Annotated in this window: 111 protein-coding genes, 3 tRNA genes and 1 pseudogene (1 of these 115 only partly in view); 68 read left to right on the plus strand and 47 right to left on the minus strand. The window is 65.7% G+C overall.

All coding sequences use genetic code 11. The features are described 5' to 3' along the window. Positions 1–27 precede the first annotated feature (27 nt). The 9 genes from dnaA to K3U93_RS00045 all read left to right on the plus strand — a co-directional run bounded on the left by dnaA (position 28) and on the right by K3U93_RS00045 (position 12,470). A complete protein-coding gene (gene dnaA / locus K3U93_RS00005) occupies positions 28–1,557 on the plus strand; it encodes a chromosomal replication initiator protein DnaA (RefSeq protein WP_083009101.1) in 1,530 nt (509 codons plus the stop codon). A 521-nt stretch (positions 1,558–2,078) separates the two neighbouring features. After that, positions 2,079–3,278, plus strand: a complete 1,200-nt coding sequence (gene dnaN / locus K3U93_RS00010) for a DNA polymerase III subunit beta (RefSeq protein WP_071509624.1) — start codon at positions 2,079–2,081, stop codon at positions 3,276–3,278. Then, on the plus strand, positions 3,279–4,436 hold the full coding sequence (gene recF, locus K3U93_RS00015; RefSeq protein WP_083008620.1) for a DNA replication/repair protein RecF: 1,158 nt from the start codon (positions 3,279–3,281) through the stop codon (positions 4,434–4,436). Continuing rightward, positions 4,433–4,990, plus strand: a complete 558-nt coding sequence (locus K3U93_RS00020) for a DUF721 family protein (protein ID WP_083008623.1) — start codon at positions 4,433–4,435, stop codon at positions 4,988–4,990. Before recF ends, K3U93_RS00020 begins: the two co-directional genes overlap by 4 nt. A gap of 252 nt (positions 4,991–5,242) precedes the next feature. Then, entirely contained in the window at positions 5,243–7,276 is a 2,034-nt protein-coding gene (gyrB, locus tag K3U93_RS00025; protein WP_071509673.1) for a DNA topoisomerase (ATP-hydrolyzing) subunit B, read from the plus strand. Between the two features lie 33 nt (positions 7,277–7,309). After that, on the plus strand, positions 7,310–11,086 hold the full coding sequence (gene gyrA, locus K3U93_RS00030) for an intein-containing DNA gyrase subunit A (RefSeq protein WP_083008626.1): 3,777 nt from the start codon (positions 7,310–7,312) through the stop codon (positions 11,084–11,086). 131 nt (positions 11,087–11,217) lie between these two features. Further along, entirely contained in the window at positions 11,218–12,108 is an 891-nt protein-coding gene (locus K3U93_RS00035) for a DUF3566 domain-containing protein (protein WP_083008628.1), read from the plus strand. Between the two features lie 64 nt (positions 12,109–12,172). Next, positions 12,173–12,246: transfer RNA gene (locus K3U93_RS00040), tRNA-Ile, on the plus strand. Positions 12,247–12,397: 151 nt separating this feature from the next. Further along, a tRNA-Ala gene (locus K3U93_RS00045) sits at positions 12,398–12,470 on the plus strand. A 4-nt stretch (positions 12,471–12,474) separates the two neighbouring features. On the opposite strand, the gene cwsA is transcribed toward K3U93_RS00045, so the two are convergent. After that, positions 12,475–12,909 carry a cell wall synthesis protein CwsA gene (cwsA, locus tag K3U93_RS00050; RefSeq protein WP_083008631.1) on the minus strand — a complete coding sequence of 145 codons (435 nt, stop codon included), beginning with the start codon at positions 12,907–12,909 and terminating at the stop codon, positions 12,475–12,477. 141 nt (positions 12,910–13,050) lie between these two features. On the opposite strand from cwsA, the gene K3U93_RS00055 reads away from it, so the two are divergent. Further along, complete coding sequence (locus K3U93_RS00055) at positions 13,051–13,599, plus strand: peptidylprolyl isomerase (protein WP_071509630.1); 549 nt, start codon at positions 13,051–13,053, stop codon at positions 13,597–13,599. 7 nt (positions 13,600–13,606) lie between these two features. Here K3U93_RS00055 and K3U93_RS00060 read toward each other — a convergent pair whose 3' ends face one another. Continuing rightward, positions 13,607–14,032: a PH domain-containing protein gene (locus K3U93_RS00060; RefSeq protein ID WP_083008633.1), complete on the minus strand. Its 426-nt coding sequence runs from the start codon at positions 14,030–14,032 to the stop codon at positions 13,607–13,609. A gap of 155 nt (positions 14,033–14,187) precedes the next feature. After that, complete coding sequence (gene crgA, locus K3U93_RS00065; protein ID WP_071509632.1) at positions 14,188–14,469, minus strand: cell division protein CrgA; 282 nt, start codon at positions 14,467–14,469, stop codon at positions 14,188–14,190. A 129-nt stretch (positions 14,470–14,598) separates the two neighbouring features. On the opposite strand from crgA, the gene K3U93_RS00070 reads away from it, so the two are divergent. Together K3U93_RS00070 and K3U93_RS00075 are read left to right on the plus strand one after the other, a co-directional pair. Beyond that, the gene (locus K3U93_RS00070; RefSeq protein ID WP_083008636.1) at positions 14,599–15,342 is read left to right on the plus strand and encodes a DUF881 domain-containing protein; all 744 of its coding nucleotides are present in this window, start codon (positions 14,599–14,601) and stop codon (positions 15,340–15,342) included. Positions 15,343–15,381: 39 nt separating this feature from the next. Continuing rightward, positions 15,382–16,092, plus strand: coding sequence for an aminodeoxychorismate/anthranilate synthase component II (locus K3U93_RS00075; protein ID WP_083008639.1), 711 nt, complete (start codon positions 15,382–15,384; stop codon positions 16,090–16,092). On the opposite strand, the gene pknB is transcribed toward K3U93_RS00075, so the two are convergent. The 7 genes from pknB to K3U93_RS00110 all read right to left on the minus strand — a co-directional run bounded on the left by pknB (position 16,070) and on the right by K3U93_RS00110 (position 26,052). Next, on the minus strand, positions 16,070–17,944 hold the full coding sequence (gene pknB, locus K3U93_RS00080; RefSeq protein WP_083008642.1) for a Stk1 family PASTA domain-containing Ser/Thr kinase: 1,875 nt from the start codon (positions 17,942–17,944) through the stop codon (positions 16,070–16,072). The two genes, K3U93_RS00075 and pknB, sit on opposite strands and share 23 nt — an antisense overlap. Next, complete coding sequence (locus tag K3U93_RS00085) at positions 17,941–19,350, minus strand: serine/threonine-protein kinase (RefSeq protein WP_083008644.1); 1,410 nt, start codon at positions 19,348–19,350, stop codon at positions 17,941–17,943. The genes pknB and K3U93_RS00085 overlap by 4 nt, the downstream gene beginning before the upstream one ends. Then, positions 19,347–20,852, minus strand: a complete 1,506-nt coding sequence (gene pbpA / locus K3U93_RS00090; RefSeq protein ID WP_083008647.1) for a D,D-transpeptidase PbpA — start codon at positions 20,850–20,852, stop codon at positions 19,347–19,349. Before pbpA ends, K3U93_RS00085 begins: the two co-directional genes overlap by 4 nt. Then, entirely contained in the window at positions 20,849–22,258 is a 1,410-nt protein-coding gene (locus tag K3U93_RS00095; protein WP_083008649.1) for an FtsW/RodA/SpoVE family cell cycle protein, read from the minus strand. Before K3U93_RS00095 ends, pbpA begins: the two co-directional genes overlap by 4 nt. Positions 22,259–22,265: 7 nt before the next feature. Continuing rightward, entirely contained in the window at positions 22,266–23,810 is a 1,545-nt protein-coding gene (locus tag K3U93_RS00100) for a PP2C family protein-serine/threonine phosphatase (RefSeq protein WP_083008652.1), read from the minus strand. Next, complete coding sequence (locus tag K3U93_RS00105) at positions 23,807–24,274, minus strand: FHA domain-containing protein FhaB/FipA (protein WP_083008655.1); 468 nt, start codon at positions 24,272–24,274, stop codon at positions 23,807–23,809. Before K3U93_RS00105 ends, K3U93_RS00100 begins: the two co-directional genes overlap by 4 nt. 125 nt (positions 24,275–24,399) lie before the next feature. Beyond that, positions 24,400–26,052: an FHA domain-containing protein gene (locus tag K3U93_RS00110; RefSeq protein WP_083008658.1), complete on the minus strand. Its 1,653-nt coding sequence runs from the start codon at positions 26,050–26,052 to the stop codon at positions 24,400–24,402. A gap of 253 nt (positions 26,053–26,305) precedes the next feature. Between K3U93_RS00110 and K3U93_RS00115 the strand changes: the two genes are divergently transcribed. The 4 genes from K3U93_RS00115 to K3U93_RS00130 all read left to right on the plus strand — a co-directional run bounded on the left by K3U93_RS00115 (position 26,306) and on the right by K3U93_RS00130 (position 29,330). Beyond that, positions 26,306–26,388: transfer RNA gene (locus tag K3U93_RS00115), tRNA-Leu, on the plus strand. Positions 26,389–26,868: 480 nt separating this feature from the next. After that, the gene (locus K3U93_RS25420) at positions 26,869–27,069 is read left to right on the plus strand and encodes a DUF2563 family protein (protein WP_083008661.1); all 201 of its coding nucleotides are present in this window, start codon (positions 26,869–26,871) and stop codon (positions 27,067–27,069) included. Then, complete coding sequence (locus tag K3U93_RS00125) at positions 27,051–28,904, plus strand: putative alpha/beta hydrolase (protein WP_083008663.1); 1,854 nt, start codon at positions 27,051–27,053, stop codon at positions 28,902–28,904. The genes K3U93_RS25420 and K3U93_RS00125 overlap by 19 nt, the downstream gene beginning before the upstream one ends. Before the next feature lie 3 nt (positions 28,905–28,907). Next, positions 28,908–29,330 (plus strand): hypothetical protein, encoded by a 423-nt coding sequence (locus tag K3U93_RS00130; protein WP_083008666.1) that lies wholly within the window; start codon positions 28,908–28,910, stop codon positions 29,328–29,330. 89 nt (positions 29,331–29,419) lie between these two features. On the opposite strand, the gene K3U93_RS00135 is transcribed toward K3U93_RS00130, so the two are convergent. The 3 genes from K3U93_RS00135 to K3U93_RS00145 form a co-directional block, all read right to left on the minus strand. Beyond that, positions 29,420–29,761 carry a GNAT family N-acetyltransferase gene (locus K3U93_RS00135; protein WP_083008669.1) on the minus strand — a complete coding sequence of 114 codons (342 nt, stop codon included), beginning with the start codon at positions 29,759–29,761 and terminating at the stop codon, positions 29,420–29,422. Beyond that, on the minus strand, positions 29,748–30,743 hold the full coding sequence (locus K3U93_RS00140) for a pirin family protein (RefSeq protein WP_083008672.1): 996 nt from the start codon (positions 30,741–30,743) through the stop codon (positions 29,748–29,750). Before K3U93_RS00140 ends, K3U93_RS00135 begins: the two co-directional genes overlap by 14 nt. Before the next feature lie 197 nt (positions 30,744–30,940). Beyond that, positions 30,941–31,357, minus strand: coding sequence for a WhiB family transcriptional regulator (locus K3U93_RS00145; RefSeq protein ID WP_083008675.1), 417 nt, complete (start codon positions 31,355–31,357; stop codon positions 30,941–30,943). A 143-nt stretch (positions 31,358–31,500) separates the two neighbouring features. Here K3U93_RS00145 and K3U93_RS00150 point away from each other — a divergent pair, with 143 nt between their 5' ends. The 6 genes from K3U93_RS00150 (at position 31,501) to K3U93_RS00175 (ending at position 35,741) form a co-directional block, all read left to right on the plus strand. After that, positions 31,501–32,289, plus strand: coding sequence for a helix-turn-helix domain-containing protein (locus K3U93_RS00150; RefSeq protein WP_071509646.1), 789 nt, complete (start codon positions 31,501–31,503; stop codon positions 32,287–32,289). Further along, a complete protein-coding gene (locus K3U93_RS00155; RefSeq protein WP_083008678.1) occupies positions 32,286–33,098 on the plus strand; it encodes a C40 family peptidase in 813 nt (270 codons plus the stop codon). Before K3U93_RS00150 ends, K3U93_RS00155 begins: the two co-directional genes overlap by 4 nt. Positions 33,099–33,146: 48 nt before the next feature. Continuing rightward, positions 33,147–33,509, plus strand: coding sequence for a DUF4226 domain-containing protein (locus tag K3U93_RS00160; RefSeq protein WP_083008681.1), 363 nt, complete (start codon positions 33,147–33,149; stop codon positions 33,507–33,509). 138 nt (positions 33,510–33,647) lie between these two features. Beyond that, the gene (locus K3U93_RS00165) at positions 33,648–35,069 is read left to right on the plus strand and encodes a DUF4226 domain-containing protein (protein ID WP_083008684.1); all 1,422 of its coding nucleotides are present in this window, start codon (positions 33,648–33,650) and stop codon (positions 35,067–35,069) included. A 46-nt stretch (positions 35,070–35,115) separates the two neighbouring features. Continuing rightward, positions 35,116–35,433, plus strand: a complete 318-nt coding sequence (locus K3U93_RS00170; protein WP_071509650.1) for an ESX-1 secretion-associated protein — start codon at positions 35,116–35,118, stop codon at positions 35,431–35,433. Then, the gene (locus tag K3U93_RS00175; RefSeq protein WP_071509651.1) at positions 35,430–35,741 is read left to right on the plus strand and encodes a DUF2694 family protein; all 312 of its coding nucleotides are present in this window, start codon (positions 35,430–35,432) and stop codon (positions 35,739–35,741) included. The genes K3U93_RS00170 and K3U93_RS00175 overlap by 4 nt, the downstream gene beginning before the upstream one ends. A 33-nt stretch (positions 35,742–35,774) precedes the next feature. Here K3U93_RS00175 and K3U93_RS00180 read toward each other — a convergent pair whose 3' ends face one another. Then, complete coding sequence (locus K3U93_RS00180) at positions 35,775–35,918, minus strand: hypothetical protein (RefSeq protein ID WP_176219861.1); 144 nt, start codon at positions 35,916–35,918, stop codon at positions 35,775–35,777. Positions 35,919–36,000: 82 nt separating this feature from the next. Between K3U93_RS00180 and K3U93_RS00185 the strand changes: the two genes are divergently transcribed. Next, entirely contained in the window at positions 36,001–37,245 is a 1,245-nt protein-coding gene (locus K3U93_RS00185; protein WP_083008686.1) for a DUF5631 domain-containing protein, read from the plus strand. Between the two features lie 69 nt (positions 37,246–37,314). Here K3U93_RS00185 and K3U93_RS00190 read toward each other — a convergent pair whose 3' ends face one another. Beyond that, positions 37,315–38,088, minus strand: coding sequence for a TIGR03084 family metal-binding protein (locus tag K3U93_RS00190; protein WP_083009104.1), 774 nt, complete (start codon positions 38,086–38,088; stop codon positions 37,315–37,317). A gap of 168 nt (positions 38,089–38,256) precedes the next feature. Then, positions 38,257–39,543 carry an MFS transporter gene (locus tag K3U93_RS00195; protein ID WP_083008689.1) on the minus strand — a complete coding sequence of 429 codons (1,287 nt, stop codon included), beginning with the start codon at positions 39,541–39,543 and terminating at the stop codon, positions 38,257–38,259. A gap of 113 nt (positions 39,544–39,656) precedes the next feature. On the opposite strand from K3U93_RS00195, the gene K3U93_RS00200 reads away from it, so the two are divergent. After that, positions 39,657–40,298, plus strand: coding sequence for a YqgE/AlgH family protein (locus K3U93_RS00200; RefSeq protein ID WP_071509654.1), 642 nt, complete (start codon positions 39,657–39,659; stop codon positions 40,296–40,298). A gap of 35 nt (positions 40,299–40,333) precedes the next feature. On the opposite strand, the gene K3U93_RS00205 is transcribed toward K3U93_RS00200, so the two are convergent. Both K3U93_RS00205 and K3U93_RS00210 read right to left on the minus strand, forming a co-directional pair. After that, the gene (locus K3U93_RS00205) at positions 40,334–40,675 is read right to left on the minus strand and encodes a hypothetical protein (protein ID WP_071509655.1); all 342 of its coding nucleotides are present in this window, start codon (positions 40,673–40,675) and stop codon (positions 40,334–40,336) included. A 66-nt stretch (positions 40,676–40,741) separates the two neighbouring features. Then, complete coding sequence (locus K3U93_RS00210; protein ID WP_083008691.1) at positions 40,742–41,800, minus strand: LpqN/LpqT family lipoprotein; 1,059 nt, start codon at positions 41,798–41,800, stop codon at positions 40,742–40,744. A 185-nt stretch (positions 41,801–41,985) separates the two neighbouring features. Here K3U93_RS00210 and leuS point away from each other — a divergent pair, with 185 nt between their 5' ends. Beyond that, positions 41,986–44,892 (plus strand): leucine--tRNA ligase, encoded by a 2,907-nt coding sequence (gene leuS / locus K3U93_RS00215; RefSeq protein ID WP_083008693.1) that lies wholly within the window; start codon positions 41,986–41,988, stop codon positions 44,890–44,892. Between the two features lie 32 nt (positions 44,893–44,924). Here leuS and K3U93_RS00220 read toward each other — a convergent pair. The 9 genes and pseudogenes from K3U93_RS00220 to K3U93_RS00260 all read right to left on the minus strand — a co-directional run bounded on the left by K3U93_RS00220 (position 44,925) and on the right by K3U93_RS00260 (position 53,074). Then, positions 44,925–45,594, minus strand: a pseudogene (locus K3U93_RS00220) (SDR family oxidoreductase). A gap of 48 nt (positions 45,595–45,642) precedes the next feature. Further along, on the minus strand, positions 45,643–46,140 hold the full coding sequence (locus K3U93_RS00225; RefSeq protein WP_071509659.1) for a MarR family winged helix-turn-helix transcriptional regulator: 498 nt from the start codon (positions 46,138–46,140) through the stop codon (positions 45,643–45,645). Positions 46,141–46,204: 64 nt separating this feature from the next. Beyond that, positions 46,205–46,954, minus strand: coding sequence for an amino acid ABC transporter ATP-binding protein (locus tag K3U93_RS00230; protein WP_083008696.1), 750 nt, complete (start codon positions 46,952–46,954; stop codon positions 46,205–46,207). Beyond that, the gene (locus tag K3U93_RS00235) at positions 46,951–48,747 is read right to left on the minus strand and encodes an ABC transporter substrate-binding protein/permease (protein WP_083009107.1); all 1,797 of its coding nucleotides are present in this window, start codon (positions 48,745–48,747) and stop codon (positions 46,951–46,953) included. Before K3U93_RS00235 ends, K3U93_RS00230 begins: the two co-directional genes overlap by 4 nt. Before the next feature lie 39 nt (positions 48,748–48,786). Next, positions 48,787–49,503 (minus strand): GntR family transcriptional regulator, encoded by a 717-nt coding sequence (locus tag K3U93_RS00240; RefSeq protein ID WP_083008698.1) that lies wholly within the window; start codon positions 49,501–49,503, stop codon positions 48,787–48,789. A 44-nt stretch (positions 49,504–49,547) separates the two neighbouring features. Next, positions 49,548–50,327: an LLM class F420-dependent oxidoreductase gene (locus tag K3U93_RS00245; RefSeq protein ID WP_083008700.1), complete on the minus strand. Its 780-nt coding sequence runs from the start codon at positions 50,325–50,327 to the stop codon at positions 49,548–49,550. 16 nt (positions 50,328–50,343) lie between these two features. Beyond that, a complete protein-coding gene (locus tag K3U93_RS00250; protein WP_139796734.1) occupies positions 50,344–51,249 on the minus strand; it encodes an alpha/beta fold hydrolase in 906 nt (301 codons plus the stop codon). A 117-nt stretch (positions 51,250–51,366) separates the two neighbouring features. Next, positions 51,367–52,473: an inositol-3-phosphate synthase gene (locus K3U93_RS00255; protein ID WP_071509664.1), complete on the minus strand. Its 1,107-nt coding sequence runs from the start codon at positions 52,471–52,473 to the stop codon at positions 51,367–51,369. A 58-nt stretch (positions 52,474–52,531) separates the two neighbouring features. After that, a complete protein-coding gene (locus K3U93_RS00260; RefSeq protein WP_071509665.1) occupies positions 52,532–53,074 on the minus strand; it encodes a PadR family transcriptional regulator in 543 nt (180 codons plus the stop codon). Positions 53,075–53,684: 610 nt separating this feature from the next. Between K3U93_RS00260 and K3U93_RS00265 the strand changes: the two genes are divergently transcribed. The 9 genes from K3U93_RS00265 (at position 53,685) to K3U93_RS00305 (ending at position 65,440) form a co-directional block, all read left to right on the plus strand. After that, positions 53,685–54,101 (plus strand): DUF5318 domain-containing protein, encoded by a 417-nt coding sequence (locus K3U93_RS00265; RefSeq protein WP_071509677.1) that lies wholly within the window; start codon positions 53,685–53,687, stop codon positions 54,099–54,101. Continuing rightward, positions 54,094–56,637: a transglycosylase domain-containing protein gene (locus K3U93_RS00270; RefSeq protein ID WP_139796720.1), complete on the plus strand. Its 2,544-nt coding sequence runs from the start codon at positions 54,094–54,096 to the stop codon at positions 56,635–56,637. The genes K3U93_RS00265 and K3U93_RS00270 overlap by 8 nt, the downstream gene beginning before the upstream one ends. Continuing rightward, positions 56,634–58,268, plus strand: coding sequence for a glycosyltransferase family 87 protein (locus tag K3U93_RS00275; RefSeq protein ID WP_083008710.1), 1,635 nt, complete (start codon positions 56,634–56,636; stop codon positions 58,266–58,268). The genes K3U93_RS00270 and K3U93_RS00275 overlap by 4 nt, the downstream gene beginning before the upstream one ends. 271 nt (positions 58,269–58,539) lie before the next feature. Then, entirely contained in the window at positions 58,540–58,830 is a 291-nt protein-coding gene (rpsF, locus tag K3U93_RS00280) for a 30S ribosomal protein S6 (RefSeq protein ID WP_083008713.1), read from the plus strand. Positions 58,831–58,932: 102 nt separating this feature from the next. Beyond that, complete coding sequence (locus K3U93_RS00285; RefSeq protein ID WP_083008716.1) at positions 58,933–59,466, plus strand: single-stranded DNA-binding protein; 534 nt, start codon at positions 58,933–58,935, stop codon at positions 59,464–59,466. 43 nt (positions 59,467–59,509) lie between these two features. Then, positions 59,510–59,764: a 30S ribosomal protein S18 gene (gene rpsR / locus K3U93_RS00290; protein ID WP_071512778.1), complete on the plus strand. Its 255-nt coding sequence runs from the start codon at positions 59,510–59,512 to the stop codon at positions 59,762–59,764. Positions 59,765–59,796: 32 nt separating this feature from the next. Beyond that, positions 59,797–60,255 (plus strand): 50S ribosomal protein L9, encoded by a 459-nt coding sequence (gene rplI / locus K3U93_RS00295; RefSeq protein WP_071512777.1) that lies wholly within the window; start codon positions 59,797–59,799, stop codon positions 60,253–60,255. Positions 60,256–60,788: 533 nt separating this feature from the next. Further along, complete coding sequence (locus K3U93_RS00300; RefSeq protein WP_083008719.1) at positions 60,789–63,875, plus strand: replicative DNA helicase; 3,087 nt, start codon at positions 60,789–60,791, stop codon at positions 63,873–63,875. Between the two features lie 323 nt (positions 63,876–64,198). Next, positions 64,199–65,440 carry a UPF0158 family protein gene (locus K3U93_RS00305; RefSeq protein WP_083008721.1) on the plus strand — a complete coding sequence of 414 codons (1,242 nt, stop codon included), beginning with the start codon at positions 64,199–64,201 and terminating at the stop codon, positions 65,438–65,440. A 171-nt stretch (positions 65,441–65,611) separates the two neighbouring features. Here the strand turns inward: K3U93_RS00305 and K3U93_RS00310 are convergent, their stop codons facing one another. Beyond that, positions 65,612–66,037 carry a type II toxin-antitoxin system VapC family toxin gene (locus K3U93_RS00310; protein WP_071512775.1) on the minus strand — a complete coding sequence of 142 codons (426 nt, stop codon included), beginning with the start codon at positions 66,035–66,037 and terminating at the stop codon, positions 65,612–65,614. Continuing rightward, positions 66,030–66,281: a type II toxin-antitoxin system Phd/YefM family antitoxin gene (locus K3U93_RS00315; RefSeq protein ID WP_071512774.1), complete on the minus strand. Its 252-nt coding sequence runs from the start codon at positions 66,279–66,281 to the stop codon at positions 66,030–66,032. The genes K3U93_RS00310 and K3U93_RS00315 overlap by 8 nt, the downstream gene beginning before the upstream one ends. 715 nt (positions 66,282–66,996) lie before the next feature. Between K3U93_RS00315 and K3U93_RS00320 the strand changes: the two genes are divergently transcribed. The 4 genes from K3U93_RS00320 to K3U93_RS00335 all read left to right on the plus strand — a co-directional run bounded on the left by K3U93_RS00320 (position 66,997) and on the right by K3U93_RS00335 (position 70,336). After that, positions 66,997–68,298, plus strand: coding sequence for a DUF2786 domain-containing protein (locus K3U93_RS00320; protein ID WP_083008724.1), 1,302 nt, complete (start codon positions 66,997–66,999; stop codon positions 68,296–68,298). 79 nt (positions 68,299–68,377) lie between these two features. Further along, the gene (locus K3U93_RS00325) at positions 68,378–68,629 is read left to right on the plus strand and encodes a type II toxin-antitoxin system ParD family antitoxin (protein ID WP_083008727.1); all 252 of its coding nucleotides are present in this window, start codon (positions 68,378–68,380) and stop codon (positions 68,627–68,629) included. Then, complete coding sequence (locus K3U93_RS00330; protein WP_083008730.1) at positions 68,626–68,931, plus strand: type II toxin-antitoxin system RelE/ParE family toxin; 306 nt, start codon at positions 68,626–68,628, stop codon at positions 68,929–68,931. Before K3U93_RS00325 ends, K3U93_RS00330 begins: the two co-directional genes overlap by 4 nt. Before the next feature lie 400 nt (positions 68,932–69,331). Beyond that, positions 69,332–70,336 (plus strand): glycoside hydrolase family 6 protein, encoded by a 1,005-nt coding sequence (locus K3U93_RS00335; protein WP_071512769.1) that lies wholly within the window; start codon positions 69,332–69,334, stop codon positions 70,334–70,336. A 42-nt stretch (positions 70,337–70,378) separates the two neighbouring features. Here K3U93_RS00335 and K3U93_RS00340 read toward each other — a convergent pair whose 3' ends face one another. The 3 genes from K3U93_RS00340 to K3U93_RS00350 form a co-directional block, all read right to left on the minus strand. Beyond that, positions 70,379–71,410, minus strand: a complete 1,032-nt coding sequence (locus K3U93_RS00340) for a fused (3R)-hydroxyacyl-ACP dehydratase subunits HadA/HadB (protein WP_083009110.1) — start codon at positions 71,408–71,410, stop codon at positions 70,379–70,381. A gap of 221 nt (positions 71,411–71,631) precedes the next feature. Beyond that, entirely contained in the window at positions 71,632–71,979 is a 348-nt protein-coding gene (locus tag K3U93_RS00345) for a hypothetical protein (RefSeq protein WP_083008733.1), read from the minus strand. A gap of 142 nt (positions 71,980–72,121) precedes the next feature. Further along, the gene (locus K3U93_RS00350) at positions 72,122–72,721 is read right to left on the minus strand and encodes a TetR/AcrR family transcriptional regulator (protein WP_071512767.1); all 600 of its coding nucleotides are present in this window, start codon (positions 72,719–72,721) and stop codon (positions 72,122–72,124) included. 108 nt (positions 72,722–72,829) lie between these two features. Here K3U93_RS00350 and K3U93_RS00355 point away from each other — a divergent pair, with 108 nt between their 5' ends. Together K3U93_RS00355 and K3U93_RS00360 are read left to right on the plus strand one after the other, a co-directional pair. Next, positions 72,830–73,273, plus strand: a complete 444-nt coding sequence (locus K3U93_RS00355; protein WP_083008736.1) for a DUF4345 domain-containing protein — start codon at positions 72,830–72,832, stop codon at positions 73,271–73,273. 104 nt (positions 73,274–73,377) lie between these two features. Next, positions 73,378–74,412: a zinc-dependent alcohol dehydrogenase gene (locus tag K3U93_RS00360; RefSeq protein ID WP_071512828.1), complete on the plus strand. Its 1,035-nt coding sequence runs from the start codon at positions 73,378–73,380 to the stop codon at positions 74,410–74,412. Here the strand turns inward: K3U93_RS00360 and K3U93_RS00365 are convergent. Together K3U93_RS00365 and K3U93_RS00370 are read right to left on the minus strand one after the other, a co-directional pair. Continuing rightward, positions 74,401–74,625 carry a hypothetical protein gene (locus K3U93_RS00365; protein ID WP_139796722.1) on the minus strand — a complete coding sequence of 75 codons (225 nt, stop codon included), beginning with the start codon at positions 74,623–74,625 and terminating at the stop codon, positions 74,401–74,403. The two genes, K3U93_RS00360 and K3U93_RS00365, sit on opposite strands and share 12 nt — an antisense overlap. A 34-nt stretch (positions 74,626–74,659) precedes the next feature. After that, complete coding sequence (locus K3U93_RS00370) at positions 74,660–75,328, minus strand: NmrA family NAD(P)-binding protein (protein ID WP_083008739.1); 669 nt, start codon at positions 75,326–75,328, stop codon at positions 74,660–74,662. A 168-nt stretch (positions 75,329–75,496) separates the two neighbouring features. Between K3U93_RS00370 and K3U93_RS00375 the strand changes: the two genes are divergently transcribed. The 4 genes from K3U93_RS00375 (at position 75,497) to K3U93_RS00390 (ending at position 78,661) form a co-directional block, all read left to right on the plus strand. Further along, positions 75,497–75,952: a nitroreductase/quinone reductase family protein gene (locus tag K3U93_RS00375; protein WP_139796723.1), complete on the plus strand. Its 456-nt coding sequence runs from the start codon at positions 75,497–75,499 to the stop codon at positions 75,950–75,952. A gap of 91 nt (positions 75,953–76,043) precedes the next feature. Then, positions 76,044–76,526 carry a hypothetical protein gene (locus K3U93_RS00380; protein WP_071512763.1) on the plus strand — a complete coding sequence of 161 codons (483 nt, stop codon included), beginning with the start codon at positions 76,044–76,046 and terminating at the stop codon, positions 76,524–76,526. Positions 76,527–76,603: 77 nt separating this feature from the next. After that, positions 76,604–77,491, plus strand: coding sequence for an alpha/beta fold hydrolase (locus K3U93_RS00385; RefSeq protein WP_071512762.1), 888 nt, complete (start codon positions 76,604–76,606; stop codon positions 77,489–77,491). 177 nt (positions 77,492–77,668) lie between these two features. Continuing rightward, on the plus strand, positions 77,669–78,661 hold the full coding sequence (locus tag K3U93_RS00390) for an NAD(P)H-quinone oxidoreductase (RefSeq protein WP_083008745.1): 993 nt from the start codon (positions 77,669–77,671) through the stop codon (positions 78,659–78,661). On the opposite strand, the gene K3U93_RS00395 is transcribed toward K3U93_RS00390, so the two are convergent. Then, positions 78,658–79,350 (minus strand): TetR/AcrR family transcriptional regulator, encoded by a 693-nt coding sequence (locus tag K3U93_RS00395; protein ID WP_083008747.1) that lies wholly within the window; start codon positions 79,348–79,350, stop codon positions 78,658–78,660. The genes K3U93_RS00390 and K3U93_RS00395 overlap by 4 nt on opposite strands. Before the next feature lie 426 nt (positions 79,351–79,776). Between K3U93_RS00395 and K3U93_RS00400 the strand changes: the two genes are divergently transcribed. The 4 genes from K3U93_RS00400 to trhA all read left to right on the plus strand — a co-directional run bounded on the left by K3U93_RS00400 (position 79,777) and on the right by trhA (position 82,573). After that, a complete protein-coding gene (locus K3U93_RS00400; RefSeq protein WP_083008750.1) occupies positions 79,777–80,481 on the plus strand; it encodes a type 1 glutamine amidotransferase domain-containing protein in 705 nt (234 codons plus the stop codon). A gap of 94 nt (positions 80,482–80,575) precedes the next feature. Beyond that, on the plus strand, positions 80,576–80,779 hold the full coding sequence (locus K3U93_RS00405; RefSeq protein ID WP_230981541.1) for a hypothetical protein: 204 nt from the start codon (positions 80,576–80,578) through the stop codon (positions 80,777–80,779). A 331-nt stretch (positions 80,780–81,110) separates the two neighbouring features. Next, a complete protein-coding gene (locus tag K3U93_RS00410; protein WP_220688570.1) occupies positions 81,111–81,293 on the plus strand; it encodes a hypothetical protein in 183 nt (60 codons plus the stop codon). 572 nt (positions 81,294–81,865) lie between these two features. Then, complete coding sequence (gene trhA / locus K3U93_RS00415; protein WP_083008759.1) at positions 81,866–82,573, plus strand: PAQR family membrane homeostasis protein TrhA; 708 nt, start codon at positions 81,866–81,868, stop codon at positions 82,571–82,573. 58 nt (positions 82,574–82,631) lie between these two features. Here the strand turns inward: trhA and K3U93_RS00420 are convergent, their stop codons facing one another. The 4 genes from K3U93_RS00420 to K3U93_RS00435 form a co-directional block, all read right to left on the minus strand. Then, positions 82,632–82,898, minus strand: a complete 267-nt coding sequence (locus K3U93_RS00420) for a YdeI/OmpD-associated family protein (RefSeq protein WP_071512826.1) — start codon at positions 82,896–82,898, stop codon at positions 82,632–82,634. A gap of 114 nt (positions 82,899–83,012) precedes the next feature. Beyond that, positions 83,013–83,366 (minus strand): glyoxalase superfamily protein, encoded by a 354-nt coding sequence (locus tag K3U93_RS00425; RefSeq protein ID WP_083008761.1) that lies wholly within the window; start codon positions 83,364–83,366, stop codon positions 83,013–83,015. Between the two features lie 32 nt (positions 83,367–83,398). Then, positions 83,399–83,800 carry a VOC family protein gene (locus K3U93_RS00430; protein ID WP_083008764.1) on the minus strand — a complete coding sequence of 134 codons (402 nt, stop codon included), beginning with the start codon at positions 83,798–83,800 and terminating at the stop codon, positions 83,399–83,401. Further along, on the minus strand, positions 83,754–84,596 hold the full coding sequence (locus tag K3U93_RS00435; RefSeq protein WP_083009113.1) for an AraC family transcriptional regulator: 843 nt from the start codon (positions 84,594–84,596) through the stop codon (positions 83,754–83,756). The genes K3U93_RS00430 and K3U93_RS00435 overlap by 47 nt, the downstream gene beginning before the upstream one ends. A gap of 412 nt (positions 84,597–85,008) precedes the next feature. Here K3U93_RS00435 and K3U93_RS24635 point away from each other — a divergent pair, with 412 nt between their 5' ends. From K3U93_RS24635 to K3U93_RS00510, 16 genes are all read left to right on the plus strand, one after another. Then, on the plus strand, positions 85,009–85,230 hold the full coding sequence (locus tag K3U93_RS24635) for a hypothetical protein (RefSeq protein ID WP_230981723.1): 222 nt from the start codon (positions 85,009–85,011) through the stop codon (positions 85,228–85,230). Continuing rightward, positions 85,124–85,831 (plus strand): ketopantoate reductase family protein, encoded by a 708-nt coding sequence (locus tag K3U93_RS00440; protein WP_230981542.1) that lies wholly within the window; start codon positions 85,124–85,126, stop codon positions 85,829–85,831. The genes K3U93_RS24635 and K3U93_RS00440 overlap by 107 nt, the downstream gene beginning before the upstream one ends. A gap of 143 nt (positions 85,832–85,974) precedes the next feature. Further along, positions 85,975–88,884, plus strand: coding sequence for an aminotransferase class I/II-fold pyridoxal phosphate-dependent enzyme (locus tag K3U93_RS00445; RefSeq protein ID WP_083008766.1), 2,910 nt, complete (start codon positions 85,975–85,977; stop codon positions 88,882–88,884). Between the two features lie 167 nt (positions 88,885–89,051). Continuing rightward, entirely contained in the window at positions 89,052–89,921 is an 870-nt protein-coding gene (locus tag K3U93_RS00450; RefSeq protein WP_083008769.1) for an ABC transporter permease, read from the plus strand. Continuing rightward, on the plus strand, positions 89,918–90,745 hold the full coding sequence (locus tag K3U93_RS00455; RefSeq protein ID WP_071512756.1) for an ABC transporter ATP-binding protein: 828 nt from the start codon (positions 89,918–89,920) through the stop codon (positions 90,743–90,745). The genes K3U93_RS00450 and K3U93_RS00455 overlap by 4 nt, the downstream gene beginning before the upstream one ends. Further along, positions 90,742–91,566 (plus strand): ABC transporter permease, encoded by an 825-nt coding sequence (locus K3U93_RS00460; RefSeq protein ID WP_071512755.1) that lies wholly within the window; start codon positions 90,742–90,744, stop codon positions 91,564–91,566. The genes K3U93_RS00455 and K3U93_RS00460 overlap by 4 nt, the downstream gene beginning before the upstream one ends. Continuing rightward, the gene (locus K3U93_RS00465; RefSeq protein WP_230981543.1) at positions 91,563–92,378 is read left to right on the plus strand and encodes an ABC transporter ATP-binding protein; all 816 of its coding nucleotides are present in this window, start codon (positions 91,563–91,565) and stop codon (positions 92,376–92,378) included. The genes K3U93_RS00460 and K3U93_RS00465 overlap by 4 nt, the downstream gene beginning before the upstream one ends. A 17-nt stretch (positions 92,379–92,395) precedes the next feature. Further along, positions 92,396–93,484 carry an ABC transporter substrate-binding protein gene (locus K3U93_RS00470; RefSeq protein WP_230981544.1) on the plus strand — a complete coding sequence of 363 codons (1,089 nt, stop codon included), beginning with the start codon at positions 92,396–92,398 and terminating at the stop codon, positions 93,482–93,484. Between the two features lie 70 nt (positions 93,485–93,554). Then, positions 93,555–94,364 (plus strand): ABC transporter ATP-binding protein, encoded by an 810-nt coding sequence (locus K3U93_RS00475; RefSeq protein ID WP_083008774.1) that lies wholly within the window; start codon positions 93,555–93,557, stop codon positions 94,362–94,364. Further along, the gene (locus K3U93_RS00480; RefSeq protein WP_083009118.1) at positions 94,364–95,329 is read left to right on the plus strand and encodes an aliphatic sulfonate ABC transporter substrate-binding protein; all 966 of its coding nucleotides are present in this window, start codon (positions 94,364–94,366) and stop codon (positions 95,327–95,329) included. The genes K3U93_RS00475 and K3U93_RS00480 overlap by 1 nt, the downstream gene beginning before the upstream one ends. 71 nt (positions 95,330–95,400) lie before the next feature. Then, positions 95,401–96,099: an ABC transporter permease gene (locus tag K3U93_RS00485; protein ID WP_083009121.1), complete on the plus strand. Its 699-nt coding sequence runs from the start codon at positions 95,401–95,403 to the stop codon at positions 96,097–96,099. A 238-nt stretch (positions 96,100–96,337) separates the two neighbouring features. Further along, positions 96,338–97,417, plus strand: coding sequence for an LLM class flavin-dependent oxidoreductase (locus K3U93_RS00490; protein ID WP_083008777.1), 1,080 nt, complete (start codon positions 96,338–96,340; stop codon positions 97,415–97,417). 473 nt (positions 97,418–97,890) lie between these two features. Then, positions 97,891–99,096: an LLM class flavin-dependent oxidoreductase gene (locus K3U93_RS00495; RefSeq protein WP_083008780.1), complete on the plus strand. Its 1,206-nt coding sequence runs from the start codon at positions 97,891–97,893 to the stop codon at positions 99,094–99,096. An 18-nt stretch (positions 99,097–99,114) separates the two neighbouring features. Then, entirely contained in the window at positions 99,115–100,500 is a 1,386-nt protein-coding gene (locus tag K3U93_RS00500) for an NtaA/DmoA family FMN-dependent monooxygenase (protein WP_083008783.1), read from the plus strand. 4 nt (positions 100,501–100,504) lie between these two features. After that, on the plus strand, positions 100,505–101,635 hold the full coding sequence (locus tag K3U93_RS00505) for an LLM class flavin-dependent oxidoreductase (protein ID WP_083008786.1): 1,131 nt from the start codon (positions 100,505–100,507) through the stop codon (positions 101,633–101,635). Between the two features lie 66 nt (positions 101,636–101,701). After that, positions 101,702–103,153 (plus strand): amidohydrolase family protein, encoded by a 1,452-nt coding sequence (locus tag K3U93_RS00510; RefSeq protein WP_217808395.1) that lies wholly within the window; start codon positions 101,702–101,704, stop codon positions 103,151–103,153. A gap of 13 nt (positions 103,154–103,166) precedes the next feature. On the opposite strand, the gene K3U93_RS00515 is transcribed toward K3U93_RS00510, so the two are convergent. After that, positions 103,167–104,378, minus strand: a complete 1,212-nt coding sequence (locus K3U93_RS00515; RefSeq protein ID WP_071512749.1) for an acyl-CoA dehydrogenase family protein — start codon at positions 104,376–104,378, stop codon at positions 103,167–103,169. Positions 104,379–104,400: 22 nt separating this feature from the next. Then, complete coding sequence (locus tag K3U93_RS00520; RefSeq protein WP_071512748.1) at positions 104,401–105,012, minus strand: TetR/AcrR family transcriptional regulator; 612 nt, start codon at positions 105,010–105,012, stop codon at positions 104,401–104,403. Between the two features lie 200 nt (positions 105,013–105,212). Between K3U93_RS00520 and K3U93_RS00525 the strand changes: the two genes are divergently transcribed. The 3 genes from K3U93_RS00525 (at position 105,213) to K3U93_RS00535 (ending at position 107,808) form a co-directional block, all read left to right on the plus strand. Next, the gene (locus tag K3U93_RS00525) at positions 105,213–106,541 is read left to right on the plus strand and encodes a sensor histidine kinase (RefSeq protein WP_083008788.1); all 1,329 of its coding nucleotides are present in this window, start codon (positions 105,213–105,215) and stop codon (positions 106,539–106,541) included. A gap of 114 nt (positions 106,542–106,655) precedes the next feature. Continuing rightward, complete coding sequence (locus K3U93_RS00530) at positions 106,656–107,246, plus strand: class I SAM-dependent methyltransferase (protein ID WP_071512747.1); 591 nt, start codon at positions 106,656–106,658, stop codon at positions 107,244–107,246. A 112-nt stretch (positions 107,247–107,358) separates the two neighbouring features. Continuing rightward, positions 107,359–107,808, plus strand: a complete 450-nt coding sequence (locus K3U93_RS00535; RefSeq protein ID WP_083009126.1) for a nitroreductase family deazaflavin-dependent oxidoreductase — start codon at positions 107,359–107,361, stop codon at positions 107,806–107,808. A 153-nt stretch (positions 107,809–107,961) separates the two neighbouring features. Here the strand turns inward: K3U93_RS00535 and K3U93_RS00540 are convergent, their stop codons facing one another. Continuing rightward, entirely contained in the window at positions 107,962–108,672 is a 711-nt protein-coding gene (locus tag K3U93_RS00540; protein WP_083008791.1) for a TetR/AcrR family transcriptional regulator, read from the minus strand. A gap of 33 nt (positions 108,673–108,705) precedes the next feature. Between K3U93_RS00540 and K3U93_RS00545 the strand changes: the two genes are divergently transcribed. Next, positions 108,706–110,403 carry an FAD-dependent monooxygenase gene (locus tag K3U93_RS00545; protein ID WP_176219862.1) on the plus strand — a complete coding sequence of 566 codons (1,698 nt, stop codon included), beginning with the start codon at positions 108,706–108,708 and terminating at the stop codon, positions 110,401–110,403. Positions 110,404–110,420: 17 nt separating this feature from the next. On the opposite strand, the gene K3U93_RS00550 is transcribed toward K3U93_RS00545, so the two are convergent. The 5 genes from K3U93_RS00550 to K3U93_RS00570 all read right to left on the minus strand — a co-directional run. After that, positions 110,421–110,801, minus strand: coding sequence for a hypothetical protein (locus K3U93_RS00550; protein WP_230981548.1), 381 nt, complete (start codon positions 110,799–110,801; stop codon positions 110,421–110,423). A 212-nt stretch (positions 110,802–111,013) separates the two neighbouring features. Beyond that, complete coding sequence (locus K3U93_RS00555) at positions 111,014–111,406, minus strand: PIN domain-containing protein (protein WP_083008796.1); 393 nt, start codon at positions 111,404–111,406, stop codon at positions 111,014–111,016. Then, on the minus strand, positions 111,403–111,624 hold the full coding sequence (locus K3U93_RS00560) for a ribbon-helix-helix domain-containing protein (protein ID WP_083008799.1): 222 nt from the start codon (positions 111,622–111,624) through the stop codon (positions 111,403–111,405). Before K3U93_RS00560 ends, K3U93_RS00555 begins: the two co-directional genes overlap by 4 nt. A gap of 82 nt (positions 111,625–111,706) precedes the next feature. After that, on the minus strand, positions 111,707–113,050 hold the full coding sequence (locus tag K3U93_RS00565) for an aromatic ring-hydroxylating oxygenase subunit alpha (protein WP_083008801.1): 1,344 nt from the start codon (positions 113,048–113,050) through the stop codon (positions 111,707–111,709). Between the two features lie 11 nt (positions 113,051–113,061). Further along, on the minus strand, positions 113,062–113,460 hold the 3' end of the coding sequence (locus tag K3U93_RS00570) for an N-acyl-D-amino-acid deacylase family protein (RefSeq protein WP_083008804.1). It continues 1,374 nt past the right edge of the window; only the last 399 of its 1,773 coding nucleotides appear in the window; its start codon lies beyond the right edge, outside the window; it ends in the stop codon at positions 113,062–113,064.

Here is a 113,460-nt window from a genome sequence, read left to right on the forward strand (position 1 = left end):
ATGTTCGAGAACCAGGGAGATACGTCGTTGACCGATGACCCCGGTTCAGGCTTCACGACAGTGTGGAACGCGGTCGTCTCCGAGCTCAACGGTGAACCCACCCCAGACGGCATGGTCGCCAACCGCACCGCCCTTGTCACTCCACTGACCCCTCAGCAAAGAGCGTGGCTGAACCTGGTTCAGCCACTCACGATCGTCGAGGGATTTGCTCTGTTGTCGGTGCCGAGCAGTTTCGTGCAAAACGAGATCGAACGTCATCTGCGCGACCCCATCACCGATGCGCTCAGCCGCCGGCTCGGACAGCAGATCCAACTCGGGGTCCGCATCGCGCCGCCCCCCGAAGACACCGACGACGGTCTCTTCCCCCAAGCCGAAGGCCCGGCTCCGGTCGACGACACCGCCCCGGAAACATCAAGTGACGCCGACGAGGGCTACGAAAACGGTGACGCCGCGGCCGCCGCCGAGCAGAGTTGGCCCAACTACTTCACCGAACGCCCACACACCACCGATCCCGCCATCGCGGGCGAAACCAGCCTCAATCGCCGCTACACCTTCGACACGTTCGTCATCGGCGCCTCCAACCGGTTCGCTCATGCCGCCGCGCTGGCGATCGCCGAAGCGCCGGCCCGCGCTTACAACCCGCTGTTCATCTGGGGTGAGTCCGGACTGGGTAAGACGCACCTGCTACACGCCGCCGGCAATTATGCGCAGCGCCTATTCCCCGGTATGCGAGTCAAGTACGTCTCCACCGAGGAGTTCACCAACGACTTCATCAATTCGTTGCGCGACGACCGCAAGGTCGCCTTCAAGCGCAGCTACCGCGATGTCGACGTGCTACTGGTCGATGACATCCAGTTCATCGAGGGTAAAGAAGGCATCCAGGAAGAGTTCTTTCACACCTTCAACACGCTGCACAACGCCAACAAGCAAATCGTCATCTCCTCCGACCGACCGCCAAAGCAGCTCGCCACCCTCGAGGACCGGTTAAGGACTCGGTTCGAATGGGGCCTGATCACCGATGTGCAGCCCCCCGAACTGGAGACCCGCATCGCCATCCTGCGCAAGAAAGCACAGATGGAACGGTTGGCGGTGCCCGACGACGTCCTCGAGCTCATCGCCAGCAGCATCGAACGCAACATCCGTGAGCTCGAGGGAGCTCTCATCCGGGTCACCGCGTTCGCGTCACTGAACAAGACTCCGATCGACAAGGCCCTGGCCGAGATCGTGCTTCGCGACCTGATCTCCGACGCCAGCACCATGCAAATCAGTGCGGCGACGATCATGGCCGCCACCGCCGAATACTTCGACACCACCGTGGAAGAGCTGCGCGGCCCGGGCAAGACCCGCGCGCTGGCTCAGTCACGACAAATCGCCATGTATCTGTGCCGCGAACTCACCGACCTGTCATTACCCAAAATCGGCCAGGCATTCGGCCGCGACCACACCACGGTCATGTACGCCCAGCGAAAGATCCTGTCCGAAATGGCCGAACGACGTGAGGTGTTCGACCACGTCAAAGAACTCACCACGCGCATCCGCCAACGGTCCAAGCGCTGACTCCAGGCACCCGGCACACTTTTTTCCCAAAAACTTCTCGCACTCCCCCCACACCAGTCACACCGAGACCCTTGTGCGCAGGCCTGTGCACAAACCACCCAAACACCAGTGCAACAACACGGTCGGCGTGCACACCCGTCTTTCATCCCCAGCGGACCAACATATGCCTCACAGTCATTGACGGTGTCATCCACAATCCGATCACTCGGCTAGCTGCACCAAGGCCCGGCCCTCCCCAGAATGCACAACCCTTATTACTGTTACTGAGATCCCTTCATCGGTTCTTCTTTGAAGTACAGCGTTGGGGACGCACATTGGCGGCGCACGTGGAGTTGTCGTCAGCGTGGCTTTGTCGGCCCTTGCGATTAGCTTTCAAGATGGCCGCAGAAGATCTACGGTTGTTCTTCGGCTGTCGTTGTGAGTGTCGTGGCGTTTACGCGTCAGGCGTTCGCCGCGGGGTCCCCGTGCTCGCGGGACGGTTGGCCAGTTGGTGTCGAACACTTGGCAGGTAAAGGGGCGCTATGGACACGGCGACGACAAAAGCTGGCCTCACCGACTTGAAGTTTCGTCTGGTGCGAGAATCGTTTGCCGAGGCGGTGTCGTGGGTGGCCAAGAACCTGCCGACCAGGCCCGCGGTGCCGGTGCTGTCCGGAGTTTTGTTGTCCGGCAGCGATGACGGCCTGACGATCTCCGGATTCGATTACGAGGTGTCCGCCGAGGCACAGGTGGCCGCTGAAATAGCTTCTCCCGGAAGCGTTTTGGTGTCGGGAAGGTTGTTGTCCGACATCACCCGGGCCTTGCCCAACAAGCCCGTCGACTTCTACGTCGATGGCAATCGGGTCGCGTTGACCTGCGGAAGCGCCAGGTTCTCGTTGCCGACGATGCCCGTCGAGGATTACCCGACGCTGCCCACATTGCCGGAAGACACCGGCACGCTGCCGGCCGATCTGTTCGCCGAGGCGATCAGTCAGGTGGCCATTGCGGCCGGCCGGGACGACACCTTGCCCATGTTGACTGGGATTCGGGTCGAGATCTCAGGAGATACGGTGGTTTTGGCCGCCACCGACAGATTCCGTTTGGCGGTTCGCGAACTGACTTGGTCGGCGTTGTCGGCCGATGTCGAAGCCGCGGTGCTGGTGCCGGCCAAGACGCTGGCCGAGGCCGCCAAAGCCGGCACCGATGGGTCCGATGTTCGTTTGTCGTTGGGTGCGGGTGCGGGGGTCGGAAAAGACGGACTGCTCGGTATTAGCGGCGACGGCAAGCGCAGCACCACTCGGCTCCTGGACGCGGAGTTCCCGAAGTTTCGGCAGCTGTTGCCGGCCGAGCACACGGCGGTGGCCACCATCGACGTGGCGGAGTTGACCGAGGCCATCAAGCTGGTTGCGTTGGTGGCCGACCGGGGCGCACAGGTGCGGATGGAATTCGCCGACGGCACGCTGCGACTGTCCGCGGGCGCCGACGATGTGGGGCGAGCTGAAGAGGACCTGCCCATTGATTTTGTCGGCGAGCCGTTGACGATCGCGTTCAACCCGACATATCTGACCGACGGGCTTGCGTCGGTGCATTCGGAGCGGGTGTCGTTTGGTTTCACGACTCCTGGTAAGCCGGCGTTGCTACGCCCGGCGTCCGGCGACGATAGCCAGCCGGTCGGCACCGGACCTTTTCCCGCGTTGCCAACGGACTACGTATACCTGTTGATGCCAGTTCGGTTGCCCGGCTAGGTGTACGTCCGGCATTTGGGACTGCGTGACTTCCGGTCTTGGGCGCATGCTGACCTCGAATTGCAGCCGGGCCGGACGGTGTTCGTCGGACCCAACGGCTTTGGGAAGACGAATTTGATTGAGGCGCTGTGGTATTCGACTACCTTGGGTTCGCATCGGGTCGGGACTGACATGCCGTTGATCCGGGCGGGCGCCGACCGTGCGGTAATTTCGACGATCGTCGTCAACGAGGGCAGGGAATGTGCTGTCGATCTGGAGATCGCGGCGGGGCGAGCCAACAAGGCGCGATTGAATCGTTCACCGGTGCGCAGCGCGCGCGGGGTGATCGGCGTATTACGCGCGGTGCTGTTCGCTCCCGAGGACTTGGCCTTGGTGCGAGGCGACCCGGCGGATCGTCGCCGCTACCTCGATGATCTGGCGACGGTACGCCGGCCCGCGATTGCCGGTGTGCGCGCCGATTATGACAAGGTTTTGCGGCAGCGCACGGCGCTGTTGAAATCCATTGCCGGGGCACGGCATCGCGGCGACCGGGGTGCGCTGGACACCCTCGACGTGTGGGATAGCCGGTTGGCCCAATACGGCGCCGAATTGATGGCCGCCCGCATCGATCTGGTCAACCAGTTGGCGCCAGAGGTGGAGAAGTCCTATCAGTTGTTGGCGCCGGGTTCGCGCTCGGCGTTGATCGCCTACCGGGCCAGCCTCGGTGCCGAGGGCGTGGGAGATTTCGAGGGTGGTGACCGAGAATTTTTTGAGGCCGCCTTGTTGGCGGCCCTGTCGGCGCGCCGTGATGCCGAGCTGGAACGTGGGATGTGTCTGGTCGGTCCCCATCGCGATGACCTGGAGTTGCGACTCGGTGATCGCCCCGCCAAAGGCTTTGCCAGCCATGGGGAATCGTGGTCGTTCGCGGTCGCCCTGCGGCTGGCGGCATACGAATTGTTGCGAGCCGACGACGGCGAACCGGTGTTGTTGCTCGACGACGTGTTCGCCGAACTTGACGCCACCCGTCGTCGTGCCTTGGCCACGGTGGCCGAGTCCGCGGAGCAGGTGTTGGTCACCGCGGCGGTGCCGGAAGACATTCCGGCGGACTGGGACGCCAGGCGCGTCCAGATCGATTTGCGCGACGGCGATTCCGGGCGGGTGTCGGCGGTGCAGGCATGACCCGCACCGGTGACGGGTCGGACGGCCCCGCGCAACCGAGTGGGCTGACGGGCATCGACCTGGTGCGGCGCACCCTCGAGGAGGCCCGCGCGGCTGCCCGCGCGCGGGGAAAGGACGCCGGTCGCGGACGGTCGGTGCCGCCCGTTCCACGCCGCGTCGCGGGACACCGGCGAAGTTGGTCGGGGCCGGGGCCCGACGTTCGTGATCCACAACCGCTGGGCAGGCTGACGCGGGAGCTGGCGAAAAAGCGAGGCTGGTCGACTCACGTGGCCGCGGGCATGGTGCTGGGACACTGGTCATCAGTGGTGGGCCAGCAGATAGCCGACCATGCGGCCCCGACCACCTTGAATGACGGAGTGTTGAGCGTGACGGCCGAATCGACCGCGTGGGCTACGCAGCTGCGGATGATGCAACCGCAACTTTTGGCCAAGATCGCCGCGGCCGTCGGCAACGGTGTGGTGACGTCGCTGAAAATCACCGGGCCGGCCGCCCCGTCCTGGCGGAAGGGGCCGCGCCATATCGCCGGCAGGGGGCCGCGGGACACCTACGGGTAGGGCATCCGGCGGCCGAATGATCCCCAGACCGGCCTCGATTAACAAGCGCCTGAGAGCCACCAGGACGAAACGGACCAGCTCGACTAACGTCGGGACGCGCCGGGAATGAAGATATTGAGCACACGGCGCGGTCAGATAGGTAGAAACGCGGCCAGAAAATCGGTCCTGACCCCGGACCACGGTAGAGTGGAGTAGACGACTGCTGCGGTGACTGGACCGTTCGCATGCAACCCCAAGGAGAGCATCCCGACCGTGGCTGCCCAAAAGAAGAAACCACACGACGAATACGGTGCCGCACAGATCACCGTCCTCGAGGGACTGGAGGCCGTCCGCAAACGCCCCGGCATGTACATCGGGTCCACTGGCGAACGCGGTCTGCACCACCTCATCTGGGAGGTCGTCGACAACTCGGTGGACGAGGCGATGGCCGGTTACGCCACCCGGGTGGACGTGCGGTTACTCAATGATGCCGGTGTCGAGGTCGCCGACAACGGGCGCGGCATCCCCGTCGCGACGCACGCCACCGGCATCCCGACCGTCGACGTGGTGATGACCCAACTCCACGCCGGCGGCAAGTTCGGCGGCGAGAACAGCGGATACAACGTCAGTGGCGGTTTGCACGGTGTCGGCGTGTCGGTGGTCAACGCGTTGTCGACCCGGCTCGAGGTGGATGTCGCCCGCGACGGCTACATGTGGTCACAGTTCTACGATCACGCCGAGCCGGGAACCCTCAAACAGGGCGAGGCCACCAAGACGACGGGAACCACCATCAGGTTCTGGGCCGATCCCGACATCTTCGAGACCACCGAGTACGACTTCGAGACGGTGGCGCGCCGACTGCAGGAAATGGCGTTCCTGAACAAGGGTTTGACGATCAACCTCACCGACGAGCGGGTCAGTGAAGAGGAGGTCGTCGACGATGTCGTCAGCGACACCGCCGAGGCACCCAAGTCCGCCGTAGAAAAAGCGGCCGAATCGACTGGCCCACACAAGGTTAAGCACCGCACGTTCCACTACCCGGGCGGCTTGGTGGACTTCGTCAAGCACATCAATCGGACCAAGAACCCGATTCACAACAGCATCGTGGATTTCTCCGGCAAGGGACCGGGCCACGAGGTCGAAATCGCGATGCAGTGGAATGCCGGCTACTCGGAGTCGGTGCACACCTTCGCCAACACCATCAACACCCACGAGGGCGGCACCCACGAAGAGGGCTTCCGCAGCGCGTTGACGTCGGTGGTCAACAAATACGCCAAGGACCGCAAACTCCTGAAGGACAAAGACCCCAACCTCACCGGCGACGACATCCGGGAAGGCCTGGCAGCGGTCATTTCCGTCAAGGTCAGCGAACCGCAATTCGAGGGCCAGACCAAAACCAAGCTGGGCAACACCGAGGTCAAGTCGTTCGTGCAGAAGGTCTGCAACGAACAGCTCACGCACTGGTTCGAAGCCAACCCGGCGGATGCCAAAACTGTTGTAAACAAGGCGGTTTCGTCGGCCCAGGCCCGAATCGCAGCGCGCAAGGCGCGAGAACTGGTGCGCCGCAAGAGCGCCACCGACCTCGGTGGGCTGCCGGGTAAGCTCGCAGACTGCCGCTCCACCGACCCGCGAAAGTCGGAACTGTATGTGGTGGAGGGTGACTCGGCCGGCGGCTCGGCCAAGAGCGGCCGCGACTCGATGTTCCAGGCGATCCTCCCGCTGCGTGGCAAGATCATCAACGTCGAGAAGGCGCGCATCGACCGGGTGCTGAAGAACACCGAAGTTCAGGCGATCATCACCGCGCTGGGCACGGGGATTCACGACGAGTTCGACATCACCAAGCTCCGGTACCACAAGATCGTGCTGATGGCCGACGCCGACGTTGACGGGCAACACATTTCGACGCTGCTGTTGACGCTGCTGTTCCGGTTCATGCGGCCATTGATCGAAAATGGGCACGTGTTCTTGGCGCAGCCGCCGCTATACAAGCTGAAGTGGCAGCGCAGCGATCCCGAGTTCGCGTACTCCGACCGTGAGCGCGACGGCCTGTTGGAGGCGGGACTGAAGGCCGGCAAGAAGATCAACAAGGAAGACGGCATCCAGCGCTACAAGGGTCTGGGCGAAATGGACGCCAAGGAGCTCTGGGAAACCACGATGGACCCGTCCGTGCGGGTGCTGCGCCAGGTCACCCTCGACGACGCGGCGGCGGCCGACGAGCTGTTCTCCATCCTGATGGGCGAGGACGTCGACGCGCGCCGCAGCTTTATCACCCGCAACGCCAAGGACGTTCGCTTCCTGGATGTCTAACGTGTCTCACGTTCGATTACAAACGAGGATTAGATGACCGACACCACGCTGCCCCCCGGCGACGAACCCGTCGACCGGATCGAGCCGGTAGACATTCAGCAGGAGATGCAGCGCAGCTACATCGACTACGCGATGAGCGTGATCGTGGGCCGCGCGCTGCCCGAGGTGCGCGACGGCCTCAAGCCGGTGCACCGCCGCGTGCTGTACGCGATGTACGACTCCGGGTTCCGCCCCGACCGCAGCCACGCCAAGTCGGCGAGGTCGGTCGCCGAGACGATGGGCAACTACCACCCGCACGGCGACGCCTCCATCTACGACACCCTGGTGCGTATGGCGCAGCCGTGGTCGCTGCGGTACCCGCTCGTCGATGGCCAGGGCAACTTTGGCTCGCCGGGCAACGACCCGCCAGCCGCGATGCGGTATTGCTGTACCGGGGATGCGTTGTTGCGCTTGCCATTTGGGCAGTCGGTGCGGATCGGCGACGTCGTCCCCGCAACCCGCCCAAATTCGGATAATGCCGTCGAGTTGAAGGTCCTTGACCGGCACGGCGACCCGGTCGTGGCGGATCGCTTGTTCCATTCCGGCGAGCATCAGACCTACACGGTGCGCACCGCCGAAGGGTACGAAGTCACCGGGACATCGAACCACCCGTTGCTGTGCCTGGTCGACGTCGGCGGCGTGCCCACGCTGCTGTGGAAACTCATCGAAGAGATCCGTCCCGACGACGACGTCGTCTTGCAGCGGACCCCACCGGTCGAGCTCGGACCCGCCGACTGGCACGACGTCATGGAAGCGCTCCTGCTGGGAGCCTTCATCAGTGAAGGTTTCGTATCGGAGCGGTGTGCCGGCTTCGCCAATCTGGACCGCGACTACTTCACAATGGTGGCGGGTGCATACGACGCGGTGGTCGGCGGCAAACACAGTATTTACCAGACGACCAACGCATCGGGCTCTCGGATGCACGTGCTCCGCAGCTATGACAAGGTCGCACTGAAGCAGAGTCGGCTGTGGGAGATGGTCGGACAGCGGTCGGCATACAAGGCCGTACCTAACTGGCTGTGGCACTCCCCCGCCGCCGTCAAGCGCGTATTCCTGCAGGCGCTCTTCGAAGGTGACGGGTCGTGCTCTGCGCTGCCGCGCAACACGATTCAGATCTCTTACTCGACGCGTAGCGAACGGTTGGCTCAAGATGTCCAGCAGATGCTACTGGAGTTCGGAATCGTCACGCGCCGGTACCGACACGCCGTCGGCGAGTACAAGGTCGTCATCACCAACCGCGCCCAAGCCGAACTATTTGCAACACAAGTCGGTTTCGGTGGGGCCAAGCAGGAGAAGCTCGTCGGCATCCTGTCGTCCATGCCGCCTTGCGCCGGCAGGGATAGCGATCACGTTCCGGGGCTGGCGCGGTTCATCCGCAGGCACTGCGGCAGCCGTTGGATCGACAAAGACTGGCTCAACCGCCACAACGTCGACCGCATCCAACGCTGGCGAACCCGCGGCGACGAAATCCTCGCGCACATCGCCGACCCCGATGTGCGTGCCATCGCGACCGACCTCACCGACGGCCGGTTCTACTACGCCAAAGTCGCCTCCGTCACCGAGGCCGGTAGGCAGCCCGTCTACAGCCTGCGCGTCGACACCGACGACCACGCGTTTCTGACCAACGGATTCGTCAGCCACAACACCGAGGCGCGGCTAACCCCGCTGGCGATGGAGATGTTGCGTGAAATCGACGAGGAGACAGTCGATTTCATCCCCAACTACGACGGCCGGGTGCAGGAGCCGACGGTGCTGCCCAGCCGGTTCCCCAACCTGCTGGCCAACGGCTCCGGCGGCATCGCGGTTGGCATGGCGACCAACATCCCGCCGCACAACCTGCGCGAGCTCGCCGAGGCGGTGTTCTGGTGCCTCGAAAACCACGAGGCCGACGAGGAAGCCACGCTGGCCGCCGTCTGCGAACGGGTCAAGGGCCCCGACTTCCCCACCGCCGGATTGATCGTGGGTAGCCAGGGCATCGGCGACGCCTACAAGACCGGCCGCGGGTCGATCCGGATGCGCGGCGTGGTCGAGGTCGAAGAGGCCAGGGGCCGAACGTCTTTGGTCATCACCGAGTTGCCGTATCAGGTCAACCACGACAACTTCATCACCTCGATCGCCGAGCAGGTCCGCGACGGCAAGCTCGGCGGCATCGCCAACGTCGAAGACCAGGGCAGCGACCGCGTCGGTGTGCGCATCGTCGTCGAGCTCAAGCGCGACGCGGTGGCCAAGGTGGTGCTCAACAACCTCTACAAGCACACCCAGCTGCAGACCAGTTTCGGCGCCAACATGCTGGCCATCGTCGACGGGGTGCCCCGCACCCTGCGGCTGGACCAGCTGATCCGCCACTACGTCGAGCACCAACTCGACGTCATCGTCCGGCGCACCACCTATCGGCTGCGCAAGGCCAACGAACGGGCCCACATCCTGCGCGGCCTAGTCAAGGCGCTCGACGCGCTGGACGAAGTCATCGCGCTGATCCGGGCGTCGGAAACCGTCGACATCGCCCGCGCCGGGCTGATCGAGCTCCTCGACATCGACGAAATCCAGTCCCAGGCCATCCTGGACATGCAACTGCGGCGCCTGGCGGCCTTGGAACGCCAGCGCATCGTCGACGACCTGGCCAAGATCGAAGCCGAAATCGCCGACCTGGAAGACATCCTGGCCAAACCGGAGCGGCAGCGCGGGATCGTCCACGACGAACTCCAAGAGATCGTCGACAAGCACGGCGACGACCGTCGCACCCGGATCGTCGCCGCCGACGGCGACGTTAACGACGAGGACCTGATCGCCCGCGAGGACGTCGTCGTCACCATCACCGAAACCGGATACGCCAAGCGCACCAAGACCGATCTGTACCGCAGCCAGAAACGCGGCGGCAAGGGCGTGCAGGGCGCCGGGCTGAAGCAAGACGACATCGTGCGCCACTTCTTCGTCTGCTCGACGCACGACTGGATCCTGTTCTTCACCACCCAGGGCCGGGTGTATCGGGCCAAGGCCTACGAGCTGCCGGAGGCTTCCCGGACCGCCCGCGGTCAGCACGTGGCCAACCTGCTGGCCTTCCAGCCCGAGGAGCGCATCGCCCAGGTGATCCAGATCCGCGGCTACGACGACGCCCCGTATCTGGTGCTGGCGACGCGCAATGGCCTGGTCAAGAAGACCAAGCTGACCGATTTCGACTCCAACCGCTCGGGCGGAATCGTGGCCATCAATCTGCGCGACAACGACGAATTGGTCGGCGCGGTGCTGTGCTCATCGGAGGAGGACCTGCTGCTGGTCTCGGCCAACGGTCAGTCCATTCGGTTCTCGGCGACCGACGAGGCGCTGCGACCGATGGGCCGGGCCACCTCGGGCGTCCAGGGCATGCGATTCAACACCGACGATTACCTGTTGTCGCTCAACGTGGTTCGTGAGGGCACGTACCTGCTCGTCGCGACTTCCGGGGGCTATGCCAAGCGCACCGCGATCGAGGAGTATCCGGTGCAGGGCCGCGGCGGCAAGGGCGTGCTGACCGTCATGTTCGACCGGCGTCGCGGCAAGTTGGTCGGCGCCTTGATCGTCGACGAGGACAGCGAGTTGTACGCGATCACCTCCGGCGGGGGCGTGATCCGGACCGCGGCGCGCCAGGTGCGCAAGGCGGGGCGGCAGACCAAGGGCGTCCGGTTGATGAACCTGGGTGAGGGCGACACACTGTTAGCCATCGCGCGCAATGCCGAGGAAGCCGCGGACGAAACCATCGGAGAAGCCGAGGATGCTGCGGATGGGCAAGGCTAGCCGGGGTAGCGATGCGGACCAAGCGGCGGTCCTGCAGGGGCCTGGGCGGCAGTCAGGCAATAGACTCGGCCGGACCAGTAATGCGACTGCTCCCGCGTAGGCGGCCGCGGTAGGAGATGTAAGGAGTCGGGGTGACCTCACCGAACGAGCCGGGCGCCCCCAAGACGGGCGACGGCCTCAATGGGGATGGTTCGGTCGAGCGTGCCGGTGCACACCGCGCGGCGCCCACACAGGCCGGCCGTATTCAGGAGGGCGATCCGCCGCCGTGGCGGCGTGGTACCGCCCGGCCGCCCCAGTCAACGCACCGCCCGGCCGAACCACACACCGAGGTGCGGCCGCCGGGCCCGCCCTCCGGTGCCGATGCCCGGCTGAACCGCTTCATCTCCGGTACCGCCGCGCCGGCGGCCGGCGCGCCCCCCCACTCGAAGAACCCACCGCACGACTTCGACGCCGCGCCAACCCGCGGCGACGGGCCACCCGCCGAGGCCTACGCCAGCGAGTTGCCGGATCTGTCCGGCCCAATTCCCCGGGCTGCGCAGCGCAAGGCCACACCCGACCGCACCTCGGAGCCGTCGAGCACGTCGGGATCGGGCCGTTCGGCGACCCCCGATAGCCGAGAAGGCCGGGAGAACCGCGTTCAGGTGTCGCGGCGAACCCGGGGCCCGGTTCGGGCCAGCATGCAGATCCGCCGGATCGATCCGTGGAGCACGTTGAAGGTGTCCCTGTTGCTTTCGGTGGCGTTGTTCTTCGTCTGGATGATCGCGGTGGCGTTCCTCTACCTCGTGCTTGGGGGCATGGGCGTGTGGGCGAAGCTGAACAGCAACGTCGGCGACTTGCTGAACAACACCAGCGGTAGCAGCGGCGAACTGGTCTCCAGCGGCACGATCTTCGGTGGCGCCGTGCTGATCGGCTTGGTCAACATCGTCCTGTTGACCGCGATGGCCACCATCGCCGCGTTCGTCTACAACCTGACCACCGATCTGATCGGCGGCATCGAAGTGACGTTGGCGGACCGGGATTAGTCGCGCGCTTTTGGGGGTGGGACGACGAGTGCGGTAATCTCGTCGCTCGGCCGTACACGCGTACGGGCCTATAGCTCAGGCGGTTAGAGCGCTTCGCTGATAACGAAGAGGTCGGAGGTTCGAGTCCTCCTAGGCCCACAACCATGTGCCCGTCGAGACGTTGCGCGAGACTTGTATTGCCGCTGGCATTGATCGCTGTAGCAGCGGCGGTGGCGCGGTCACGACGCGGAGTCGAGGTCTGGCACGTGGCGGCGGCTGACACACCCGGTCAACCACCCGGTCACGACGGGGGGCCTTAGCTCAGTTGGTAGAGCACTGCCTTTGCAAGGCAGGTGTCAGGGGTTCGATTCCCCTAGGCTCCACAGGCTACGGGCGTGGTTGAACGTCGACGCTGGGCGGCCGGGGCGACGGCTCCGGACGCTCCGCCCGCACCGAGCGCCGGACGATGCTGAACGCGACGGCGCCGCCACCCAGGACCACGACGACAGCCCCGGCGATCACCCATGGGCGCTTGCTGCGACGCCGGGACCGGCGCGCGTCCTGCAGCGCCTGGGGCAGCCCCGCGACCACCTCCTGCGCGGCGGCCAGCTCTTGGGCGATGGTTTCTTGGGCCGCGGCGATTTCCCGGGCCAGCCGGCCCTCCCGGTAACGGCGCCGAAGCTCCGAGGCGGACGACCGGGCGGAGTCGACGCCCAGCCCCACAACTCCTCGGGTGACGTCCACCGGTCCCACCGCCGAATAGGTCAGGCCCCGGGTCAGTCGCTCCCGAGGGGTCAGCCGGGATCCCGTTTTCGCGCTCATTTGCCGCCTTTCCGTGCCGCTCGTCCGGTGCCTCATCAGACTGCCACCAATAAGACGCCCGCGGATCTATTGTGCGCGCGCCGCGTTTTCGGCGCGGAGACTCCCGACGGGTGACACCGGGTGCGGGCATGCCCGGCTGTAATGGCAGACTTTGGTGTCGTGACCAACAGCCCCATTCAGACCGCCACCGCGACGCTGCACACCAACCGCGGGGACATCAAGGTTGCCCTGTTCGGGAACCATGCGCCCAAGACCGTCGCCAACTTCGTTGGCTTGGCGCAGGGCACCAAGGAGTACTCGACCCAGAACGCGTCGGGCGGCCCGTCCGGTCCGTTCTACGACGGCGCGGTGTTTCACCGCGTGATCCGTGGCTTCATGATCCAGGGTGGCGATCCGACCGGTACGGGACGCGGCGGCCCGGGCTACAAGTTCGCCGACGAGTTCCACCCCGAGCTGCAATTCGACAAGCCGTACCTGCTGGCGATGGCCAATGCGGGCCCCGGCACCAACGGCTCGCAGTTCTTCATCACGGTGGCCAAGACCCCGCACCTGAACCGGCGCCACACGATCTTCGGCGAAGTGACCGACCCGGATTCGCAGAAGGTTGTCGACGCGATCGCGACGACGTCCACCGACGGCAACGACCGTCCCACCGACCCCGTCGTCATCGAGTCGATCACGATTTCCTGAACCCCGGTCAGGACCGGTTGCGACCCGCGTAGCCGGCGGCCGTGAGCGCGTCGAGCACCTCCAACGGGTCCGTCCCCAGGTCCCAACGGGAGAGGACCACCAGTCCCCCGTTGGCGGCTTCGACCTCGAGCAACCGCACTTTGCGCGCATGACGGCGGAACTCGGTGATGCGGATGATCTTGATGTCGGAGGGTTGTAATACCTGCGTCCGGAACCAGCCCCGCATCACCAGACCGTCGGGGGTGATTGCCAGCTTTGGGCGCGCGCGCCACGTTGCGCCCGCAAACAAGATCAGGCCCAGTGCGGCAATGCTCGTCAGAATGCGCCCCGGCAGGTCTGTGACGAGAGTCACACCAGCGATAGCCATCGCGGCACCGGCGACCCCACAACCAGCGATTCCGGCCGCGCGTGGTTCCCATTGGGTTTGCTGCATGCGCCGTCTAGCCCCTCCCACCACGGCCTATGCCGTTATCCACAAGCGCTATCAACAGTGGGGATAAATCACACGCGTGTGATTGTGTGGTCGTAAGGTTGCTGGGCCAGTAACGAGTCGACCCCAAGATGAATTCATTATGTTTCGGACTGTAATTAGTGCCAGCGCATCGTGAGCAACAATCCGGTGATCATGAAAGCGAACGCGATCGCGTAGTTCCACGGGCCCAGTTGCGCCATCCAATTCAGGGCCGTCGGTGCCTGGCTTCCGACGGCGGCCAGTTGAAACACCATCAACCAGACGAGCCCGATCAGCATGAGGCCGATAAACAAACACACGAACCAAATACTCGACGGTCCGACCTTCACTTTCACCGGCGTGCGGCTGACCGCGCCGGCGGCGAAGTCGTTCTTCTTGCGGACCTTGGACTTGGGCATGATTACCTCGGGATTACCTGAACAACACGGTGAGCGGGACGGGATGCGACGATAACGATGGCAGCTGCACGTAGAGCCTGACCATGAGACTAACCCACCCGGCACGGTGACCAGGAAAATGGAGAGTCGATGAGTGACGCGCGCCGCTCACCATGGCGCTTCGGTGTCCCATTGGTGTGCCTGCTGGCCGGCTTGCTGCTGGCCGCCACGCACGCGGTCTCCGGGGGTGCCGAGATCCGCCGCAGCGACGCGCCACGCCTGGTCGATCTGGTCCGTGAGGCGCAGTCGTCGGTGAGTCGCCTCAGCGCCGAGCGCGACGCGCTGGCCAACAAGATCGACTCGGCGCACGGCCGATCTTCGGACGCCGCGCTGGCGGCGATGCTGCGGCGGTCCGCCGAGCTGGCCGGTGAGGCGGCGATGGAGCCGGTCCACGGCCCGGGCCTGGTGGTCACCCTCGAGGACGCACAGCGTGACGCCAATGGCCGCTTCCCGCGCGACGCATCCCCCGATGACCTGGTGGTGCACCAGCAGGACATCCAGGCCGTCCTCAACGCGTTGTGGAGCGCCGGCGCGGAGGCGATCCAGATGCAGGACCAGCGGATCATCGCAACCTCGGTGCCGCGCTGCGTCGGCAACACGCTGCTGCTCAACGGGCGTACCTACAGCCCGCCCTACACGATCACCGCGATCGGCAATGCCGCAGCGATGCAAGCCGCCGTGTCCGCCGCTCCCCTGGTCATCCTCTACAAGCAGTACGTGGTCCGATTCGGCCTGGGCTACCACGAAGAGGTCAAGCCCGACGTGCAGATCGTCGGCCATTCCGAACCGGCGCGGTTGCATTTCGCACAGCCCGCCGGCCCCGTGGGGTACTGAGTGGGATCGGCGCCACGGGCCGGAAGGTAACCTGACACGATGCGGATCCTGGTTGTCGACAACTACGACAGCTTCGTGTTCAACCTCGTGCAGTACCTCGGCCAGCTCGGCGTCGAGGCTGACGTGTGGCGCAACGACGACGCCCGGCTCTCCGACCCATCCGGCCACCCTGCCTCCGCCGCAAGGCAATTCGACGGTGTGCTGCTCAGCCCGGGACCGGGCACCCCGGAACGCGCGGGCGCGTCGATCGATCTGGTCCGCGCGTGCGCCGAGGAGCGCACCCCGCTGCTCGGCGTGTGCCTGGGGCACCAGGCCATCGGCGTCGCATTCGGCGCCACCGTGGACCGCGCGCCCGAGTTGCTGCACGGCAAGACCAGCAGCGTATTTCACACCAATGTTGGTGTGCTGCAAGGGCTTCCGGATCCGTTCACGGCAACCCGATACCACTCGCTGACGATCCTGCCGGAGTCGCTGCCGGGGGTCCTGGAGGTCACGGCCCGCACGCGCAGCGGCGTGATCATGGGCGTGCGTCACACTGAGTTGCCGATTCACGGTGTGCAGTTCCATCCGGAGTCGATCCTGACCGAGGGCGGGCACCGAATGCTGGCGAACTGGCTCGCCTACTGCGGTTGGACGCGCGACGACACGCTGGTCCGGCGGCTGGAGAACGAGGTCCGCGCCGCGGTCCGCCCGCACTTCCCGGCTTCGGAGACCGGCACCGCCGCGGCTACTGACCGAACTTCAGCGTGATGATCCCGTCCCGGTTGCACCCGGACCCGGCCGGCGGGTTCTGATACACCACCCGGTGGGACTGGGAGCCACCGGCGTCGATGTCCGGACCCTTGTCCAGCACCCCCGTCCAGCCCAGCGCCCGTAGCCGCGGTTCGGCGTCGGTCCAGAACATGCCGGACAGGTCGGGCATGACGAACTGGTTGCCCTTGGACACCTGTAGCTCGATGACCGAGTCCACCGGAACCGTCTGGCCTTTGGGCGGATTGGTGCCGATCACCTCACCGGCGGGCCGGGGGCTGTCCACCTGCGCCTGGCTGAACTTGCTGAAGCCGTAGACGGTCAGGTTTTTCTGCGCGACGTCGACGGTCTGGCCGGCGACGTCGGGCACCTGCTTGGTCTCCGGTCCGGATCCGACGATGACGGTGATCACGTTGGTGATCGCCGACGTCTGGTTGGCCGGCGGGTTGGTTCCGATGACCTTGCCCAGCAATTCCGGCGTCGACGGCGAGTTCGCCTGCTTGAACTTGCTGAACCCGGCGGCCTTCAGCTTGCTGACCGCGTCGGCGTAGCTCAGCGAGGAGACGTCGGGTACCTCGCGTTGCTCGGGTCCGGTGGAGACGTTGATGGTGATTTCGTCGCCCGCACTCACCGAAGCGTTGGCATCGGGGTCGGTGTTGATGACGTGATCGGGCGGGACCGTCGAGTCGGGCTTCTGCAGGGTGCGCGTCTTGAAGCCCCGGTTTTGCAGCGCGGCAATAGCATCGGCGGAAACCTGGCCCCGCACGTCGGGCACTTGGACGTCGCGGGTGTTGCCGCCGAACGTGTTGAAGGCGATGACGACGACGATCGTCAGCACCGCCAGGACGGCGACCGCGACAACCCAGCGGCCGACCGAACCGCCGGCGCGGTCGGTGTCGTCGAGAACCTGGCGAGGTAGCGGATCGGTGCGCGGGCCTCCGTGGCCGCCCCCCGTGGGCGACAGCAGCGAACTCCGCTCGGCGTCGGTGAGCACCTTGGGCGCCTCGGGTGTTTCACCGTTGTGCACCCGGACCAGGTCGGCGCGCATTTCCGCGGCGGTCTGATAGCGGTTCTCCGGATTCTTGGCCAGCGCCTTGAGGACGACGGCGTCGAGGTCGGCGGAGATGCCCTCGTGGCGCTTCGAAGGCGGAATCGGATCTTCCCGGACGTGCTGGTAGGCAACCGCGACGGGCGAGTCCCCGGTGAAAGGTGGTTCGCCGGTGAGGATTTCGTAAAGGACGCAGCCCAACGAATAGACGTCGGACCGGGCATCAACGGTGTCACCGCGGGCCTGCTCGGGTGACAGGTACTGGGCGGTCCCGATCACGGCCGCCGTCTGGGTGACGCTGTTGCCGCTGTCGGCGATCGCGCGTGCGATGCCGAAGTCCATCACCTTCACCGCATTGGTGGCGCTGATCATGATGTTCGCCGGCTTGACGTCGCGGTGGATGATGCCGTTCTGATGGCTGAAGTTCAGCGCCTGGCAGGCGTCGGCGATGATCTCGATGGCCCGCCGCGGCGGCAAGGGCCCGTCGGTGTGCACGATGTCGCGCAGGGTGACGCCGTCGACGTACTCCATGACGATGTAGGGCAGCGGTCCCGTGGGTGTTTCCGCTTCGCCGGTGTCATACACCGCGACGATGGACGGGTGATTCAGCGCCGCGGCGTTTTGCGCCTCGCGCCGGAAGCGCAGGTAGAAGCTGGGATCGCGGGCCAGATCAGCGCGCAGCACCTTGACCGCGACGTCGCGGTGCAAACGGACGTCGCGGGCCAAATGAACCTCGGACATACCCCCGAAACCGAGGATCTCGCCGAGTTCGTAGCGGTCGGACAGGTGCTGCGGGGTGGTCATTGCGGTGTCTCGTGTCGGGCCGGCGAAGAGCTGGCCGTCAGTGGAACAGCCCAGCTCGTTCCGATTGCCCGGTCCCCCGCACGGGGGCGATACTCCCACCTCGGGACGTTCCGGCCCGCATCGTCGACCGGGCTAAATCCATGCGGCCTGCTATGGAGTCCAGAATTACCTATGGCTGCGCGATCCGTCCAATCAAGCCGCAGCCCGGGACCGGGCCCCGAACCGCTGGGGGTCTTGCTGGCCGGTGGTGGCGGCGGCGCCGGCGGGGTCCCGGTGTCGGTGACCGTCGGCGGCGTCGGTTGCTGGTTTTCGGCGCGGGAATTGATGACGATGAGCACCGCGATGATGATCGCCAGCGCTCCAAGCACCCCCGCGGCCCACAGCAGCGCACGCTGGCCCGAGGAGAACGTGCGCCGGGCCGGCGGCGGGCGGTGACCACCCGTGGACGGCCGCGACCGGCGGGCCACGGCGTTTCGGCTGGACGCGACGGCCGCCCGGGTAGGCGGGCTCGACGGAATCGCCGCCGGCGAAGCGCGCCCGGCGGGCGGTGACTGGCTTGGCCGCGGCGGCCGTCGGCCGGCCCGTACCGCGGCGACGGCGTCGGCGAACGGTCCCCCGCTGCGGTAGCGCATCTGGGGGTTCTTGACCAGGGTGATCTCGATGAGTTCTCGCACGTTGGGCGGCAGCTCGGCGGGCAGCGGCGGCGGGGGTTCCTTGATGTGCTTCATCGCCACCGTCAGGGCGCCGTCACCGGTGAACGGCCGCCTGCCCGAAACAACCTCGTAGCCAACGACTCCCAACGAGTACACATCGCTGGCCGGAGTGGCGTCGTGACCCAGGGCTTGTTCGGGCGCGATGTATTGGGCAGTGCCCATCACCATCCCGGTCTGGGTCACCGGCGCGGCGTCGACGGCCTTGGCGATGCCGAAGTCAGTGATCTTCACCTGGCCGGTAGGCGTAATCAAGATGTTTCCCGGTTTGACGTCGCGGTGCACCAGGCCCGCGGCGTGCGCCACTTGCAGGGCCCGGCCGGTCTGCTCGAGCATGTCCAGCGCGTGCCGCAGCGAGAGCCGGCCGGTGCGCTTGAGCACCGAATTCAGCGGTTCGCCGTTGACCAGCTCCATCACCAGGTAGGCGGTGCGGCCTTCCCCGTCGAGCTGGCTTTCGCCGTAGTCGTGGACTTGCGCAATCCCTGGGTGGTTGAGCATCGCGGTGGTGCGCGCCTCGGCGCGGAACCGTTCAATGAACTCGGGGTCCTGGGAGAACTCCTGCTTGAGCACCTTGACCGCGACGCGCCGGCCCAGCCTACTGTCCACCGCCTCCCATACCTGGCCCATGCCACCGGTGGCTATTAGGCGCTGGAGGCGGTACCTGCCAGAGAGCGTCACACCAACTCGCGGGCTCATGGTCCTCCCTGCAGCGCGGCCCCGATCACCGCCCGCCCGATCGGCGCGGCGAGTGCGCCCCCGGTCGCAAACAGTCCCCCGCGAGCGGGTGGTGCCCCCAGGTCGGCCCCTCCGTTCTCCACCAGCACCGCCACGGCAACCTTCGGCGCCTGCGCGGGCGCGAACGCGATGTACCAGGCGTGCGGCGGAGTGTGGCGCGGATCGGTGCCATGCTCTGCGGTACCGGTCTTGGATGCAATCTGCACGCCGGGAATGGCCCCTTTCTGCTGTGCGACCTTCTCGGCGCCGACCATCAGCTCTGTTAGCTTAGCGGCGACCTGCGGGGACACCGCGCGGCGCTGTTGATAGGGCGCGGTGGTGCTGATGTTCGACAGGTCCGGCCCCTTGAGGCTGTCGATCAGGTAGGGCTGCATCGTGACCCCGGCGTTCGCGATGGTCGCGGCGACCTCGGCGTTTTGCAGCGGCGTGAGCGCGACGTCCTTCTGGCCGATGCTCGACATTCCCAGCGCGGCGGCGTCCGGGATGATCCCGACCGTCGATTCCGCGACCTGCAGCGGGATCACGCTCGGGGTGCTGTCCAGGCCGAACGAGTGCGCCATGCTGCGCAGCGCGTCGGCGCCGGTGAGGATGCCCAGCTGGACGAAGGCGGTGTTGCACGACAGGGCGAACGCCTGGCTGAGGGTCACCGTCGGCTCGTTGCCGCATGCGGCGTCACCGTAGTTCTCCAAGGTGGCGGTGCTGCCGGGCAGCGGAATGGAGGCCGCCGCGGTCAGTCGCTCGGTGTCGGTCGCGCCGGCCTGCAGGGCCGCCGCGGTGGTGATCACCTTGAACGTGGAACCCGGTGGGTAGGTCTCGGCGATGGCGCGGTTGGTCAGCGGGTTGTCGGGGTCGTCGCGAAGTCGCTGCCAGGCCTGCGCCTGCACCTCGGGATCGTGCGACGCCAGCAGGTTGGGGTCATAGGACGGCGACGACACCATGGCCAGGATCTTGCCGGTGGACGGTTCCAGGGCAACGACGGCTCCCTTGCACGGCGGCCCGCCGCAGCCCTGCTGCATCGCGTCCCAGCCGGCCTGCTGGACATGGGGGTTGATCGTGGTGTCGACGTTGCCGCCGCGCGGATCGCGGCCGGTGAAGAAATCGGCGAGGCGTCGCCCGAACAGCCGCTCGTCGGACCCGTTCAGCACCGGGTCCTCGGCTCGTTCCAGGCCCGAGCTGGAATAGCGCAGGGAGTAGAAGCCGGTAACCGGCGCGTACACGGCGGGGTTGGGATAGACCCGCAGGAAACGGAAGCGGCTGTCGGTGGCGACGGAATAGGCCAGCAGCTGGCCGCCCGCGACGATCTGGCCGCGTTGACGCGAATACTCGTCGAGCAGCACTCGCTGGTTGCGCGGGTCGGCGCGCAGCCCATCGGCGGCGAAGACCTGTGTCATCGTGGCGTTGATCAACAGCAGCACGATCAACGCCATCACGGTCACCGAAATGCGGCGGAGAGAGGCGTTCATACCCGCTCGATCACCTCGGTGCCGGCCGCCGCGATCGGCGATGTCTTGCGCGCGCGGGTGCGCAGGGGGCGCCGGGCGCTGTGCGAGATGCGCGCCAGGATGGCCAGCAGCACATAGTTGGCCAGTAGCGATGACCCGCCGTACGACATCCACGGCGTGGTCAACCCGGTCAGCGGAATGAGCTGGGTGACGCCGCCGACGACGATGAACAGCTGGATGGCCAGCGTCGAGGCCAGACCCGCGGCCAGCAGCTTGCCGAAGCTGTCCCGGGTGGCGATTGCGGTGCGCAGGCCACGGACGATGACGATGGTGTAGAGCATCAAAATGGCGGCCAGCCCCACCAGCCCGAGCTCTTCACCGAACGCGGCGATGATGAAGTCGGTCGCCGCGGCGGGCACGGTGTCGGGTTGGCCGTTACCGAGCCCGGTGCCGAAGATGCCGCCGGTGGCAAAGCTGAAAAGCGACTGCACGATCTGATAGCCGTTGCCGTCGGGGTCGGCGAACGGGTCCCACCACGTCTGCACGCGAATGCGGACGTGTTCGAAAACGAAATACGCCACAACGCTTCCCGCGGCGAACAGCAGCAAGCCGATGACGACCCAACTGAAACGCTGGGTGGCGAGATACACCACCACCAAAAACGACGCGTAGAGCAGCAGCGAAGTCCCGAGATCCTTCTCAAAGGCCATCACACCCACCGAGGTCACCCAGGCGGCCAGCAGCGGTGCGAGGTCTCGGGGGCGGGGCAGGGTCATGCCCATGAAATGCTTGCCGACGCTGGTGAACAGGCCGCGTTTGGCGATTAGCACCGCCGAGAAGAAGATCAGCAGCAGAATCTTGGAGAACTCGGCGGGCTGAATTGAAAAGCCCGGGAAGCGAATCCAGATTTTGGCGCCGTTCTGCTCGGACACCGATGCCGGCAGCAGCGCGGGAATCGCCAGGAAAACCAGACCGGTGACTCCGCAGATGTAGCCGTAGCGCGCGAGTTGTCGATGGTCCTTGAGGAAGGTGACCACCACCGCGAAGGCCGTCACCCCGACCAGGGTCCACAGCATCTGTTGGGTTGCGCTGGGGTGATGACGGCCGCTCAGCTCGTTGGTGACGAGGTCGAGCCGGTGGATCATCACTAAGCCAAGTCCGTTGAGCAGAGCCACTATTGGCAGCAGCAGCGGGTCGGTGTAGGGGGCGAAGCGCCTGATGGCGAGGTGCGCGCTTCCGAACGCGAGCAAAAAGATCAGCGCGTAGCTGGTCAGGTTCCAGCGCAAGCCGTGTTCCTGGTTGGCCTCGACGATGACTAACGCGGCGGCGGTGATCAGTGCGGCGAAGCACAACAACAGCAGTTCGGCGTTGCGCCGAGTGGGTAGCGGAGGCGTGACCGCGACCGGCGGCTGGAGTTGTGTGGTCATGGCGCGCTCATGCCAGAGCCCGGCAGTCGATGCCCGGCTGAGGTAGGGGTGGCGGGAGTGCGGTCAGCGTCGGAGTGGGGGTACTCCCCTGCGTTGCGGGGGCCCCACCCGTTTGCGGGGGAGTCGTGGGCGACGTGGCCGCGGGCGCTACCGGCGTGGTGCCTGCGGGGGTGCTGGTCGAACTGGTGCCGCTGGACGAGGTGGTGGGCGCTGTGACGGTTGGCTCTGGTGCGCCGCCCATGGTCGTCGGGGTCGGCGACCCGGGCGGGGTAGTGGCGCGGGGCGGCGGACAAGGTGGCAGTAGGGAGTTGGCCGACAATTGGCGCAGCTGCCCGATGGCGTCATCCAGGGTTCCGGCCGGAAGCCCGGCCTGAACCTGTGCACGTTCGGGAGGGCGCAGGTCCTGCAGTTGGATCGGGTTGCAATCGAGATGCCCGTCGGCCTGGCCGGAACTGATCAGGGACAGTTCGTTGCGGGCGTTCAGGCAGCCGATCAAATACGGCTCGTGCAGGGACATGCCCAGCAGCGACCCTTGAATTCCGCGCAGGATCGACACCATGCCGTGGTATTCGGCGACGTAGTAGTTGCTCCGGATGATGGCCCGGCCGATGGCCAGACCCGCGAGCACCAACAGCACGACCAGCGTGACGACGATCGCCATCCGCCGTCGTGACCACCGTGACCGTTTCGGTGGTTCCTCTTGTGGTGCAACGCGTTTGGCGACGTCTTCGCGTGGCCTGATGGCCGAGGCGCGGCCGGCCGATGTGTTGGGCAGGGTCAGCTGGTCGTCTTCACCCGAGACCGCGCCCGCCAGGATCGGCTGGGTCTGGCCGTAGTCGTAGTCGACGACGTCGGCGACCACGACGGTCACGTTGTCGGGGCCACCGCCGCGCAGCGCCAATTCGATGAGCCGATAAGCGCTTTCGCCGACGTCGGGGATCTGCAAGGCCTCAAGGATGGTTTCGTCGCTCACCGGGTCGGAGAGCCCGTCCGAGCAGAGCAGGTAGCGATCGCCGGCGCGTGCTTCCCGCATCGTCAGGGTGGGCTCGACCTCGTGACCCGTCAGCGCCCGCATGATCAACGATCGCTGCGGGTGGCTGTGCGCCTCTTCCCGGGTGATCCGCCCTTCGTCGACCAGGGTCTGGACAAAGGTGTCGTCCTTGGTGATCTGGGTCAGCTCGCCGTCACGCAGCAGATAGCCGCGTGAGTCGCCGATGTGCACCAACCCAATTCGGTTGCCGTCGAACAGGATTGCGGTAAGGGTCGTGCCCATTCCCTCGAGATCGGGCTCCATTTCGACCTGTGCGGCGATGGCCGCGTTGCCGGAGCGTACCGCGGCGTCGAGCTTGGCGAGCAGGTCACCACCGGGTTCGTCGTCGTCGAGGTGGGCCAACGCGGCGATCACCAACTGGGAGGCGATCTCACCGGCCGCGTGACCGCCCATGCCGTCGGCCAGCGCCAGCAGCCGTGCGCCGGCGTAAACCGAATCTTCATTGTTGGAGCGCACCAGGCCGACATCGCTGCGGGCCGCATATCGCAGGACCAGGGTCACGGGCGCAACTCGATCGCCGTTTTGCCGATCCGGATCGGCGTTCCTATGGGGACTCGTACCGCAGTCGTCACCTTCGCCCTGTCGAGGTAAGTGCCGTTGGTCGATCCTAGATCCTCGACGTACCATTCCAAGCCGCGCTGAGACAGCCGGGCGTGCCGCGTCGAGGCGTAGTCGTCGGTGAGCACCAGGGTCGAGTCGTCAGCGCGTCCGATCAGTACCGGCTGCCCACTGAGCGTGATGCGCGCGCCCGCCAGCGACCCTTCCGTCACCACCAGGTAGCGGGCGGCATGGCGGCGCTGGCGTGAGGGCAGCAATGTGCCGCGCAACGCCAAGCCGCGGCGCACCATGACGGCGCCGGTGGGCGCATAGATATCGGTCCGCAATATCCGCAGCACCGACCAGATGAATACCCATAGCAGCATTAAAAATCCGGCACGCGTCAGCTGCAGTACTAGTCCCTGCATCTGGCGTCCTTTCCGTCCTGGCGCCGCACCCTTCGCACCCGTGACACCGAGCACATCAGCAACGTCACGATACTTGGACGGTGGTCGACGCGGGGAGAAGCACGGCGACTTTGAGCCCGGTGCGTTCAGTGGATGCGAACGATGATCTCCGAGTGGCCCAAGCGGATCACGTCACCGTCGGCCAACTGCCACTCCTGCACCGGCGCGTTATTGACGGTGGTGCCGTTGGTGGAGTTGAGGTCGGAGAGGAGCGCGACCTGTCCGTCCCAGCGGATCTCCAGGTGACGCCGCGACACCCCGGTGTCGGGCAGCCGGAACTGGGCGTCCTGGCCGCGGCCGATGATGTTGGAGCCGTCGCGCAGCTGATAGGTCCGGCCGCTGCCGTCGTCGAGCTGCAGGGTCACCGTCGTTACGGCGGACCCATAGCCACCCTGGCCGTAACCGCCGTAGCCGCCACCCGCCTGCTGGCCGTAATCGGCTGGAGCGTAATCGGGCGGCTGGCCGTAATCGTATTCGCGGTGGGCGGTTTCGGCGTATCCGCCCTGCGGGCCGTATCCGCCGGCGGGAACGCTTTCGGCGTACTGGGTGTAGTCGCCCGGGCCATAGTCTTGCTGGCCATATCCGCTGCCCTGCTGGTAGCCCGGGTCGTACGCGCCGCCCTCGGGGTAAGCCGGCCGTTGTTGCTCGGGCGGGGCCTGCGGGGCTGGAGGGGCATAGCCTGTTTCATCCTGGCGAGCCGGCCCGCTTCCGTAATCGCCATACCCGCCGTAGCCCGGCTGCCCGGCGCCGGGTTGAGCGCCGCCGGGAGGACCGTAGCCGCCGCCCTGGCGGTAGCCCTGGTCGTAGCCTTGCCCGCCATAGCCTGCCGGGGCTCCCGGGGCAGGGGGACGCTGTTCGTAGGACGGTGGGTAGCCACCCTGCCCTTGGTCGGGATAGCCGCGGCCTTGGTCCGGGTATCCGGGCTGTGCTTGATACCCGCGCTGGTCATAGCCGCCCTGGTCGGGGTAGCCGCCGCGTTGGCCCGGGTAGCCGCCTTGGTCTGGGTAGCCACCGCGCGGCTCGGGATAGCCACCCTGCTCCGGGTAGCCACCCTGCTCGGGGTAGCCCCCCTGCTCGGGATGACGGGGCGGCGGGTATCCGCCCTGAGGTGGGTAGCCGCCTTGTTCGGGCGGATAGCCAGCTCGAGGGTCGGGCCCGCCCTGCGGATCCGGGCCGCGCGGATCGTCTTGCGGATGCCCGTACCGATCGTCGTAATACTCGTCACCGGGCCGCCCCTGCCCCTGACCCCCGCGGTAGCTCGAATTGTCAGTCATTGGTGCTACTCCTCGTTCTGCGCCGAACGCTTGATTTGATTGTGGCCGGAGGGGAAGGTCGACCGTCGGGCGGGGCTCCACGTCAGGGTTGACAGCGCCGCGGGCGCGGTGCTGGCCGGTACGCAGGCTCGACGACTGCTCGAACCGGACGACCACATCACCATACGTTTGCCACCCCTGTCCATGGATATAGTCAGCCAGGTACCTTGCGAAAGCGCTCGACGTGAGAGCCGGGTCGGCGCCCACCTTCTCAAAGTCGTGCATACCGAGGGTAATGATGTATTCGTTGGGGGCCAAAAGACGATTCCCCGGAAGCGTCTGGACACCGTCGTCGGCTTCGCGGCGCAATAGGGTTTCGACCTCTTGGGGAACGATCGACCCCCCGAAGACTCGAGCGAACGCGTTGTCTACGCTCGCCTCGAGCTTGCGCTCAATGCGCTGAACGAGCCCCTTTTGGCTACTCATCTCTCAGTGCTCGCCCGCAGTTGTCATGATGTCTCGCGGGCGCGAGGCAAACGAACCGCCCGCGTGTCCTATCACCCCAGCATGGTATCGGGACACCACGGCGCTGCGGCACCGTGGGAATTCTGAGAATCGCGTCCTTGCAGCTCAGGGCAGTGCTTAAGGTGGCCGCACGGTGCGGGAACGGCTGCCGAGCCCTCCGAGGCGATTGGGGCGCGCGGCCATTACAGTGATATGGTCCTTCGGTTGTTTTCCCGGGCGAGTGGCGGAATGGCAGACGCGCTGGCTTCAGGTGCCAGTGTCCTTCGGGACGTGGGGGTTCAAGTCCCCCTTCGCCCACAGAGAGCGGTTCTATGAACTGCAGGCATCAAGGTCGCGAACTCATTTGGGTTCGTGACCTTCGTGTTTGGGTGAAGCGGTGGTTGACGGAGCTCCCCGCTGTGGCGAGTGGGTCTAGGTGAGCAGATCCCCGACCGAAGCGTTCGTGCTCGTGACGGATTAGCGGAAAGCTACCGTCGCGAGCTAAATGCCTGCGCCCTCGTCGACACGCTGGCACGGCTCGACGCACTCGGCCGCGTCCGCGTCGTCGTCGACCAGCCCACGTCACACGAACTGCTCTGGGCCGCAGACCGTATCGCATGGTCCTGCGCGCCGGCGGCGGCAACCCAGAATACGCATCGCGCATCTGGTTACCGTCCATAACGTCACCTAGATGCGCGAAAGCCGGGCGACCCTGCAAACAGTGCAGGCGCAGTAGCGAAGTGAATTGACCAGTGTGCGCGGGCCAGTAGCCTAACCAGCAGCTCAGGAGGGGTAGGGATGTTTCGCGACTTCGCAGCCTCGGCGGGTTTTCCCGAGGCGGTCACCCAGACGCGTCCTGGGCAGACCAGCACACCGCGAACTCACCGGAAAACTGTCAGCGGTGTCTGCGAAATACTCTGCGGGACAGAGGGTTTCACCGGTATGGACGACCGCAACACGGCGAAACCGCGGGCGGCGCGATGCAACTCCGCTACATAAGCATCCCGGCACTGGTCGCTGAAGCCGGCGGCGATCCCTGGGCGATCAATAAAAGCCTTCAGGTCGGTCGACCTGCCCAGATATCTCAGCTGGCGGAGGCCTTTCATGCTGCGGGCCGCTGCACCGCCGAGGCCAGTGCAGCGTTCGAGGAGGCGCGTCGCCGCTTTGAAGCGTCGTGGAATCACGAGGACGGCGAGCACCCGATCAACGACTCCGCCGAAGTGCAGCGCGTGACCACGTCGTTGGGTGCGCAATCCCTGCAGTTACCCAAGGTCGGGGTCGACCTGGAAAACATCGCGGCCGCCCTCGCCGAGGCGCAACGATCCGCGGGCGGCGAGATCGCGACTCTGGAAGGTCAGTTGCACCGGCTCGACGATTTGATTGGCCTGGCGCTGGATCACGAAAAAGACGCCAACCTCAGCGTGGACGAAACGGCCGCGCTGAATGCCCTCATCGACGGCTGTGAAAAGGACGCCATTGCCGACACCAAAGCCGCTGCGGCCGAGCTTCTCTCAGTCCGCAGCCGCTACTCCGATTGCCTGCAGAAATCACTGAATAACCTGCACATCGAGGGATACGACGCCGCCGTCCTCGCCGGTGTCGACGGCGACGCTGCATCCCAGCCGTCTGGGCTCCAGGCCGACGAGCTGGCCGCCATCCGCCAAGTGACCAATCAGGCCGTGGTGGATCAGATGGCCAAGGTGCGCGCCGCGCAGGATGCCCTCAACAAGGCGCTGGCCACGCTCTATACCCACGGACCGGGCTCCCCTGAGGGCGAGGCCGCAGCCGCCAGTCTGTCCAAGCTCAAGGCCGATCTCGCCCGCGCGCTCGACGACCTGGGCAAGCTGCCCGACTACAACAACGTCGACCCCTCGTCGATCAGCATCACCCCCGACGGCCATTTCGTTTTCACCTACAACGTCAACGGACAGCCGGTGCAGGTCGTCGGGCAGCTCAAGAACGGTGCCGGCGAATTTTTCGACCAGGCCACCGGCACCTACTACACTTTCAACGGCGGCAAGTTGGCTGGGATGCGCACACCGGATCCAGGGAAGGCCGAAGCCACTTCCGAACCGTTGTGGAGCGCCATCACCTTGGCGGTCGGGGGAGCCGAACTCAAGGCCGGCGGCGCCGCGGCTTGGCAAGGCCTGAAGACGTTTTTTAATCGTGAGGCGCTGGAGGGCCTGACGTCCGAAAATGTGTTGCCCCGGGCCCTTGCCGGAGCCCAGCAACGTTTCGAAGCCGCAGAACAGAATCTCGCCACGCACGGCCCACTGCCTGACACCAGTGGCCAACCCGTCCCCGGCACCCATCCTGCTGGCCCGCCACCGCTGGTCAAGCACACCCCACCCGCAGCCCCAGGGGACATCCCGCCCGGTGAACCTCACCTGCCCGTGATAGCCGACAGCCCGCCACCGGTTGTGACAGACCCAGGACATCCGGAGTTCACCCTCGACAACCCGCTGCACTACATGACACCAGAACTGCAAGCGCTGTCCGAACAACACCTAACTGGAAGCGGCGAAACCGTGCTGGGACCGTTTAAACCTCCAAGAGGAGGCCTCTCATATATCGACCTAGCAAAGCTACACAAAGCCAGCTACTTCGACCTCGGCGACGCCTGGTATTCATTCACGCCCACCGAACAACTCGCCGCCAATCAGCATGTACTCGACGTCGCTATCGCCAATCGCGATAAGATCACTTTGTCAGTACCATTTTACAGGATAGTTCCGAATACCTACACAGCTGCTGAGATTCGATACCTGGAGGCGCACGGGTACCAGCGAGTAGGTGATAATGCGCTTCTACCGCCAATTAATGAGGAACGGTAAACAATGAAGACGTTGCTGGAGTTTTTTCTACAGTACTTCGACTTCCTGTATTTAGACCCCCGTTATCGTATTACGGACTCAAAGACTTCGGGGAGCCAGACGATCAATGCATCGCTGACGCTGACCGGCCCGCTAATCAGCTGGGATCTGTTCAATGATCGAGGCCAAATGGGCTTCGCTATTGCACCAACTCAGTTAGCGGAGTCGCCCGACAACTGGTTCCGGCTATCGCTTGTTCGACAGTACCTGGATGACTACGACGAAACGAACTTTGTATCTCCGCCAGCAACAGTGGCATGGGTCCGGGACAACCTCGGCCGCATCGAGGAACTCTTTTCCGATGCAAAAGCTGCTCGCTCATGCGAGGAACTCCTCACCCTTGCGAAGTCACTTGCAAACAAGTACTTTGGTCCTCCAAAAGCGTAGGCACGGAATTGGCGGCTCGCAGGAATACCGCTGCTAAGGATACCCACCAGATATTAGCAGCGCCTCGTTTAAGGCGCCGACTCTACCGCTTAATCGGCCGGTTGCGTCTGCAGCCACCGTTGAATGTCCGTCGTGACTGGGTCGGTGATGGCGTCGAACTCGGGATGCTTCTCAAGCACCGTCTCAACCATGGAGCACACCGGAACAATGCGTTTGCCTTCATCCCGGGCGGCGTTGAGCGCGTCTTCGAGCAGAATGGTCGCCAGGCCACGCCCGCCGTACGCGGGATCGATTTCGGTGTGGTAGAAGACGCGTTGATCGCCACGGTCGGCGAACGAGGCGTGGCCGACGGTTTTTCCTTCGACGGCAATGGTGTACGTGCTGTTCCCCGCGGTGACGGTGGTTGGTGTGCCGGTCTTATCGGCGGTCATCCGTGCTTCCCTTCTTGTTCGGTATGGATCGAGGCCGCAGCCGGGCGATCGGCAGCGGCGGGGCGGGCAATCGTGCGACCGAACCCCGATAACCCGTGACGGTGCCGAAGCGGTCGTCGCCGTCCTCCCACAATTGGCGGTAGCCGACGATGTCGTCGTGACTGCGCCCGACGAAGTTCCACCACATCACCAGCTCTTCGGCGAACGGCGTGCCGCCCAACAGCAACACGCGCGCGGGTCGATCGCTCGCGTTGCGCAGGTGCAGCGACGAACACCCGGGACTCTGGTACCCGAGATCGGCGACCGCCAGGGTAGTCTCGCCCAGCTGGACTGGCCCCATGTCGCACAGCACACCGTGTTCGAAGGCCGGGTCGATGTCCAGGTCGAGCGCAGCGTTCGCGTCAAGATCGATCTGCGCGCCCAGCAGCGGAGTGAACGTGTGCACCGGCGAGCGGTCACCGGCCAGCTCCCCGAGGAACACGCGCGCCACCGCGCCGGGCAGCGAAAACGGTGCGGGCACATAGTGGGCGAAGTCGCGTCCGGTGTCGCGATCGGAATCGGGTAGCGCCACCCACAGCTGCGCGCCGTGCAAAAGAGGATCCGACTCGATCGACACTTCGGAGTGACAGATGCCCGCGCCCGCCGTCATCAGGTTCAGCTCGCCGGGCCGGACCATGACATGAACCCCGGCGCTGTCGCGATGCTCCACTCCCCCACTGAACAACCAACTGACCGTTTGCAATCCGGTATGCGGATGCGGTGGAACGTCCATGCGCGCAGTCACGGGGCCGTAGTGGTCGATGAAACACCACGCGCCGATCAGCGAGCGTTGCCGCTGCGGAAGCGTGCGCCGCACCCGGATCGCCCGCGGGCCGCCCAGCGGAACCTCTCGGGGATGCAGCGCTTGCACCAATGGCAAGGCGCCCGCAACCCATGAAGCGGTGCAAGCCACTTCGGCCGGCGCGGCCTCGAGGTTGCTCATCGTCCACCCTTCGTCGTGGGCGTGATACGGCCCCGATACCGCGACAGCACGCCGGGCGGCCGCAGTCACCCACCTGTAGCGGCCCAACCGCCCACCCGCGGCGCCGGCATGACAATCGCCAAACCTATTCCAGCGCAACCTAAGTCGCGCAGCGATGTGGTGTCAGGTAGAAATGTACCGGGCGTCCCGGCGGATTGTTAGGCGGCCGAACGCGGTCCGACGTGTGTGGCCGGCAGGTGCAACACCACCGCGGGCACCCGGATCGCATCATGTTCGTGACGCGCCAGCAGAGCCGCGTTTTCGGGCAGCTGACGGGAGTTGACCTCACCGGCCGCGATACGACGCAGCACGTCGTGGGCCTGAGCGAGCTGTTCGCGCTTGCGGTACTGGCCGCCGGGCAGCTTGACACCGGCCCAGACGCCGTACTCCTCGCGGTGCGCGATGGCGTGCTCGGCGCACCGCCGCTGCTGGGCCAACGGGCAGCGGCGCAGGCATTGGATCCGGGCCTCGGTGGCCGACCGCTCATAGGCACGCGCCTTCGCCGCGCCGTCACCACCGTCGTCGTCGGGATAGCCGAACCATAGCTCCGGGTTGGCTGCGCACGGGTGTCCCATGTCGGTCTCCTTGTCAGCGGTGAAACGTAGGCAAAAGCGTATACACATATACGTGACCGATGCAAGAGAAACGTGACAAAAACATATATCTGCTGGGACGGGACGCCGCCTGTGTAATATCCGGCCTATGGCCGGAGCGTGCGGTGAGCCGTGAATCGGCCGGTGCGGCCATCCGCGCGTTGCGCGAGTCACGCGACTGGTCGCTAGCAGAACTTGCCGCCGCGACAGGCGTCAGCATCATGGGCCTGAGCTTCCTGGAGCGCGGTGCCCGCAAGCCGCACAAAAGCACAGTTCAGAAGGTTGAAAATGGGCTTGGCCTGCCGCCGGGCACCTATTCTCGGCTATTGGTAGCCGCCGATCCCGACGCCGAGTTGGCCCGGCTGATCGCCGCCCAGGTGCCCGAGGCAAGGTCCCCGAGGCCCGCCGGCGCGGTGGTGGTCGACCGTCACAGCGATACGGAAGTGCTGGAAGGCTACGCCGAAGCGCAACTCGATGCCCTTAAATCAGTCATCGATCGACTCCCTGCGACAACATCAAACGAATATGAGACGTATATTCTGTCTGTGATCGCTCAGTGCGTGAAGGCAGAGATGTTGGCCGCCAGCTCCTGGCGCGTGGCCGTCAACGCCGGCGCCGACTCGACGGGCCGGCTCATGGAACACCTGCAGGCGCTGGAGGCGACGCGTAGGGCCCTGCTGAAGCGGATGCCCGCAAGCTTGAGCGCGCGGTTCGATAGGGCATGCGTGCAGTCGTCGTTGCCGGAGTCGATCATCGCGGCGCTGGTCGGCGTCGGGAACGACGAAATGTGGGACATCCGCAACCGGGGGGTTATCCCACCGGGAGCGCTCCCCCGCGTTCGTGCCTTCACCGAGGCGGTCGAAGCGGCGAGCCGGGACAAGACAGATCAGGACGGCGGCGAGGGGGAGCAATGACCGAAAGCGAAATCGAGGTGTTGAGCCGTGCCCATCAAATGTTCGTCGGCACCGCTTCGCGCCCGACGCTGGACGCGGGTACGGCGCATTACCACGGGTTGCTGCAGCGAGCCGCGGGATTGAACAACGGTGTGGGGCATCGCGGTTACCGGCTCGCGGTGGACGACAGCCGGAAACGGCTCCTGTCGGCAGCCCACACGGACACCGAAGCCGCGGGCGTCATCGTCGGCGCCCACCAGGATCTGGCACAGGCGCGTGGACTCACCAAGAACGTCGTCGACGAGGCGCGCGCCGATTCCGCCGTAACCCCGGCTACCCCGATGGCCCAGCGCGAGGCGATGCGCCGTCGGGTGGCGCGGCTGCGCGCACAGCGGGCGCACGTCTTGTCGGCCCGCTTGCGGGCTCGACGGCACTCCGCGGCGTTACGGGCGTTGAGTTACCGAATGACGCACTTGAGGCCGTCGTCGCCGAACGGCCGCGCCGCAATCGCGGTGCGCGCCGCGTTGTCGCGACTGGGACGCCCGTATGTCTGGGGCGCGACCGGGCCCAACCAGTTCGACTGTTCCGGCCTGGTCCAGTGGTCCTACGCGCAGGCGGGTATTCACCTGGACCGCACCACCTATCAGCAGATCACCGACGGGATTCCGGTGCCTCGCGCGCAAGTCCGGCCGGGCGATCTCGTCTTTCCCCACGCCGGACATGTGCAGATGGCCATCGGCAACAATCTGGTTGTCGAAGCGCCCTATTCGGGTGCTTCGGTGCGAATCAGTCCGCTGGGCAACAACATTGCGATTCGCCGGCCGCTATGACATGCAAAGACCGCCCAATCACCCGGGCGCGACGAAGAGGTTGAACCGATGTCGGAACAAGCCGGACTTTCGGTAGCCGCCATGCAGGCGCGGCAGTCGGTGCTGGCGAACCAACACGGCACGGCCGCCGACGCCGACCGTGTGCTGGCAGGGGTGCTGGCCAGTGCCCATGCGGCGACGCGTGAGAGCATTAGGCGCCTGGATGCGATCGCCGAGGAGATCGATCGCGCCGCCACCTGCCGCGCGGACCTTGCCGTCGACACCCCCGTGGGCGCGCGCGAGTTTCACAAATTTCTGATCGCCAAGCAACGCCAGATCGCGGCGGTCGTGGCGGATGCTCGGGAGCTCAGTCGCGCGAAAAAGGCTGTGCTGGATGGTCTGCGGGCACAGTACGCCGCGCCTGCGGGCTAGGCCAGGCACCGCGAGGACCGTTCGTTCACAGGCGTGTCGGGGTGAATTGTCGGCAGGAACGTGCGTGGGTACTGTCGCCCGGCATGGAGGGGTCGCGACGTCAGCCGCACTTGGGGCGCGGCGCCGTGTGTCTAGACGATGTCGGCGTTTGACGAGCTACTCGCCACGGTCAAATACGTCCGTGACCGCAGCGGCGACCCGAACGCGTGGCAGATGGGGTTGGCGCCGAATGAGGTGGCTGCCGTAATTACGCCAACGACACCGCCCGAACAAGTCGACACGATCGTGCGCAGGATCCGCCAACAACATCCGGACCTGTTCGGCCCCGGGACGCCGGGCATACCCGATCCGTCGTCGGACCGCGAGAAGGGGGATGCTGCCGAAGCCATGGCCGGCGCCGAAGCAGCTCTGGCACACCAGAATTCAGCCAGCTCTCAGCTAGACATGCAAGTGATTTCGGCCATCCTGAACGCACACCTGAAGGCCGTCGAGGGCAGGGAAGCGCTGACCAAGCTGCAGCGAGAAACCGAAGCCGCGGTACAAGCGCGATCGGACCTCGACACTCCGGCGGGAGCGCGGGATTTCCAACGGTTTCTCATCGGCAAGCTCAAGGACATTCGGGCGGTAGTCCTGAATGCCAGCCTCGATGACACGTCGAAATCAGCGCTGATGGCCGCGTGGACATCGCTGTACGACGCGTCCAAAAACGGACCGAACCCTCCCGGCGACCAACCGCCGGCGCCGGCCGTCCCCGCACGCGGCACCACCCAACGGCCGCTTGACGATCCGGACACCGAATGGGATCCGTTGGACTCGATGTGGGCTGACGATCCTGGTCTGCTCGCAGCGGATGCGTCGGGGCAGGGCGCCTCAGCTCCGGCTCCGCCGTCGGCACCGGCGATGCCAACCATCCCCAACCTCGGCGCGGGGTCAGTGCCGGGTGTGGGCACGGCCCCGGGCTCTGCGGCCGGGTGGGGCGTGCCGGCTGGCCTACCGCTTCCCGGGCTGCAGGAGGGCGGCAGAACCGATCCGGCACTGCGAGATTCATACGACGACGGCCCGTTGGGATCTGACGCAGACCTGGTTGATCACGCCGACAACCAGACAGACGACGAGGACGAGGGCCACGACGACGACGCGTCGGTGGATAGGCCCGAATCTCCGTCGGAGGGTCCGACAATAGTGACCCTGCCCGACGGCGAGACGGTGACGGCCGCCAGCCCCCAGCTCGCCGCGGTCATCAAAGCCGCGGTCGACGGAGCGCCGATCGCAGACGCGTTCCATCAGCAGGGAATTACCATTCCCCCACCGGGAACGGCGGTCACCGATCCGATCGACCCGCTGCGCGTCATACCCGGAGACATCGGCGTCTTCATCGATCGTCACGCGCTTGCCCTCGGTCACGAAAAAGCCCTTCTCGACGGCCAGATTCAACACATCGCCACCGTGAGCGGGCCGAGCTTTCTAGGCTGGGAGCATCCACCGGCCGCGACCGCGGCGGCGATGCCTCACACACCGACACCCACCCGGCCGGCGGCCACGTCGACCACTGGACAATAGTGAATTCGCCGGCCTAGCCCGGCGGCGCAGGAATAGGAGAGAGCGGATGGAAGATTCGATCCATGTGGTGCCCGCGCACTTACGTGAAGCCGCTGCGCATCACCAGGAGACCTCCGATTACTTGCGCACCGTTCCGTCGTCGCATGCGGCGATCCAGGAAAGCCTGGACTCGCTTGGCCCCGTCTTCGGTGAACTGCGCGACGCCGGACGCGAACTGCTTGAGCTCAGACGTCAGTGTTACGAGCAACAGGCCGAGGACCACGCCGATATGGCGGAAAAACTGACCGTGTCGGCGACGATGTGGGAGCAGCACGAGGAAGACGCGGCACGAAATTTCGGCGGCATCGTTGACGGCGGTCGATGACGGACGCCAATCCCGCATTCGACACCGTTCACCCCAGTGGGCACATCCTTGTCCGCTCCTGCCGCGGCGGATATATGCACAGCGTCGCGCTGAGTGAAGAGGCGATGGAAACCGACGCCGAGACCCTGGCACGGGGCATCCTGTTGACCGCCGATGTGTCGTGCCTCAAAGCGCTACTGGAAGTTCGGAACGAGATCGTGGCGGCCGGACACACCCCGTCCACGGAGGTGCCCACCCCGCACGATCTTGATGTGGCGATTGAAAAGCTGCTGGCACATAAACTGCGTCGCCGCGACAGCGCGGAGTAAGGACGTTAAACGCGTTTCCAACGTGCCGACGGTCTAGAGCAGCCAGGTCTTGGCGCTCTCGGGATCGGGTGCAATATCAGTCGGCGGCTCTACGGGATTGGGGCCGAACAACTCTCGCGCGCGGGCGAGCAGAGCGCGCACCTCGTCGAGTTGCTGCTGCAGCGCAGAATCAGCCATGTCCCCACGCTACCCAGGCCATCGCGGCAGCACAATTCACTGACTGAATAGACGACCCGTTGGATGCCGGTAGGCTTAGCCAGTGGCGATCTTCGGCCGGATAACGGCGCGCCAGCGCCTCCGGAGAGCTACCCGGGAATCACTCGCGATTCCGGCCTTCAGCTCTCCGGTCGATTGCACCCCCTGGGTGACGGGCGGGCTTTGGCCTGCCGAACTTTCCACGGTCACCGCCGAAACCGCCACGCTCGCAGAGTATCTGAAGGCCGACCTGCAGACGATCACCGAGAGCGCCAACGACGAGCTCAAGGTCCTCAAGCGAGCGGGGATGCCTGATTTCACCCGGCAGGCCGAAGAGGCCCGGGTCATCGAGGAGGCCCGCGCCCGGGCCGTGCGACGGGTCGAATCGACGATGCGTCATTTGCACGCGGTGAAGGCGGAGATGCCCGCCGAACACGTACGCCCACAGGTTGCCGAAAGTGTCGTGGGGCCAGATCTCGACGAGACACAAGCCATACCCGCTATCGATGCGGCGGCCAGCTCCGTGGCCGATGAGGAGGACAAACCCGAGGCCTTGGACGGCCGGCATCGAGCCTCTGCCGACGACGACACCGACGGGACCGCCGCCGCGCCGGAATCGGAGGCCTTTGAGGCCCCGGAAGCCTTTGAAGGCCCAGTAGCCCCGGTAGCTTCGGCCGCAAGCGAGTCCGACCAGGAACGGTTGCGGCGGCTCCTCGCGTTCGTGATTCATCAAGAACCACGACTGAATTGGGCGATCGGCGACCGTTCCGACGGCACCACAGTATTGGTCACCGACCTTGCCCACGGATGGATACCGCCGGGTATCACGCTTCCCGCCGGGGTGCGGTTGTTGGAACCCGAGCGACGCAGCGGCAAAGTTTCCTCGCTGATCAGCGACAGTACGCGCACCCTGACCTACGCTCCCGGGGATTCTCTGGGCCGGCTGGATGACTTTGCCGGGACCGACGCCTCGGCACAGCCCCGCGAGCTGCCGGCGGTTCAGGACCTCGGCTGGGAGTTGAACCAGGCCACCCACTGGCGCGACGGGCTGCCGCGGATGGTGCACACACTGGCCAGAGCAGCCGCCGCAGGAACCGGCATCGCCGAAGAAGAGATCGACTTGCTACGGGTGCATCTCGACACCGCGCGCTATCAACTCTTGACCCAGTATCCAAACGTCGATCTTGCGCTGTTGCTCAACTGTATGTTGTTGGCCGCCACCGAAGGAGCCGTGACGGGCGACTCGGTATCGGCGAACTATCACCTCGCCTGGTTCCAGAAACTCGCGGCGCTATCCGGCGGCCTCTAGCCGGCTCTTTTCGCGCTCATCGACCGGGGCTTGGTGGGATGGGCCCCGGCTCTCTTCGCGCTTTCGCGCTCATCGACCGGGGCCGGGCGGGCCGGCGAAGGCTTGGGCGATCTCCACCCACCGCTGCGCGTCCGGGCCGTGCGCCGTGATGTCGAGAGCCCTCAGCGGGCGCCGCTGGGTCACCAAGAAACAGAAGTCCTCGGCCGAGCCGGTGACCCGCTGAGCGGCGTCCTGCGGACCCCAGGCCCAGGTGTCACCGCCGGGTCCACGCAGCTCGACCAGGAACGGATCGGTCGGCGGCGCCAGATCGTTGACGACGAACGCGTAATCGCGAGTGCGCACCCCGATATGCGCGATCGACCGCAGTCGCTCGGTGGCGGGTCGTGTGACGCCGAGGGCGTCGGCGACGTCGAGTCCATGCGCCCAGGTCTCCATCAACCGCGCGGTGGCCATCGATGCCGCGCTCATCGGTGGCCCGAACCACGGCAATTTACGGCCGTCGGGCACCATCAGCAGCGCCTCGTGCAACCGGTCGCGGGTGGCGCGCCAGTCGGTGAGCAGCTCGGCCGGCGCCAGGGCCGCCAGTTCCTCGGCGCCCGCGTCGACGAACCCGGCCGGGTCGGCTGCGGCGGCCTGCAGCACTTCGGCAAACCCGGCCTCGTCGATGACCGCGGTCAGCGCGACCCGGTCGGTCCACAGCAGATGCCCGATCTGGTGGGCGATGGTCCAGCCCGGCGCGGGCGTCGGATCGGCCCAGCGGTGGGCTGGAAGCGGCGCCACTAGCGCATCCAGGTCGTCGCTTTCGGCGCGCAAGTCAGCCACGATCGGCCCGGGACCCGCCATCATCGCCTCCGACCGCTAACCGTCGGGGAAACCACGTATGTACCTTAAGTGTTTTTCACCCGCAAGTTCGTCGAGGCTGCAATGGCAGCGACGCCAAGCCGAAAAAGCCAGCCGTGGACGCAGAATCGACACCGCAAGCGCAGACTCGGTGCCGGCGGGACCAGACCCTCAGGGATTGTTCGCCGGCTGGCCGCGGCGGCCGATGATGCCGTGCATGGCGAGCCCGATCAGGTATAGCACCGAGCCGAACAGCACGAACGTCGGCGCGCGCCCGTCGTCGGGAATCAAGGTCGCGGCCACCGTGATCGAGACGATGAACGCGACCCAGAACAGCGCATCCTGCACCGCGAACACGTGTCCGCGAAGGGCATCGTCGACATCCATCTGCATCGCCGAGTCGGCGCACAGCTTGACCGTTTGGCCGGCCACGCCGAGCAAAAAGCCACACCCCACCATCACGGGAAGCAGCAGCCCGGCGCCGGGGATCTGGACGACCGTGGCCGCCACCAACGCGCCATTTGCCGTGGCGTAGCGGCCCCAGCGGCGCACTACCGACGGCGTCAGCACGTTGGCCAGAAAGGCTCCGAGACCCGAGGCGGCGAAGAACAGCAACGCGATACCCAGCCCCCCGGTTGCCGGACCGGGCAGGTGACGGACCAGCAACAGCATCAACAGCGAATTGATCCCGACCACCATCCGATGCGCGGCCAAGCCCGACAAGGTGGCGGCGACCGTCGGGCTCTGCGCTACCGTGCGCGCACCGTGCAGCCAGCCGGTGATCACCGCGTAGGCGACCGATCCGTGGATCGCGCGCTTGGTGTCATCCGGGCCCAGCACGCGGGAGCCGAACCGTAATGACAGCAGCAACGCGATCGATACCGGAATCGCGGTGAGGAAGATGATCGCGGAGGCGCCCCGATCGCCGGGGCCGATGACGAAGCGGGGCACAAGCATGAAGTTGGCGCCCAGGAAAGCCGCGACGGCGCCGGACGCCATGGCCACCGAGTTCATCGTCACCACCTCGTCACGCGGCACCACATGCGGCAGTGACGCCGACAGTCCCGACGCGAAAAACCGGGCCAAACCGTTGGCGAACAGCGCTCCGATCAGCAGCGGTATGTCGCCGGCCCGGACGGCCAGGACGGTGCCGATCGCGGCGATGAGAATCAGCCGGCCCGCGCTGGCGCCCACGAGCACCAGCCGACGATCCCACCGGTCCATCAGCGCGCCGGCGAACGGCCCCAGCAGCGAGTAGGGCAAAAACAGCACCGTGAACGCACGCGCGATGGCCATGGGATCGGCGGCCCGGTCCGGGTTGAACAGCAGCGCTCCGGCCAGCCCCGCCTGGAAGAGACCGTCACCGAACTGACTCGCCATGCGCACCTGCAGCAGCTGCCAGAAATCCGGCAAACTGCGCACCGACCGCCAAACGTGGGCGGGTGCGCGCGAGTGCATCCGGGGTTGAATCACAGAACCGACTTCCACGATTGGGGCAGGCAGGATCGCCGCGGACCCTAGAGTACAAAGCAGCCTCACCAACAGTACAAATATTCGCGGGCCACGCTCGATTGCCCCGGGCGACGAGGCGAAGGTGCGATGATGGTGTAGTGCCGCCCGAAGATCCAGAGGACTATGTCGCACCCGCCGCACAACGGGTGCGCTCAGGCACTTTGCTGCTCGCCAATACCGATCTTCTTGAACCGACGTTTCGACGCAGCGTGATCTACATCGTGGAGCACAACGATGGCGGCACACTGGGCGTCGTGCTCAACCGGGCCAGCGAGACCGCGGTGTACAACGTGTTGCCGCAGTGGGCCAAACTGGCTGCCAAGCCCAAGACCATGTTCATCGGTGGGCCCGTCAAACGGGACGCGGCCCTGTGTCTGGCGGCGCTGCGGGTGGGCGCGGATCCGCAAGGCGTGCCGGGCCTGCGGCATGTGGCCGGCCGGATAGTGATGGTCGATTTAGACGCCGAGCCCGACTTGATCGCGCCGCTGGTCGAGGGGGTGCGGATCTACGCCGGATACTCCGGCTGGACCATTGGTCAGCTCGAAGGCGAAATCGAGCGCGACGACTGGATTGTGTTGTCGGCGTTGCCATCTGACGTTCTGGTCGGGCCGAGGGCCGATCTGTGGGGGCAGGTGCTGCGTCGGCAGCCGCTGCCGCTTTCGTTGCTCGCCACCCACCCGATCGACGTCAGCCGAAACTAGGGCGGCACCGACAGCCGCTTATGACGGCTCGGGACTCAGTGGCAGGACTGCGCGCAGACGCCGCAGTTGCCAGCGCAGCTGGGCGTTACCGCTTCTTGGCGTAGCGCGTAGCGCGCGCTCTGCCAGGAACCCGCGCCCAGCGTCCCGAAGGCGCCGGCGACGCAGACGATCAGCACGACCAGCGCGGTGCGCGGGGAGGCGGCCAGTGCCACCACGCCACCGGCGGCCAGCATCACCGCGGCCGCCAACTGCGTTGGCGCCATGGCACGCAGCGCCAGCCGAGTGATGTCGGCAGCCCGGTTGTGGGAGAGCGACCAGGTCCCGAACCCGGCGGAGGCCGCCGCCGCACACATGCACAGCACGCCCGCGATCAACATGGCCCCACAATACGAGCCGGGCCAGAGATCCGCGCGCCCGGCTCCGCGGCTGGTATCGGCGCCGAATTAGTGCTGTTGAAGGAACGTGAAGTTCGGCAGCGGCGGCAGCCCGGGCACCAGGGTCAACAGGTTGGGCGCGGGCTGGTGCGCCGCCCGGTTTGGCGCGGCCGTCTGCGCGGGCAGCCCGAGCGGCGCTGCGCCCGTTGTCTGGGCGGGCAACCCGACTTGACCCGGTGTCTGCCCGGGCAGCCCGACCGGTGCCGCGCCGGGTTGCTGCGCGGGCGCTGGGGCCGCGGCCCCGGGTACGGTCACCCGGAAGCCGTTGATGATCGCATCCGTGGCCGGTGCGTCTGCGATCGCCACCGCGCGGTCGGTGGTCACCGACAGCGACACCAGGTACTTGTCGCGCCCGGACGTGGCGATGACGTGCCGGCGTGCGGTATTGAGCATCATGTCGCCATCGCGGTAGGTGCCCTCGATGATTGACGACGGAAAGCCGCCGAAGTCGGCCATTGAGGCGTTGGTGGCCTGCCAGGCGAGCAGTTTCTGGCTGTCGACATATCCGTGCGTAATGGCTTCTTTGGGATCGAAGTTACCGACCAGCTTGTACACCACCACCTGCGCATTCGACGTATAGATGCTGCTGCCGCGCCGGTCGGCGATCACCGCGAATGCGTCGGGCACATTGGGATCGGGCACCTGGGTCCAGCGGGTCGGCACCGGCAGCGTGATGTCGAGTGCCTTGAATCCCTGGGGCTTTTGCGCCTCGAGCTTGACGCCCTTCGACTGCAGGTATTCACGCAGCGTGCCGGAAACCGCGGGGGTCAGCGTCGGCGGCGCCGGGGCCGCGGGCGTGACCGCGGCGGGTGCGGGTGCCGCGGGATTCTGCGGCATGAAGGGATTTGCCGCCGGCGGGGTGGCGAGCAACCTGTTGTTGGGGACCTGCCCGGGCGCGGCCGTGGCGTTCTGTGGCGCGGGCGCGGTCACGGGGACGACGGGCGCGGGCGGCGGTGCCGGAAGCATGGGATCGGCCGACGCGGTGGCGCCCGCGAACATCGTGACACCGATCGCGCTGGCGGCCAGGCCTCCTGCGAATATCCGCAACGTGCGGGCGATCTGAATCATCTGCTTCGGTCCTTCCCATGGCTCGGGTACCAGCAGCCATCGCTAGAGGCTGACTGTAACTAGTGGTCAAACGCGGTGGACAGGCCCGAAATAGACCTGGGATGAAGCTCTGATCGGTGCGCAACGGAACCGAGACCAACCTGTGGCCGGACGGCCCGGCGAGGCGGCCCTTATACCCTGTTCAAGTGACCGAACCCCCGACCACCGCGCCCGGGAGCAACCCAGGCGCTCCCCAGCCGGACTCCGATGCGCCGCCGTATCGCTACACCGCGACGCTGGCGGGCCGCATCGAGAGCGCCTGGCAGGACAACTGGGCGAAGCTCGGGACGTTCAACGTGCCCAACCCGGTCGGTTCGCTGGCGCCGGCCGACGGCAGCCCGGTGCCCCACGACAAGCTGTTCGTGCAGGACATGTTCCCCTATCCGTCGGGTGATGGGCTGCACGTCGGGCACCCGCTGGGCTACATCGCCACGGACGTCTACGCCCGGTATCACCGGATGATTGGCCATAACGTGTTGCACGCATTGGGGTTCGACTCCTTCGGGCTCCCGGCTGAGCAGTACGCGGTGCAGACCGGCACCCACCCGCGCACCAGGACCGAGGCCAACATCGTGAATTTCCGGCGCCAGCTGGGCCGCCTGGGTCTCGGCCACGACAGCAGGCGCAGCTTCTCGACCACCGACGTCGAGTTCTACAAGTGGACCCAATGGATCTTCCTGCAGATCTACAACGCGTGGTTCGACACGGCCGCCGACAAGGCCCGCCCGATATCGGAGTTGGTCGCCGAGTTCGATTCCGGTGCAAGGCGTCTCGACGACGGACGGGACTGGGCCAAGCTATCGGTGGGGGAGCGGGCCGACGTGATCGACGGCCACCGCCTGGTCTACCGGGCGGACTCGATGGTGAATTGGTGTCCCGGGCTCGGCACGGTGCTGGCCAACGAAGAGGTCACCGCCGACGGCCGCAGCGACCGCGGCAACTTCCCGGTATTCCGGAAACGGTTGCGGCAGTGGATGATGCGCATTACCGCCTATGCCGACCGACTCCTCGACGACCTGGACCTGCTGGACTGGCCGGAGCAGGTAAAGACGATGCAGCGCAACTGGATTGGCCGCTCCACCGGTGCCCAGGCGCTGTTCTCGGCGACCAAGGACAACGGCGATGCCATCGACATCCAGGTGTTCACCACCCGGCCGGACACCCTGTTCGGCGCCACGTACCTGGTGCTGGCGCCCGAGCATGACCTGGTCGACGAACTGGCCGCCGCCGCCTGGCCCGACGGCACCGACCCCCGCTGGACGTACGGGGCCGCCACACCGGGCGAGGCCGTCGTCGCCTATCGCCGCGCGATCGGCGCGAAGTCAGACCTCGAACGCCAGGAGAGCAAGGAAAAGACCGGCGTCTTCCTGGGCAGCTACGCGACCAACCCGGCCAACGGCAAACCGGTGCCCATTTTCATCGCCGATTACGTGCTGGCCGGGTATGGCACCGGGGCGATCATGGCGGTGCCCGGCCATGACCAGCGCGACTGGGACTTCGCCCACGAGTTCGGCCTGCCGGTCGTGGAAGTCATTGCCGGCGGCGATATTTCGCAGGCCGCGCACACGGGTGACGGTGTGTTGGTCAACTCCGGCTACCTCGACGGCATGGGCGTGGCGGCGGCCAAGGAGGCCATCACCGCGCGTTTGGAGTCCGAGGGCCGCGGCCGGGCGCGCATTGAATTCAAGCTGCGCGACTGGCTTTTCGCGCGGCAGCGCTATTGGGGTGAGCCGTTCCCGATCGTCTATGACAGCGACGGGCGCCCGCACGCGCTCGACGAGGCGGCGCTGCCCGTCGAGCTGCCCGACGTGGCGGACTATTCGCCGGTGTCGTTCGACCCCGACGACGCCGACAGCGAGCCGTCGCCGCCACTGGCCAAGGCGACCGAGTGGGTGCACGTCGAGCTGGACCTGGGTGACGGCCTGAAGCCCTACACCCGCGACACCAACGTGATGCCGCAGTGGGCCGGCAGCTCCTGGTACGAGTTGCGCTACACCGATCCACATAACTCAGAGCGGTTCTGCGCCAAGGAAAACGAAGCCTACTGGATGGGCCCGCGGCCGGCCGAGCACGGCCCGCAGGACCCAGGCGGCGTCGACCTATATGTCGGAGGCGCCGAACACGCGGTGCTGCACCTGCTGTATGCGCGGTTCTGGCACAAGGTGCTATACGACCTGGGCCATGTCAGTTCTCGGGAGCCGTACCGCAGGCTGATCAACCAGGGCTACATCCAGGCCCACGCCTACACCGATTCACGCGGGTCGTACGTACCGGCGGACGAGGTGATCGAACGCGACGGCGGCTTTGTCTACCCGGGACCCGACGGCGAGATCGAAGTTTTTCAGGAATTCGGGAAAATCGGTAAGAGCCTGAAGAATTCGATATCGCCCGACGAGATCTGTGACGAGTACGGCGCGGACACGCTGCGGGTGTACGAGATGTCGATGGGCCCGCTGGAGGCGTCCCGGCCCTGGGCCACCAAGGACGTGGTAGGCGCGCACCGCTTCCTGCAGCGGGTGTGGCGGTTGGTGATCGACGAGCTGACCGGCGACATCCGGGTGGTCGACGGGCAACAACAGCTGGACGCCGACACCCTGCGGGCGCTGCACCGCACCATCACCGGGGTCGCCGAAGACTATGCGGCACTGCGTAATAACACCGCGGCGGCCAAGCTGATCGAGTACACCAACCACCTCACCAAGGAACACCGCGACTCGATGCCCCGCGCGGCGGTCGAGCCGCTGGTGCTGATGCTGGCGCCGCTGGCCCCCCACCTGGCCGAGGAGCTGTGGCTGCGGCTGGGCCACGCCACGTCGTTGGCGCACGGGCCATTCCCGGAGGCCGATCCCGCCTACCTCGTCGACGACACGGTGGAATACCCGGTGCAGGTGAACGGCAAGGTGCGCGGGCGAGTGGTGGTCGCCGCCGACGCCGACGACGACACGCTAAAGGCCGCGGCCATGGCCGACGACAAGGTGCAGGCGTTCTTGGCCGGCGCCACCCCGCGCAAGGTGATCGTGGTCCCGGGCCGGCTGGTGAACCTGGTCCTCTGAGGCCTCGACACTCCGAAGACCCATCGCACGGTTTACAGTCGGCGCGGCCGGAGCACCACCTCGTGAAGGTGGCCGTCGGGCGGGGTGGCCACCGCAGTGGCCACCGCCGCCGCGACGGTTTCGGGCCGCAGAAAGTTGGCGGGATCGTAGTGGCCGCCTTCGAACGTGACGAGTTCGCTGCATGGCGGTGTCGGTGCGGCCGGGATAGATCGTGGTGACCCGCAAGTCCGGCTCGTCGTCGCGCAGCGAGTCCGCGAAGGCCCGCAACGCGAACTTGCTGGCCGAATAGGAGGCCATGCCCGGTGAAACCCTGCGCCCCGCGCCGGAATTGATGAACACTACCTGGCCGCGGGCGCGTCGCAACGCCGGCAACAGCGCCAGCGTAAGTTCCACCGCCCCAAAGATATTCACGGCGAAGGTGGCGCGCCATTCGTCGACGTTGGACTCGGCGACATGGCCGGGGATGGACACCCCCGCGTTGTGCACCAGCACGTCGAGTTGGTCGACGATTTCGCAGGCGGCCGCGATATCTTCGGTGTCGATCAGGTCCAGCGGGAAAGTCGTGGCGCCCAGCCGCTCCGCGACGACGTCGAGCCGCTCCGAGGGCCGACCGGCCAACAGCAGGCTGTGCGTCGCCGAAAGCGCTGTGGCGATGGTGGAACCGATGCCGCCGCCAGCGCCGGTGATGAGTGCGGTTGGCATGTGCTCTAGTCTACGGCAGCCGCCAATTCCGTTGAAAACCAGATATTTTCATGCCTGCTTGCGCGCCGGGGGTTCTCCTACGGGGCCGGATTCGCCGGAGGCCAGGCGTTCCAGCGGAGCCAGCGCCTTGGTCAGGGTGTTCAGGTCGGCCTCGGGGAGTTGACTGAGCATCGCGGCCAGGGCGGCGCGCCGGTTGGCCAGCGACTCGCCGTGGACGGCCCGCCCGCGAGGGGTGATGTCGACCAGCACCGCCCGCAGGTCGGACGGGTCACGCGAACGCTTCACCAGCCCGATCTTCTCCAGGCGGCGGATCGCCACGGTGGTGGTGGGGGTTCGGACCCGTTCGTGCGCCGCCAGGTCGGTCATCCGAATGGGGCCCTGATCGAGCAACGTGACCAGGATCGACAGCTGTGCCAGGGTCAAGTCCCCGGCCGCGGCCCCGCTGGGGTCGCCGCGCCGAAGGATCGCAAAGAGCTTGGACAGCGCGCGGTGCAAACCTTCCGCAAGCTCCGCCACCTCGCCCGCGGTGGATTCGCTGTCAGCCATAAGTCGGCAGTCTAACCCGATATGGGGCCGTACAAGGTAGCTACCGTCAAGTAGTTGGCGAGCGTCAAAGCACTTGGGACAGGAACCGCCGGAGCCGCTCCGTCTTTGCGGCCTCGAATATCTGCTCCGGAGGCCCTGATTCCACCACTTTGCCGTGATCCATGAAAACAACGGTGTCCGATGCCGACCGCGCGAAGCCCATCTCGTGGGTGACGACCACCATGGTCATGCCACCCGCGCCGAGGTCGGCGATGAGTTGCAGAATTCCCTTGACCATTTCGGGATCCAGCGCCGAGGTCGCCTCGTCGAAGAACATCACCTGCGGGGCCATCGCCAGCGCACGGGCGATCGCGACCCGTTGTTGTTGGCCACCCGACAGCGTGCCGGGGCGGGCACCGGCCTTGTGCTTCAGGCCAACTCGGTCCAGCTGGGCCAGCGCCAACTCCCGGGCCGCGTCCGCGGGCAGGCGCCGCAACTTGCGCGGCGCCAGCGTGACGTTGTCCAGCACGCTGCGGTGCGGGAACAAATTGAAATGCTGGAACACCATGCCGATGCGCTGGCGGAGTTGGTCCGGGTTGTCGCGCAACACCGACCGGCCGTCGAGCAGGATGTCGCCGCTATCGGGCTCGTGCAATCGATTCAGGGTGCGCAGCAGCGTTGACTTGCCCGAGCCGGACGGTCCGATCACGGCCACCGTGCTGCCCGCGGGGGCCTCGATGTCGACGCCACGCAGCACCGCCGTCCCACCGAGGGTCTGATGAATATCTTTGCCCGCCAACGAAACTGACCCGCGCCCCGCAATCCCGGCCGTCACGTCATCTCCTGGCCGAACGTCGACGCGAGCCTCTCGGCACGCTCGTCGGGCTCAACGGCCGCGCGGCCGCGGCGAAGCCGGGCGTCGATGTAGTTCACCAAATGCGTTAACGGCACAGTCAATATCAGGTAGAAGACACCGGCGGCCACCAGCGGCGACAAGTTGCCGGTCTGCGCGTTGAGGTCTCGGCCCACCTGAAACAGCTCCCGCTGATGGGCGATCAAGCCCAGGAAGTACACCAGCGCGGAGGCCTTCAACAACGCGATGAACTGATTGACGAGCGCCGGCAGGACCCGGCGGACGCCCTGCGGGATCACCACCAGTCGCATCGCGGCCGGATAGCTGAATCCGAGCGCACGCGAGGCCTCCAGCTGGCCGGGGTCCACGCTTTGTATTCCGGCGCGCAGAATTTCGCCGATGTAGGCCGCGGCCATCAATCCCAATGCCGCGATGCCCAGCGGGTAGGGATTGTTGTTGGTAAGCCCGCCCACCACCGGCCCGACGCCCAGCCCGATGATCAGGATGATCACCACTTCGGGAAGGCCACGGAAAACATCGGTGTACACCCGCGCCGGCCAACGCAGCCAGCGCGACCGCGAGATCCCCGCGACCGCCAGCACCATGCCAAGCACCAAACCGATGACGCTCGCACTGCTGGTCAGGATCAACGTGTTGGGCAGCCCCGTGGTGAACAGCGTCGGGATGGCCTGCCGGTACATGTCCCAGTCGAAAAAGGAATCGCGCAACTGGGCCAGAGTGGATTTCGGAGCGGCGGGCCCCGTCGGCTTGTGACGGTGCTTCGCGGCGATCGCGGCGAAGTCCGGCAGTTTCGGGGGAGCGGCGGCCCCGGAACCGGGTTTCCAACCCGGCAGCAAGGTCCGCGGCACCCACTCGGAGTACAGGTTTGCCCAGGTGCCGTCGGCGATGACCGCATCCAGCCCGGAGTTCAGTGCGTCGACCAGCGGCTGGTTGTCTTTCGCGACCGCAAAGGCCACGAAGTCACCCGGGCTGAAGGTGTTCGCGACGACCACCGCCGGATCACCCGGCCGCATCGCGTTGGCCGCCTGACCCGCCGGCGCCACCCACGCGTCGATCTGGCGGGCCTTGAGGCTGGCATACACGGTGGCGAAGTCGGGATACTTCACCGGTTGCAGGTGCAAACTCTCGACGACGTACGCCTCTTCGACGGTGCCCTGGACCACGCCGATGCGCTGGCCGCCGGAGAGGTCGCCGAAGTCGTGGATCGCCGAGCCCGGCGGCACCACCAGCGAGTAGTAACCGAAGTCGTAGCCGTTGGTGAACGCGACGGTGCGGCGCCGCGCGTCGGTGGCCTTCACCGATGCCGAGCCGACGTCGAAGCGCCGGGACGCCACCTGGGCGAGCAGGCCGGAGAAATCCGTGCCGACAAAGCGGACCTGCAGGCCCAGCTTGCCGGCGATGGCGCGCAACAGCTGGTTGTCGAACCCGCTGAACTGGCCGGTGGGATTGATGCAGGCGTTCGGCGGGGCGTCCGAGAGCGTGCCGACGGTCAAGATGCCCGGTGTGCCCAGTCCCAATGCGTCGACGTTCACCTCGCTCAGCGGCTCGACGGTGGGTGTGGTGTGCCCGTCGTCCTGGCCCACGGTCGGCGTCTCGGTCAGGCCTTTCGGCAGGACGGCCGCGCTGTCCAGACCGGCCGGCGCGCATTGGTTCCTGTCGGCCGTCGCCGGCGCGGCTAGCGCGACCGAGCACACCATCAGGATTGCCGCGGCCGCGGAAAGCAGCCTGGCGCCCCGGCTCTCGCACAAATTCATCACCGCCACGGTATCGACCGGTGGCCCGTCGAGAGGCCGTCAGACCGCGTCGGCGCCGGCGAGCACCCGAAGAGGCTCGGCGACAACCTGATCAATGTCATTCGGCGCCGCGAATACCCTGCGCCGAACCAATTCGGCCAGCATGGTCTGGGCCATCAGACCGGACCGGCCGACGCACGCGGCCCGCGCGGCGTCGGGGTCACGCCGGTGTATGGCGGAGGTCTCGTCTTCGTAGAAGGGCAACATGTCGTCGCGGCCGCACTGGTAGGTCATCCAGAACACCCGGGGGATGAGGTTTTGCGAAGCGCGGATCGTGGCGTGCAGCCGCGGTCCCGCGTACTCGTCGTTGATCGTGTGCCGATATTCCCCGGCGATTTCGGAGAAGGCGCGTGGTTCCTTCGCGGAGCGCAACGATCGCATGAGCGCATCGAGTTGCCCCAGGATCCGCGGCGTGGGGTTGGCGGCCGCGCGCGCCGAGGCGATGCCGTTGAGCAGGCCGTCGAGCTCGTGGTGTTCGAGCACCGTGTCTTCGTCGAACCGCTCGACGAACGCGCCCCGGTGATAGCGGGTGGACACGATCCCGTCGTGTTCGAGCTGGACCAGCGCCTCCTGAATCGGGACGCGACTGACTCCCAGGCCGGCCGCGATCTCGTTGCGGTCGACGCGGTCACCGCTGCGCAGCTTCCCGGTCAGCACCAGGTTGAGGATGTGCGAAACAACCTCGTCCTTTTCCTTGACCCCGTATTTCTTTGGCATCCGTTTTCTGCGTCTCTTTTCCAAACCCGCCTTAGGCGCGCATGTTAACGGCGATCGCGCCACTTGCACAGGGTTTCGGCCGCGCTCAGGTCGTAATCCGGACCGTCGCAGGCCACGGTCAGCAGGGTGACGCCGAGATCGACGAGTATTTCGGCGTTGGCGATCAGCTCGCCGCCGTTTTGAAGAGCGACCGAGTGTTCGATGCTCGCCGGGTCCTGGCCAACGGCGGCGCAGTGCCGGCCCAGGACGTCGGACTTCGCCGGGTACTCGCCGGCGGAGGTGAAGCTGTGCCAGATGTCGGCGTACTCGGCGACCAGCCGCAGGGTCTTGCGTTCACCGCCGCCGCCGATCAGGACCGGGATGTCGCGGGTCGGCGGCGGGTTTAGCTTGGCCAGCCGCGCCTTGATCCGGGGCAGCGCGGCCGCCAGGTCGTCGAGGCGGCTGCCGGCGGTGCCGAATTCGTAGCCGTATTCGTCGTAATCCTTTTGTTTCCAGCCGGAACCGATTCCCAGGACCAGCCGGCCGTCCGAGATGTGGTCGACGGTGCGGGCCATGTCGGCCAGCAGCTCCGGATTGCGGTAGGAGTTGCACGTCACCAGCGCGCCGATCTCGATACGCGACGTCTGCTCGGCCCAGGCACCAAGCATGGTCCAGCATTCGAAATGTGGGCCGTCGGGATCGCCGTAGAGCGGAAAGAAGTGGTCCCAGTTGAAGGCGATGTCGACGCCGATGTCCTCACAGCGCCGAACGGCGTCGCGCAGATTGCGATAGTGGGGGGCGTGCTGCGGCTGCAGCTGCACGCCGATACGAACGGGAAGGCTCATATGACCCACCGTAGGCTCAGCGTTCGTCAAGCACCCCACGCAGGAGGGCGATCAGCGCGCGGGGTTGGTCGCTCTGCACGGAATGGCCCGAATTCTCGACGACGTGTGCCGTACGGAAATTGGTTGCGCGCCTGGCGAGTTCGGCCGCGTCCTCGTCGGTGACGAAGCCCGACGAACCGCCGCGGACGAGCGTGATGGGCGCCGACAGCGCATCGACGTCGTCCCACAGGCCGGCGAAGTCGGGGAAGGTGCGGATCGCGTCGTAGCGCCATGTCCAGTTGCCGTTGTCGAGCCGACGGGAATTGTGGAACACGCCGCGCCGCAACGCCTTTACCTCGCGGTGCGGCGCCGCGGCGATGGTCAGGTCCAGCATGGCCTGGAAGCTGGGGAACTCGCGCTCGCCGTGCATCAGCGCCACCGTGCCCTGCTGCTCGGCGGTCAGCTCGGCGTGCCGCTGCAGCGCCGACGGGGTGACGTCGATCAGGACGAGTTCATTGACCACGTCGGGCGCCACCGCGGCCAGCCGGATCGCGGTCAGCCCGCCCAGCGACATGCCGACGACGAGGTCGGCGTTCGACGCATGCTCGCGCAGCACCGGCGCCAGGGCGGCGGCGTTGTGGTGTGGGGAGTAGTCTCCGTCGTCACGCCATGCCGAATGGCCGTGCCCGGGAAGGTCCACGGCCAGCGCCGGCTCACCGAGACCGACGATCACGGTGTCCCAGGTGTGCGCGTTCTGCCCGCCGCCGTGCAGGAAGATCACGCGGGGTTCGGGGCCGCCCCAGCGCAGCGCGCTGATCCTGCCCTCCGCCGTGTCCGCCTCGACCCGCTCGACGTCGGGCAGCGGGGTCGCAACGCCGGCCTGCTCGGCGTTCTCGGCCAGCAGGGAGAACTCAGACAATTCCGCCAGGCCGTCCTCAGACATGTCGGTCACGATCTCCGACTCTACGATCTACGCGTCACGATCTACGCGTCGAACGTCACGCTGGCGTGCCGCCGGGCGTCGAACGTCACGCTGACGTGACGCTCGACGAAGGACAAACTATGCGTCGCCGATGAACTCTTCGAGTTGGGTGCGCGCGATGTCGTCGGGCAGCTGCTTGGGCGGGCTCTTCATCAGGTACGCCGACGCGGGGACCACCGGTCCGCCGATGCCGCGATCCTTGGCGATCTTGGCCGCGCGCACCGCGTCGATGATGACGCCCGCCGAGTTCGGCGAGTCCCACACCTCGAGCTTGTATTCCAGGTTCAGCGGCACGTCGCCGAAGGCGCGGCCCTCCAGGCGCACGTAGGCCCACTTGCGGTCGTCGAGCCAGCCGACGTGGTCGGACGGACCGATGTGCACGTCCTTGGTCTTGAACTCGCGCTGCAGGTTGGACGTGACCGCCTGGGTCTTCGAGATCTTCTTGGACTCCAGCCGCTCGCGCTCGAGCATGTTGAGGAAGTCCATGTTGCCGCCGACGTTGAGCTGCATGGTGCGGTCCAGCTGCACGCCGCGGTCCTCGAACAGCTTGGCCATCACCCGGTGGGTGATGGTCGCGCCGACCTGGCTCTTGATGTCGTCCCCGATGATCGGCACACCGGCGTCGGCGAATTTCTTGGCCCACACCGGGTCGGAGGCGATGAACACCGGCAGCGCGTTCACGAATGCCACGCCGGCGTCGATAGCGCACTGGGCGTAGAACTTGTCGGCCTCTTCGGAGCCCACCGGCAGATAGGACACCAGCACGTCGACTTTCGCGTCGCGCAGCACCTGCACCACGTCGACGGGCTCCGCGTCGGACAGCTCGATGGTGTCGGCGTAGTACTTGCCGATGCCGTCCAGCGTCGGGCCACGTTGCACCGTCACGTTGGTGGGAGGCACGTCGGCGATCTTGATGGTGTTGTTCTCCGAGGCGAAGATCGCCTCCGACAGGTCGAAGCCGACCTTCTTGGCGTCCACGTCGAAGGCCGCCACGAACTTGACGTCGCGAACGTGGTACGGGCCGAACCGCACGTGCATGAGGCCCGGCACCGTCGACGTTTCGTCGGCGTTCTGGTAGTACTCGACGCCCTGAACCAGCGAGGACGCGCAGTTCCCGACGCCGACGATGGCGACTCGTACCTCCGTCGACGCCTGTGGCGCCCCTAACGGGTTGTGCTCACTCATAGGGCGTTCTCCTAACTTCATAACCGTGTGCTTCGGGTGATTGTTTGATGCAGGGGTTTTACGTCTGTTCGGAAAGGCCTGGTGCTGCCCGCTCCGCGGCGATGAGCTCGTTGAGCCACTTGACTTCACGCTCGCTGGACTCGAGCCCCAGTTGATGCAGCTGCCGGGTGTAGCGGTCGAACGAGCTGCTGGCCCGCGCCACCGCCTCACGCAGGCCCTCGCGGCGTTCCTCGACCTGACGGCGGCGGCCTTCCAGGATCCGCATCCGCGCTTCCGCCGGAGTGCGGTTGAAGAACGCCAGGTGTACCCCGAAGCCGTCGTCGGTGTAGTTGTGCGGACCGGTGTCGGCCACCAGCTCACCGAAGCGCCGACGGCCGGCGTCCGTCAGTTGGTAGACCCGACGTGCCCGCCGGACCGGAGTACCGGCCGGAGCCGCGTTCTCGGCGATTAACCCGTCGGCCTGCATGCGCCGGAGCGCCGGGTAGAGCGAACCGTACGAAAACGCCCGGAACGCGCCGAGGAGGCCGGTCAGCCGCTTGCGCAACTCATAGCCATGCATAGGCGATTCGATCAGGAGACCCAGGATGGCAAGCTCCAGCATCGACTCACCTCCTTATTGCATGGTCAGTTACGACGATCCGACGCCTCGGGCGATCGTATCGCTTCGATATATTTGTCACAACATTGCCTGTCGTGGGTTGGCTGTTGGCCGCGTCAAAATATGTTGAGTTACGGCCCGCGGATAGGGTCTCCTACGTGGGCAAATCCAGCTTTTTGATCCCGGGCGTCGGCCGGCTCAATGATCGGGTGCGCGGTTTCCGGGCGCCGTGCATCACTGTGCTGGCTGCTGATGGTGCCTGTCCTGGCTTGGCCGGTGGTTTTGGTGACCCGCGCCAGCCGGATAGCGCTCGACCACGTCCATGACACCGACGGCGGGACGCAATCGCTTCTCTGCGAGGTTTCGGTGGCTCGCCGCGGGCTTCAGTTCATGCGGGTTGCGTAGTTGGCCCGGTGGCGTCGGTCGGCAATGTCGAGCGCATGCCGCCGCGAGCGCTCAGCTTCGGTTCCAGCCGCCGGCCATCTCACCGCGGGATGCTCGAAGAAGCCGGGTCGAGCGTGGCGCAGAATGCGGCGGCCGACCACCGCGGCTCGGCCCGGCAACCGCCTCGGTTGCGTGTCGGTGGTGCGCATGGCCACGTACTCTGGTGATCGTGCGACTGCAGCGACAGGTGGTGGACTACGCGCTCCGGCGGCGCTCACTGCTGGCCGAGGTGTACTCGGGCCGCACCGGGGTGTCCGACGTGTGCGACGCCAACCCCTATTTGCTGCGCGCGGCGAAGTTTCACGGCAAACCGAGCCAGGTGATGTGCCCGATCTGTCGGAAGGAGCCGCTCACCCTCGTGTCGTGGGTGTTCGGCGATCACCTGGGCGCGGTATCGGGCTCGGCACGCACCGCCGAAGAGCTGGTGTTGTTGGCGATCCGTTACGAGGAATTCTCGGTCCACGTCGTGGAGGTGTGTCGGACCTGCAGCTGGAATCACCTGGTGAAGTCGTATGTGATGGGTGCGGCACGCCCGCCCAAGGGCACGCGGACGGCGCGCAACGGCGCACGCACGGCCATTGAATAACGAAGGCCGCCACGACCAGTCGTCCGCCGACGCGAACGGATCACCAACTGAGCGCGTGGGCAGGCATACGAGTACCGATCGCCCGGATCCCGGCCACCGCCGTCAGGCTCCCCCCGACGACCGGTTGACCACGATCCTTCCACCGGTCATCGACGATCAGTCGCCACGACGACCCGACCCCATCGAGGAAGCCAAGGCCGCCCTGGACGGCCCCCCGTCGACACCCATACAGCGCGACCCGCTCGAAGAGGTCAAGGCCGCGCTCGACAGCCGTGCCTCAACCTCGCCGCGGCGTGACCGGCCGGGCCGCGGACGCCGCCCGCCGGAAGGACCCCCATCGCTACCGCGGCGGCCCGACGCGACTGGTGGGCCGGGCGACAGGGTCCCCCGACCAAGGGTCGACCGGAGCTGGGCCCGGCAGGTCAACTGGTTATGGGTGCGGCGAGCGGCCTACCTCACCGCGGCCGTGCTGGTGTTATTGCCGATCGTCACCTTCGCTATGGCCTACTTCATCGTCGACGTTCCCAAGCCGGGCAACATCCGTACCAACCAGGTCTCGACAATCCTGGCCAGCGATGGCTCGGAGATCGCCAAAATCATTCCCCCCGAAGGTAATCGGGTCGACGTCAGTATCAACCAGGTGCCCGTGCACGTGCGCCAGGCGGTGATCGCCGCCGAAGACCGCAACTTCTATTCCAACCCGGGCTTTTCGTTCAGCGGTTTCGCGCGTGCGGTGAACAACAACCTCTTCGGCGGCGGCGACCTGCAGGGCGGCTCGACGATCACCCAGCAATATGTGAAGAACGCGCTGGTCGGTTCGGCGCAACACGGGTTCAGCGGCCTGATGCGCAAGGCCAAGGAGCTGGTCATCGCCACCAAGATGTCGGGGGAGTGGTCCAAAGACGATGTGCTACAAGCCTATTTGAACATCATCTACTTCGGCCGCGGCGCCTACGGGATTTCGGCGGCCGCCAAGGCCTATTTCGACAAGCCGGTCGAGCAGCTCACCGTCTCCGAAGGGGCGCTGTTGGCGGCGCTGATTCGGCGGCCGTCCTCGTTGGACCCGGCTGTGGATCCCAAGGGCGCCATGGAGCGTTGGAACTGGGTGCTCGACGGCATGGTGGAAACCAAGGCGCTATCGCCGAGCGATCGTGCGGCACAGGTGTTTCCACCGACCGTGCCACCCGATCAGGCCCGCGCACAGAACCAGACCACCGGTCCCAACGGGTTGATCGAACGCCGGGTGACCAACGAGCTGCTGGAGCTGTTCAACATCGACGAGCAGACCCTCAACACCCAGGGGCTGCAGGTCACCACCACCATCGATCCCAAGGCCCAGCAGGCCGCGGAAAAGGCCGTCTCGAAATACCTCGACGGGCAAGACCCCGACATGCGCGCCGCCGTGGTCTCGATCGACCCGCACAACGGCGCGATACACGCCTACTACGGCGGTTCCGACGCCAACGGTTTCGACTTCGCCCAGGCCGGGCTGCAAACCGGATCGTCGTTCAAGGTCTTCGCTTTGGTTGCCGCGCTCGAACAGGGGATCGGCCTGGGCTACCAGGTCGACAGCTCCCCGCTGACCGTCGACGGCATCAAGATCACCAACGTCGACGGCGAGAGCTGCGGAACCTGCAATATCGCCGTGGCACTCAAGCTTTCGCTCAACACCGCCTATTACCGGCTGATGCTCAAACTCAAGGGCGGCCCGCAGGCCGTTGCGGACGCCGCGCACCAGGCCGGTGTCGCGACCAGCTTTCCCGGCGTTGCGCACACGCTATCCGAGGACGGCAAGGGTGGTCCACCCAACAATGGGATTGTGTTGGGCCAGTACCAAACCCGGCCGATCGACATGGCCTCGGCCTATGCCACGCTGGCCGCGTCCGGCGTCTATCACCGGCCGCATCTGGTGCAAAAGGTGGTCAATGCCGAAGGCCAAGTGCTTTTCGACGCCGCCAATTCGGACAACAGCGGCGAGCGGCGCATCGACAAAGGGGTCGCGGACAACACCACCGCCGCGATGCAGCCGATCGCCGGCTATTCGCGTGGCCACAACCTGGCCGGCGGGCGTGCGTCGGCGGCCAAGACCGGCACGGTGCAGTTGGGCGACACCAAGGCCAACAAGGACGCCTGGATGGTCGGATACACGCCGTCGCTGTCGACGGCCGTGTGGGTGGGCACCGTCGAAGACAACGTGCCGCTGGTAACCGCCTCGGGCGCAGAGGTTTACGGCTCGGGCCTGCCGTCGGACATTTGGAAGTCGACCATGGACGGCGCCCTGAAGGGCACCTCGAACGAGACCTTCCCGAAGCCGTCCGAGATCGGTGGCTACGCGGGCGTTCCCGCCGCGCCACCCCCGCCTCCTCCGCCACCGTCAGAGACCGTCATCCAGCCGACGATCGAAGTGGCGCCGGGCATCACCATCCCAATCGGTCCGCCCACGACGGTCCCCGTCGGACCTCCGCCACCGGGCGGCTTCCCGCCACAGCCGGGCGTCCCACCGGGCGGCCCGCAAGCTCCCCCGCCGCCGCCGTGACCGGAACTCAGCAGCAAAGCGCCACCATCTCACCGCTGCCCCTGGCCGCCGACCGGCGCAGCGCGGACAACCGCGATTGCCCCAGCCGCACCGACTTTTTGGGCGCGGCACTGGCGGACGTCGTCGGGGGACCGGTGGGCCGGCACGCGCTGATCGGCCGCACCCGGCTGATGACCCCGGTGCGAGTCATGTTCGTGATCGCGCTGGTGTTCCTGGCACTCGGCTGGTCGACGAAGGCGGCCTGCCTACAGAGCACCGGTACCGGAACGGGCGATCAGCGCGTCGCCAACTGGGATAACCAACGCGCCTACTACGAGCTGTGCTATTCGGACACGGTGCCCCTCTACGGCGCGGAGTTGTTGAGCCAGGGCAAGTTTCCCTACAAGTCGAGCTGGATCGAGACCGACGCCAGCGGCGCCCCGCAGACCAGCTACGACGGCAAGCCCGCGGTGCGATACATGGAGTATCCCGTGCTGACGGGGATGTATCAGTACGTGTCGATGGCGCTGGCCAAGACCTACACCGCGCTGAGCAAGCTCGCGCCCCTTCCGGTAGTCGCCGAGGTGGTGATGTTCTTCAACGTCGCGGCGTTCGGGCTGGCGCTGGCCTGGCTGGCGACCGTGTGGGCAACCGCGGGCCTGTCGGGCCGGCGCGTATGGGATGCGGCCCTGGTGGCCGCCTCGCCGCTGGTGATCTTCCAGATATTCACCAACTTCGACGCGCTGGCAACGGCGTTCGCGGTCGGGGGGCTGCTGGCCTGGGCCCGACGCAAACCGGTACTCGCCGGTGTGCTGATCGGATTAGGCGCCGCGGCCAAGCTATACCCGCTGTTGTTCTTGGGCCCGATGTTGGTGTTGGGCATCCGGACTCGCCGCTTCGGTGCCCTGGCGCGCACCGCGGCGGCGGCTGCAGCGACCTGGTTATTGGTGAACCTGCCCGTGTTGGTGCTTTTTCCGCGGGGTTGGTCGGAGTTTTTCCGGCTCAACACCCGGCGCGGCGACGACATGGACTCGCTGTACAACGTCGTGAAATCATTCACCGGCTGGCGCGGTTTCGATCCCAAACTGGGCTTCTGGGAGCCGCCCACGGTACTGAACACGGTGGTCATCGTGACGTTCGTAGTGTGTTGTGCGGCAATCGCTTACGTCGCGCTCACCGCGCCGCGACGGCCGCGGCTGGCGCAGCTGGTGTTCTTGGTGGTGGCGGCGTTCCTGTTGACCAACAAGGTGTGGAGCCCCCAGTTCTCGTTGTGGTTGGTGCCGCTGGCGGTGCTGGCCTTGCCGCATCGGCGAATCCTGCTGGCGTGGATGACGATTGACGCGCTGGTTTGGGTGCCGCGGATGTACTACCTGTATGGCAATCCGAACCGCGGGCTCCCGGATCAGTTTTTCACCACAACGGTGTTGCTGCGCGACGTCGCGGTCGTGGCGCTGTGCGCGTTGGTGATCCGGCAGATCTATCGGCCCGACGAGGATCTGGTGCGCTGGGGCGGGCGAGTGGACGATCCGGCGGGCGGGCCGTTCGACCGCGCCCCCGACGCCCCGCCTGGTTGGCTGCCGGACTGGGTGCGCCCGCCCGGGCAGCGGCGGTCGGCCGTCCCTGAAACCGAGGCCGTCGCGGTCGAGGCTTAATGCTGGTCGCAATTCCACTGTTCCCGCGCTTCACCGCACTCGGCTGGCCGCAAACCGTACACCCGATCACCACGCACACCACGTCGGTGTGTACGGGCACATAGTTGCTCGCCGCGCGGGGTCTGTTCGATGGACTGACCCCCTACCGATCTGCGCGGATTTCTCCGGCCAGCCCCACGTCCGGTAGCCTGATGCGGTTGCCGACGCAGGCGACCCTCCTGCCACGGATCGACCGTGGCCGTTTGAGACCAGAGGAGGTGGTGAGGTTTCCATGCGTCCATACGAAATCATGGTCATTCTTGACCCCACGCTCGACGAACGCACCGTTGCCCCGTCCTTGGAGACGTTCCTCAACGTCGTCCGCAAGGATGGCGGAACCGTCGAGAAGGTCGACATCTGGGGCCGGCGGCGGCTGGCCTACGAGATCGCCAAGCACGACGAAGGCATCTACGTCGTCATCGACCTCAAGGCTGCGCCGGCGACGGTCTCCGAGCTCGACCGTCAGCTGAGCCTCAACGAGTCGGTGTTGCGCACCAAGGTGATGCGCACCGACAAGCACTAACAGGCTGGGCGAGACACTGCCCGCTGTCGGCATGTTTGCGTAGGCTCAGCGAGAACACGCTCATGACCACCCGTCGCCCCGAGGCGGATCCAGGAGGAAATTGTGGCTGGTGACACCACTATCACCGTTGTCGGAAACCTGACCGCCGACCCTGAACTGCGGTTTACCCCGTCGGGAGCGGCCGTCGCGAACTTCACCGTGGCCTCGACGCCCCGGATCTATGACCGGCAGAGCGGGGAATGGAAGGACGGCGAGGCGCTCTTCCTCCGGTGCAACATCTGGCGGGAGGCCGCCGAGAACGTCGCGGAAAGCCTGACCCGCGGCGCCAGGGTAATCGTTACGGGGCGGCTCAAGCAGCGGTCTTTTGAGACCCGAGAAGGCGAGAAGCGCACCGTCGTCGAGGTCGAGGTCGACGAGGTCGGGCCTTCGCTTCGGTACGCCACCGCCAAGGTCAACAAGGCCACCCGCAGTGGTGGCGGAGGCGGCGGCTTCGGTGGCGGCGGGGGCGGTGGTGGTGGTGGTGGTGCGCCTCGCCCGGCGCCGGCGCAGGCGAGCGCCCCGGCGGGTGACGATCCGTGGGGCAGCGCCCCGGCATCGGGCTCCTTCGGCGGCGGCGACGACGAACCGCCGTTTTGACCAGAGAACTTCACACCAGTAAGTAACGGAAAGAAAGACATACATGGCCAAGTCCAATAAGCGGCGCCCGGCTCCAGAAAAGCCGGTCAAGGCGCGTAAATGCGTCTTTTGCGCGAAGAAAGAACAAGCGATCGACTACAAGGACACCGCGCTGCTGCGCACTTACATCAGTGAGCGCGGCAAGATCCGGGCGCGCCGCGTCACCGGCAACTGCGTGCAGCACCAGCGCGACATCGCGCTCGCGGTGAAGAATGCCCGCGAGGTGGCCCTGCTGCCCTTCACTTCCGCGGCGCGATAACCGCCGAACGCTGAACCGAAAGTACGTAAACGATGAAGCTGATTCTGACGGCTGACGTCGAGCACCTCGGCACCGTCGGTGACACGGTCGAGGTCAAGGACGGCTATGGCCGCAATTTCCTGCTCCCGCGCGGCATGGCGATCGTCGCTTCGCGCGGCGCACAGAAGCAGGCCGATGAGATCCGCCGGGCTCGCGAAACCAAGACGGTGCGCGGCCTCGAGCACGCCAACGAAATCAAGGCGGCGATCGAGGCGCTGGGCTCTGTTTCGTTGCCAGTGAAGACGGCGGCCGACTCCGGCAAGCTGTTCGGCTCGGTCACCGCCGGCGATGTTGTCTCGGCCATCAAAAAGGCCGGCGGGCCCAACCTCGACAAGCGGATCGTTCGGCTGCCCAAGACGCATATCAAGGCCGTCGGCGAGCACCGGGTGTCGGTGCACCTGCACCCCGAGATCGATGTCGAGATTGTGTTCGACGTCGTCGCGGAGAGCTAACTCAACGCCATTTGCTCATCACAGGCGGCGGCCGTGATCGGCCGCCGTCGCGGTTGGTCGCGCCGCGAGCAGCGGCTAAAGCCTTCGTCGAGGCGCGCCCGCGCGTCGGGCCTGGCGAACTATTTCGGCGGCGTTGCCAAGTGATCGCCTTAACCGCCCCGTAACGCGGCGAAAATATGGCCGAAAGCCAACACGCCCGGCGCAGTAACCTGGCCCGACACGCCGAAGAGATTATTGTCCACACCAAATGCGGCGCGTTGTACTGCTTTTATCAGCGGTGATGTCCCAGTACCTCGAATTAATCCACAGGTTCTCCACACCCCGCTCAACACAGGTGTCGACGGATATGCACACACGATGCACAGCCTTATGAACAGCAGCCCCTTTAAGTACTCGCCAGCAACGTTTACCGTCTTCCCCGCGCGAGGCGATATGGGCGCTACGGGTCGTGGGGTGTCGGTGCCGTGACTTACGCTCTGAATGTCGGCTGTCGAATGTATGTTCGGTGCTTGTGTCAGAGGAGGTGAGAGCCCGTGGCGGTCGTCGATGACCTAGCGCCCGGCATGGATGCCTCGCCGCCCAGTGAGGATTACGGCCGTCAGCCGCCGCAGGATGTGGCCGCGGAGCAGTCGGTGCTGGGCGGGATGCTGCTGAGCAAGGACGCCATCGCCGATGTGCTGGAGCGGCTGCGGCCCGGCGACTTCTACAAGCCGGCCCACCAGAACGTCTACGACGCGATCCTGGACCTGTACGGGCGCGGCGAGCCCGCCGACGCGGTGACGGTCGCCGCCGAACTGGACCGCCGCGGGCTGCTGCGCCGCATCGGCGGCGCACCCTATCTGCACACCCTGATCTCGACGGTGCCGACGGCCGCCAACGCCGGCTACTACGCCGGCATCGTGGCCGAAAAGGCGCTGCTGCGCCGGCTGGTGGAGGCCGGGACGCGGGTAGTGCAATACGGCTACGCGGGCGCCGAGGGTGCCGACGTGGCCGAGGTGGTCGACCGCGCGCAGGCGGAAATCTACGAGGTCACCGATCGCCGGCTTTCCGAGGACTTCGTTCCGCTCGAGGACCTGTTGCAGCCGACGATGGACGAGATCGACGCCATCGCCTCCAACGGCGGCCTGTCACGCGGCGTGCCGACCGGCTTCACCGAACTCGACGAGGTGACCAACGGGCTGCATCCGGGCCAAATGATCATCGTGGCGGCGCGCCCGGGTGTGGGTAAGGCGCTCGCACTGGACACGCCGCTGGCCACACCGGCCGGCTGGACGACAATGGGCGACGTCGCCGTCGGCGACGAGTTGCTCGACGCCGACGGGCTGCCGACGCGGGTGGTGGCCGCGACCGAGGTCATGTTGGGCCGGCCGTGCTACGAGATCGAATTTTCCGACGGCACAGTCGTTGTCGCCGACGCCGCGCACCAGTGGCCGACGACTCGCGGCATCCGGACGTCGGACCGGTTGCGCTGCGGTTGGGACACGATCGCCGCCGCCGGGTCGATGACGCGCTATCCCGGGCATGGGACCACCACCGCCCTGATAGCGCCGGTGCTGCAGATCGACGCGGTGCGCCGGGTGGACAGTGTGCCGGTGCGCTGCGTCCAGGTGGACAACGCCGCGCGCCTGTATCTGGCCGGCCGCGGGATGGTGCCGACCCACAATTCCACGCTGGGTTTGGACTTCATGCGGTCGTGTTCGATCAAGCACCGCATGGCCAGCGTCATCTTCTCGCTGGAGATGAGCAAGTCCGAGATCGTGATGCGGCTGCTTTCCGCCGAGGCGAAAATCAAGCTCGCCGATATGCGTTCGGGCCGGATGAGCGACGACGACTGGACGCGGCTGGCGCGGCGGATGAGCGAAATCAGCGAGGCCCCACTGTATATCGACGACTCGCCCAACCTGACCATGATGGAGATCCGGGCCAAGGCGCGCCGGTTGCGGCAGAAGGCGGATCTGAGGCTGATCGTGGTCGACTACATGCAGCTGATGACGTCGGGCAAGAAGTTCGAGTCGCGTCAGGTGGAGGTGTCCGAATTCTCGCGCCATCTCAAGCTTTTGGCCAAAGAACTCGAGGTTCCGGTTATTGCGATCAGCCAGCTCAACCGTGGCCCCGAGCAGCGCACCGACAAGAAGCCGATGCTGGCCGACCTTCGCGAGTCGGGATGCTTGACCGCCTCGACGCGAATCCTGCGCGCCGACACCGGCGCCGAGGTCACGTTTGGTGAGCTCATGCGGACCGGTGAGCGTCCTTTGGTCTGGTCGCTGGACGAGCAGCTGCGCATGGTGGCCCGCCCGATGACCAACGTGTTTCCCAGTGGCCGCAGGGAGGTGTTCCGGCTCCGGCTGGCCTCGGGCCGGGAAGTTGAGGCCACGGGCAACCATCCGTTCATGAAGTTCGAGGGCTGGACTTCCTTGGAGCAGCTGAAGATTGGTGATCGCATCGCGGCACCGCGGCGGGTACCCGAGCCCGCGGACACGCAGCGGATGGACGACTCGGAAGTCATTCTGCTTGCCCACATGATCGGCGACGGGTCGTGTGTGAAGAATCAGCCGATCCGCTATGCGTCGGTGGACGAGGCAAACCTCGTCGCGGTGATGGTCTCGGCCGCACACTTCGGCGTGACCGCGGTGCGCGACGAGTACCCGGCCGCGCGAGTGACCACGCTGCGGTTGCCCGCGCCCGACCGGTTGGCGCGCGGCAAACGAAACCCGATAGCGGCCTGGCTCGATGGTCTAGGGCTGTTTGGGCGACGGAGTTACGAGAAGTTTGTGCCCGAGGCCATATTTCGTGCCCCCAATGACCAGGTGGCGTTGTTCCTGCGTCATCTATGGGCTACGGACGGGTCTGTTCGGTGGGATGCCAAGGTCGGTCAAGCGCGGATTTACTACGCGTCGACCAGTCGACGCCTCATCGACGACGTGGCGGTCCTGCTGCTGCGGGTCGGCGTCTTCGCGCGGATCAAGCGCGCACCGAAGCCGGGTTACCGCGACTCCTGGCACCTATGCATTTACGGTGCGGACAACCAGGCCAGGTTCCTTCGCCACGTTGGTGTTAACGGTGCAAGAGGGGCCGCGGCACAGGAAGTGCTGGCTCAACTCGAGGGCATGGTGCGCAACCCGAACCTGGACACCGTGCCGAAGGAAGTATGGTCCCAAGTACGAAACCTTTTGTTGTCCAAGCAGATAACACACCGGCAATTTGCTTCGGTCATGGGCATTCAGTTTTGCGGATCCGCGTTGTGGAAGCGCTCACCGAGTCGATCGAGACTGCATCGCGTCGCGGCGCTGCTCGACGATCCTGAGATTCATGCGCTGGCAACCAACGACGTCTTCTGGGACACCGTTGTGGAAATCACGAGTCTTGGTGGACAGGATGTCTATGACGGAACCGTAAGTGGCACACATAATTTCGTCGCAAACGGCATCGTAGTCCACAACTCCCTGGAACAGGATAGTGACGTCGTCATCCTGCTGCACCGCCCGGACGCCTTCGAGCGCGACGATCCGCGCGGGGGAGAGGCGGATTTGATTCTCGCCAAGCACCGCAACGGCCCCACCAAGACGGTCACCGTCGCGCACCAGCTGCACTTGTCGAGATTCGCCAACATGGCGAGGTAATGGGCCTAAGTTTAGAAGCTCATTTTGAATGGCCAAATCTCAACGGTAGTGGCCAACGATTGGCCAATCGGCCATGAATTGAGATTTTCCAGGAAACACGTGGTAGTCGTAGTAGCGCCAGTGATTGCGCGGCCCATGGCTCGACCGGCCAACGTTGCGCACGCGGGTGAGGCGAGTTGCTGGGCCGACCCACGCACGACCAAGCGCGGTATCGCAGGCAAACAGCGTCACCCGCAAAGTGTCAGCGGCTGAGGACAGCAGGCGCGATCGACGCCACCCGGACACCCTGGGCCGTCCGCAAGCTCGCATGCCATCCTCAGCAGATGGCACGAACGTGGCTGTCGGTAACCGTGGAGCTGCTCGGCGGGCGCGGTGAGGAACTGTGGCCATGGCCTGGCCGCGTCTTCGCGGTCGGACCGTCGCATACCTTCATGGACCTGGCGAACGCCATCAACGATGCCTTCGCCAGGTGGGACAGGTCGCATCTGTCGCTGTTCAACCTCGCAGACGGACGTGTGGTCACCGACGCGCAGACGGGGGCCGAGCTTGCCGGGTCGATCGGCGGACCGATCACGGAGTCGTTGGACATTGAGGTGGCCAAAGTCGCTGGGGTGGTGGAGCTTGGGGCAGAGTTCCAGTTCATCTTCGACCTCGGCGACGACTGGATCCACCGTTGCTTGGTCGGAGATCACAAAGTCGACCCCGTGGAAGTACTGGGAATCACGCCGCGGCAGCCGCTGGCTTATTGGGGCTGGGGCACCATCCCGGATCAGTACGGGCGCCGGTGGGCTGACGATGATGGGCAGGGTCGGATTCCGAGCCGACCCTCTCAGCCGCATCCGATGATGCTGCACACATGGCCCGGACAGCAGCAGGCGCCCCCGACCGATGTCTCCAAGCTGCGCGCAGCCGTCGCGGCGGGAGATGCGGTGCGCTTCCTGGCCGCGGTGAGAGGACACGACATCGACGACGCGCTGCAACAGGTGGGCTCCGGCGTCCCGATGGCACTGGAACAGCGACGGGACCAGGCCGAGCTGGTGGCGGTATCGGTCATCAACCGCCTGACTTGGCGCGGCGGCGCCGGTGACGAAATCCTGGCCGAGGACCTGCTCGCATGTCTGCGCGGTGAGCCGCTCACCGGGCGTGTGGTGCCGGTCGACCTCGAAATGCTCGCTACCGCACTCGAGGAGGACGCGGCCATGTCGACTGGCGGCTACGTCGATCTGCACACCGGGGACGTATTCGGTGACAGCAGCACTGACGCAGGGCTGGTCGGCGAGGACGCCGCCGTCGACGTAGAGGAGGATCCCGACCGTTGGCTCCACTTCGACTGCTCCGGATCGCGGGATGGCTGGCGCGACATGGCGACTTTCGCCGAGCGGCTTCACGATGATGCGCTGCGGGATCGGTTGGAGCGGGCGATCGAGGGCAAGGGCGCGTTTCGTCGGTTCCGTGACCTCGTCCATGAGGAGGGCCTCGCCGAACAGTGGTACGTGTTCTCCGCCGACCGCAAACTGGGGCGCGCCCGCGAGTTCCTCGCCGACGCGGGCATTCGCGTGGGTTGAGGAACACCCTCCCGAGGTAACCCCGGATACGGTTGGGGCCGCGCCGCGATCCGCTTCGCGACGTGAAGTCCTCAGGTATGCGGCCCTTAGATTTGAAGCGGCGACACCGAGTGAGGGCTAGGCCAACGGCAGCTTTCGGCAGCAGCACGTGTGGGCTGCGCCCTGCGGCGCTTATACCTCGACGACGCTGAGAAGCGGTTCAAGGCAGCGGAAGTCGTCGCCGTTGCGGGTGTATAGCGGAATGCCAGCGGCCAGCGCGGTCGCCGCGATCAGCAGGTCGACCATGCGGCGCCCGCGTGGTTTGCGGTCGGCTGCGACCACGGCGACGTACACGCGTGCCCACGCCCGGGCGCAGTCACCGTCGAACGGCAGCGGGTCGAGCCAGGATTCGATCTGCTGCAGACGGTCCTGGCGACGGGCCCTCTCTGCCGGGTCGTCGGTGGCGTGCGGACCGGCGGCGAGTTCGGCCATCGTCAGCGCGCTGACCGCGACGCCGTTGGGAAGGCTGGCAGGGTCGACGATGTCGAGGTCGATGACGACGGACGTGTCCAGCAGGCCTTCCGCTGCCTGCTTGTGCCCTTCTTCCTCGTCAGGCACGGGGCTCGATGTCTTGGTCGACGCCTGTGTCGATATCGGCGCGGAAGCGCTGGTAATCGATACGCGGGGAATTGCGGAATGCCGCGGCCAGAGCGGGGCCGTTGACGAACCGGCGCCGTCGGAGGGGGACGAGCTCGCCGATCGGGTCGCCGTTCCGGGTGACGACGAAGGTCTCACCCTCGTCGAGGCGGCGCATGATTTCGCCGCTGTTGTTGCGAAGTTCGCGCTGGCTGATCTCAGTCATGCGCAACTGTAGCACAATTGCTACACAGAGTGGTGTCGCTACGAAGCCTGCTATCGACGCCGCTGGGATGTCGGCGTCGACTCGTCCGCTCAGCGTAGGAAATGAAGTGCTTCATGAGACAAACAGAGTCGTCGGCTACGTGAGACAAACCGCGAATGCGCAGGTCAGCTCTGCGGGCGGATGCAGCCAACCGTGAGAACCTACATAAGCGTCAGCCAGCGAGCACCACTAAACTCACCGCGGTCTTCGCGCAGTTCGTCGCTGCGCCCGATAAGGGTTCATCCCTTATAAGGGGTCAACACCCTCGACGCCGAACTGCCCTGACTCGAAGCGTGCTGCAGCCGCGAACCGCAACGTGAGTTCGGCAAACTCCTCCGCCTGCCCCTCGGACGCCACACCCTGATGAATCGCCTCATTCCGGACCTCCACGAGATACCTTGTCGCGTGAGCTTCGTCCTCGGTGAGAGCATTCTGCTTTACGGATTCTCGGATAAGTCCCCCGAGGCCCATCCGCTGAGCTGACGGATTTTGCGGTGCGAGCACCGAGCGAGGGCAAGTTCGAGGCGAGTCGCTGACGCAGCAACTGAGGCAGCTGGGTTGATTGAGGCAAGCTCTCGCGCTTCTTGCATGAAGGGACTGGTTTTGTCCTCTCCTCATCCACGGCGCCCGCGGCGCGGCTGCCGCAATGTCAGACCCCTTCGCAAGAATCCGACGCATGAGCAGACGCAATCGCGAGAAGCGTGCAGCCAAACACAGGAATCGACGTCGAGTGGCCACCGAGCGAAACCGCATCGGCTTCGACGCCGGGCCGGACCGGGTGTTGCTTCTTGAACGCCTCGTCGTGGCGTTGAGTACGGCCGCTTCGTGTTCCGACGATCACGCGCCTCGGCACGCCGCCGAACTGCTCGAGGAGTACCGGGCCTTCTCGCGCGACCTCGACGTTGCGGCTGACCTCGCCATGAACGAGGCCATCAGAGCGGCATGGGAGCACGGCTGGTTGCCCTCCGATCTGCACGAGGTCGCACGCCGCAAGCTACAGGCAGCCGAGGTCTGCTACCTCGATGAAGCCATCGTCCGTGAGTCTCGGCAGTATGCGGTTGCGGCATTGCATCCGAATTGGCGTGCCGATATCGCCGCACTTTCGGCGACAGTTGATGTCCATGCGCAAATGCCACAAATGCGGCGCTGGGCGGCGTCGAACGCTGTCGACCAACGCATGGCTCTGACCGCTGTCCTGAAGCTGTTGAATTTCCTCGGCAGACTTCCCATGGTAGAAGCGATTCTGCCGCTGCCCGGGGCTCATCGGCACATGCCGACGACGGTGAACGGCGTCGACGAGAAGGCTCTCGGCAAGGTGCGCGCTCTGCTGGCGAAGGCGGAAGCCACCGAGTTTCCCGACGAAGCGGAGGCCCTTTCGGCCAAGGCTCAAGAGCTGATGAGTCGATACTCGTTACAAGAAGTGCTAATGCACCACGACCGCGGCCAGGTGCCGGTGGTGGCCGCGCGCCGAATCTGGATTGAGACTCCCTACACCGCCGCCAAGGCAGCGCTGGTGCAAGCGGTGAGCCAGGCCAATCGTTGTCGCGCAGTGTGGGCAGAGCGTCTCGGATTCGTTACCGTCGTCGGCTGCGAAACCGATCTCGCTCTCGTCGAGTTGCTCGCCACATCGCTGCTCGTCCAAGCCAATCGAGCAATGCTCAGTGCCGGGCGCCGCCAGAGCAGCAATAGGCACTCACGAACTAGGTCATTCCGCCAATCGTTTCTCGTCGCATACGCCCAGCGCATTGGCGAACGGCTCGACAGCGCCAGCGCATCGGTCACAGCAGAGGTCAAGCGGGACGGTCGTCTACTTCCCGTGCTGGCGGCCAACAGTCGGGCGGCCGACGAACTTACTGATCGACTGTTCCCGTTGATGACGCCTCGCTCGGTATCAGCGTCCGACCCTGCTGGCTGGGATGCCGGGCGCGCAGCGGCGGATATGGCCGTGCTGGGCATGCGGGATGCGATCGCTGGCTAGAGGCGTATACGGCGTACTTGCCGAACGGCCATCTGGACGAGCTCTAACCGGTGATACCAATAGTTGGTATCTTCCATGTGTGGGTAGGAACACGTCATTCAGCCTCGATGACCATCACAGAGCCTTCATCGAGCAGGAGGTCGCCTCGGGCCGTTACCGGTCGGCCAGCGATGTCGTGCGTTCTGCTCTGCGGTTGCTTGAAGATCGTGAGACTCGGTTGAGCGCATTGCGCCAGGCACTTGTCACTGGCGAACAAAGCGGCGAGTCGAGACCGTTCGACTTCGACGAGTTCGTTGCGCGCAAGCGAGGCGAAAACTCTCGCCGCCAATGAGCCGGCATGTACTTTCACCTGCCGCACATGCCGACTTGGAACAGATCTGGGACTACACCTGTGAGCGCTGGGATGACGATCAAGCCGAAGAATACGTGCGTGAAATCCAGCGTGCGATCGACCGGGTCGTGGACAATCCGATGATCGGACGGGCGTGCGACGAAGTCCGGCCCGGATACCGGAAGCACACGGTCGGGTCGCACACACTGTACTGCCGGATCGCGCGCGGCGACGTGATCGATGTGGTGCGCATACTCCACCAACGGATGGATGTCGATCGACACCTCGATTCAGGCATGTAACGAGCTATCCCCTTGTGGTACTTCCGAGCGGCTCGCGTTGTGGCCCAGGAGTTTTCGTGCGATGGCATATCTGTGGACATCGGTGTGACCGAGCACTCGAACGGTGTGATCGTTCCCAATCGCTGTCGAGGCTCGAATCAAACTTCACAACCGCATGGTTATAGGTTCCGCCACAAAGATGAGAAAAACACGTCCGAGGAATGAGGACCTACAACCCGTGCGGAATCTGACGAGTGACGGCGGAACGATAGCGGACCCGCAAGCTTCGTGAGACGCTTGAAGTCTGTTGCAGGCCCCGGCGCCAGAATGCGTTTGCCGGTTGACTGGCCAAGCGAAGCTCATGCCATAGAATTGCCACCGGGATTCGCGCTCAAAGCCTTGACGCACTAACTTTCCTGATGTGATCTCCTCAGCTGCTCGCGCTCTCGCGCGGTGGGTTGCTCCCTTCCTGGCTGTTGCGGCCGTTGCCTGCATGGTTGTTTCCGCCGACCCGCTGCAGGTTGGGCGCGCCCCGGCGGTGCGCTTGGCCGCTGACGGCAACCCGTTGGCTGGAGCGCCGTTCTACGTCAATCCCACGTCGGCGGCCATGCGCGCGGCGCAGAGCGCCGATCCGCCGAGTCCCGAGCTGACCGCCATCGCCAACACGCCGCAGGCGTACTGGATCGTCCCGGGCTCTTCGGCATCTACGGTCGCGAAGTACACCGGTGACGCGGCCGCCGCCGGCGCCATCCCGGTTCTGGCGCTCTATGGGATCCCCCACCGCGACTGTGGCAGCTTCGCCGCGGGCGGCTTCGGGTCGGCCGGCGAATACCGCGCATGGATCGACGGCATCGCATCCGACGTGGGCGCCTCGCGGGCGGCGATCGTCGTCGAACCCGATGCGCTCGCCATGGCCGACTGTCTGTCAGCCGATCAGCGCCAAGAACGCTACGACTTGATTCGCTACGCCGTCGACGCGCTGACCCGGAATCCGAACGCGGCCGTATACGTCGATGCCGGTCACCTGCGCTGGCACAGCCCCGACGACATGGCCGCCAGGCTTAATCAGGCCGGTATCGGCCACGCGCGGGGTTTCAGCGTCAACACTGCGAACTTCTTCACCACCGAGGACGAAATCGGTTACGGCGAGGCGATTTCGGGCCTCACGAACGGTTCGCACTACGTGATCGACACGTCGCGTAACGGAGCCGGACCAGCGCCCGACTCCGAGCTCAACTGGTGCAACCCCAGCGGCCGGGCGCTTGGCACTCCGCCTACCGCGGCCACCGCGGGCGCGCACGCCGACGCCTACTTGTGGATCAAACGTCCCGGTGAATCCGACGGAACATGTGGTAAAGGTGATCCGCCGGCGGGCAACTTCGTGAGTCAGTACGCCATCGATCTGGTCCATAACGCGGGCCGGTAGTCGGGGCCGCACGCGCAGACCGCCGTCACCAGCGCCGCCGGGTCAGCGGAAGCGGACGCTCAACGTCGCCAGCCCGAAGATCTTCCGGCCGTCGGACTTCGCGCCGACTATGACGACACCGCTGCGGGTCGCCGGATCCAGCGACTTGACCCGGCCACTGAACTCGATGTCTGCGCCCTCAGCGGCGGACACGATAGCGGGGGCGGACAGCCGCACCGCGTAGCGGGTAACCGCACCGGGATCGCCCGACCACGCGGAGGCGAATCCGGCACCCAGACCCATGGTGAGCATTCCGTGGGCGATGACATCGGGCAGCCCCGCCGCCTTGGCGATTTGCTCGTCCCAGTGGATCGGGTTGGCGTCGCCGGCCACGCCGGAGTAGTTGACCAGGTCCCCGCGAGACAGTCGGGCGTGATGCACCGATAGCTCGTCGCCGACCTTCACGTCGTCGAAGTCGGGTGTGCCTGGCATGCGGGTCGTGCCTCCGTCGGCGATCCGAATCTCGCCATCGGGGCGCACCGTCTTCTGGTAGGTGGACTCGGATTTGCCGATCGGCAGTGCGTACGCGTCGTGCATCATCGCGTTCTGCACGGTCGCCTTGATCGCCGGATCGACGTCGTCGGCGGTTACGCCGACGACGGTGGTGTGCAGGGTATGCACCCGCTCGCCGGCAGAGTCGGTGAAGGTGTTGGTCACAGTGATCAGGTCTCTGCCGGCGATCCTGCGCACCGACGACAGCTCGACGTCAACGTGCAATTCGTCGCCGGCCACGATTGGGCGGTGCTGCTCAAAGACTTCTTCGGTCTGCAAGTAGGTGTCATAGCCCACGACCACCGACTCGAACATCTCGCGATTGGCCATCATGCCGGGGATCGACGTGAACGTCAGTGGCGCCACCACGCCCGAGTAGCCCAGCTCCGCCGCGGCCGCTGGGTCCCAGTGTGCGGGGTGCTTGTCCTGCACTGCACGGGCGTATTCGCGTACCTTCTCGCGGCCGACCTGGTAGGTGTCGTCCACCTGGTAGTAGTGGCCGACTCGCGACTCGATCTCCGACGCTTCTGCTGCTGCGGTCATGAATTGGCTCAACTCTTCTATCGGCTTGTTCGGTGAGGCCGACCAAAGCACAGTAATGCGCGGACACCGCGGCAATACACATCGCATGCCCACAAGTTGCTAGCGAGAAACGACAGCCCTGATGCGTGCGGGTCTGTACCTGGCTGTCGCCCAGGCCATTTGGATCTGGCATGGCGTCGACGAAATTGCTTGGCTTGAACCGAATCGTGGTCGCCGGGTGGTTACCGTGTGGCCAGGCGGGTTCCGCAGGCCGGGCACCAGCCGATCTCGGTGCCAAGCAAGACTTCGATCGCCGACAGATCGCCGTGATGCAGCGTGCATGCCTGGCGGGCGAGATGGATTCGGATCGTGTCGACGATGAACTGTGCCCGCTCAGCCAGTGTGGTCCCATAACCGTCATCATCGGTCGTGCCAGGGGCGATTACGTCACCCTCGTCGAGCTCGCGCTCCTTGTATCGGGTGCCACCGTCGCTGTCGATGCCGGCGATCGCGCGGGCGAAGCGGCCACTGGGCCGAAGGTCGAGCTCGATGCGCCACTCGCCATGACGCGATTTCCAGAACGCCACCATGTTTTTGCGCCACTCATTCCACGCGCGGCGGCGATCCTCGGGTGTGCGGGCACATGCGCAGCCAAATCCGTAATCGTGGAGGTCGGTTTCGGGAAGCCGGGGATGGCAGGAGCACGAGCAGCGCGGTGAATCGCAACCAGAATTAGGCGTCGGTTCGTTCCGATGGACCGTGGGCGAGTTCGGCCCGGACGGCTAATTGCATCATTCGGCTGGCGGCTTCGAGTGGCTCGGTACTGCGCAATGAGCGGCTGAGTACGAACGCGCCCTCGAGGCTGCTGATGAACCCGATGATGAGGCGTCGGCGGACGCCGTGGGACAGGCCGCACTGTTCGATGTGCGCGGTGCCGGAGTCGATCCAGCCGGCGAAAACGTCAGCGGTGGCGCGACGCAATGTCTCGTCGGTGGAGGCGACCTCCAGCGCGATCGTCTCGATCGGGCAGGCATCGACGTAATCGGATTCGACCATGACCTTCGCCGCGGTCGCAAATGCCACTTCGATAGCGGCGGGCAGGTCGGTGCAGGCGTCAAAGATCGTCAGGACGTGCTCGCCGTACAGCGCGCCAGCGCGGCGGATGACTTCGTCGGCAAGATCGGTCTTGCCGCCGGGGAAGAAGTGGTAGATCGAGCTGAAGGGGGCCTGCGCGGCGTGGGCGATCTGCTTCAATCCGGTGCCGGTCAGCCCCTGGCGCCGGAATAGTTCGGCGGTCGCCGCGATGATCCGCGTCCGGGTGTCCACAGCCATGACGGCTCTCCGTTCAGGTCTTGCGGTAATGAGCAATTCATCGTAGCGTCCGTTGAATGGAACGATCTATCCAGAGCGACGAGCGGAAACTGTTGGGACGGGATTTTGATGGCCAAGCTGCTTAAAGTGCTCACCCTGGTGATGGGTATCAGTTGCGCTCTGATCGGGCTTTATCATCTGGTCCTCGGTCAGTGGTCGGTACCGGGGACAGGCCCCTCGTCGGCAACAATTGATTCCCGCGAGCGGTTTTACTCGGCGGTGTTCTTCGGCTACGGCCTGGCCTGGGTGTGGGCAGCCCGCCAATCCCCGATTCCGGCGAGGGTGGTTCGCGTGCTCGCCGGTATTTTCCTGCTGGGGGCCATCGGTCGTGTGATCTCGTTAGTGATGCTGGGCTGGCCGCACTGGCTGCAAAGTGCCGAGGCGGGCGTCGAGTTGATGCTGCCGTTCGTTTTCTTCTGGCTTGCCGGCGCCGATGAACATGACGCCCGCGGATCGGGCGGCGCAGCGAGCGTGGGCGCGTTGACACAGTCCCGATCCGGCTTGCCGCGCTAGCCCCGCACGCGTGCCGCGGAGAAACGAACTGCCGGCAGGCCGGGTTCGGGGAGCGGACGCCGGTGCGGATCAGGCCCGCCGGCCACGATGGGAGGTGAGTGGGCGTGCAGCAGTTGATGTTCTGTGGTCCCGGGCGGTTGGAATGGCAGGACGTGGCGGTGCCGCGGCTCAGCGGTCCGGGAGAAGCGTTAGTGCGGCCGTTGGCGGTGGCCACGTGCGATCTGGACGTGATGGCGCTGCGCGGCGCCACGACGTTGGTTCACGGCCGATTTCCGTTCGGGCATGAGTCAATCGGTGAAGTCGTCGAAGTCGGTGACGACGTTGCCTCGGTGCAGGTAGGCGATCGCGTCGTGGTGCCATTTCAGATTTCGTGCGGTTCGTGCGGCGCCTGTATGGAAGGCCGAACCGCCAATTGCGAGGCGGTGCCGGGCATCCCGATGTACGGCCTAGGCGAATTGGGCGGATCGTGGGGTGGCACGCTGGGCGAGCTGCTGAAAGTACCGTTCGCCGACGCGATGCTCGTGCCCCTGCCGGATACGACTGATCCTCTGGCGGTGGCCAGTTGCAGCGACAACTTGCCCGATGCCTGGCGCACGGTTGCTCCGCCGCTGGCGGATCGACCCAACTCCGCGGTGCTCATCGTGGCCGGCGACCCGGGCAGCGTTGCGCTGTACGCGGTCGGCATCGCACACGCCCTCGGCGCCTCGGTGACCTACGTCGACTCCGACGAGGAACGCCGGGCCCTGGCGCAGCGAATGGGTGCCCGTGCGCTCGATCTAAGCCAGGCCGACGCCACCATCGGGTCGTTCCCGATCACCGTGGACGCCTGCGGAACCCAGCAGGGCTTAGAGCTAGCGTTGCGCCGCACCGCGCCAGATGGTGTGTGCACCAGCATGCGTATCTACACCCAACCGGCGACACCGATGCCGCTCTTTGGCATGTACTCCAAGGGGATCACTTTTCACACCGGCCGTGTCCATGCCCGCGCGGTAATCCCCTCGGTTCTCGACCTTGTCGCATCGGGCCGCTTCGACCCGGCCGTGGTGACCAGTGCGGTCGTGCCGTGGGACGACGCCGCCACCGCGTTGGCCGAGCCGCCGACCAAACTTGTGGTTGCCCGCCCCGAACTACTTCACTAAGCCCGGGGCGAAAGCGGCTTGTACCGAATCACAGCCGTCGGTTTGATCGCGCTTCACCGCGTACCGCAATTCTGCCGTGGTAATCGCCGACGTTTTCCTGGATTTGGTCGGCGGTTTGGTCCAGATGAAGGAGTTGCGGCTTCGATCGGCTGTATGGGCGATGCCTTCGACAAATGCGTTGGCTGAGAACACGATTGGCTTGTTCGAGACCATCCCCAACACCGGTATGTTGCTGTCGTGGTTCGGCCTATGCCGTGAACAGCTCACGGTGGTCGGCGACCCATTCAGCAATGGAGCGAGCCGACCGGCCTAACAGCCTCTCCACATTGGGTGTCGCGCGTACCGGCTGTTCGACTGTGCCTTGCATAAACGCTATGTAGGCGTCGGCGAACTGCGCCGACACCCCGGCCGCAATGAAGGTCTTATGCACGATCTCGGGAGGCACTTCCTCGTAGCGCAGCGGCCGACCCAGCACCTCGCCGATGACTTTCACCAATTCCGCGTTGGTGAATGCCTCTGGCCCCGTCAACGGAATCCTATGGCCGACAAGGTCATCGCCGAGGAAAGCGCGAGTGGCCACCGCGGCAACGTCGCTTTCGACAATCGGAGAGTTGGAGGCCTGCGCGTACGGTCCACGCACCACATCGCCGGCGCGGATCTGGGCAGCCCACGCGCCGCCAACGTAGGTGGTGGCGAAAACGGTGGGGCGCAGGCTAGTCCATTCCAGACCGGATTCCATAGCCAGCCGCTCCACCTCTTTATTACGGTCGCCGAGAACACGCGATGGCTGGCGGGAGAACTCGTCGTCGGCATTGATCGCCGAAAGCGCAACCAACCGGGTAGCGCCAGCTGCGTGCAGCTGCATGACAAGCGGGCGGCCGACATGACCGGTGGCTCCGGTGACGACAATCGCCATGGTTAGTTCCTTCCTGAACCCCTTATCAGACGGGCCAAACGGCTCACGAGAACAAGGACGGATCTGTCGTCGAAAAAGTGACAGCGATCAAGCGCCGCGGATGTAACTTTTCCGGCCCGCTGCCCGTCCTTAAGAGATGAGGCAACTGCGTGCGGGAAGGGGTTGATCGTGCAGAGTCGTACCCAGCGTGTTGGAAATGTCCTGGCCCGGGCGGCACTACGGGCGCCGCTACTGCATCGGCTGGTGAGCAATCGGATGCTGATCATCACCGTGGCCGGGCGGCGGACCGGCAGGCGATACCGCATCCCAGTCGGCTACGTCGGGATCGATGGACGGATACTGATCGGCACCGGCGGGAACTGGTTTCGGAACCTGCGCCCAGACACACCGGTCGAGGTATTGGTGCGGCGTCAGACCATGCGGATGCTGCCACAGGTGATCGACGACATGGACACGGCGTACGACTTGTACGGCGACATCATTCGGCACAACCCAATCCACGGGCGGTACGCGAAGATCCGGCTCGACTCCGACGGCCGACCCGATCGCGGCGACCTTGCCGCCGCACTGAAACGCGGTGTGCGAGTGGTGCAACTGCAACCATGCCAAGTAACCACCGGCTGATGATCGGACACGGGCCCTCTAGATCAAGCACGGCGAGCCCCGCCGACTGGCGATCCGACTGAGCACACCAACCCTGAAGGAGGTCACACCGGTGCCTGACCCATTGCTGCTAGCCACCCATATCACCATCGCGATCGCCCTGACGATCACCGTTGGAGTGCAAAGCGCCGAATTAGCCCGCATACGAGCCGATTCGGCCACCGAGCCCGTCATGCGAACATTGCGGGCCGCGCTGTGGTCCACGCCCATACTGGCGCTACTCACCTTCATCACCGGAATCGCCCTGATAGCCGACGGCAGCAGACGCGGCCCCTGGGTGGGGGCGGGAGTGCTTTCCACGCTGGTCATCGGAATCGCGTCGGTGTGGTTGCGGCTTCGACTGCGACGAGCCGATTCGGGCCGTGTCGGTATCCTCGGCGCCGTTCAGTGGGGGGTACCCACCATGACATTGGCTGCTGCGTTTCTGATGGCCGACAGACCGCAAAACGTCATGCTGGCTTTCGGCACTATCCTGGCAGCCGTTGCTGTAACAGTACTCGCCTACTGGACCGCTTCCCGCTCCGCGACAGCCTGATCGACCGGACAGGTGAACGCGGACAGCAGTCTTGTTCAGCGCGCTACGCGCTGGACGCACCCGTTCAAGGAGCATCCATGACCACCGCTACTCCAATTCCCAACTGGCTCGACACCGGGCTATATCCATTCCGGAACCACTATCTGGACATCGACGGCAACGCCGTGCACTACATCGACGAAGGCCACGGTCCCGTTCTGCTCTTACTCCACGGAAACCCCACCTGGTCATTCCTCTACCGACACATGATTCCCGAGCTGTCGAACCATTTCCGCTGCATCGCGTTGGATTACCCTGGTTTTGGGCTCAGCGTCGCCCGCAACGGTTACAGCTTCCGACCTAGTGAACACTCAGCGGTGGTGGAAAAGTTTGTCAACGTCTTGGGGTTGCGCGATATCCGAATGATGGTGCAGGACTGGGGCGGCCCGATCGGGCTCGGCTTTGCCGGCCGACGCCCCGAGCTGATCCACTCGCTGATCATCGGCAACACTTGGGCCTGGCCGGCCCAAGACATCCAGCACATTGCCACGTTTTCGCGGATCGCCGGAAACCCACTGAGCCGGTTGCTCATCAAGCGGTTCAACGCCTTCGTGGTTTGGCTGATGCCATCCGGTATCAATCGCAAACTCACCACGGCGGAAAAGGCTGCATACCGCGGACCGTTCCCCACACCGAAATCCCGCGCGCCCACCGCCATCTTTCCCCATGAAATTCTCGCCAGCCATGCTTTTCTCAGCCGCGTCTTCAACGGACTGTCCGTACTGGCCGACAAGCCAGCTCTGATCGTATGGGGCGACGCCGATACCGCCTTCAAGGCCATTGAACGTCAACGGTTCGAAGCCGCCTTCCCTCACCACCGCACCATCATTCTGCGTGGCGCCAAGCACTACATCCAAGAAAACAGCCCCAAGCAAATCTGCGCCGAAATCGTGGCCTTCGAACGTCAGCCACCGATGCGAGGCTGATCACTACGCGACTCGGTTCGATTGCAACGTGACGCAAGTCAACACGGGCACTCGCCGAGGGCGACTACGACGCCAGCAAGACGTCCGTTGCGGCCACCCGCGCACCTTGATGTTGACAATGCTCACAAACTCACTAATGTGAACAATGTATACATTCAAGCGTGGGGAGGAACCGGCGTGTACGCAATCACGCTCAACGGATTCGGTGGTCCCGAGGTGATGGAGTGGGCGCAGGTAGACGACTTGCCCGCGCCTGGCCCCGGCGAGGTTGCCATCGACGTGGCGGCGGCCGGGGTCAACCGTGCCGATGTGATGCAACGGCAGGGGCTTTATCCGCCGCCGCCCGGTGCCAGCGACACGCTGGGCCTTGAGGTCTCCGGCGTGATCGCCGAAGTCGGCGCCGGCGTTACGGATTGGCGAACGGGTGATGCGGTATGCGCACTGTTGTCCGGCGGCGGTTACGCCGAACGGGTGAACGTGGCGGCCACTCAAGTGCTGCCGGTGCCCGACGGTGTAAGTGTGACCGCGGCGGCGGTGCTGCCCGAGGCTGCGGCCACCGTCTGGTCGAATCTGGTGATGACCGCGGGTCTGCGCAGTGGACAGGTGGTCCTCATTCACGGTGGCGGCAGCGGCATCGGCTCGCACGCCATCCAAGTGGGTCGTGCGCTGGGCGCCCATGTCGCGGTCACGGCCGGATCTCAATTCAAGTTGGACCGCTGTCGGGAGTTCGGGGCGCAGACGTTGATCAATTACCGCGACCAGGATTTCGCGAAAGTCGTGATAGACGAGCTCGGTGGCGCGAACGCCATCCTCGACATCATGGGCGGCAGCTACCTGCAACGCAACGTCGAAGCACTGGCCGACGACGGGCACCTGACGATCATCGCACTGCAGGGCGGAGCCACTGCGGAGCTGAACCTTGGGCTGCTGTTGTTCAAGCGGGGGTCAATACACGTGAGCAACCTGCGCCGCCGACCCCCGCACGGCCCGGGGTCCAAGGCCGAGGTCATTTCCGCACTGCGGCAACGTTTGTGGCCACTGATCGCCGACGGCGCTGTCGCGCCGGTCGTGTGCGCCGAAGTGCCAATCAACGATGCTGGCCAGGCGCATGCGTTGCTGGATTCCGCGAAGACGGTCGGCAAGGTTGTGTTGACGGTGCGTCAGCCCTAGCGTCGGGCCGCCCGGCTTGGTCGGGCCTTCGGGACGAATTCTGAAACGCTTCGACCGGGGCGGCGCCGACCCGCTGTGGGTGGCGCTGAAGTACTCGCTGCGGTGGCGGCATTAACCGGGATCTGCAGCATTGCGCGCACGGCTGCCCGGACCCTGTTGGAGACTGCCCGCTTAGAGGAGGCGTCCAACTTGCCGTCGAGGTGTAAAAAGGCCAGGCCGTGGACCAGCGCCCACAATGCCGTCGGCATCGCCTCCGGATCAGCAGCTGGAAATGCTTTCCGCACAATCGAGTTGAGGTACTCGTGAATTGCTTCTACCGCGGCCGCCCGGTCGGGGGAGTCGGGGTCGCACGGCCCACCAAACATCACCCGGAAAAGCCCCGGCCGTGTGAGTGCGAATTGCACGTAGGCCACCGCGATGGCGGCGAGGTCATCCGCCGAATTCGGCGCGGGATGTGCCTTGACCAACGCTTCGCCCAGCTCACGGTAACCCACGGCGGCCACGGCCGATAGCAGTTCGTCGCGCACGGCGAAATGGCGGTAAGGCGCAGAGGGTGACACGCCGGCGCGACGCGCCACCGCGCGAAGCGACAGCTCGGCCGCCCCGCCTTCCTCGAGAAGGTCGATGGCGGCACGTACCAGCGCAGCCGGGAGATCGCCATGGTGATAGCGCGTGGACGACTTGGGCATACCTGAACCTACCGGGTGTGGGCGCTGTTTACATTCGATACGATGTTAGCACTGCTCATTAAATAAGGGCGAAGCCACACGCGTTTGAAAGAGGTGTTTCTCGGACCGGAGACGCTCGGCCGAGATCGACTTTTCAGCCATTCGCTTGATTGCACTGCCAAACGGGGTGTCCAAGTTTAATGTCGTGTCCAACAATCGTATTGGACAACTCTTGTGTCCCAAGAGCATCGGGACGAACAGCGTCGTTGGGTGAAATAGGACTTGACTCCGAGAACCACGCTGTTGACGCCACGACCATCAATCGCTAATGTGAGCGCCGTACACATCAGTGCTGGGAGTGCTTTACCCGAGCGGCCTCCGGGGGATGTGGCGGGGACCGACCCCGTCTGATGACTGGGTGGCATGCACATCGGGAGGAATTGAGTCATGACAAACGTTTTGATGGTGGTTTCCGCGGCCGATTGTTGGACGCTCAAGGACGGGACAGTGCATCCTTCCGGGTATTGGGCCGAAGAAGTGGCGATGCCCTACCGCATCTTCACCGAGGCAGGATGGGACATCACCGTCGCCACGCCGGGTGGCAAGCCTCCGACGTTGGATCAGCTCAGCCTTGGGATCTCCGGTGGGATGCCGTGGACGCGCCGCAAAGTCGAGCGCTACTTGGACCGCATCCAGGATGTGCTCGACCATCCTGTTTCCCTGGACGCTGTCGATCCGGACGACTTCGACTTGATTTTCTATCCCGGCGGGCATGGCCCCATGGAGGACCTCGCCTACGACAAGACGTCCGGTGCATTGCTGACCCACCGCCTGGCCTCCGGACGTCCACTGGCTCTGCTGTGTCATGCGCCCGCGGCAGTCTTGGCGGCAATCGGGCCTGGGGGCACATCACCGTTTGCGGGCCGCAAGATGACCGGGCTGTCCAACCGCGAGGAGCTGCTCAACCGCTTCGCCAAGAAGGCACCGTGGCTGTTGGAGGACAAGTTGAAGGAGGCCGGCGTGGACTACTCCAAGGGTTTTCCATTGCGCCCCCACGTGGTCGTCGACGGAAACCTCTACACCGGGCAGAATCCACAATCTTCGGAGAAACTCGCGCAGCGCCTCGTGGCCGACATCGATGCCGCCACGTGAGGTCCGACGCCCGGCCGTGGTGTTGACAGCGCTTACATCGTGGAGCCAGCTTGATGTAAGCCGTACACACATACTCAGTGAGGGGGCTGCCGCGATGTCATCGACCCAGCAGGACACCATCGACTTGCAGACCGGGACCGGGCGAATGTCTGATGACTTGCGATCGCTCAATCCGATCACGACGATTCAGCTCGACGTCATCACCGAAGGTCAACTCGCCCTGCACATGCCGGTGCCCATTTCGGTGCCGAGCACGCACCGAGCGCTACAGACGGATGCGGTCCTCGTCGGGGAGTAGTCACGCATCGGTGAGACCGCGCGCATTGAGCCAGGAACACATCTGGGATTACATCGCTGAGCGCTGGGATGGCGATCAGGCCGAGGAGTACGTGCGTGAAATCCAGTGGGTGTTGGCGCTGGCTGAGGCACTTGCGCAACCTGCCTCGTGGCATTTGTCTTGCAGGGCAACCACGTTGAGAGATCCCTGAAGTATGTCACGTGGGAGCGGTCAACCCGACGACTGAGCCGGACCCGGCGGCCGACTTCGCAGCGGGGCCGGTGTCCTGATCACGGTTAATGGCGTGGTGTTAGGCCTTGTGTACAAGTCCAATACAGGCAACACAATTCCCATGGTGGTTAAGGTTGGGACCACGGCGTTGCTTGTTGGTCTGGCGCTGGCTTTGCTCGTGTATTCGATCATCTCCGGCACGGTTAACCCGGTCGGTATCGCAATGGGCGTATTTAATCTGAGCGGCTTCGCATTGATGTACGGCGTGATCTGCCTTGTCTGCGCTTTGATTCGGTCGTCGTGAAAATGCAGCGGACAGGCATCAGGGGCCCCGCCGATCCGGTGCCGGCGTGAGCACCGGGCCACGTCGGCCACGTCGTGGTGGTCACAATTGTCACGTGCGTCTCGGCGTGGGAGGCACATACTTTTGTGCCCACCTTCGAGCGACAATTTGGGTTGCGCGGGAGGGCGTGGTGGAGCTGTCGCTGCGAGGCGGGCACATCGCCTATGCCGGCCAGCGGGTTACCAATGTGACAAAGGGGATTAACGCCCGACTTTGGCCCACTGCGCACCGGCTGGGGGCGACACGACCCACCGCTTGGTGAGGCCACCTCGTGGACCCGCAACCACCGCCAGACGGTGTGTACCAATTTAAGCCAAGTCGGGCCTCACAAGCGACGTCGTCGCCAACCGCTCAACCGCAAGAACCCGGGAAACCTTCAGGTCGCTCGATGAAACACCCTAGGAGATGGGGGCACACGCAATTCACAGGCTCGCCATAGCGGTCGCCTAACGCGCAACGGAATGATCTAACCAGGATCCAGATCGCGTGGAATGTAAGCACTTAACGGCAACGCGGTCGCTGGTTAGGGGAAAATGAGCTACCAGACCGATATGGCCCCCCAGCGCGGGCAGCTCACCGGGGGCGCCGCCGGGGTTGTGACCAAGCCACGATTGCGCGGCTGGATTCACCTCTACTGCGCTGCCGCGGCCGTCATTGCGGGTACGCCACTGGTGGTGGTGTCGTGGGTGGAGGCATCCAAGCGGGCCGGGCACTCGACCCTGACATACGCCCTGGCGATAGTGGCGATGTTTGCCGTAAGCGCCGTTTATCACCGCGTTCGCTGGGAGTCGTCGGTCGTCAGGAATTGGATGAGGCGGCTCGACCACTCGATGATCTTCGTGCTCATCGCCGGCAGCTATACACCATTCGCCAGGCTGGCCATGCCGCGTGCGACCGGGCATGTGGTGCTGGCAATCGTCTGGGGCGGCGCGCTGGCCGGAATCGCGCTGACACTGTTCTGGCCGACGGCCCCGCGTTGGCTGGGCGTGATGCTCTATCTGCTGCTGGGCTGGGTGGCGGTCTGGTATGCCGGGATGATTCTGCACAACGCCGGCTTGGCCGCGACGGTGCTGCTGGCCGTGGGCGGCGCGCTGTACAGCATTGGTGCGCTGTGTTATGGACTGCGCTGGCCCGATCTCTGGCCGACGACGTTCGGCTACCACGAGTTCTTCCACGCGTGCACCGCAGTCGCGGCGATCTGTCAATACATCGCCATCTGGCTCGCGGTCTTCTCGAGCTAATCGGCCGGACCGAACTGCGTGGCGGCCCCAGACGGAGAACCCACAGGGCGGCAGGCGCTTACCTGCCGGTGCGCTCGCGGTGTTTGCACCCCGGCCAGCAGCAGGGCCGGCGCTGGCCTTCTTCCAGTTCCTCCCGGGTCCGGCGAATGCGGCGCTGTCGGGTCGTCTCTTGCTTGGCATCCTCGACCCAGCAGATGAACTCGTTGCGCGCCAAGGGCGTGATGTCCCTCCACGCGGCCAGTGCAGTCGAGTTGGCGATCAGCGCCTCGCGCAGGTCGGCGGGCAGCCTGTGCACCACCCCGCCGGGCACTCGCTCACTGCTCACGAGGACAGGGTAGTCCCCATAGGTACGACGTGCGCACAAGGCCTGTCGGCACTCCGATAGCGTGCACAGCCGGTTGCGCTGCGTGACAATCTCTTTGAGGTCGATCGGGCAGGTCTAGTCGGGATGGTTCACGATGTTGAGGATGTTTCCGTCCGGTGCCCGCACGAAGAATCGGCGCACCCCCCACGGCTCCGTGGTTATCGGATGCACGATCTCATAACCAAGCCCCCGGGCTTCTTCATAGGCTTCTTCGACGTCGTTAGTGAGGACGGAAACGACGGAGTCTGCGGGTGCGCTGGCGTCGCGCGTGACGAGCTGGACGAACGCCCTTGCGTCGGGTGAGGTGTAGCGGGCCACCCACCCCATGTTGAACTCTTCGACGCTCAGGCCGAGGTAGCCGGTGTAGAAGCCCTTTGCCGCCTCGACGTCCGCCACTCGAAGGTTGGGCATGATACGGGTCGCGCGCATGCGATTCTCCCTCGTCGACGTAGCCACGGTGGTCAGCCTGGCATGGGTTCGCCGGTGTAGTCGCCGAATGACCACAAATTGCCCTCCGGATCCCGGACGGCGAATTCGTTTGCGCCGTAATCGGTCTTGGCCAACGGGCGAACGATTTCGGCCTTGTGTGAAAGAACGCGTTCGTAGAGCGCCTGCGGATCGTTGGTGACGACATATCCGCCGGCGGATCCCGGTTCCCGGCACCAATTCGTGCCAGGCTTGTGGCTGCCCAGCATGACGCCGCCGATGCCCTCGGGCCAATTCAATTGGGCGTGATCCACTCTGTCGCCGTCGCCGTATCGCGCCGCGACGACGAACCCGAACGTTTCGATGTAAAAGTCGATGAGTTCGGGAGCGTTATGCGCCTGTAGCGTCAACCAGACGGTTGGATTCGGAGCAGTCATGGTCCCACTGTGAATCGAACGAGTGCCCGCCGTCTTGTATGTTTCGGAACTCTTCGGCCAGCCAGGCCCGCGGCGGCACCCCGGCGAACCGGACGAACTCGCGGGTCAGGTGAGCCTGGTCGCAATAACCGGTGATCGTCGCGACCGCGGCCAGGTCAACCCGGCCCTGCCGTCGCGCCGACGCCGCGATCGTCGCCGTCGCGTGCTGGAATCGCATCAGCATCGAGACCGCCTTGGGGGATCTGCCGACCTCCCGATGGAACAGCGTCGTCAGGTGCCGGGCGCTCACCCCGACACGATCTGCCAACGCGCCGACCGGAATTCGGCCATGGGTGCGCTCCAGCAGAAGCCACGCATGGGCGACCTCGGGCCGCACGGTCACATCCTCTCGGCGCCCCCGGCCGTCCACAAGGTACCCGGCGACAGTCGCGAACACCTTGGGCCATCGGTGCGCTTCGGCCACGCGCTCGGGAAGCTCTCGCGCGTGCCGACCGAGGACTTCCACCGCGTTGTAGCCGGCGACGGGCAGCTCGGCGCTGGGTATGCCGAACAGTGCGCGTGATGCCAAGGGGTGCACCGCCAGCTGCACACCCGCCTGGCCGCGCCGTTGCCGCACATGGCTGGCCTGCATGTGGAGCCCGCTGAGGATCAGTGGGTTGGGCCGGGCACCCGCCAGCGCGTCGGCGGTGTCTGCGGCTTCCACTCCGTCGTCGAGGCTGACGATGAACGTCAACGTCGACGATGGCATGCCACGGTGCACCGTCTCGGGCACATCCAGCGCGCGGTAGCCCACCATCGATGTGATGCCGGGGGCGCTGCGCGGCGGCGCCACCACGAACTCCCAGCTGCGCTGAATTTCGTCGACCATCACGAGTAACGCTAGCGTGGTGCGTGTGTGAGAGCGACGGTGCCACTGTGTCGCGGGTCCGGTGTACCCCGTGCGCGGCGGATCGCCAGCGCCGCCCCCGCCAGTCAGAAGCCAATTGCGCGCTGCCGTCATTCAATTCGTCACGGCGCAAACTCATGGGAGTGGCAGCGGGAATATCGCCGCCCGGGTGATCGGAGAAACGTAACCTCGCGCAATAGCGGCAGGCTCAGAATCGACGGAGGGCGCGGCATTGGAACGGTTGGAACAGGCAGGGTCACCACGAGACGACCACCGATACGTGATCGTCGGCGCCGGCGCCATCGGCGGCGCCGTGGGCGCGATGTTGACGCGGGCCGGTGTTCCCGCGGTGTTGGTGGCGCGAGGTCGGCACGCCGAGGTACTAGCGGCCGCGGGCATGACACTGAATCGGAACCGCGGGCGAGCGACTGCCCGTGATGACCGCCCTCAACGGCGTTGCCGCCGAAGAGAAAGCGCTGCGGTATTTCCGTCGGGTATTCGGTGTCTGCGTCTGGCTGCCCGCGGTGCACCTCGAACCGGGTGAGGTGATCGTGCGGTCGTGGCCGGTGGCCGGCCAATTCCACATCGCACGGTGGCCCGCGTCGATCGGCACCCGCGACGATGCCGACTTCTTGACGGGGCTCGCCGAGACGTGGAGCGCCGCCGGAATCCGGGTGCGCACCCCCGCCGACGTCGCCTCCTGGAAGTACAACAAGCTACTGAGCAACCTCGGCAATGCCGTGGGCGCCCTGACCGCCGAGGCGGCCGACGCCGGCGAGGTGGTGGCCGCGGTGCGCAGCGAAGGCGAAAAGGTGTTGCGGCATGCGGGAATCGAATTCGTCTCGTTCGAGACATCCACGGCGGCGCGGGCGGACGGACCGACCATACGCGCGGTGCCCGGATGGAACGCCGGGCCCAGCAACTCCACTTGGCAGTCGTTGAGCCGCCACACCGGTGACGTGGAGACCGACTTTCTCAACGGGGAGATCGTCAGGCTTGCTCACCGGCACGGCATCACGGCGCCGCTCAATGCCGCGCTGGCACGCGTGGCACGCGGAGCGGTCCAGGACGGCCTCGGGCCGGGCCGTCACTCGGCGGCACGACTGGCCGAACTGCTTGGGATAGGCGCGATTACCACGCCGTGATGCCGTTACCGCCGTCTGTTCGGGCCGTCATCCGACGGACGTGCATTGTTCGCCTTCTGGTAACCGGCGGGCGGATTCGGTCTGCGAACCTTGACCGACGCTCCGGTACGGAGAAATCGCCGCGACTCTCGGAAAGGGCGGCCATGACAGAGCACCTGCGCGCTTACAACAGCCTGTGGCAGGTCCGCAGCGACTCGTGGTGCCGGTTGGAGGAGGCCGCCGACCGGCTGACGCGCCCGACCACCGAGGGAGCGGTGAAGGAAAAATGCCTCAGCGCCTGCCGGGAGTTGCTGGCTCGCCTGAGCTCGCTCGAGCCCTACTGGGCCTATCCCGGCTCGCCGCAATTCGCACGGGTTCAGCGCCTTTTCGCGGCCGGCAACTATGACAAGTTCGCGCAGGCGGTCGCGCAGATCAACCGCGCGTTGACCACCGAGTCCTACCGTTCGGGGGACGTGGAGAACGCCGGGGCCGACGAACTGGACATGTTTCCGTCCGATCCGCGTCAGCTCGAGCATCAACCGTCGGCGCAGCGCGACCGGCCCTACTTCGAGGTGCTGGTCGTTGAAAAGATGACCGAGGACCAGGAACGGGCGTTGCGCAACGAGGTGCGCAAGTGGCGGCGCCCCGACGACGAATTCGTCTACGAGCTCGTGGTGGTCTCCAGCGGGGACGAGGCGCTCATCGCGGCACGGCTCAACGTCAACCTGCAGGCCGTGGTGGTTCGGCGGCGCTTCTCGCACCAATCGACGCGGGACCTGTCGACGCTGTCGGAGTTCGTCGACACCGACGTGTCGCACGAGTTGGCCGACCACCAGTCGCCCGAGGAACGCGCCCAGATCCTCGCGGTTTCCCTGGCGAAGCTGCGGCCCGAACTCGACCTCTACCTCATGACCGAAATCGAGGTGGAGGACATCGCCGGGCGCCTCGGCCAGTACTTCTGCCGGGTGTTTCATGCCCGGGAAGGCATGCTCGAGCTTCACCTGTCGATCCTGCAAGGCGTGGCGGCGCGCCACCGCACCCCGTTCTTCAGCGCGCTCAAGCAGTACAGCCACCGGCCCACGGGTGTTTTTCACGCCCTGCCGATTTCGCAAGGAAAGTCGATCGTCAACTCGCACTGGATCAAGGACATGGTCGGCTTTTACGGCCTGGATGTGTTCATGGCCGAGACGTCGGCGACGTGCGGCGGCCTGGACTCACTGCTGGAGCCGACCGGACCCCTGCGCGAGGCTCAACAGCTCGCGGCGCAAGCCTACGGGTCGCGCCACACGTACTTTGTCACCAACGGGACGTCGACGGCGAACAAGATCGTCACCCAGGCGTTGGTGGCGCCCGGCGATATCGTGCTGCTGGACCGCAACTGCCACCAGTCCCACCACTACGGGATGATGCTCGCCGGCGCGAATGTCGTCTACCTCGAGGCCTATCCGCTCAACGACTACTCGATGTACGGTGCGGTTCCGTTGCGGGAAATCAAGTCGAAGCTGTTGGCGCTCAAGCGCGCCGGGAAGCTCGACCGCGTCAAGATGATGTCGCTGACGAACTGCACCTTCGACGGGATCGTCTATGACGTCGAGCGGGTCATGGAGGAGTGCCTGGCCATCAAGCCCGACCTGGTCTTCCTGTGGGACGAGGCATGGTTCGCGTTCGCGCGCTTTCACCCGGTCTATCGGACTCGGACCGCGATGGCCTCGGCGCGGGCGCTGCGAGAGCGGCTGCAGAACCCCGACTACCGGCGCCGCTACGAGGAGCAGCTGGCCTCTCAAGGGGAGCGCGCTGCCGAAAACCCCAGCGACGACGACCTTTTGGACCGCCGTCTGATGCCCGACCCGGCCAGGGCCCGGGTGCGGGTGTATGCCACCCAGTCGACGCACAAGACGCTGACCGCGCTGCGGCAGGGATCGATGATCCATGTTTTCGACCAGGACTTCGACCAGAAAGTGGCGGAGCCGTTCCACGAGGCGTACATGGCGCACACCTCGACCTCGCCCAACTACCAAATCCTGGCCTCCCTGGACCTCGGCCGCCGGCAGGTGGCGCTGGAGGGCGTGGAACTGGTGCAGCGGCAGATCGAAAACGCGATGCAGCTGCGCGACGCGATCGATAATCACCCCCTGCTCAGCAAGTACATGCGTTGCCTTCGCACGTCTGATTTGATCCCCGAGCGCTTCCGGCCCTCGGCCATCGCCCAGCCCCTCCGCTCGGGGCTGCGCAACATGATGGCGGCCTGGGATCAGGACGAGTTCGTGCTCGATCCGTCGAGGATCACCCTGTTCATCGGGCAGACGGGTTATGACGGGGACACGTTCAAACGCCAGCAGCTGATGGACCGCTACGGAATCCAGATCAACAAGACGTCACGCAACAGCGTGCTGTTCATGACCAACATCGGCACCACCCGCAGCTCGGTCGCGTTCCTGGTGGAAGTGCTGGTCAACATCGCCCGCGAGCTCGACCAGAACATCTTCGAGATGAGCCTCGGCGAGCGCGAGCACTTCGAGCGCGCGGTCTACCGGCTTACCGAAATGTCTTTGCCCCTCCCCGATTTCAGCGGCTTTCACCCCGCGTTCCTGGATCACAGCGGAAGCGCGCCGACGCCCGAAGGGGATGTCCGTCGTGGGTTCTACCTCTCCTATGACGACACCAATTGCGAATACCTCACCGGTGAGCAGATTGACGAACGGCTGGACGCCGGGATAGACGTCGTGTCGGCGACGTTCGTGACGCCGTATCCCCCGGGATTCCCGGTTCTGGTGCCGGGCCAGGTGTTCAGCCGCGGGATACTGCAATTCATGCGCGATCTCGACACGCCCGAAATCCACGGCTACTTACCGGACTTCGGCTACCGCGTGTACACCGAGAAGGCCATCGAGATGGTAGGCGAGTCCATCGGATTGACACCCAACGGTCACCGCCCCGCGGGACGCACCGCCGCGCCGACACCACAGAAAACGCCGAAGAAGAAGTCGGCCAAGCGCGAAGGGGCCAACGGCGAGGGCGACCTCCCCGAGCTCGGCGCCCAACGGCGCCCCGGCGACGCGGTGCAAACCGGCTGATCAGCACCGGCAGCCGACGGGTTTTGGTCAGCGCGATCTATACCGTTGCGGCGCGACAGCGATGCGGAAATGATGGCAGCGTTTGCGCCAGGATGCCCCGCGACGGATTCGAGGTCATGCCTCAAACTTCAGCCACGGGGCATCTCTATTCCCAGGGAAGGTAGCTCGTGAGCGTCCTTTCTACCGAGGCGATTCCCCTGACCGCTCAGCGCAGTGCGGTAGCCAGGCTAAAGCCGATACGCCGTCGGATTCTGTCGCCGGCGCTACCGCTGGCCCTGCTCGGCTTCGCGCTGTTCGTCGGCTGCTGGTATTTGACCGTCGACGCGCTGGCGCTGCCGCGGTTTCGCGGCATTCCCGGCCCGACCGAGGTGATCCGCGAATGGGTTAGCCCGAACCCCGCCTACGGCACGTCCATTTTCACCGCGTCCTACTACGAGCACATCTGGGCGAGCGTTCGGCGCGTCGCCATCGCCTTCACGGCGGCCCTCGTTACGGGGATCCCGCTCGGCCTGCTGCTGGGGTGGTCATCGCGATTTCGCCAGTACGCCTTTCCGGTCTTCGAGTTGATCCGCCCCATTCCCATCCTGGCGTGGGTTCCCTTGGCGATGCTGATGTTTCACACCAGGGAGGGTTCGGTCATCTTCCTCACCTACCTGGCCGCGTTCTACGCGGTCACGTTGAACACGTTGCTCGGGGTTCATTCGATCGACCAGAACCTGATCCGGGCGGCGCAATGCCTGGGCGCCGGGCCCGGCACGGTGCTGCGCACGGTCGTCGTCCCGGGGTCGCTGCCCTACATCTTCACCGGCCTGCAGATCGGCATGGGAGTCGCCTGGTTTTCGCTCGTCGCGGGGGAAATGATCGCGGGCCAGTTCGGTCTGGGTTACCTGATCAATGCTTCGTACACGACGACCCGCTACCCGACGATCGTCATCGCGATGATCACGCTCGGCGTGGTCGGTTTCGCCAGCAGCGCCGTGATTCGTCTCGTGGGCAGCCGGTTGATGGCGTACCGGGCACGGAGCATCGGGGCGTGAGCGGGGGCAACCTGGTCCTCGACGCCGTGGGCAAGGCATACCGGACCGCGAGTGCTCCGGTGCGTGCGGTGCAGGATTTCAGCCTCGATATCGCCGCCGGCGAACTCCATGTGATCGTCGGACCGTCCGGGTGCGGGAAAAGCACCCTGCTCGGGGCGATCGCCGGGTTCACCGACATCACGTCCGGTCGAATCGAGCTGGACGGGCAACTGCTGTGCGGCCCGGGGCGGCCCACGGCCGGGATCGGTCCGGACCGCGTCGTCGTGTTTCAGGACAGCACCCTGTTCCCCTGGTTCACCGTGGCCGACAACGTCGGCTACGGCCTGGTCGCGCAGCGGCGCGCCGGCCGCGGCGACGCGGCGGGCATCGCGCGAGAGCGCCTGCGCGCGGTCGGGCTCGGCGACATCGCCGACAGTTACCCGGGGGAGCTGTCCAGCGGTGTACTGCGGCGCGTCGAGATCCTGCGTGCGCTTGTCATGGAGCCCGCCGTGCTGCTGCTCGACGAGCCGTTCCGGGGAATGGACGCGATCTCGCGGGCCGCGATGCACGATGCCCTGCTGCAGATTTACGACAGGTCCGCGGTCACGGTGCTTTTCATCACCCACGACATCGAGGAAGCCGTGTATTTAGGCAGCCGCGTTACCGCCATGACGACCCGCCCCGGTCGCGTCAAGACCACGATCGACATCACCCTCGACCGCCCGCGGGATCCCGGCATCATCACCGCGCCGCATTTCCGCGAACTCGTCGGCGAAGTCTCCGAGGCGGTCCGCGACGAGGCCAGGCGCGCGTTCGAAGCGGGCGAGCGGGAGATGGCGCAATGACAACGCTGCTCAGTCGTGCCGGCAATGTCGAGACCACGGCCCTGAGGCGCGGCGCGGTCGGCATCGTCGTGTTCGCCTTGGCGTGGGAGCTCGCCACCCGTCTGCACGGTTGGACGGGCGTGACCGTGCCGTTGGTCGGTCAGCTGCCGCCCCCCTCGGCGGTCGTCGTCGACTTCCTGAAACTCGCTGGCAGCCCTGGGTATTGGAACAGTTGGTCGCTGTCGTTCCAACGGGTCCTGGCCGGGTTCGGAGTCGCGCTGGCGGTTGGCGGTGCGCTGGGGCTGCTGATGGCAACCCGGCCGTGGTTCAAAAGCGTCGTGTTTCCGGTGTTCGAATCGTTGCGGCCGATTCCGCCGCTTGCCTGGGTGCCAATCGCGATCATCTTCTGGCCGACTCAGGAGCTGTCCATCACGTTCGTGACCTTTCTCGGCGCGCTGTTTCCGATCGTGCTGAATACCGTTGGCGGTGCCGAGGAAATCGACCGCCGCCACATCCTTGCCGCACGCTCGATGGGCGCAAGCCGGCGCTACGTCTTCCGGCGGGTCCTGTTGCCGGCGCTGCTGCCGTCGCTGGTGACCGGGGCCGCCGTCGGTATGGGCATCACCTGGGAGGTCGTCGTGGCCGCCGAACTGATCTCCGGCGGCGGGCAGCAGTCAGGCGACGGCGGCCTGGGCTTCCTGGTGTGGAACGCCTACCAGGGCAACGAGTTACCCCGCGTCGTCGTGGCGATGATCAGCCTCGGCGTCGCCGGTTACTTGTCGAGCGGACTGGTGCGGGCGCTGGGGAATCGGCTGATGCCGTGGCGAAGCGTGGCATCGTGACGGACGGCCCTGCCGGAGCGGTGTGCTTCGATCACGTTTCCTTTCACGTCCGCAAAGGTCGTGAGGACGTAAAAGTGGTCGACGACTGCTCGTTTCGGCTCGCGCCCGGGGAGATCGTGGCGATGATCGGACCCTCGGGCGGCGGCAAAACCACCATCGGCTACCTGCTCGCCGGCTACTACCGGGCCACGAGCGGCCTGATCACGGTCGACGGCAACGGGGTGGACGGGCCTTCGGCCGAACGGCTGTTGTTGTTCCAGGAGAACGCCCTGATGCCGTGGTTGACGACGCGCGAGAACGTCATGTTCGGGCCGCGCGCACGGGGCGAACGCGGCCCGCACGCACGGCTGCGCGCGGACGCCATCCTGTCCCGCGTGGGACTCGCCGACTTCGGCAACCGGTATCCCGGTGAGCTGTCCGGGGGGATGCGCCGGCGCGCCGAATTGGCCCGGGCTTTGGTCAACGAGCCCGTAATCCTGGTGCTCGACGAGCCGTTTCGCGGTTTGGACGCGATGACCCGCGAACTGATGCAGGAGTACACCGCCGAACTTCTTGCGGAACAACGACGAACGGTGTTGTTCATTACCACCGACGTCGACGAGGCGCTGCTGCTCGCCGACCGGCTGCTTGTAATGACCGAACGACCCGCGAGGGTACGCGAAGAGTTCTCCATCAAGCTGGCCCGTCCGCGGCGGCGTGTCGATCTCCTCCATGACGACGAGCTGCAGCAGATCAAACACCGCGCCATGGACTTACTGCGTCCACCCGGAGCCCCAACACCTTTGACGACAGAAAGATGCCGATGCGACTGAAAAAGACACTCATTGGTGTGCTGACGACAGTAGTGACCGCCGCGGGCTGCGCCGCGGTCGGGCACATCGGCGGCAACGACATCGTGTCGGACGGCGGCGCCGTCCATCTCACCGTCGGGTACCAGCCCTACTACACCGAAGCATGGTCCGGAGTTGTCATGCGCGGCAAGGAATTCTGGAAGAAATACCTGCCGAAGGGCTCGACGGTCGACTTTCAGGTCGGCCTGCAGGGCTCGATCATCGTGAGCCAGATGCTGGCCGGAAAACAACAGATCGGCTACGCGGGCGACATGCCGGCGATTGTCGGCGTGAGTAAACGAAGCACGAGGGATCTGCGGATCGTCGCGACGCTCGGGCTCTCACAAGACCAGTGCGGGATATTTCTCACCCGACCGGACGCGCCGAACTTCGCCAGCCAGCGCGACGCGCTTGCCTGGTTCAACGGCAAGACCGTCGCCACCCCACAAGGAAGTTGCACGGACCGCATCGCGCAGGCCACGTTCGACGCCCTGGGGGTCAAGCCGGCCGCCTACCTGAACCAGAGCATCGAGGTGATCACGTCCAGCTTCCAGAACCACACCATCGACGGCGCGATCATCTGGGAACCCACCGCGTCCAAACTGGTCAATGCCGGACTGGCCAAGCGCGTCGCCAGCGGCGCGCTGGCCGACCAGCACGACGGCGGATTCCTGGTGATGGACAAGGAGTTCGCCGACAAACACCCGGACGTCGCCAAAAGTTGGCTGAAGGCGGAACTGGACGCGCAGCGTTTCCTCGCCGACCCGGCGAATGCCGACGAGATTGTCCGCCTGGCGCAGAGTCAGACCGAGGGTTTCTCGGCGGCCGACCTGCGGGATTCGCTCTACCGCAAGTGGCCCGTCGACCAGGGCGGCAACGCCGACGGAATCCGTCTGCGCCTCCCGTTCGTGCCCACCGGCGAAAGTGCGGATCTGATCAAGACGGCCGCCGAGTTCCTGTACCGCATCAAGGCGATACCCGCCGCCACGCTGCCCGACGGGGCAGTGCAACCGGACACGGCGAGCACGGTGTTGCGTGACGCGGGGGTCAACGCAACGGCCGGCGTGGGATTCGTACGGGCGCAATGAGGTACAGGTTTGAATCATGATCAACGGAAACCTGGCGGCCAATCGGCGGGATTCCTAGGCTGCGCGGGTGATGTCGACCAATCCGGCGCCGGCATGTGTGTCACTTCATCGCGTCAACCGAACGTTCGGAACGCACACCGTGCTACACGAGGTCGACATCGAGGTCGAGCCGGGCGAGGTGGTCGCGTTGCTCGGGTCTTCAGGCAGCGGCAAATCGACACTGCTCCGGCTCGTCGCCGGTCTCGACCGTCCTACCCATGGGCGGATCGAGATCGACGGCAAAGCCGTTCGCGGGGTCGACCCGCGCTGTGCCATGGTCTTCCAGGAACCTCGCCTGCTGCCGTGGCGCTCCCTGGCGGCCAACGTCGCGTTTGGGCTGCCACCCGACGCCGCACGGTCGGAAGGCCTTGCGACGGTGCGGCATTGGCTGGATGTCGTCGGGCTACACGAATTCGGCAATCACCACCCGCGGCAGGTATCCGGAGGGATGGCGCAACGCGCGGGCCTCGCGCGCGCCCTCGCCCGGCGACCGAGCGTCCTGCTACTCGACGAGCCGCTGGCGGCCCTCGACGCACTGACCCGACTGCGGATGCAGGACCTGCTGGACGCCGTGCAGCAAGAGGCCGGCACGACCACGCTCCTCGTCACACACGACGTGGACGAGGCGGTGATCCTCGCCGACCGGGTGCTGATCTTGCGCGCCGACCCAACGGGAGGTGCCGGTATCGCCGCGACGTTCGACGTCGCAATTCCCAAGCCGCGGGACCGCGGTGAGCCGCGCATCACCGCGCTGCGCGACCGGTTGTTGGACGAACTCGGGGTACCCAGACGCGGCGGTGCCGACCCGCGGTCGGGCATTAGTGAGGAGACAAAGGCGTGATGAAAAACCGTTACTTGACAGCGCTTTCGGTTGTCGCCACAACCATCGTCGTGGCGGCCTGCGGTTCTGACACCGGCAAGACGGCGGCCAAGGATCTTCATCTGGACTACGCCTACTACAACCCGCTGAGCCTGGTGGTGCGCGATCAGCACCTGCTCGAGAACCGCGGCTACAACGTCACCTGGGTGCTTTCGGCGGGTAGTAACAAGGCCAACGAGGGCCTACGGTCGAAGGCGCTGGACTTGGGCTCGACCGCCGGCTCGGCCGCGTTGGTCGCGCGGGCCAACGGCACACCCATCAAGATCGTCGACGTGTACAGCAAGCCGGAGTGGACGGCTCTGGTTGTTGCGAAGGACTCGCCCATCAACTCGGTCGCGGATTTGAGGGGCAAGAAGATCGCCGTCACCAAGGGAACCGATCCGTACTTCTTTCTGTTGCAATCGCTTGCGACAGCCGGACTTTCGGCCAGTGACGTCGAAATCGTCAATTTGCAGCATGCCGATGGCAAAACCGCCTTGGAGCGCGGCAACGTCGATGCCTGGTCGGGATTGGACCCCTTCATGGCGGAAACGGTTCAGCAGGATGGTTCGCGCTTGGTGTACCGCAATCCCGATTTCAATTCCTACGGCGTATTGAACGTTCGTGAGGACTTCAGCTCCGCACATCCGGATGCCGTTCAGTCCGTGGTCAATAGCTATGAGGAGGCCCGGAAATGGGCGAAGGCGCACCCCGACGAATTGGTGGCATTGTTGGCCTCGCAGGCGAAGGTGACGCCGAGCGTGGCCCAGGAGGAGCTGCAGCGGACGGCGTTGAACATCTCACCGGTACCGGGCGATCCACTGCGAGTGGTACTGACCAACATCGTGCCGATCGCGGTGGCCGACGGCGATATCAAATCCGAAGAGGCCGGCCGCAACGCACTCAACACGCTGTTCGAGCCAAAATTCGCCCAGCAAGCTTCCTGAGAGTCCGCTCCGCGCTGTTGGCCAAGTCGCCGCTTGCGCTGGCGGGACTGATTGTCCCGATCCTGCTGCTGGTGATCTGGCAGTTTGTCACAGCGGAGCGGTGGTTTTCGGCCAGCCAGTTGCCGCCCCCCGGCGACGTGCTGTCCGCGCTGGGCGAACTGCTTCGGCATGACGATCTATGGGTCCACCTCCAAGCGAGCCTTTTGCGGGTGCTGTTGGGCTATCTGGCGGGTGCGGGTGCTGCGCTCGTGCTTGGTTCCCTCGTCGGGCTCTCGGTGATTGTGCGCAGGTTGCTTGAGCCGACGGTCGCGGTATTCCGCACCGTTCCCTCTCTGGCGTGGGTGCCGTTGCTGCTGTTGTGGTTTGGCATTGACGAGACACCGAAACTTTTGCTCGTCGCCATCGGCGCGTTTTTCCCGATCTACACGACAACGGCATCGGCACTCTCACACGTCGACGCGCAGCTTGTGGAGGTGGGACGCGCGTACGGTCGGCGCGGCGTCTCGTTGTTGGCGACCGTGATGCTGCCCGCCGCGGCCCCGGAGCTGGTGAACGGGCTGAGATTGGGCCTGGCGAATGCGTGGCTGTTTTTGGTCGCGGCGGAGCTGATCGCCTCGTCGAAAGGCTTGGGATTCCTGCTGATCGATAGCCAGAACACCGGCCGCACTGACATCATGCTGCTCGCGATCATACTGCTGGCCGGATTGGGCAAACTCAGTGACGTTGCCCTGGGCACCCTCGAGCGTCGGATGGTGCGGCGGCGCAGCTAGCTCAGGACCGCCAGGACGTTCGCCGGGGCGCTGTTCGCTGGGCGTCGAGACTGCGGTGGTAGCGGCGCCCAAGGCGAAAAGCCAGCCGTGAACGCAGGCTCGATGCCACCAGCGCAGACTCGGCACCAGCGGCGTCTGGTCACAACCCCCGACGAACTTACGGACCAGACCACCAGCTCAGGACCGCCCAGGACGCAACTTGCACGGTCGCCCGTGGGCAACCTAGCGTCGACGGGGTATGGCTCCGCGCTTCTTCTGGTTCCTGCCCACCACCGGTGACAGCCGCTCGATCGTCGGCGGGTCGCACGCATCGTCGAACCGCGCGATTCCGAACGGATATCGCCCGCCTAGCCGCCGCTACCTGGCCGAGGTGGCGCGTGCCGCGGACCGGCTGGGCTTCGAGGGCGTGCTGACGCCGACCGGGACCTGGTGCGAAGACGCGTGGCTGACCTCGGCCGCATTGTTGGCCGAGACGGAGAAGCTGAAGTTTCTGGTCGCATTTCGTCCCGGGCTGGTGCCGCCCACCCTCGCCGCGCAGCAGACCGCGACGCTGCAACGCTTTTCCGAGGGCAGGGTGTTGCTCAACGTCGTCAGTGGTGGCGACGACGCCGAGCAACGCCGTTTCGGCGACTGGCTCGGCCACGACGAGCGCTACGCGAGGACGGCGGAATTCCTGCACATCGTGACATCGGTATGGTCGCGGGATTCCGTCGATTTCACCGGCAAGTACTACAGCGTCGCCGATGCCCGGGTTTCGGCTCCGCCGAACCCATTGCCAGACATCTACTTTGGCGGTTCTTCGGCGGCGGCGCTACCGATCGCGGCCCAGTTCGCCGACGTCTACCTCACATGGGGTGAGCCGCCACAGGCGGCCGCCGCCAAGATCGAGCGGGTGCGGGACAAGGCCGCCGCCCTGGGCCGCGCGGTCCGGTTCGGCATTCGGCTGCACACCATCAGCCGTGACACCTCGGCCGCGGCCTGGGCCGTCGCGAACGAGATGCTTGCCGAACTCACCGAGGAGCAGATCACCAAAGCCACAGCGCTGCATGCGAAGTCGGAATCCGAGGGCCAACGACGGATGACCGCGCTGCACGGCGGTCGGGTCGACAAGCTGGAGATCTATCCGAACCTGTGGGCCGGAATAGGCCTGGTCCGCGGGGGCGCCGGTACCGCGCTGGTGGGCAGCCATCAGGAAGTCGCGAACCTGATCCGCGAATACCACTCGCTGGGCTTCGACGAGTTCATCCTGTCGGGCTACCCGCACCTGGAGGAGGCCTACTGGTTCGCCGAAGGCGTGCTGCCGCTATTGGACAAGTAGGGCATCTCACGCGGGGTTGTAATCGCGATGATTTCAGCGGCTCTGCCGCGCGTGCGGGCCCGCGTTGGCATCCGATATCGGCATCGGTGGCGATGACGCGGTAAGTGCGAGAGGCGTACGCCGCCGCTTCCGCCCTCGGCCCGAGCCCATCGGCGTGGCCAGGCTTCAAGGTGATGAGCGCCGGCGACACACGCACGGATTCCGAAGTGTCAGGCCGGAACTCGGACCGTATGGGCGGCAAGACAGCGGGCGACAATGCAGCTGGCAAAGTTTCCGCACCGCCTCCGGCATCGGTTCCTGGCCGACGGTCGTGTAGTCGGCGGCCGACACGTCCCGCGTGTGCGGCGACGGCCATGCCGTCGACGGGTTATTCCCCGCGTTAGACAGACCCGGCCGCAACCGGTGTCGCCACCGCCGATCCTCGGGCGCCCCTCGGCACAGTGGTGGTATCCGTTAGGAAGACAGGTCTTGTGATGGCTATTTCGTCAAGTCCCTTGCACCTCGCCGTGGCGCTCGACGGCGTCGGTTGGCACCCGGCCGCGTGGCGGGAAGACGACGCCCGACCGGATGAGCTGTTCGACGCCGGTTATTGGGCCGATCTGGTCGCCGAAGCCGAGCGCGCGTCGCTGGACTTCGTGACCATCGAGGATTCGCTGGCGATCCAATCCGACGACCCCTTCGAGCCCGACGACCGAACCGACCGCGTTCGAGGCCGGTTGGACGCGGTGCTCATCGCCGCCCGGATCGCGCCGCGCACCCGGCGCATCGGGCTCGTGCCGACGGCGATCGTCACCCACACCGAGCCATTCCACGTATCGAAATCGATTGCCACGCTTGACTACGTCAGCACCGGCCGAGCCGGCGTTCGGGTTCAGCTCTCGGCACGCGCCGACGTGGCGGCCCACTTCGGGCGCCGCGAACTGCCACACCCGTCGGCCGGCGCCGCCGACGATCCGGCCTGGCAGCGACAGATCAACGACTACTTCGCCGAGGCCGCCGATTACGTCGAGGTGCTGCGCCGCTTGTGGGACAGCTGGGAGGACGACGCCGAGATCCGGGACATCGCCACCGGACGCTTCATCGACCGGCACAAGCTGCACTACATCGATTTCGAAGGACGCTGGTTCTCCGTCAAAGGACCTTCGATCACGCCTCGTCCGCCCCAGGGCCAGCCGATCGTCGCGGCCCTGGGCCACGGCGGCGCGTCCTACGACTTGATCGCCGGCAGCGTCGACGTCGGATTCGTCACCCCGCGCGGCGCCGCGCAGGCGGCCGACATCGTCGGCGAGATCACGGCGGTGCAGTGGGCCGCCGGTCGCAGCCGGGAAGCGCTGCACATTTTCGGCGACCTGGTGGCGTTCCTCGATCACACCCCGGAGGCGGCACGGGCGCGGCGGGGTCGGCTCGACGAACTCGCCGGCACCGAATACCGCAGCGACGCCGAAATTTTCGCGGGCACCCCCGCACAGCTGGCCGACCTGCTACAGGAGTGGCACGCCGCCGGGCTGTCGGGATTTCGGCTGCGGCCCGCCGCGCTGCCGCATGACCTCGTCCAGATCACCGAGGGCCTGGTGCCCGAGCTGCGGCGCCGAGGGCTGTTCCGTGGCGGCTACGAGGCCGACACGCTTCGCGGCTTGCTCGGATTGCCCCGCCCCGCCAACCGTTACGCCATCGCCTGACGGTTCCGAGGACTCCCGATGAGCACGCTAAAGCAAATTCACCTGGCCGCGCACTTCCCCGGCGTCAACAACACCACGGTGTGGAGCGACCCGGCCGCCGGCAGCCACATCGAGTTCGGCTCGTTTGCACAATTCGCTCAGACGGCCGAGCGGGGCAAGTTCGACTTCCTGTTCCTGGCCGAAGGGCTGCGGCTGCGCGAGCAGAACGGGCAGATCTACGACCTCGACGTGGTCGGCCGCCCGGACACCTTCACCGTGCTGGCCGCACTGGCCGCGGTCACCGAGCGGCTTGGCCTGACCGGCACGATCAACTCGACGTTCAACGAGCCCTACGAGGTGGCCCGGCAGTTCGCCTCCCTGGACCATCTCTCCGGCGGCCGCGCGGCGTGGAATGTCGTGACGTCCTGGGATGCGTTCACCGGAGAGAACTTTCGCCGCGGCGGCTTTTTGGCGGAGGACCAGCGCTACGAGCGGGCGAAGACATTCCTGCAGACCACCCTGGAGCTTCTCGACTCCTGGCACGGCGACGAGATCGTGGCGGACAAGGAGAGCGGCGTCTTCCTGTCCGACCCGAACGCCGGCCAATTCACCCACAGGGACGCGCATTTCGACATTCACGGCCGGTTCAACGTTCCGAGAAGCCCGCAGGGGCGCCCGGTGATCTTCCAGGCCGGCGACTCCGACGAGGGCCGAGACTTCGCCGCCTCCGCCGCCGACGCGATCTTCTCCCGACACAGCACCTTGGGCGCCGGGCAGGCGTTCTACGCCGACGTCAAGGGCCGCCTCGCCCGCCACGGGCGACGCCGCGACGAGCTGCTCATCCTGCCGGCCGCGACATTCGTCATCGGCGACACCGACGCCGAGGCCGACGAGATCGCCCACGAGGTGCGGCTCGCCCAGGTGTCCCCGCAGACGGCGATCAAGTTCCTCGAACAGCTTTGGAACCGGGACCTTTCCGACCACGACCCGGACGGGCCGCTGCCCAGCGTGGACCCGGTCGTGGGGGAAAACACCATCTCGCGCGGCCGGGCCAGCGTCCGCATGTTCCGCGACTCGATCGCGATCGCGAACGACTGGCGGGCCAAGGCGGAGGCGGAGAACCTGACCACCCGCGAACTGATCGTCGAAGTCACCGGCCGTCAATCCTTCGTCGGCTCACCGCAGACCGTCGCCGCGACGATCAACGACTTCGTGCAGGCCGATGCCAGCGACGGGTTCATCCTGGTCCCGCACATCACGCCCGGCGGGCTGGATCCCTTCGTGGACCGGGTCGTGCCGCTGTTGCAGGAGCGCGGAGTGTTCCGCGCCGACTACGAGGGCACAACGCTGCGCGAGCATCTGGGGCTGGCGCCGGCACCGCGGCGTTCGGCCGGCCGGGCGACCTCCAGCGGGGTGGCTTCGTAGGGCCATGACGACTCCGTTAACGGTGCTCGACCTGGTTCCGATCCCGTCGGGCTCGACCGCGACGCAGGCCCTGCGCAACAGCATCGACCTCGCCCAGCACGCCGAGGCCCTGGGCTACGCGCGCTATTGGTTCGCCGAACACCACCTCAATCCCGGCGTTGCCGGCACCTCACCCGCGGTGCTGCTGGCACTGACCGCCACCGAAACCTCGAGGATCCGGCTCGGTTCGGGCGCGGTGCAGATGGGGCATCGCACCGCCCTGTCCACGGTGGAGGAGTTCGGCCTGCTGGATGCCCTGTACCCCGGCCGGTTCGACCTCGGCCTGGGGCGTTCCGGGGGCAAGCCGCGCGAGCCGGCGTCGTCCGCGCGGGCCGCTTCGACCTCGCGGGAGTTAATCGATGGACGCACACCGAACGGGTTGCTGATCCCTGCGAAGTTCGATCCCACGCCATTGTCCAAATCACCGCGCCTGGCGTTGCAGAAAGCGTTACTGCAGCTGCCGGGCGCGCAGTCACAGAACTACACCGAGCAGGTCGACGACATCCTCGCGCTGATCGCGGACACCTACCGTTCGGACGACGGCGAAGAGGCCCACGTCGTGCCCGGGGGAGGCGCTGCGCTACAAGTCTGGATCCTGGGCAGCAGCGGCGGGGAGAGCGCCGCCGTCGCCGGCAGCAGGGGCCTGCGGTTCGCCGCCAACTACCACGTCGCCCCGGCCACGGTCCTCGAGGCGACCGACGCTTACCGGGAAGCGTTTCGACCGTCGGCCGAGCTCGACCGGCCCTACGTCGCCGTCTCGGCGGACGTCGTCGTCGCCGAGGACGAGGCGACCGCCCGGGAACTCGCCGCCGGTTACGGGCTCTGGGTGCGCAGCATCCGCACCGCCGAAGGCGCGATCCCGTTTCCCACGCCGGACGAAGCGCGCGCCCCCACCTGGACCGACGCCGACCGCGAGCTTGTCGCGGACCGGGTCGACACCCAGTTCGTCGGATCCCCCGTTCAGGTCGCCGATCAGCTGGAGCGGTTGCGCGACGCGACCGAGGCCGACGAGCTGATCCTTACGACGATCACCCACGACCACCACGACCGGGTGCGCTCCTACCGGCTGCTCGCCGAAGAGTGGGCCCGCCGATGAGCGGTCGGCCGACGTAGTCGAAGATCTGGGGACGCGGGCGCTGTTCGCCCGTGCGGAAGGAGCGCCGTGACCCTGCCCTACGTCCACCCACCGGCGGTACGGGATTCGTTCACCATCCGCGATGTCACGGTTGTCGATGTCGTCAACGGCGCGACGGCGCCGCATCGTGACGTGCGTGTCGCCGGCACCACGATCGTCGCCGTGGAGGCGACCGGCGCGACGCCCGAGGACCCCAATCTCGACAATGCAATCCAAGGCAGCGGCCGCTTTGTGGTGCCCGGGTTCGTCGACGCCCACGTTCATGTGCTGAACAACCCGAAGGACGCTGCCGCCAGCTACGCCCTGATGCTCGCCAACGGGGTCGTCGGATTCCGGCAGATGTCGGGCAGTCCCGCGCTCCTCGCGGACCGGGCCGCGGGCCGCCTGCCGTCACCGGCCGGCGCACCCGAACTGCTGAGCACCCCGGGTTCGTTGCTGACGCCGCTCAACGCGTCGACACCGGCGGCAGCGGTGAATGAGGTTCGCGCACAACAGAAACAGGGTGCCGACTTCATCAAGGCCGGCATGACCGGGCACGATGGGTTCCTCGCCGCGCTGGCCGAGGCCAACCGACTCGGTATCCCGTTGGCGGGTCATCTACCGGGCGACCTGGATCCGCGCGAGGCCGCACGCGGTGGAGTGCAGTGCATCGAACACCTCGGGCCGGGCGCCACCGTCTACGCCGCAACGTCGTGCTGTGAGCAGGAACTGCGTGCGACGCCGCAGAAGTTGCCGCGGCTTCCGAGTTTGAGATTGCCCGGGATGGAACGCCTCGTGGGCGCGCTTATCGCCAGGCTGGCGGTCAACCCGGCTCTCCTGACCTCGCCGTCGGCCGCGATGGTGCTGCACCGTGCAGATACGACGTTTGACGAGGCCAAGGCCGCCGAACTCGCCGAGCTATTCGTGGCCCACCAGACATGGCACTGCCCCACCTTGATTCGCCTGCACACCCAGCAATTCCCGGATAAGCCGGAACACCGGGACGATCCGCGGCAGCGATTCATCGCCCCGTCCGAAATCAAACGATGGCAGAAGGCAACTCGCAGGTTCACCAAGCTGCCCGAACAGACCCGCTCACTTCTGCAACAACACTGGGACGCGCAGCTGCGGATGACCAGGTTCTTCGCCGACGCCGGCGTGTCCCTGATCGCCGGCACCGACGCCAACGGTGCCGGCTGGGTGATTCCCGGGTTCGCATTGCACGACGAATTCGATCTGCTCGCGTCGGCCGGCCTGTCCGCGCTCAAGGTGCTGCAGATGGCAACGTCGGCGGCGGCGCGGTTCTTCGGACGCGAGCGCACGCACGGCAGGGTGGATGCCGGCTACCACGCGGACTTCGTTCTGCTCGGGCGGGATCCGCTGTCCGGCCACGCCGCTCTGCACGACATCGTCGGTGTGGCTAGGGCTGGAAACTATTGGGACCGTGCCGAATTGAACGCCATACTGTCCCGCGTCGAAGCCAATCCACGCGCACGCTGATTGCCCGAGGGCGCTAACGGATGGGCAGGCCGGTCAGCGCCCGCGAAATCACCAGGCGCTGAATCTCGCTGGTTCCCTCGAAGATCGTGAAGATCTTCGCGTCCCGGTGCATTCGCTCCACGGGGTAGTCGCGGGTATACCCGTTGCCGCCCAGGATCTGGATGGCCTCGTCGGTGACGTAGACGGCGGTTTCGCTGGCCACCAGCTTGGCCATCGAGCCCTCGGCCGAGTCGAAGCTCTGGTTGTTGCGCGCCATCCAGCCGGCCCGCCACACCAGCAGGCGGGCCGCGTCGATGCGGCTTTTCATGTCCGCCAGCTTGAACGCCACGGCCTGGAATTCGCCAATCTTGCGACCGAATTGCTCACGCTGGCAGGCATAGTCGAGGGCGTATTCGTAGGCGGCGCGGGCCACCCCGACGGCCATCGCGCCGACCGTGGGCCGGGTGCGCTCGAAGGTTTTCATCGCCGCCTGACCACCCAGGGAGGCCCCGGATTTCGCGCGAGCGATGCGCGCTTCGAACTTTTCGCGGCCGCCGAGAATGAAGTCCTCGGGCAGGCGGACGTTGTCGAGGACCACCTCGGCGGTGTGCGACGCGCGGATCCCGTGCTTCTTGAATTTCTGCCCCTGAGCCAGACCCTTGGTGCCCGAGGGGACGACGAACGTGGCCTGGCCGCGGGTGCCGAGCTCGGGATAGACCGATGCCACCACGATGTGCAGGTTGGCGATACCGCCGTTGGTCGCCCAGGTCTTGGTGCCGTTGAGAATCCATTCACCGGCGGCTTCGTCATAGCGCGCACGCGTGCGGATCGCCCCGACATCAGAACCCGCGTCGGGCTCGGACGAACAGAACGCGCCGAGCTTGGGGTCGCCGGGCGTACCAAACATCTCCGGAAGCCAGCGGCCTAACTGTTCGGGAGTCCCGTTGCCCGCCAACGCCGCTGCGGCCAGCCCGGTGCCCATGATGGACAGCGCGATACCGGCGTCACCCCAGAACATCTCCTCGAACGCGGCAAGCATGCCCAGTCCCGTCGGCTCCGTGGCCTGTTGCGCGAAAAAATCGGGCGAGTACAGACCCACCTTGGCGGCCTCCTGGATCACGGGCCACGGAGTCTCCTCTCGCTCATCCCATTCCGACGCGGCGGGACGGATGACCTCGACCGCGAACTTGTGCACCCAATCGCGCACCTCGATCACGTCGTCGGTCAGTTGCAGTGAAAACGTCACGGCTTTGCTCCTGAAATCGGTGTCAATGGTTTTCGGGGTTCCGGTAGTGCGCGAGGACGCTGAGCGTCTGGTTGACCCACGCCTCGAAGTAGCGGTCTTCGTCGACGTTGCCGGGCAGGCGGCCGGTCAGCGCTTGCAGCGTCGCGGCATAAGACAACGACGCGATTGCCACGGCCGCGGTCGCCTCCGGATCGGGAATGTGGGTGCGGCCGGAACGATTGGACGCGGCCAGCTCGTCGGCGAAGCGCTGATAGGCGTTGTCGGTGATGACCTGCCACGTCTTCTCGTCGAGGTCGCCGAGCTCGTCGGGCTCGCGCAGCATGACCTTGAGCAATTCCTCGCCCTGCTTCAGGTTGTCCCAGATCAGCCGGCCCGCGGTGCGAACCGCCTGCTCGACACCGCTCGGCTCGCCGGCGTCGTACTCCTCCCGAGCGGCCACGATGCTGTCGATCCGGTGCGCAACGGCGGCCTCCAACAGCTCACGCTTGGAACCGAAATGCTTGTAGAGCGCCCCCGACCCGGGCGCCAGGCCGGACGCTCGCTGGATGTCGGCCACCGACGTCGCCGCGTACCCCTTGGCGGCAAACAGCTTCAACGCCGCCGCAAGCAGCCGATCGCGCCCCGATGAGTACACGGTGAGAGAGTAGTCACTCACCTGAGGCGAAGGCAAATGGACGCCCGGTAGTCACCGCCTTGGACATATCGCGACCTCGTCTACTCTGGGTCTGCCATGAAAGTTCCCGGTGCTTTCGTGGGGATCCGCCACGTCGGCTTGGCCGTGTGAGCTCACTAAGGGAGCCTGATATTCGCGTGTTCCGGCATATACAACTGCCGATGCGGGTGCTGTCGCTGCGCACCATTGTCATCGTCGCGCAACTAGGGGTGATTGCCTTCGCCGTCGCTCTGGCCGCATGGGTGTGGATCGGCGTCACCAACGATCAGTACAGCCAGCTCGACCGTCGGCTGGATTCGGTGAGCAGCCTGGGCGATATCAACACGCTGATCAACGGCACGCAGCTCACCAACCCGGATCGGCCCATGCCGGACGGCAACCTGGTGCGCACCGCGCGCATCGCGGGAGTGACCGTTTCCGTGCCCGGCAACATCGTTCTGCCGCAACTGCCGAACGGGTACGCGAACACCACCATCGACGGCGTGCAATACCGGGTCCGGACCTTCACCGCGGGTCCGGCCTCGATCGCGCTCGCGGCGCCGTTGGCGGAAGCTCAACATCGGATCAACGAATTACACCTTCGGGTGCTATTGATCTGTGGCTGCGTCATCGGCGGCACGGTGCTCGTCGGCTGGGTGATCTCGCTGATCATGGTCAATCCGTTCCTGCTGCTGGCCCAGCAGGCACGCGCCATCAACGCTCAGTCCAGCCCCGACGAGGTCCAGGTCCGCGGCGTGCGTGAGGCCGTGGAGATCGCCGAAGCGGTCGAGGGCATGCTGGCCCGCATCGGCAACGAGCAGCAGCGCACCAAGGCGGCGCTCGAGTCGGCCCGCGACTTCGCCGCCGTCGCCTCACACGAGCTGCGCACGCCGTTGACGGCGATGCGCACCAATTTAGAGGTGTTGTCCACCTTGGAATTACCGCCCGAGCAGCGCCAAGAGGTGATCGGCGATGTGATACGCACCCAGAGCCGGATCGAAGCGACACTGACGGCACTGGAACGGCTGGCGCAGGGGGAGCTGACCACCGTCGACGATTTCGTCCCCTTCGACATCACCGAGCTCTTGGATCGTGCCGCCCACGACGCGCTTCGCATCTACCCCGGCGTGGAGGTGAAGCTGGTGCCGTCGCCCACGGTGTTGATGGTGGGGTTGCCCACGGGGCTGCGGCTGGTGATCGACAACGCCATCGCGAACGCCGTCAAGCATGGTAGCGCCACCGAAATCCGGCTCAACGTAGCCAGTTCCGGCGAGGGCGTGGAAATTGCCATTGACGACGACGGCAGCGGGGTGCCGGAAGCGGAACGCGCCGCCGTCTTCGAACGCTTCTCCCGCGGGTCGACGGCATCGCGTTCGGGCTCTGGATTGGGGCTGGCGCTCGTCGCGCAACAGGCCGAATTGCACGGCGGGACGGCGTCGTTGCACGCCAGTCCGCTAGGTGGCACACGTCTTCTGCTACAGCTGGCCGGTGACGGTCGCGGTCCCGCGTGAACCGGACCGGGCCCGCGCCGCACTCGCACGCATCACGGCCTGGCGCACCGGCTCAAGTTAGGTTACCCTAACTTGAGCTACGGAATATGAGGAGTCCCGATGCCGACAACCTGGGTGGACGCACTGCTACACAAAGCGCGCCAGAAAGGCGCGTCGCCCTACCCGCATCAGGCGGCGTTCCTCATCAACAACCCCGTCCGCCGAGCTCTGTTCAAGCCGGCACGGCTCATTGAAAGCATTGGCCTCACCGGCTCTGAGCACGTGTTAGAAGTAGGACCGGGTCCTGGCTTCTACAGCGTGGAGATCGCGAGCCGGCTCCCCTACGGCCGACTCGACTTGTTCGACGTCCAGCCCGAGATGCTGGCGAAGGCGCGGCGGCAGCTCGAGCATGCCGGTTTCCGCGACGTCGGGTTTACTACGGGGCAGGCAAGCGAAGGATTCCCATTCCCGGACAACACTTTCGACACCGCCTTCCTGGCGGCGGTGATCGGGGAAGTGCCGGATAAACCGGCGTGCATCCGGTCGCTCGGCCGCGTGTTGAAGCCGGGCGCGCAGCTGGTCTTCGCCGAGACGTTCGGCGATCCCGACCGATTGAGCGTTCGGGAATTGCGTGACCTCACCGAACCCGAGAATTTCGATTTCGTCGAAGCGACCGGAAACCGGTGGCATGACGTCGTCCGCTTCCGCAAGGCCGACCGTTCCTGACGGACGGATCGATCCTTCACGCGGCGGATCACCTCATGTCAGGCGCCTTGACATATATCAGCTAGGTTGATACTAATGGGGACGGATTCGCCAACGAGTGACCGGGGACAAGATGTCTGATCCCAGACCGCCAGCCTGGCTCAAACCGATGAACAAGCTCATGATGGCCGTGCAAAAGCTCGGTATCGTCACCGGACCGGTACGGGTGTTGACCGTGTCCGGTCGCAAATCGGGGGAGCCACGCAGCACGCCGGCGACACCCTTCGCGCTGGACGACGGCCTCTACGTCGTCGGTGGATATCCCCGCGCCGACTGGGTGCTCAACGCCCGCGCCGCCGGCACGGGAACCGTCACACGGGGCCGAAAGTCTGAGCGTGTCAGTTTCGTCGAGCTCACCGCGGAGCAAGCGCGCCCGGTGCTGCGTGCGTTCCCTGGCAAAGTGCCGCGGGGCGTTGGCTTCTTTAAACGCTCGGGGCTGGTGCAGCAAGGAACCGCCGACGAGTTCGAGGCCCTCGCGGGTCGATGCGCGGTGTTCCGCCTCGACACCGTTTCGACAGCCTGACTCCAAGTCCGGGTCAAACTAATTGCGGCTCAGGCATTTTCACCCTCGTCATGCTCATCAGCCTGATCGCCCGGAGCCGGTGACCCCGAGGCTGGCGCGCAGCTTGCCCAGCCAGGACCGGTTGCGGTGGTTGTCAGGCACTTTCAATAACGCCTACGACAATGGCATCGTCGCGCCACGGTGACCTTTTCTGGCGGCCGCTGCCGCAAGGCCGGCGTCCGAGCGATGGGAGACCGCATCGATCAGCGGCAGATACACGTTGTCGAGCATGTCGGCCACGGTCTGTTGGTCGACGGGTTTGCGCGTGAAGAACAGCTCGTTTCGTAACAGCACGGCGATGGTTGTCGCCGCACGGTCGGGGATGTCTGAGGGGCCGATCTCACCGCGGTCGCGCGCCCGGGACAGCGCGCGATAGATCGTTTGGTTGGCCAACTGCGTCAGCTGCGCGTCGAGCGTGTCGAGGAGTTCGTCATCCGCGTCGGCAATAAGGCGGCGGTATGTGTCGACACCGATGCTGTAAAACCGGTCCAGCGCCTCACTGAGCAGCGCCGACAGGTCGTCACGCAGCGATCGCGCATCTGTCGGGGCTGAAGCCTGCCATCGCAAAGCGGGTAGCGCATCGACAACCATGTGCGCGCGGGAACGGTACCGCCGGTAGAGCACGGGTTTGCTCGTCTTGGCCCGTCGAGCGACGCCTTCAAAGGTGACACCGGAATAGCCGCGTTCGGCGAGCTCGGCCCTGATTGCCTCGCGGATCGCTGATAGCAGGACGTCGTCGCGGCGCCGGACGACGACATCGCAGGACGATCGGCTTTTCCGATTAGACACGTTGCGTATCTTACAACGGCGATGTACGGTTGCCATCAAGAAACGGCTCGTATCTTAAGGGGTGCTGACGTGAACCAAACGGATGTGTTGATCGTCGGCGCCGGCCCCGTCGGATTGATGCTCGCCTGCGAGCTGCGCCGCCGCGACGTCGCCTGCCGCATCATCGACAAGTACGCGGAGTTCCCGTGGACCTCGCGAGCCAACGGTGTGCAGCCACGGGCGGCGGAAGTCCTCGACAGTCTCGGGATCGCGGACAAGATCGTCGCGGAAAGCTATCGCGCGAAGGGGTTTCGCATCATGCGGGCCGGAACCGAGGTCGGTCGCATCGAGCCGAACGTCGTTGCGAATCCCGATGATCCGGCCGATCAGCCGTATCACGGGATGGTGTTCGCCAATCAGGCCGTGGTCGAAAAGGCCCTGCGGGACAAGCTCGCCGAGCTTGGCGGCCAGGTGGAACTACGGCGGGAGCTGCGCGGTCTGACGGAAAATCCCGATGGCATCGTCGCAGACATCGCCGACCTGGCCTCGGAAAAAGTCGAACGGGTGCACGCCAAATGGCTCGTCGGTTGCGACGGCGGCCACAGCGCCGTGCGCACCCTGCTGCAGCTGCCCTTCACCGGCAAGGACTATCCCGACCAATTCGTCCAAGCTGACGTCCATCTCGACGGCGACCTGCCGGAAGGCCTGATGACGTTGTGGCTCAACGACGAAGGGCTGATGGCGGCCATCCCGTTTCGTGAACCGGGCTTGTGGCGGATCGCCGCGCAAGTCTTTCCCGATGCCGACGGCAACGTCCCACACGCCTCGGTCGAGCTGTTTCAGCGCCTGCTGGCCGAACGCGCCGGCGACACCACCACCAAGATCCTTGAGCCCGTGTGGCTTTCGAATTTCGTCGTGCACCATCGCATCGTCGACCACTATCGGAAGGGACATGCGTTCCTCGCCGGCGACGCCGCCCACGTGCACAGCCCGATCGGTGGGCAGGGCATGAACACCGGGATACAGGACGCCTACAACCTCGGCTGGAAGCTGGCTCTGGTCATCAACGGGGCGCCCGAGACACTGCTGGACACATACGAAGCCGAGCGGTTGCCCGTCGGGCGCAAGGTGCTGCAACAAACCGACGTCAACCACCGGTTGCGCGTCTCCGGCTCCGTGCTCGCCGACGTTTTGATGGATCGCGTTGTCTTTCCGCTGCTGCGGGTTCCCGCGATTCTCGATGTGGTCGGCGACTTCGTCCTGAAAAGGGGCTCACAGCTCGACGTGAACTATCGCGCATCCGCACTGTCGGAACACGTCGGCGGTCTCCGCAAGGGCGTCACGGCGGGCGATCGCGCCCCGGACGGTCAACTGCTGGATCCCTCGGGCCGGCCGGCCTCGCTGTTCGCCCACTTCCGCACGCCCGACTTCCGCCTGCTGATTTTTCAGGGACGCCGGCACGCGGCCGACGCAAAAGCCTTGGCAGCCATCGGGCACCGGGTGCATACGACGACCGACGGGCTGGTGCTTCCCCTGGTGATCACCACCGACAACGCGGCCGCCGCCGGCGACGATGTCATCGTGCTGAACGACCCGAAGCGGCGCACCCATGCCTGCTACGGCGCAAGCGCTCCCAGCCTGTACCTGATACGACCCGACGGGTATGTCGGCTTCCGTTGCCACACGGGCGATGAAGCCGAACTCCTCGAGTATCTACGGCGCCACTTTGGCCCCGCGGGCCTCACGGCCCCGACGCAGGCCGGAGAACTGGACGCGCGCTTCCCGTAACCACCCGCGCCGCGCTTTCACAGCGGCGTGGCCTGCTGGGCCAGGTTCAACAAGACGTAGGCAACGCAGATAAGGAAATTCAGCACGACGAGGACCAAGCCCGCAAACATCAGCGAGCGGGTGCCTCGGCGCTTGAGGCGCTTGAACCGCGCGCCGCGCGCCTCACGGTTCAGCTGGATCGCGATCAGCGCGAAATTGACGTCCGTTACCTCGTCGTCCGCGACGGGCACGCCCGCCACCATCTGCCGCAGGCGCTCCGGAGCGGTGTGGACACCGACCTGCGCGAAGCACCGGCACAGCCGTCGCGCCCGCCTTTGGCCCAGCGCCTGACATCGCATCTGCACCTGATGCAAGAGTTGCCGTCGTTCGTCACCCCACGGGTTCGACGGGGTCGTCACAAGCCGGAATTCTAGTTCGCTTCGGGCCGCTTTCGGGAGGTCTGAGCCAATTACGTCGACAGCTTTTGATCCGGCCTGTTGTCGCTCATCCGCTTCGCTTCCGTAGATCGAGATAGCGTTCGAGAGTGCTACGCCACGCTGGGCCTGGCTTCGCGTGTGCGACTCGCGCCAGAGGCGGCACGTCATACCTGAGCCGCCCTGTGCTCGGCAGGCTAGGGTCTCAGCTCAACAAATCCGGCTGCGCTGAAATCTTCATCGAACGCATAGGCATCGCGAAGCTTCTTCTTGCGCATCAGCGCGAAACTCGTGGCGTCGACGAACGAATACTCCCGCTCGTCATGCCGGGCAAGCCATTCCCACGCTTCTTCCTCCAGCTCGGCCGTAATGTGTTCGAGCCGGACGTGACTGCTGTAGCGAATGGCCGCGGCAGTCACCGCGACCCGATGACCGCAGCGCCGGTTGAGCAGTGTCCACGTTTCGCCCAGGACATGGTTCGAGGTCACGACGAAGGGCGGTTTGGCGGCCCAGAGCCTCTCGGCAGCCGTGTGGTGGGCGTCTGTGGCATTGCCGAGTGCAGCCCAGAAGGATGTGTCAACGAAGATCATTCACGTGGTCCGTAGACCACGTCATCGACGGACGTGGACAAGTCGACTCCCCCGTCGAACGATCCGATGAAGGCATCGATCGGATCTGGTTCACGCGCGCCAAGACGATCAGCTACGTACGCCCTGATGAGCGCGGCCTTCGATTTGCGCTGCCGGCGAGCTTCGATGCCAAGCGCGTGATCCAGGTCTTCCTCTATGTAGATCTGCAGCCGCTTCATATGGCATTTATACGCCGTTGGCGAAGGTGATGTATACATCACCTTCGCCGTGTGGTTCCACCGACAAGTTGGCTGAGGTGCCCTACACGGCGTTGCCGCCGGTCATCCGCCCCGCTTCGGGCAGATCGAGATAGCGCTCGAGGTTGCGATGCATGTTGATCACGCGCCGTTCCTCGCCGGAGAGCACCAGGTGCGTGAAGCCGGGCTGGTGCAAGCCGCGCTGCAGGCCCGCGAGCAGCCCGATGTCCTGGGTGAGCACTACGCCCGGTTCGGCTTCGCCGGCGGTCGTGCGCACGTCCGTCGGCTTGTTACGGGCTGCACCCGGCGCCATGCGCGTCATCAAGAAAATGACCATCTCGCCGCGATCGGGATCCGGGCCGGGCCGCGAACACATGACGGTCAGGTGGTCGGCGTTGGCCAGAAACGTCATGTTCGGGAACACGTTGTACTGATGCAGCCGGGTGATCCGGTCCGTGTCCGCCCACTCGAGGTCCACCCCGCGGCTGGCCGCGAATGCCCGCGTGCGGTCCGCGATCACATCCTGGACCGTTTGTCCGGGCCGTCGCTCGCCGGCGGGGAACGGCGTGCCTTCGGCCGCACCCATGAGCGCGCCCTGCGTGTAGACGTATGCGTCCCAGACCTCTTCGTCGCTCAGCGCGCCCTCAAAGCGTGGGCTCTGCACGCCATACGGCTGATCGGACTTGCCCGTGTGACCCCAGATCTGTTGTGGCGCATGGATGTCGTCGACGCAGCGCAGCAGCTCGGGATGCAGCGTCTGGATGTGGTAGGTTTCGCTGTAGCCATCGGCGATCGTCTTCCAGTTGGCGTCGACCTCGACGGTGAGCGTGGCATAGCAGCGGAAGTCGCCCAGACGGCACCAGGCGATGTCGTCGGGCACCGCCTCCAGGTACTCGATCAACGGCATCGCGTCGACGTCGAGATTGACGAAAACGAGCCCCTCCCAGCTGTCGACCCGGGCCGGCACCAGCGGAAAGTCGGACAGTCGCAGCGAGCCGAAGCCCTTGCGGTTGGGCACCCGTTTGAGCGTGCCGGCCAGGTCCCAGGTCCAGCCGTGATAGCCGCACTTGAGCTCGCGCAGTCCCGAACCCGAGCCCACGCACAGTGAGTTGCCGCGATGGCGACAGGCGTTCTGGAACGCGCGCAACGCGCCGTCGTCACCGCGGACGATCAGCACCCCGTACGGTCCGCAGCGGTACTCGAAATAGTCGCCCGGCTCGGCGACGTGGTCGACCATGCACGCGAGCTGCCACACCTTCGGCCACATCCGTTCGACCTCGAGCGCAGCGAACGCGGGGGAGTAGTAGCGCTCGGCCGGCACCAGGGTCGGGCACTCGGGCGGCGTGCCGATCGCGTCCTCCAGGACGTGCGAGCGGGTGCGGGCCGGGTTGCCGACGGGCCGATTCATCGGTGGAACCCTCAGCGCGCGCCCCGCACCAGCCGGCCGGGTCGGGCCCCGGTGTCGACGTCGTCGCGCCGGGTCACCGTTCCGCTGACGATGGTCGCCTTGTATCCGCTCGCGCGCTGCAAGATCCGGCGCCCTCCGGCCGGCAGGTCGAACGCCATCGCCGCGGGGTGCAGCCTCAGCGCGTCCATGTCGATCACGTTGAGGTCGGCCTTCTTGCCGGGCTCGATGGTGCCGCGGTCGGTGAGCCCGAACAGGTGGGCGGTATCGCGAGACTGCTTGCGGATCACGTATTCCAGCGGCAGCTTCTCGCCCCGGCAACGATCCCGCGCCCAATGCGTCAGCAGGAACGTGGGATACGAAGCGTCACAGATCATCCCGCAGTGCGCGCCGCCATCGGAGAGCCCCAGCAC

This window comes from Mycobacterium malmoense (assembly GCF_019645855.1).
Classification (GTDB): Bacteria; Actinomycetota; Actinomycetes; order Mycobacteriales; family Mycobacteriaceae; genus Mycobacterium; species Mycobacterium malmoense.

What these genes read in the sequence shown, in the direction of transcription:
- dnaN (WP_071509624.1), top strand. Translation starts at nt 2,079, where the DNA reads ATGGACACGGCGACGACAAAAGCTGGCCTCACCGACTTGAAGTTTCGT.
- K3U93_RS00020 (WP_083008623.1), top strand. Translation starts at nt 4,433, where the DNA reads ATGACCCGCACCGGTGACGGGTCGGACGGCCCCGCGCAACCGAGTGGG.
- gyrA (WP_083008626.1), top strand. Translation starts at nt 7,310, where the DNA reads ATGACCGACACCACGCTGCCCCCCGGCGACGAACCCGTCGACCGGATC.
- cwsA (WP_083008631.1), bottom strand. Translation starts at nt 12,909, where the DNA reads ATGAGCGCGAAAACGGGATCCCGGCTGACCCCTCGGGAGCGACTGACC.
- K3U93_RS00055 (WP_071509630.1), top strand. Translation starts at nt 13,051, where the DNA reads ATGGCAGACTTTGGTGTCGTGACCAACAGCCCCATTCAGACCGCCACC.
- K3U93_RS00060 (WP_083008633.1), bottom strand. Translation starts at nt 14,032, where the DNA reads ATGCAGCAAACCCAATGGGAACCACGCGCGGCCGGAATCGCTGGTTGT.
- crgA (WP_071509632.1), bottom strand. Translation starts at nt 14,469, where the DNA reads ATGCCCAAGTCCAAGGTCCGCAAGAAGAACGACTTCGCCGCCGGCGCG.
- K3U93_RS00070 (WP_083008636.1), top strand. Translation starts at nt 14,599, where the DNA reads ATGAGTGACGCGCGCCGCTCACCATGGCGCTTCGGTGTCCCATTGGTG.
- K3U93_RS00075 (WP_083008639.1), top strand. Translation starts at nt 15,382, where the DNA reads ATGCGGATCCTGGTTGTCGACAACTACGACAGCTTCGTGTTCAACCTC.
- pknB (WP_083008642.1), bottom strand. Translation starts at nt 17,944, where the DNA reads ATGACCACCCCGCAGCACCTGTCCGACCGCTACGAACTCGGCGAGATC.
- K3U93_RS00085 (WP_083008644.1), bottom strand. Translation starts at nt 19,350, where the DNA reads ATGAGCCCGCGAGTTGGTGTGACGCTCTCTGGCAGGTACCGCCTCCAG.
- pbpA (WP_083008647.1), bottom strand. Translation starts at nt 20,852, where the DNA reads ATGAACGCCTCTCTCCGCCGCATTTCGGTGACCGTGATGGCGTTGATC.
- K3U93_RS00095 (WP_083008649.1), bottom strand. Translation starts at nt 22,258, where the DNA reads ATGACCACACAACTCCAGCCGCCGGTCGCGGTCACGCCTCCGCTACCC.
- K3U93_RS00105 (WP_083008655.1), bottom strand. Translation starts at nt 24,274, where the DNA reads ATGCAGGGACTAGTACTGCAGCTGACGCGTGCCGGATTTTTAATGCTG.
- K3U93_RS00110 (WP_083008658.1), bottom strand. Translation starts at nt 26,052, where the DNA reads ATGAGTAGCCAAAAGGGGCTCGTTCAGCGCATTGAGCGCAAGCTCGAG.
- K3U93_RS25420 (WP_083008661.1), top strand. Translation starts at nt 26,869, where the DNA reads ATGTTTCGCGACTTCGCAGCCTCGGCGGGTTTTCCCGAGGCGGTCACC.
- K3U93_RS00125 (WP_083008663.1), top strand. Translation starts at nt 27,051, where the DNA reads ATGCAACTCCGCTACATAAGCATCCCGGCACTGGTCGCTGAAGCCGGC.
- K3U93_RS00130 (WP_083008666.1), top strand. Translation starts at nt 28,908, where the DNA reads ATGAAGACGTTGCTGGAGTTTTTTCTACAGTACTTCGACTTCCTGTAT.
- K3U93_RS00135 (WP_083008669.1), bottom strand. Translation starts at nt 29,761, where the DNA reads ATGACCGCCGATAAGACCGGCACACCAACCACCGTCACCGCGGGGAAC.
- K3U93_RS00140 (WP_083008672.1), bottom strand. Translation starts at nt 30,743, where the DNA reads ATGAGCAACCTCGAGGCCGCGCCGGCCGAAGTGGCTTGCACCGCTTCA.
- K3U93_RS00145 (WP_083008675.1), bottom strand. Translation starts at nt 31,357, where the DNA reads ATGGGACACCCGTGCGCAGCCAACCCGGAGCTATGGTTCGGCTATCCC.
- K3U93_RS00155 (WP_083008678.1), top strand. Translation starts at nt 32,286, where the DNA reads ATGACCGAAAGCGAAATCGAGGTGTTGAGCCGTGCCCATCAAATGTTC.
- K3U93_RS00160 (WP_083008681.1), top strand. Translation starts at nt 33,147, where the DNA reads ATGTCGGAACAAGCCGGACTTTCGGTAGCCGCCATGCAGGCGCGGCAG.
- K3U93_RS00165 (WP_083008684.1), top strand. Translation starts at nt 33,648, where the DNA reads ATGTCGGCGTTTGACGAGCTACTCGCCACGGTCAAATACGTCCGTGAC.
- K3U93_RS00170 (WP_071509650.1), top strand. Translation starts at nt 35,116, where the DNA reads ATGGAAGATTCGATCCATGTGGTGCCCGCGCACTTACGTGAAGCCGCT.
- K3U93_RS00175 (WP_071509651.1), top strand. Translation starts at nt 35,430, where the DNA reads ATGACGGACGCCAATCCCGCATTCGACACCGTTCACCCCAGTGGGCAC.
- K3U93_RS00180 (WP_176219861.1), bottom strand. Translation starts at nt 35,918, where the DNA reads ATGGCTGATTCTGCGCTGCAGCAGCAACTCGACGAGGTGCGCGCTCTG.
- K3U93_RS00190 (WP_083009104.1), bottom strand. Translation starts at nt 38,088, where the DNA reads ATGGCGGGTCCCGGGCCGATCGTGGCTGACTTGCGCGCCGAAAGCGAC.
- K3U93_RS00195 (WP_083008689.1), bottom strand. Translation starts at nt 39,543, where the DNA reads ATGCACTCGCGCGCACCCGCCCACGTTTGGCGGTCGGTGCGCAGTTTG.
- K3U93_RS00205 (WP_071509655.1), bottom strand. Translation starts at nt 40,675, where the DNA reads ATGTTGATCGCGGGCGTGCTGTGCATGTGTGCGGCGGCGGCCTCCGCC.
- K3U93_RS00210 (WP_083008691.1), bottom strand. Translation starts at nt 41,800, where the DNA reads ATGATTCAGATCGCCCGCACGTTGCGGATATTCGCAGGAGGCCTGGCC.
- K3U93_RS00225 (WP_071509659.1), bottom strand. Translation starts at nt 46,140, where the DNA reads ATGGCTGACAGCGAATCCACCGCGGGCGAGGTGGCGGAGCTTGCGGAA.
- K3U93_RS00235 (WP_083009107.1), bottom strand. Translation starts at nt 48,747, where the DNA reads ATGAATTTGTGCGAGAGCCGGGGCGCCAGGCTGCTTTCCGCGGCCGCG.
- K3U93_RS00240 (WP_083008698.1), bottom strand. Translation starts at nt 49,503, where the DNA reads ATGCCAAAGAAATACGGGGTCAAGGAAAAGGACGAGGTTGTTTCGCAC.
- K3U93_RS00245 (WP_083008700.1), bottom strand. Translation starts at nt 50,327, where the DNA reads ATGAGCCTTCCCGTTCGTATCGGCGTGCAGCTGCAGCCGCAGCACGCC.
- K3U93_RS00250 (WP_139796734.1), bottom strand. Translation starts at nt 51,249, where the DNA reads ATGTCTGAGGACGGCCTGGCGGAATTGTCTGAGTTCTCCCTGCTGGCC.
- K3U93_RS00255 (WP_071509664.1), bottom strand. Translation starts at nt 52,473, where the DNA reads ATGAGTGAGCACAACCCGTTAGGGGCGCCACAGGCGTCGACGGAGGTA.
- K3U93_RS00260 (WP_071509665.1), bottom strand. Translation starts at nt 53,074, where the DNA reads ATGCTGGAGCTTGCCATCCTGGGTCTCCTGATCGAATCGCCTATGCAT.
- rpsF (WP_083008713.1), top strand. Translation starts at nt 58,540, where the DNA reads ATGCGTCCATACGAAATCATGGTCATTCTTGACCCCACGCTCGACGAA.
- rpsR (WP_071512778.1), top strand. Translation starts at nt 59,510, where the DNA reads ATGGCCAAGTCCAATAAGCGGCGCCCGGCTCCAGAAAAGCCGGTCAAG.
- rplI (WP_071512777.1), top strand. Translation starts at nt 59,797, where the DNA reads ATGAAGCTGATTCTGACGGCTGACGTCGAGCACCTCGGCACCGTCGGT.
- K3U93_RS00305 (WP_083008721.1), top strand. Translation starts at nt 64,199, where the DNA reads ATGGCACGAACGTGGCTGTCGGTAACCGTGGAGCTGCTCGGCGGGCGC.
- K3U93_RS00315 (WP_071512774.1), bottom strand. Translation starts at nt 66,281, where the DNA reads ATGACTGAGATCAGCCAGCGCGAACTTCGCAACAACAGCGGCGAAATC.
- K3U93_RS00320 (WP_083008724.1), top strand. Translation starts at nt 66,997, where the DNA reads ATGAGCAGACGCAATCGCGAGAAGCGTGCAGCCAAACACAGGAATCGA.
- K3U93_RS00330 (WP_083008730.1), top strand. Translation starts at nt 68,626, where the DNA reads ATGAGCCGGCATGTACTTTCACCTGCCGCACATGCCGACTTGGAACAG.
- K3U93_RS00340 (WP_083009110.1), bottom strand. Translation starts at nt 71,410, where the DNA reads ATGACCGCAGCAGCAGAAGCGTCGGAGATCGAGTCGCGAGTCGGCCAC.
- K3U93_RS00345 (WP_083008733.1), bottom strand. Translation starts at nt 71,979, where the DNA reads ATGGTGGCGTTCTGGAAATCGCGTCATGGCGAGTGGCGCATCGAGCTC.
- K3U93_RS00350 (WP_071512767.1), bottom strand. Translation starts at nt 72,721, where the DNA reads ATGGCTGTGGACACCCGGACGCGGATCATCGCGGCGACCGCCGAACTA.
- K3U93_RS00355 (WP_083008736.1), top strand. Translation starts at nt 72,830, where the DNA reads ATGGCCAAGCTGCTTAAAGTGCTCACCCTGGTGATGGGTATCAGTTGC.
- K3U93_RS00365 (WP_139796722.1), bottom strand. Translation starts at nt 74,625, where the DNA reads ATGGTCTCGAACAAGCCAATCGTGTTCTCAGCCAACGCATTTGTCGAA.
- K3U93_RS00370 (WP_083008739.1), bottom strand. Translation starts at nt 75,328, where the DNA reads ATGGCGATTGTCGTCACCGGAGCCACCGGTCATGTCGGCCGCCCGCTT.
- K3U93_RS00385 (WP_071512762.1), top strand. Translation starts at nt 76,604, where the DNA reads ATGACCACCGCTACTCCAATTCCCAACTGGCTCGACACCGGGCTATAT.
- K3U93_RS00395 (WP_083008747.1), bottom strand. Translation starts at nt 79,350, where the DNA reads ATGCCCAAGTCGTCCACGCGCTATCACCATGGCGATCTCCCGGCTGCG.
- K3U93_RS00400 (WP_083008750.1), top strand. Translation starts at nt 79,777, where the DNA reads ATGACAAACGTTTTGATGGTGGTTTCCGCGGCCGATTGTTGGACGCTC.
- K3U93_RS00405 (WP_230981541.1), top strand. Translation starts at nt 80,576, where the DNA reads ATGTCATCGACCCAGCAGGACACCATCGACTTGCAGACCGGGACCGGG.
- K3U93_RS00410 (WP_220688570.1), top strand. Translation starts at nt 81,111, where the DNA reads ATGGTGGTTAAGGTTGGGACCACGGCGTTGCTTGTTGGTCTGGCGCTG.
- trhA (WP_083008759.1), top strand. Translation starts at nt 81,866, where the DNA reads ATGAGCTACCAGACCGATATGGCCCCCCAGCGCGGGCAGCTCACCGGG.
- K3U93_RS00425 (WP_083008761.1), bottom strand. Translation starts at nt 83,366, where the DNA reads ATGCGCGCGACCCGTATCATGCCCAACCTTCGAGTGGCGGACGTCGAG.
- K3U93_RS00430 (WP_083008764.1), bottom strand. Translation starts at nt 83,800, where the DNA reads ATGACTGCTCCGAATCCAACCGTCTGGTTGACGCTACAGGCGCATAAC.
- K3U93_RS00435 (WP_083009113.1), bottom strand. Translation starts at nt 84,596, where the DNA reads ATGGTGGGCTACCGCGCGCTGGATGTGCCCGAGACGGTGCACCGTGGC.
- K3U93_RS24635 (WP_230981723.1), top strand. Translation starts at nt 85,009, where the DNA reads ATGTTGACGCGGGCCGGTGTTCCCGCGGTGTTGGTGGCGCGAGGTCGG.
- K3U93_RS00440 (WP_230981542.1), top strand. Translation starts at nt 85,124, where the DNA reads ATGACCGCCCTCAACGGCGTTGCCGCCGAAGAGAAAGCGCTGCGGTAT.
- K3U93_RS00445 (WP_083008766.1), top strand. Translation starts at nt 85,975, where the DNA reads ATGACAGAGCACCTGCGCGCTTACAACAGCCTGTGGCAGGTCCGCAGC.
- K3U93_RS00460 (WP_071512755.1), top strand. Translation starts at nt 90,742, where the DNA reads ATGACAACGCTGCTCAGTCGTGCCGGCAATGTCGAGACCACGGCCCTG.
- K3U93_RS00475 (WP_083008774.1), top strand. Translation starts at nt 93,555, where the DNA reads ATGTCGACCAATCCGGCGCCGGCATGTGTGTCACTTCATCGCGTCAAC.
- K3U93_RS00480 (WP_083009118.1), top strand. Translation starts at nt 94,364, where the DNA reads ATGAAAAACCGTTACTTGACAGCGCTTTCGGTTGTCGCCACAACCATC.
- K3U93_RS00490 (WP_083008777.1), top strand. Translation starts at nt 96,338, where the DNA reads ATGGCTCCGCGCTTCTTCTGGTTCCTGCCCACCACCGGTGACAGCCGC.
- K3U93_RS00495 (WP_083008780.1), top strand. Translation starts at nt 97,891, where the DNA reads ATGGCTATTTCGTCAAGTCCCTTGCACCTCGCCGTGGCGCTCGACGGC.
- K3U93_RS00500 (WP_083008783.1), top strand. Translation starts at nt 99,115, where the DNA reads ATGAGCACGCTAAAGCAAATTCACCTGGCCGCGCACTTCCCCGGCGTC.
- K3U93_RS00505 (WP_083008786.1), top strand. Translation starts at nt 100,505, where the DNA reads ATGACGACTCCGTTAACGGTGCTCGACCTGGTTCCGATCCCGTCGGGC.
- K3U93_RS00525 (WP_083008788.1), top strand. Translation starts at nt 105,213, where the DNA reads ATGCGGGTGCTGTCGCTGCGCACCATTGTCATCGTCGCGCAACTAGGG.
- K3U93_RS00535 (WP_083009126.1), top strand. Translation starts at nt 107,359, where the DNA reads ATGTCTGATCCCAGACCGCCAGCCTGGCTCAAACCGATGAACAAGCTC.
- K3U93_RS00540 (WP_083008791.1), bottom strand. Translation starts at nt 108,672, where the DNA reads ATGGCAACCGTACATCGCCGTTGTAAGATACGCAACGTGTCTAATCGG.
- K3U93_RS00555 (WP_083008796.1), bottom strand. Translation starts at nt 111,406, where the DNA reads ATGATCTTCGTTGACACATCCTTCTGGGCTGCACTCGGCAATGCCACA.
- K3U93_RS00560 (WP_083008799.1), bottom strand. Translation starts at nt 111,624, where the DNA reads ATGAAGCGGCTGCAGATCTACATAGAGGAAGACCTGGATCACGCGCTT.
- K3U93_RS00565 (WP_083008801.1), bottom strand. Translation starts at nt 113,050, where the DNA reads ATGAATCGGCCCGTCGGCAACCCGGCCCGCACCCGCTCGCACGTCCTG.